General features: G+C 62.5%; 109 protein-coding genes, 2 tRNA genes and 3 pseudogenes (2 of these 114 only partly in view). 57 read left to right on the top strand and 57 right to left on the bottom strand.

Annotated elements, in window-relative coordinates; all coding sequences use genetic code 11:
* On the top strand, positions 1–236 hold the 3' portion of the coding sequence (locus ACFPTO_RS04060) for a hypothetical protein (RefSeq protein ID WP_377709639.1). 235 nt of this gene lie to the left of the window's left edge; the window shows 236 of its 471 coding nt (coding positions 236–471); its start codon lies off the left edge, out of view; its stop codon occupies positions 234–236.
* 394 nt (positions 237–630) lie between these two features.
* Here ACFPTO_RS04060 and ACFPTO_RS04065 read toward each other — a convergent pair whose 3' ends face one another.
* Positions 631–993: a hypothetical protein gene (locus tag ACFPTO_RS04065; RefSeq protein ID WP_377709641.1), complete on the bottom strand. Its 363-nt coding sequence runs from the start codon at positions 991–993 to the stop codon at positions 631–633.
* A gap of 599 nt (positions 994–1592) precedes the next feature.
* Here ACFPTO_RS04065 and ACFPTO_RS04070 point away from each other — a divergent pair.
* From ACFPTO_RS04070 to ACFPTO_RS04080, 3 genes are all read left to right on the top strand, one after another.
* Positions 1593–1796: a cold-shock protein gene (locus ACFPTO_RS04070; protein WP_377709643.1), complete on the top strand. Its 204-nt coding sequence runs from the start codon at positions 1593–1595 to the stop codon at positions 1794–1796.
* 616 nt (positions 1797–2412) lie between these two features.
* On the top strand, positions 2413–2625 hold the full coding sequence (gene rpsU / locus ACFPTO_RS04075; RefSeq protein ID WP_377709971.1) for a 30S ribosomal protein S21: 213 nt from the start codon (positions 2413–2415) through the stop codon (positions 2623–2625).
* A 209-nt stretch (positions 2626–2834) separates the two neighbouring features.
* A protein-coding gene (locus ACFPTO_RS04080) for an IS6 family transposase (RefSeq protein ID WP_377709645.1) occupies positions 2835–3540 on the top strand; the annotation gives its coding sequence in 2 pieces (ribosomal slippage) (positions 2835–2996 and positions 2998–3540; 705 coding nt in all).
* 62 nt (positions 3541–3602) lie between these two features.
* Here the strand turns inward: ACFPTO_RS04080 and ACFPTO_RS04085 are convergent.
* Positions 3603–4472, bottom strand: a complete 870-nt coding sequence (locus ACFPTO_RS04085) for a slipin family protein (protein ID WP_377709646.1) — start codon at positions 4470–4472, stop codon at positions 3603–3605.
* A gap of 389 nt (positions 4473–4861) precedes the next feature.
* Between ACFPTO_RS04085 and ACFPTO_RS04090 the strand changes: the two genes are divergently transcribed.
* A complete protein-coding gene (locus tag ACFPTO_RS04090) occupies positions 4862–5005 on the top strand; it encodes a hypothetical protein (RefSeq protein WP_234775444.1) in 144 nt (47 codons plus the stop codon).
* Between the two features lie 32 nt (positions 5006–5037).
* Here ACFPTO_RS04090 and ACFPTO_RS04095 read toward each other — a convergent pair whose 3' ends face one another.
* Positions 5038–6351 (bottom strand): cation:proton antiporter, encoded by a 1314-nt coding sequence (locus ACFPTO_RS04095; protein WP_377709648.1) that lies wholly within the window; start codon positions 6349–6351, stop codon positions 5038–5040.
* A gap of 294 nt (positions 6352–6645) precedes the next feature.
* Between ACFPTO_RS04095 and ACFPTO_RS04100 the strand changes: the two genes are divergently transcribed.
* Entirely contained in the window at positions 6646–6888 is a 243-nt protein-coding gene (locus ACFPTO_RS04100) for a hypothetical protein (protein ID WP_377709650.1), read from the top strand.
* Between the two features lie 137 nt (positions 6889–7025).
* On the opposite strand, the gene ACFPTO_RS04105 is transcribed toward ACFPTO_RS04100, so the two are convergent.
* Positions 7026–15743 carry a GH36-type glycosyl hydrolase domain-containing protein gene (locus tag ACFPTO_RS04105; protein ID WP_377709652.1) on the bottom strand — a complete coding sequence of 2906 codons (8718 nt, stop codon included), beginning with the start codon at positions 15741–15743 and terminating at the stop codon, positions 7026–7028.
* A gap of 324 nt (positions 15744–16067) precedes the next feature.
* Here ACFPTO_RS04105 and ACFPTO_RS04110 point away from each other — a divergent pair, with 324 nt between their 5' ends.
* The 4 genes from ACFPTO_RS04110 (at position 16068) to ACFPTO_RS04125 (ending at position 18737) form a co-directional block, all read left to right on the top strand.
* A complete protein-coding gene (locus ACFPTO_RS04110) occupies positions 16068–16655 on the top strand; it encodes a BPSL1445 family SYLF domain-containing lipoprotein (RefSeq protein WP_238466454.1) in 588 nt (195 codons plus the stop codon).
* A 61-nt stretch (positions 16656–16716) separates the two neighbouring features.
* Positions 16717–17541, top strand: a complete 825-nt coding sequence (locus ACFPTO_RS04115) for a PRC-barrel domain-containing protein (RefSeq protein ID WP_377709654.1) — start codon at positions 16717–16719, stop codon at positions 17539–17541.
* Positions 17542–17831: 290 nt separating this feature from the next.
* Positions 17832–18149 carry a hypothetical protein gene (locus ACFPTO_RS04120; protein ID WP_377709656.1) on the top strand — a complete coding sequence of 106 codons (318 nt, stop codon included), beginning with the start codon at positions 17832–17834 and terminating at the stop codon, positions 18147–18149.
* A gap of 414 nt (positions 18150–18563) precedes the next feature.
* Positions 18564–18737 carry a CsbD family protein gene (locus ACFPTO_RS04125; RefSeq protein ID WP_377709658.1) on the top strand — a complete coding sequence of 58 codons (174 nt, stop codon included), beginning with the start codon at positions 18564–18566 and terminating at the stop codon, positions 18735–18737.
* A 412-nt stretch (positions 18738–19149) separates the two neighbouring features.
* Here the strand turns inward: ACFPTO_RS04125 and ACFPTO_RS04130 are convergent, their stop codons facing one another.
* Positions 19150–19572 (bottom strand): type II toxin-antitoxin system HicB family antitoxin, encoded by a 423-nt coding sequence (locus ACFPTO_RS04130; protein ID WP_238468847.1) that lies wholly within the window; start codon positions 19570–19572, stop codon positions 19150–19152.
* A gap of 349 nt (positions 19573–19921) precedes the next feature.
* Here ACFPTO_RS04130 and ACFPTO_RS04135 point away from each other — a divergent pair, with 349 nt between their 5' ends.
* The gene (locus ACFPTO_RS04135) at positions 19922–20701 is read left to right on the top strand and encodes a PRC-barrel domain-containing protein (protein WP_377709659.1); all 780 of its coding nucleotides are present in this window, start codon (positions 19922–19924) and stop codon (positions 20699–20701) included.
* 96 nt (positions 20702–20797) lie between these two features.
* On the top strand, positions 20798–21292 hold the full coding sequence (locus tag ACFPTO_RS04140; RefSeq protein WP_377709660.1) for a hypothetical protein: 495 nt from the start codon (positions 20798–20800) through the stop codon (positions 21290–21292).
* Between the two features lie 64 nt (positions 21293–21356).
* Here the strand turns inward: ACFPTO_RS04140 and ACFPTO_RS04145 are convergent, their stop codons facing one another.
* Positions 21357–21554, bottom strand: coding sequence for a hypothetical protein (locus ACFPTO_RS04145; protein WP_377709662.1), 198 nt, complete (start codon positions 21552–21554; stop codon positions 21357–21359).
* 1022 nt (positions 21555–22576) lie between these two features.
* Here ACFPTO_RS04145 and ACFPTO_RS04150 point away from each other — a divergent pair.
* Positions 22577–22828 (top strand): DUF1488 family protein, encoded by a 252-nt coding sequence (locus tag ACFPTO_RS04150; protein WP_234775439.1) that lies wholly within the window; start codon positions 22577–22579, stop codon positions 22826–22828.
* A gap of 685 nt (positions 22829–23513) precedes the next feature.
* Here ACFPTO_RS04150 and ACFPTO_RS04155 read toward each other — a convergent pair.
* The 4 genes from ACFPTO_RS04155 to ACFPTO_RS04170 all read right to left on the bottom strand — a co-directional run bounded on the left by ACFPTO_RS04155 (position 23514) and on the right by ACFPTO_RS04170 (position 26566).
* Positions 23514–23726, bottom strand: a complete 213-nt coding sequence (locus ACFPTO_RS04155; protein WP_377709664.1) for a hypothetical protein — start codon at positions 23724–23726, stop codon at positions 23514–23516.
* A 77-nt stretch (positions 23727–23803) separates the two neighbouring features.
* Entirely contained in the window at positions 23804–23959 is a 156-nt protein-coding gene (locus tag ACFPTO_RS04160; protein ID WP_377709666.1) for a hypothetical protein, read from the bottom strand.
* A gap of 414 nt (positions 23960–24373) precedes the next feature.
* A complete protein-coding gene (locus ACFPTO_RS04165; protein ID WP_377709667.1) occupies positions 24374–25579 on the bottom strand; it encodes a DesA family fatty acid desaturase in 1206 nt (401 codons plus the stop codon).
* Positions 25580–25846: 267 nt separating this feature from the next.
* On the bottom strand, positions 25847–26566 hold the full coding sequence (locus tag ACFPTO_RS04170) for a Crp/Fnr family transcriptional regulator (RefSeq protein ID WP_377709669.1): 720 nt from the start codon (positions 26564–26566) through the stop codon (positions 25847–25849).
* Between the two features lie 455 nt (positions 26567–27021).
* Here ACFPTO_RS04170 and ACFPTO_RS04175 point away from each other — a divergent pair, with 455 nt between their 5' ends.
* From ACFPTO_RS04175 to ACFPTO_RS04185, 3 genes are all read left to right on the top strand, one after another.
* Positions 27022–27318: a hypothetical protein gene (locus tag ACFPTO_RS04175; RefSeq protein WP_377709670.1), complete on the top strand. Its 297-nt coding sequence runs from the start codon at positions 27022–27024 to the stop codon at positions 27316–27318.
* Between the two features lie 81 nt (positions 27319–27399).
* Entirely contained in the window at positions 27400–27666 is a 267-nt protein-coding gene (locus tag ACFPTO_RS04180) for a hypothetical protein (RefSeq protein WP_377709671.1), read from the top strand.
* A 27-nt stretch (positions 27667–27693) separates the two neighbouring features.
* On the top strand, positions 27694–27951 hold the full coding sequence (locus ACFPTO_RS04185) for a hypothetical protein (protein ID WP_377709672.1): 258 nt from the start codon (positions 27694–27696) through the stop codon (positions 27949–27951).
* Between the two features lie 1049 nt (positions 27952–29000).
* Here the strand turns inward: ACFPTO_RS04185 and ACFPTO_RS04190 are convergent.
* The 5 genes from ACFPTO_RS04190 to ACFPTO_RS04210 all read right to left on the bottom strand — a co-directional run bounded on the left by ACFPTO_RS04190 (position 29001) and on the right by ACFPTO_RS04210 (position 36172).
* Complete coding sequence (locus tag ACFPTO_RS04190; protein ID WP_377709674.1) at positions 29001–32789, bottom strand: chemotaxis protein CheB; 3789 nt, start codon at positions 32787–32789, stop codon at positions 29001–29003.
* Between the two features lie 106 nt (positions 32790–32895).
* Entirely contained in the window at positions 32896–33099 is a 204-nt protein-coding gene (locus ACFPTO_RS04195; RefSeq protein ID WP_377709675.1) for a ribbon-helix-helix domain-containing protein, read from the bottom strand.
* Positions 33100–33273: 174 nt separating this feature from the next.
* Positions 33274–33690, bottom strand: a complete 417-nt coding sequence (locus ACFPTO_RS04200) for a response regulator (RefSeq protein WP_377709676.1) — start codon at positions 33688–33690, stop codon at positions 33274–33276.
* Positions 33691–34101: 411 nt separating this feature from the next.
* Positions 34102–34869, bottom strand: coding sequence for a porin (locus ACFPTO_RS04205; RefSeq protein WP_377709972.1), 768 nt, complete (start codon positions 34867–34869; stop codon positions 34102–34104).
* A 349-nt stretch (positions 34870–35218) separates the two neighbouring features.
* Positions 35219–36172 carry a 3-hydroxyacyl-CoA dehydrogenase gene (locus ACFPTO_RS04210; protein ID WP_377709678.1) on the bottom strand — a complete coding sequence of 318 codons (954 nt, stop codon included), beginning with the start codon at positions 36170–36172 and terminating at the stop codon, positions 35219–35221.
* A 467-nt stretch (positions 36173–36639) separates the two neighbouring features.
* Here ACFPTO_RS04210 and ACFPTO_RS04215 point away from each other — a divergent pair, with 467 nt between their 5' ends.
* Positions 36640–37197, top strand: a complete 558-nt coding sequence (locus tag ACFPTO_RS04215; protein ID WP_377709680.1) for a hypothetical protein — start codon at positions 36640–36642, stop codon at positions 37195–37197.
* Here ACFPTO_RS04215 and ACFPTO_RS04220 read toward each other — a convergent pair.
* A pseudogene (locus ACFPTO_RS04220) lies at positions 37173–38146 on the bottom strand (IS3 family transposase); the annotation flags it as partial. The gene ACFPTO_RS04215 and the pseudogene ACFPTO_RS04220 overlap by 25 nt on opposite strands.
* 351 nt (positions 38147–38497) lie before the next feature.
* On the opposite strand from ACFPTO_RS04220, the gene ACFPTO_RS04225 reads away from it, so the two are divergent.
* Entirely contained in the window at positions 38498–38710 is a 213-nt protein-coding gene (locus ACFPTO_RS04225; RefSeq protein WP_377709682.1) for a helix-turn-helix transcriptional regulator, read from the top strand.
* A gap of 17 nt (positions 38711–38727) precedes the next feature.
* Here the strand turns inward: ACFPTO_RS04225 and ACFPTO_RS04230 are convergent, their stop codons facing one another.
* The 4 genes from ACFPTO_RS04230 to mobH are packed head-to-tail and all read right to left on the bottom strand — an operon-like array spanning position 38728 to position 44257.
* Positions 38728–39171, bottom strand: coding sequence for an SET domain-containing protein (locus ACFPTO_RS04230; protein WP_377709683.1), 444 nt, complete (start codon positions 39169–39171; stop codon positions 38728–38730).
* 52 nt (positions 39172–39223) lie between these two features.
* A complete protein-coding gene (locus ACFPTO_RS04235; protein WP_377709685.1) occupies positions 39224–39922 on the bottom strand; it encodes an IncC plasmid conjugative DNA transfer DtrJ family protein in 699 nt (232 codons plus the stop codon).
* 15 nt (positions 39923–39937) lie between these two features.
* Positions 39938–42079, bottom strand: coding sequence for a type IV conjugative transfer system coupling protein TraD (gene traD, locus ACFPTO_RS04240; protein WP_377709686.1), 2142 nt, complete (start codon positions 42077–42079; stop codon positions 39938–39940).
* A gap of 24 nt (positions 42080–42103) precedes the next feature.
* The gene (gene mobH / locus ACFPTO_RS04245) at positions 42104–44257 is read right to left on the bottom strand and encodes a MobH family relaxase (RefSeq protein WP_377709688.1); all 2154 of its coding nucleotides are present in this window, start codon (positions 44255–44257) and stop codon (positions 42104–42106) included.
* A 643-nt stretch (positions 44258–44900) separates the two neighbouring features.
* On the opposite strand from mobH, the gene ACFPTO_RS04250 reads away from it, so the two are divergent.
* From ACFPTO_RS04250 to ACFPTO_RS04285, 8 genes are read left to right on the top strand one after another with little or no spacing between them, the layout of a single operon-like run.
* Complete coding sequence (locus tag ACFPTO_RS04250; protein WP_377709690.1) at positions 44901–45434, top strand: lytic transglycosylase domain-containing protein; 534 nt, start codon at positions 44901–44903, stop codon at positions 45432–45434.
* Entirely contained in the window at positions 45431–46480 is a 1050-nt protein-coding gene (locus ACFPTO_RS04255; protein WP_377709692.1) for a CpaF family protein, read from the top strand. Before ACFPTO_RS04250 ends, ACFPTO_RS04255 begins: the two co-directional genes overlap by 4 nt.
* Positions 46473–46895, top strand: a complete 423-nt coding sequence (locus ACFPTO_RS04260) for a hypothetical protein (RefSeq protein ID WP_377709693.1) — start codon at positions 46473–46475, stop codon at positions 46893–46895. Before ACFPTO_RS04255 ends, ACFPTO_RS04260 begins: the two co-directional genes overlap by 8 nt.
* Before the next feature lie 11 nt (positions 46896–46906).
* Positions 46907–47290, top strand: a complete 384-nt coding sequence (locus tag ACFPTO_RS04265; protein WP_377709695.1) for a VirB3 family type IV secretion system protein — start codon at positions 46907–46909, stop codon at positions 47288–47290.
* Positions 47284–49995 carry a VirB4 family type IV secretion system protein gene (locus tag ACFPTO_RS04270; RefSeq protein WP_377709696.1) on the top strand — a complete coding sequence of 904 codons (2712 nt, stop codon included), beginning with the start codon at positions 47284–47286 and terminating at the stop codon, positions 49993–49995. The genes ACFPTO_RS04265 and ACFPTO_RS04270 overlap by 7 nt, the downstream gene beginning before the upstream one ends.
* Positions 49988–50791, top strand: a complete 804-nt coding sequence (locus ACFPTO_RS04275; protein ID WP_377709698.1) for a conjugal transfer protein TrbJ — start codon at positions 49988–49990, stop codon at positions 50789–50791. Before ACFPTO_RS04270 ends, ACFPTO_RS04275 begins: the two co-directional genes overlap by 8 nt.
* Before the next feature lie 11 nt (positions 50792–50802).
* On the top strand, positions 50803–51087 hold the full coding sequence (locus ACFPTO_RS04280) for a hypothetical protein (protein WP_377709700.1): 285 nt from the start codon (positions 50803–50805) through the stop codon (positions 51085–51087).
* Between the two features lie 58 nt (positions 51088–51145).
* A complete protein-coding gene (locus ACFPTO_RS04285) occupies positions 51146–52174 on the top strand; it encodes a type IV secretion system protein (RefSeq protein ID WP_377709702.1) in 1029 nt (342 codons plus the stop codon).
* Positions 52175–52180: 6 nt separating this feature from the next.
* On the opposite strand, the gene ACFPTO_RS04290 is transcribed toward ACFPTO_RS04285, so the two are convergent.
* The gene (locus ACFPTO_RS04290) at positions 52181–52420 is read right to left on the bottom strand and encodes a hypothetical protein (RefSeq protein ID WP_377709703.1); all 240 of its coding nucleotides are present in this window, start codon (positions 52418–52420) and stop codon (positions 52181–52183) included.
* 107 nt (positions 52421–52527) lie between these two features.
* On the opposite strand from ACFPTO_RS04290, the gene ACFPTO_RS04295 reads away from it, so the two are divergent.
* From ACFPTO_RS04295 to ACFPTO_RS04310, 4 genes are read left to right on the top strand one after another with little or no spacing between them, the layout of a single operon-like run.
* Positions 52528–53274, top strand: a complete 747-nt coding sequence (locus ACFPTO_RS04295) for a VirB8/TrbF family protein (RefSeq protein WP_377709705.1) — start codon at positions 52528–52530, stop codon at positions 53272–53274.
* On the top strand, positions 53271–54302 hold the full coding sequence (locus tag ACFPTO_RS04300) for a TrbG/VirB9 family P-type conjugative transfer protein (protein ID WP_377709706.1): 1032 nt from the start codon (positions 53271–53273) through the stop codon (positions 54300–54302). Before ACFPTO_RS04295 ends, ACFPTO_RS04300 begins: the two co-directional genes overlap by 4 nt.
* Positions 54303–54304: 2 nt before the next feature.
* Positions 54305–55639, top strand: coding sequence for a TraB/TrbI/VirB10 family type IV secretion system protein (locus ACFPTO_RS04305; protein ID WP_377709708.1), 1335 nt, complete (start codon positions 54305–54307; stop codon positions 55637–55639).
* The gene (locus ACFPTO_RS04310; RefSeq protein ID WP_377709710.1) at positions 55636–56094 is read left to right on the top strand and encodes a TrbG/VirB9 family P-type conjugative transfer protein; all 459 of its coding nucleotides are present in this window, start codon (positions 55636–55638) and stop codon (positions 56092–56094) included. The genes ACFPTO_RS04305 and ACFPTO_RS04310 overlap by 4 nt, the downstream gene beginning before the upstream one ends.
* Before the next feature lie 353 nt (positions 56095–56447).
* Here ACFPTO_RS04310 and ACFPTO_RS04315 read toward each other — a convergent pair whose 3' ends face one another.
* A complete protein-coding gene (locus ACFPTO_RS04315) occupies positions 56448–57341 on the bottom strand; it encodes a LysR family transcriptional regulator (protein WP_377709712.1) in 894 nt (297 codons plus the stop codon).
* Between the two features lie 89 nt (positions 57342–57430).
* Between ACFPTO_RS04315 and ACFPTO_RS04320 the strand changes: the two genes are divergently transcribed.
* Genes ACFPTO_RS04320 through ACFPTO_RS04330 form a run of 3 tightly spaced genes read left to right on the top strand, consistent with a single transcriptional unit; the run spans position 57431 to position 59941 of the window.
* The gene (locus ACFPTO_RS04320) at positions 57431–58420 is read left to right on the top strand and encodes an aldo/keto reductase (protein WP_377709714.1); all 990 of its coding nucleotides are present in this window, start codon (positions 57431–57433) and stop codon (positions 58418–58420) included.
* Positions 58421–58472: 52 nt separating this feature from the next.
* Entirely contained in the window at positions 58473–59045 is a 573-nt protein-coding gene (locus ACFPTO_RS04325) for a flavodoxin (RefSeq protein WP_377709716.1), read from the top strand.
* A 44-nt stretch (positions 59046–59089) separates the two neighbouring features.
* The gene (locus tag ACFPTO_RS04330; protein WP_377709717.1) at positions 59090–59941 is read left to right on the top strand and encodes an aldo/keto reductase; all 852 of its coding nucleotides are present in this window, start codon (positions 59090–59092) and stop codon (positions 59939–59941) included.
* A 647-nt stretch (positions 59942–60588) separates the two neighbouring features.
* Here the strand turns inward: ACFPTO_RS04330 and ACFPTO_RS04335 are convergent.
* On the bottom strand, positions 60589–61002 hold the full coding sequence (locus ACFPTO_RS04335; RefSeq protein WP_377709719.1) for a (R)-mandelonitrile lyase: 414 nt from the start codon (positions 61000–61002) through the stop codon (positions 60589–60591).
* A gap of 8 nt (positions 61003–61010) precedes the next feature.
* A complete protein-coding gene (locus ACFPTO_RS04340; protein WP_377709721.1) occupies positions 61011–61343 on the bottom strand; it encodes a carboxymuconolactone decarboxylase family protein in 333 nt (110 codons plus the stop codon).
* Positions 61344–61446: 103 nt separating this feature from the next.
* Between ACFPTO_RS04340 and ACFPTO_RS04345 the strand changes: the two genes are divergently transcribed.
* Entirely contained in the window at positions 61447–62406 is a 960-nt protein-coding gene (locus tag ACFPTO_RS04345; RefSeq protein WP_377709723.1) for a LysR family transcriptional regulator, read from the top strand.
* A gap of 75 nt (positions 62407–62481) precedes the next feature.
* Here ACFPTO_RS04345 and ACFPTO_RS04350 read toward each other — a convergent pair whose 3' ends face one another.
* The 4 genes from ACFPTO_RS04350 to ACFPTO_RS04365 all read right to left on the bottom strand — a co-directional run bounded on the left by ACFPTO_RS04350 (position 62482) and on the right by ACFPTO_RS04365 (position 64096).
* Positions 62482–62814, bottom strand: a complete 333-nt coding sequence (locus ACFPTO_RS04350) for a hypothetical protein (RefSeq protein ID WP_377709724.1) — start codon at positions 62812–62814, stop codon at positions 62482–62484.
* 86 nt (positions 62815–62900) lie between these two features.
* Positions 62901–63203, bottom strand: a complete 303-nt coding sequence (locus ACFPTO_RS04355; protein WP_377709726.1) for a type II toxin-antitoxin system RelE/ParE family toxin — start codon at positions 63201–63203, stop codon at positions 62901–62903.
* Complete coding sequence (locus ACFPTO_RS04360) at positions 63200–63442, bottom strand: type II toxin-antitoxin system ParD family antitoxin (RefSeq protein WP_377709974.1); 243 nt, start codon at positions 63440–63442, stop codon at positions 63200–63202. The genes ACFPTO_RS04355 and ACFPTO_RS04360 overlap by 4 nt, the downstream gene beginning before the upstream one ends.
* 234 nt (positions 63443–63676) lie before the next feature.
* A complete protein-coding gene (locus ACFPTO_RS04365; protein ID WP_377709728.1) occupies positions 63677–64096 on the bottom strand; it encodes an ACT domain-containing protein in 420 nt (139 codons plus the stop codon).
* An 89-nt stretch (positions 64097–64185) separates the two neighbouring features.
* On the opposite strand from ACFPTO_RS04365, the gene ACFPTO_RS04370 reads away from it, so the two are divergent.
* From ACFPTO_RS04370 to ACFPTO_RS04430, 13 genes are all read left to right on the top strand, one after another.
* Positions 64186–64497, top strand: coding sequence for a helix-turn-helix domain-containing protein (locus ACFPTO_RS04370; RefSeq protein ID WP_377709729.1), 312 nt, complete (start codon positions 64186–64188; stop codon positions 64495–64497).
* A 346-nt stretch (positions 64498–64843) separates the two neighbouring features.
* Positions 64844–65518 carry a DUF3577 domain-containing protein gene (locus ACFPTO_RS04375; RefSeq protein WP_377709731.1) on the top strand — a complete coding sequence of 225 codons (675 nt, stop codon included), beginning with the start codon at positions 64844–64846 and terminating at the stop codon, positions 65516–65518.
* Between the two features lie 588 nt (positions 65519–66106).
* A complete protein-coding gene (locus ACFPTO_RS04380; RefSeq protein WP_377709733.1) occupies positions 66107–66526 on the top strand; it encodes an antirestriction protein in 420 nt (139 codons plus the stop codon).
* Positions 66527–66601: 75 nt separating this feature from the next.
* Positions 66602–67144, top strand: a complete 543-nt coding sequence (locus tag ACFPTO_RS04385; protein WP_377709734.1) for a hypothetical protein — start codon at positions 66602–66604, stop codon at positions 67142–67144.
* A gap of 120 nt (positions 67145–67264) precedes the next feature.
* Positions 67265–67801 (top strand): hypothetical protein, encoded by a 537-nt coding sequence (locus tag ACFPTO_RS04390; protein ID WP_377709735.1) that lies wholly within the window; start codon positions 67265–67267, stop codon positions 67799–67801.
* A 306-nt stretch (positions 67802–68107) separates the two neighbouring features.
* Positions 68108–68668 carry a DUF3275 family protein gene (locus ACFPTO_RS04395; RefSeq protein WP_377709737.1) on the top strand — a complete coding sequence of 187 codons (561 nt, stop codon included), beginning with the start codon at positions 68108–68110 and terminating at the stop codon, positions 68666–68668.
* A 75-nt stretch (positions 68669–68743) separates the two neighbouring features.
* Entirely contained in the window at positions 68744–69850 is a 1107-nt protein-coding gene (locus tag ACFPTO_RS04400; protein WP_377709738.1) for a DUF6094 domain-containing protein, read from the top strand.
* Positions 69851–69922: 72 nt separating this feature from the next.
* Positions 69923–70375 (top strand): hypothetical protein, encoded by a 453-nt coding sequence (locus ACFPTO_RS04405; RefSeq protein WP_377709740.1) that lies wholly within the window; start codon positions 69923–69925, stop codon positions 70373–70375.
* Between the two features lie 290 nt (positions 70376–70665).
* Complete coding sequence (locus tag ACFPTO_RS04410) at positions 70666–71277, top strand: hypothetical protein (protein ID WP_377709741.1); 612 nt, start codon at positions 70666–70668, stop codon at positions 71275–71277.
* A 112-nt stretch (positions 71278–71389) separates the two neighbouring features.
* Positions 71390–72073 carry a hypothetical protein gene (locus tag ACFPTO_RS04415; RefSeq protein WP_377709743.1) on the top strand — a complete coding sequence of 228 codons (684 nt, stop codon included), beginning with the start codon at positions 71390–71392 and terminating at the stop codon, positions 72071–72073.
* A gap of 108 nt (positions 72074–72181) precedes the next feature.
* Entirely contained in the window at positions 72182–74497 is a 2316-nt protein-coding gene (locus ACFPTO_RS04420; protein ID WP_377709744.1) for an SNF2-related protein, read from the top strand.
* 126 nt (positions 74498–74623) lie between these two features.
* Entirely contained in the window at positions 74624–74977 is a 354-nt protein-coding gene (locus tag ACFPTO_RS04425) for a DUF3085 domain-containing protein (protein ID WP_377709746.1), read from the top strand.
* 373 nt (positions 74978–75350) lie between these two features.
* The gene (locus ACFPTO_RS04430) at positions 75351–76475 is read left to right on the top strand and encodes a carbon-nitrogen hydrolase family protein (RefSeq protein WP_377709747.1); all 1125 of its coding nucleotides are present in this window, start codon (positions 75351–75353) and stop codon (positions 76473–76475) included.
* A 21-nt stretch (positions 76476–76496) separates the two neighbouring features.
* Here the strand turns inward: ACFPTO_RS04430 and ACFPTO_RS04435 are convergent, their stop codons facing one another.
* The 15 genes from ACFPTO_RS04435 to ACFPTO_RS04510 form a co-directional block, all read right to left on the bottom strand.
* On the bottom strand, positions 76497–76805 hold the full coding sequence (locus ACFPTO_RS04435; protein ID WP_377709975.1) for an HU family DNA-binding protein: 309 nt from the start codon (positions 76803–76805) through the stop codon (positions 76497–76499).
* Between the two features lie 229 nt (positions 76806–77034).
* Positions 77035–77910: a DNA topoisomerase gene (locus tag ACFPTO_RS04440; protein WP_377709977.1), complete on the bottom strand. Its 876-nt coding sequence runs from the start codon at positions 77908–77910 to the stop codon at positions 77035–77037.
* Complete coding sequence (locus tag ACFPTO_RS04445; RefSeq protein WP_377709749.1) at positions 77838–79088, bottom strand: DNA topoisomerase; 1251 nt, start codon at positions 79086–79088, stop codon at positions 77838–77840. The genes ACFPTO_RS04440 and ACFPTO_RS04445 overlap by 73 nt, the downstream gene beginning before the upstream one ends.
* Before the next feature lie 134 nt (positions 79089–79222).
* Positions 79223–80590: a DNA cytosine methyltransferase gene (locus ACFPTO_RS04450; protein WP_417629189.1), complete on the bottom strand. Its 1368-nt coding sequence runs from the start codon at positions 80588–80590 to the stop codon at positions 79223–79225.
* Positions 80587–81645 carry a DNA-methyltransferase gene (locus ACFPTO_RS04460; RefSeq protein ID WP_377709752.1) on the bottom strand — a complete coding sequence of 353 codons (1059 nt, stop codon included), beginning with the start codon at positions 81643–81645 and terminating at the stop codon, positions 80587–80589. The genes ACFPTO_RS04450 and ACFPTO_RS04460 overlap by 4 nt, the downstream gene beginning before the upstream one ends.
* Positions 81646–81692: 47 nt before the next feature.
* Positions 81693–81953, bottom strand: a complete 261-nt coding sequence (locus tag ACFPTO_RS04465) for a hypothetical protein (RefSeq protein WP_377709754.1) — start codon at positions 81951–81953, stop codon at positions 81693–81695.
* A 72-nt stretch (positions 81954–82025) separates the two neighbouring features.
* Positions 82026–82589, bottom strand: a complete 564-nt coding sequence (locus ACFPTO_RS04470) for a single-stranded DNA-binding protein (RefSeq protein WP_377709756.1) — start codon at positions 82587–82589, stop codon at positions 82026–82028.
* Between the two features lie 130 nt (positions 82590–82719).
* The gene (locus ACFPTO_RS04475) at positions 82720–83130 is read right to left on the bottom strand and encodes a hypothetical protein (protein WP_377709758.1); all 411 of its coding nucleotides are present in this window, start codon (positions 83128–83130) and stop codon (positions 82720–82722) included.
* 82 nt (positions 83131–83212) lie between these two features.
* On the bottom strand, positions 83213–84283 hold the full coding sequence (locus tag ACFPTO_RS04480) for a PFL_4669 family integrating conjugative element protein (protein WP_377709760.1): 1071 nt from the start codon (positions 84281–84283) through the stop codon (positions 83213–83215).
* A 222-nt stretch (positions 84284–84505) separates the two neighbouring features.
* Positions 84506–86029, bottom strand: coding sequence for a hypothetical protein (locus tag ACFPTO_RS04485; protein ID WP_377709761.1), 1524 nt, complete (start codon positions 86027–86029; stop codon positions 84506–84508).
* A complete protein-coding gene (locus tag ACFPTO_RS04490; protein ID WP_377709763.1) occupies positions 86026–86520 on the bottom strand; it encodes a hypothetical protein in 495 nt (164 codons plus the stop codon). Before ACFPTO_RS04490 ends, ACFPTO_RS04485 begins: the two co-directional genes overlap by 4 nt.
* Positions 86513–87178 (bottom strand): hypothetical protein, encoded by a 666-nt coding sequence (locus tag ACFPTO_RS04495; protein WP_377709764.1) that lies wholly within the window; start codon positions 87176–87178, stop codon positions 86513–86515. The genes ACFPTO_RS04490 and ACFPTO_RS04495 overlap by 8 nt, the downstream gene beginning before the upstream one ends.
* Entirely contained in the window at positions 87175–88950 is a 1776-nt protein-coding gene (locus ACFPTO_RS04500) for a ParB N-terminal domain-containing protein (RefSeq protein WP_377709766.1), read from the bottom strand. The genes ACFPTO_RS04495 and ACFPTO_RS04500 overlap by 4 nt, the downstream gene beginning before the upstream one ends.
* A complete protein-coding gene (locus ACFPTO_RS04505; protein WP_377709767.1) occupies positions 88947–89825 on the bottom strand; it encodes a ParA family protein in 879 nt (292 codons plus the stop codon). The genes ACFPTO_RS04500 and ACFPTO_RS04505 overlap by 4 nt, the downstream gene beginning before the upstream one ends.
* A gap of 34 nt (positions 89826–89859) precedes the next feature.
* Positions 89860–90153 (bottom strand): helix-turn-helix transcriptional regulator, encoded by a 294-nt coding sequence (locus ACFPTO_RS04510; protein ID WP_377709769.1) that lies wholly within the window; start codon positions 90151–90153, stop codon positions 89860–89862.
* 107 nt (positions 90154–90260) lie between these two features.
* Here ACFPTO_RS04510 and ACFPTO_RS04515 point away from each other — a divergent pair, with 107 nt between their 5' ends.
* The 4 genes from ACFPTO_RS04515 to ACFPTO_RS04530 all read left to right on the top strand — a co-directional run bounded on the left by ACFPTO_RS04515 (position 90261) and on the right by ACFPTO_RS04530 (position 93728).
* On the top strand, positions 90261–90707 hold the full coding sequence (locus ACFPTO_RS04515) for a helix-turn-helix domain-containing protein (RefSeq protein WP_377709771.1): 447 nt from the start codon (positions 90261–90263) through the stop codon (positions 90705–90707).
* A 128-nt stretch (positions 90708–90835) separates the two neighbouring features.
* On the top strand, positions 90836–91045 hold the full coding sequence (locus ACFPTO_RS04520) for a hypothetical protein (protein ID WP_377709773.1): 210 nt from the start codon (positions 90836–90838) through the stop codon (positions 91043–91045).
* Positions 91046–91548: 503 nt separating this feature from the next.
* A complete protein-coding gene (locus tag ACFPTO_RS04525; protein ID WP_377709775.1) occupies positions 91549–92496 on the top strand; it encodes a fatty acid desaturase family protein in 948 nt (315 codons plus the stop codon).
* Entirely contained in the window at positions 92493–93728 is a 1236-nt protein-coding gene (locus tag ACFPTO_RS04530; protein ID WP_377709776.1) for a sodium:solute symporter, read from the top strand. Before ACFPTO_RS04525 ends, ACFPTO_RS04530 begins: the two co-directional genes overlap by 4 nt.
* Before the next feature lie 6 nt (positions 93729–93734).
* Here ACFPTO_RS04530 and ACFPTO_RS04535 read toward each other — a convergent pair whose 3' ends face one another.
* The gene (locus ACFPTO_RS04535) at positions 93735–94646 is read right to left on the bottom strand and encodes an HTH-type transcriptional regulator ArgP (RefSeq protein WP_377709778.1); all 912 of its coding nucleotides are present in this window, start codon (positions 94644–94646) and stop codon (positions 93735–93737) included.
* Positions 94647–94966: 320 nt separating this feature from the next.
* Between ACFPTO_RS04535 and ACFPTO_RS04540 the strand changes: the two are divergent.
* Positions 94967–95492 (top strand): annotated as a pseudogene (locus tag ACFPTO_RS04540) (IS5/IS1182 family transposase); the annotation flags it as partial.
* A 171-nt stretch (positions 95493–95663) separates the two neighbouring features.
* Here ACFPTO_RS04540 and ACFPTO_RS04545 read toward each other — a convergent pair.
* Positions 95664–95837, bottom strand: a pseudogene (locus tag ACFPTO_RS04545) (isocitrate/isopropylmalate family dehydrogenase); the annotation flags it as partial.
* A 194-nt stretch (positions 95838–96031) separates the two neighbouring features.
* Between ACFPTO_RS04545 and ACFPTO_RS04550 the strand changes: the two are divergent.
* Both ACFPTO_RS04550 and ACFPTO_RS04555 read left to right on the top strand, forming a co-directional pair.
* A complete protein-coding gene (locus ACFPTO_RS04550; RefSeq protein ID WP_377709780.1) occupies positions 96032–97309 on the top strand; it encodes a citrate synthase family protein in 1278 nt (425 codons plus the stop codon).
* Positions 97310–97394: 85 nt separating this feature from the next.
* Positions 97395–98423 carry a cyclase family protein gene (locus ACFPTO_RS04555; RefSeq protein WP_377709782.1) on the top strand — a complete coding sequence of 343 codons (1029 nt, stop codon included), beginning with the start codon at positions 97395–97397 and terminating at the stop codon, positions 98421–98423.
* Between the two features lie 881 nt (positions 98424–99304).
* Here ACFPTO_RS04555 and ACFPTO_RS04560 read toward each other — a convergent pair.
* From ACFPTO_RS04560 to tig, 11 genes are all read right to left on the bottom strand, one after another.
* Positions 99305–100744: a DHA2 family efflux MFS transporter permease subunit gene (locus ACFPTO_RS04560; RefSeq protein WP_377709783.1), complete on the bottom strand. Its 1440-nt coding sequence runs from the start codon at positions 100742–100744 to the stop codon at positions 99305–99307.
* On the bottom strand, positions 100716–101045 hold the full coding sequence (locus ACFPTO_RS04565) for a hypothetical protein (protein WP_377709785.1): 330 nt from the start codon (positions 101043–101045) through the stop codon (positions 100716–100718). Before ACFPTO_RS04565 ends, ACFPTO_RS04560 begins: the two co-directional genes overlap by 29 nt.
* 1 nt (position 101046) lies before the next feature.
* Entirely contained in the window at positions 101047–101610 is a 564-nt protein-coding gene (locus ACFPTO_RS04570) for a cysteine hydrolase family protein (RefSeq protein ID WP_377709786.1), read from the bottom strand.
* 61 nt (positions 101611–101671) lie between these two features.
* Positions 101672–102103, bottom strand: coding sequence for a MarR family winged helix-turn-helix transcriptional regulator (locus tag ACFPTO_RS04575; RefSeq protein WP_377709787.1), 432 nt, complete (start codon positions 102101–102103; stop codon positions 101672–101674).
* Positions 102104–102757: 654 nt separating this feature from the next.
* On the bottom strand, positions 102758–104101 hold the full coding sequence (locus ACFPTO_RS04580; RefSeq protein WP_377709788.1) for a tyrosine-type recombinase/integrase: 1344 nt from the start codon (positions 104099–104101) through the stop codon (positions 102758–102760).
* Positions 104102–104306: 205 nt separating this feature from the next.
* Positions 104307–104382: transfer RNA gene (locus tag ACFPTO_RS04585), tRNA-Val, on the bottom strand.
* Positions 104383–104536: 154 nt separating this feature from the next.
* The gene (locus tag ACFPTO_RS04590; protein ID WP_377709790.1) at positions 104537–104905 is read right to left on the bottom strand and encodes an HU family DNA-binding protein; all 369 of its coding nucleotides are present in this window, start codon (positions 104903–104905) and stop codon (positions 104537–104539) included.
* Between the two features lie 264 nt (positions 104906–105169).
* Complete coding sequence (gene lon, locus ACFPTO_RS04595; RefSeq protein WP_377709792.1) at positions 105170–107602, bottom strand: endopeptidase La; 2433 nt, start codon at positions 107600–107602, stop codon at positions 105170–105172.
* Between the two features lie 202 nt (positions 107603–107804).
* On the bottom strand, positions 107805–109076 hold the full coding sequence (clpX, locus tag ACFPTO_RS04600) for an ATP-dependent Clp protease ATP-binding subunit ClpX (RefSeq protein WP_377709793.1): 1272 nt from the start codon (positions 109074–109076) through the stop codon (positions 107805–107807).
* 216 nt (positions 109077–109292) lie between these two features.
* Positions 109293–109946 carry an ATP-dependent Clp endopeptidase proteolytic subunit ClpP gene (gene clpP / locus ACFPTO_RS04605; protein WP_293041820.1) on the bottom strand — a complete coding sequence of 218 codons (654 nt, stop codon included), beginning with the start codon at positions 109944–109946 and terminating at the stop codon, positions 109293–109295.
* A gap of 161 nt (positions 109947–110107) precedes the next feature.
* Positions 110108–111454, bottom strand: coding sequence for a trigger factor (gene tig, locus ACFPTO_RS04610; RefSeq protein WP_377709794.1), 1347 nt, complete (start codon positions 111452–111454; stop codon positions 110108–110110).
* 663 nt (positions 111455–112117) lie between these two features.
* On the opposite strand from tig, the gene ACFPTO_RS04615 reads away from it, so the two are divergent.
* Both ACFPTO_RS04615 and ACFPTO_RS04620 read left to right on the top strand, forming a co-directional pair.
* On the top strand, positions 112118–113266 hold the full coding sequence (locus tag ACFPTO_RS04615; RefSeq protein WP_377709796.1) for a glycerate kinase: 1149 nt from the start codon (positions 112118–112120) through the stop codon (positions 113264–113266).
* A gap of 180 nt (positions 113267–113446) precedes the next feature.
* A complete protein-coding gene (locus ACFPTO_RS04620) occupies positions 113447–113887 on the top strand; it encodes a MarR family winged helix-turn-helix transcriptional regulator (protein WP_377709797.1) in 441 nt (146 codons plus the stop codon).
* A gap of 137 nt (positions 113888–114024) precedes the next feature.
* On the opposite strand, the gene ACFPTO_RS04625 is transcribed toward ACFPTO_RS04620, so the two are convergent.
* Positions 114025–114111, bottom strand: a tRNA-Leu gene (locus ACFPTO_RS04625).
* Positions 114112–114382: 271 nt separating this feature from the next.
* On the opposite strand from ACFPTO_RS04625, the gene ACFPTO_RS04630 reads away from it, so the two are divergent.
* Positions 114383–114632 carry the beginning of a squalene/phytoene synthase family protein gene (locus ACFPTO_RS04630; protein WP_377709799.1) on the top strand. 617 nt of this gene lie beyond the right edge of the window, so only the first 250 of its 867 coding nucleotides appear in the window; its start codon is at positions 114383–114385; its stop codon lies off the right edge, out of view.

Below are 114632 nucleotides of genomic sequence, written 5' to 3' on the forward strand. Positions count from 1 at the left end.
TGGAACTTTCCAGTCCTGAGCATTCCGGTACGAAAGATCTGTCTCGTGAACTCGCTCACGTCCGCAAATGTCTCTCTCAGGAAATCGAACTCTATTCAAAAATAATCGCTACAGCAGAAGCTGGCGGCTTCTTCGAAACGAGGTTCATTTGCGAGGGCATTCAATCGGAGAAATCGTCGATGGTGGCATGGTTGAGGCTTCATGCATCTCATCGCGAGCCACCGGGACTTCACTGATGACGACGCGGGGCACAAACATCCTCCACCGGATATCCATAATATCCAGTACTGCAATTTTATATCGTGACGTACCGATCCCTTGTACGGCCGCGCCGATGCGCATGGTGGATCCCGGCCATGTGCGTCATCGTCATGTTTCTCAACACCGGACGCGCCGTGCGTTCACGCAGCGCCGGTGCGGCCGGAGGCAGTGACGACACGATGACCGTATCGCCTGGAATGAATGACGACGACCCGAGGCGAGGGAACCTGGATCGGCCCTGCGAAGGCTGCTGCCGCTGTTCCACACGGACAATCGAACACCCCTGGGAAGTCCTCAAACGGACGGCAGCTGTAACCCCTGCGTTACGGAAAGCAACGCCAGCGCACGATGAAGTTCGCACCTGTCAGCCTATTTGTCGCGTGGACCACCGATGTATGCCTCCGCTGACCGCACCGGCGCCGAGAACGCCGTCTCGCCTCCCATTGCGTGATCAAGGACGGCGATGGCCCGATTTATCGACGCCGGTTCAGCCCCAAGTGTCCTGGCCTCGCGCATGTAGAAATTCACGGCGTCGAGGCCGTCAATTTCGTGATATTCGCTCTCCAGTTGTCCCGGCCAGCGAGCCTTCAGTGTTGTTTCGGATGGCAACTGTGGCCCAACACCGTTCGCCATGGAAAATACACAGCCTGTTCCTATATGCAATACCTCACGGGCGGGTCGGGCAGCATGAAATTGCGGCAGCGTTGCGAGGAACTCAAGAAGCGGGTACATATGACCTCAGGCGTCGCGGTGAAAGTACCAGTCTATTCCGTATTGGCCTGAAACGCGGAAGAATTCGGGAGATCGAACGAGCGACGCCCGGCGAGCAGTTCACAGGCCATGCACTCCTGGACCGGGTTCGATTCAGCACCTCGATACGACCGTTGAATCATTCAGGCGATTGCGATCATTCGACAGCGACGATCACAGGGATGGGAAAACCGGAAAGAACGCAGGACATGTTGTCCAGGCGCGGGCTGATTGCGCATCCGTCGTGCGGCCTGCCGCAGCGCCGTCTGTTCGATCCCATCGCAGCAGATGCGGTGCCGCCCTGCTGCACAGGACCTAACCTGTGTGCCACGCCAGGCAAGCGGGTGCAGCCAGGCAGGGCCGCATCGCTTCGTCTGCTGAACGGGCAGCCGGTCAAACAGTTACAAGATAAGCATTGACGCTGGTTCACCCGACGGGTACCGTGTGCTCGAAGTTCAAGAAGTTCGACTGCTGTTCATCAATTGCTCGCTCCTCGGCTGTATTCGTTGTCCTCTCCTTCCTTGAAGCTTCACACACTCTTTGATAGAGCAAGTTTTCGTATTTTTCTTCAAGGATTCTTCATGGATACCGGCACCGTCAAGTGGTTCAACGACAGCAAAGGCTTTGGTTTCATCACCCCGGACAAGGGTGGCGACGACCTGTTCGCTCACTTCTCCGAAATCAGGGGCGAAGTCTTCAAGACGCTGGCTGAAAATCAGAAGGTGAGCTTCGAAACGACGCAAGGCCCGAAGGGGCTGCAAGCGGCTAACATCAAGCCGAGGTAAGGTTGAAAGGCCCGGTTTCCTGCGACGGATGCCGGGTTGCAGCGACACCCTCGCGGAGCGTTGTCTCCCTAAATTGGCGCGATCGCTCCTGACTGGCATTGTTTCATTGATCAGCTTGCCACGCGCCATACGCCTCGTTGCACCTCACTCTCCACTCCGGCTTCAATGCTATTCTTCGCTTTTCGGCTGCTTTGGAACACCGCTCGAATGGCCTGGCATCGGCGCACCCGTGCATTTTTCGCACGGCACGGGCCCACTCAAATATCATTAAGGTGAATACGACGCCACAGTTCGAAACAGCCAATAGTCCAGTGAGGCCAGCGATAACCGTGTTCGCTGGACTGCACGCCCCGGCTCGCATCGGACCGGTGTCGCGAGTTGCCATATCTGACCAATCGCCTCGCGTACCCGATTCGCCGCCCGCACAGGGCAGTGTCCAGGACGGTCGGGACGCAAGGGCTACCCCGCAATTTCATGCGTTCTACTACCGCGTACGCGTGTCGAGAGCCGTATTTCGCCATCGTTGATGGCGTGTACACCATCTGTGCCACGAGGCTGCGTGCACATCCACATCACCATTCGCCATTTGCTGCCGGATCTCAACCAGGGGAAAAAATTGACTACTGTAATTCTGAAACCCGACGAGCCTGTGGAAGTTGCATTACGCCGTTTCCGTCGCGCGATCGAGCGCACCAGCTTGATTCCGGAGCTTCGTGCCCGGACTGCCTATGAAAAACCTACCGCAGAACGCAAACGCAAAAAGGCTGCAGCAGTGGCACGCCTGCGCACGCAGATCAAACGGTCGTTGCCGCCGAAAAGGCGGTACTGACCGGGAACTGCCGTGCCGCCATGCTGAAGCGGCCGTCCAGTGCCTGGCTGGGGATCTCGTGTAACCTCCGCACGGGGAACCGGTTATGAGACTATGACCCGGGCCAGCCATCACCTCACGGAAAGTCGTACTGCCCAAACCGCTTAGGTTCTGTCGCAATAGGGCGATCCGCTATGATGTGCGGAACAACATGAACAGCTGAAAGCTTGATGACGACGTTGAATCCGGCGGTGGCCCAAGTGCTCAAGCGCCTGCATTACCCGCTCGATGTGATCCTGATGTGCGTACGCCTGTACGTGGCCTATCCGCTAAGCCTGCGTCACATTGAAGAGATGGTGGCTGAGCGTGGCATTTGCGTTGATCATTCGACCCGTGCATCGCTGGGCGCTCAAGCTGTTGCCGGTGCTGGAGAAGGCGTTCCGCCGCCGCAAGCGGCCAGTCGGAAGGAGTTGGCGAATGGACGAGACGTACATTCGCGTCAAGGGCGAATGGCGGCATCTTTACCGGGCCGTCGACAAGGACGACAACACCATTGACTTTCTGCTACGCGCCCATCAAGACAAGACCGCTGCCCGGCGTTACTTTGAGAAATCGATCGCCCAGCATGACGCGCCCGAGACGGTGACCATCGACAAAAGCGGCGCCAATCTCGCCGCACTCGAAGCCATCAATGCCGATCGTGAGGCGCCTATCATCAAGATCCGCCAGTCCAAATACCTCAACAATCTTGTGGAGCAGGACCATCGCGCGATCAGGCGACGAATGAGGCCCATGCTGGGATTCAAAACTTTTCGCTGTGCCCGGATCCTTCTGGCCGGCATCGAGATTATGCACATGATCGCCAAAGGACAGATGAAATGTGCTCGCGGAACCCATCCGTCCACCGCTGATCAATTCTACGAACTTGCAACATAAGCAGTCCTTCTCATGTCGATCAAGTTTACTCTGCGAGCCTTACTGCAACAGAACCTCTCCGGCTATGCCGCAGTCTTCAGCGGCATCACAGGCGCCCCACCCAGATCATGTCCGGCAATCGCGACCGCCAGCGCGGGATTCAGACTGTCGACCATCGAAGTCGGCATGAGAATGGTCGCCCCGCGTTCCTTCGTCGTCTCGTAGATAATATTCATCGCCCGAAGCTGCAGTGCGCCGGGCTGTGATTCGTACACTCTCGCGGCTTCGACAAAGTTCGAGGCAATCGCGGCCTCTGCGGACCCCAGAATGACGCGCGCCTGCTTTTCTCGTTCGGCCTGTGCCTGACGAGACATCGCGTCCTGCAACGCAACCGGGATCGCTACGTCGCGAATTTCGACCGACCCGACCGCGATGCCCCATTGGGCTGTCTTGACCCCGATCTCATCTCTCAGATGCGTGTCCGCTGCTGTTCGATCGGAGAGTAGCGTAGCCAGCATCGAGGCACCGATCAGCTCCCGCAACGTTGTCTGGGCGACGCGATCGATTGCCTGGCGATAGTCGGTAATCGCCAGTGCAGCCTTTTTGGCGTCGCAGACATGCCAGAAAATGATCGCATCGACATTGACCGGCACCGTATCCTTGGTCAGAGCCTGTTCGGCGTTGAAAGCTGTCGTCTGAATGCGTTCGTCAATGACTGCAACGATGTTGTCCAGAACAGGGATGATCATGAAGAGTCCTGCTCCTTTCACGCTCTGCAGTTTCCCGATACGCAGGATGACGAACTTCTCCCATACGTTGGCAACCTTGATTGACATTGCGATCAGGACAGCAATGACGAAGAGCCCGATACCGATATACAGGTTGACGAACGCGCCAGAGGCAATCGCAGCGAGCAGGAAGACGGTGGACAGAAGTAGTGTGATCGGATTCATGATGGTAATGCCTCCTGGAACTGCGCAATGTCATTTCGGACAATTCGGCTCGATCAATCCGCACTCGGCCGTCGCAACACCCTGGTCGTGAGAGCCAGGGATACACAGCAAACGATGCGCGTGATCGCATTGAGCGTCGGTACGTTACCGTACCGCGCCGCCGGCGCATTGGCCGTGCGCGCTCAGCACCGACGATGACGTGGGATACGTCGGCGAACACTTGCCGCCAGAAGCTGCCGGGGGCAGTCCCTCCTCGATAACGGCTCCCCAATCTGTCGAACTACGCCATTCCCGGCGTCTTGCCAAAAATAGATAGCGACAACGTCCTCCAATGCGCCCAGAATAGGCGACATGGCAGTTGCTTCCGCGACTGAAATAATGGGAGAAGCATGATGGCAAAGGGGCAATTACGCGGTAACCGTGAAGCAAAAAAACCTAAACAACCGAAAAAGCTGCTGTCTCCAGTTGTAGAAAGAGCTTCGGCGACAACATCGAAAATCACGCTAACCCGCAAGCCGGAAAAGAAGAAATAGCACGCTCCCGATCGCGCGGATCGGGGCCGGCATCACCCCTCCAGCGACGCCGGGCGCCGCCCATACCATTTCATCAATGGCCGTATCGACATCCCGTGCGCAAAAATGGACGCCGAAACCATCGCGAGCGTCAACGTGATCAACTGCTTTGCCAGCGGTTCGCTTACACCGTGACGAATCGCGAACATCAAATAAAACACGGAGCCGATTCCACGTATTCCGAACCACGACACCATCGCGCGCGCACGCCCCGCGCTAGCCACACCGAGCGTTCCGACCATGACGGCGACAGGACGCACAAGCACGAACGTCACCGGAATGAACCACCATAGCGCGCTCCACGCCGTGGCATAAGGCAGCAGCGCGCCGACCAGCGAGACGAGCGTAAGCTCAGCAAGGCGTTCCAGTTGAGCGTTGAACGCCCGCACCGCGCCGGTCATGACTGCGCTGGCATGATGCGAGTGCGTCGCTCTCACGCCATACGCATGACCTTCCGCACCGGGCGCGGCACCGAGGGACACGGTACCGGCCTGAGGCTTGTCCTCCACCCGCTGAAAAGCCAGGCCCGCAGCAAAAACAGCCAGAAACCCCGAGGTGTGGCACAGTTGCGCCGCGCCATAGGCAACGGCGATTACGCCGAGCGACAGGAATTCATCCAGGCCGACGGCCTGGGAATGCCGCGTACGCAGATAAACGACAAGTCGGCCAATGAGGGCGCCAAGCCCTGCGCCGATCAATACGCCGCCCGCGCTCGCCCATATCAGGTCCAGTGCCAGCCAGCGCCAGAGACTGAACGAGGCGCCATCATGCCGCGCCAGTAACGCCAACCCCAGCATCACGAACGGAAACGCGGTGCCGTCGTTCAATGCCCCTTCGCCAGCGAGGCTGAAACGCAATTGATCCGGATCGGTACCGCGCTCGGTCTGCACGCCAGAGGCGAGAACGGGGTCCGTGGGCGCCAGAATGCCGCCGAGAAGTACCGCTGCGCCCAAAGGTAATCCCAACCCCCACATCCCGAGCGCTGCGATCAGGCCCACCGTGATCGCCATCGAGACAAACGCGAGACGCATTGGAACAATCCATCTTCGGTCGAGGATCGGAACGCCCATGCGCAGCCCGACGGTAAACAGCGAAATCAGCAACGCGACTTCCGCGACCCGACCGATCACATCGGCATGATGCAGCGGGTCGGGCACGATCAGCTTCAGACCTCCTGGGCCCACGACGTAACCGACGCACAGATAGATCGTCGCGCTGCTCACCAGCAGGCGTGCCAACGTTGCCCCCGCCACCACCATGGCGATGAGCAGCAGGCCGAACAGCAGATACCAGACGGAATCTGACATGGATTGCGTAAAGGGAGACACCGGATGTCATGCTTGAGAATGGGGCCCCAATGTGAGTCGCCATACATCGAACAGGCCAGGTCCGATGAGCCTGACATCCGGGCTCGCCGCAGTCGGTACGGTGGCGGACAGCGCTACGCACGGACTTCCGCTAGATTCGGGCATCCAGTTGCTTCGCTCTTCGCCTCGGATGACCGTCGGCACGCGCATCAACACGATAGCGTGCCGACAAGCGAATCCGGGCCGAACACAATCCAGTCGATCAGTTGACTCTCCGCTCTGGGGGGATTGGCCATGCTGCATCATCAATTCGAGAAAGAGCTCGCGCATCTCGAACTGATCGTCCCGTTACTGGCCGAGGACGGCCCTTTCGCATTGTCCTATTGGCGGCGCCGGATGACGGCGTTATTGGCCGACCAAAGTGTCATTCCCTCGGGAGCGCGACGCATAGTCCGGCTGCTCGATCTGCTCGACAAGATCGAGCAGGAGACCCGCGCCGCACCGCCTCGCCGCGCAAAATTGATTCCCACGCAGTAACCGGCGCCGGTTCGCCAAACCGCGACTCGCTCCCGATCGTGCCCGCGCATTGCAGGCAAGCGCCGGTCGACTGCTGCTGCAGTCCATGACTGGACCCATCACGCGCGGACACACTCCACCACACAAGAACCCTCCGCTCACCGGCGTCTGAATGCTGCCTCGCTCTCCGGTGCCGCCACCGGGTCGACATCGAGGGGCTCGCCCAGCGTCACCGTCACCTGGTGGCGGGCGCCGTCGTCCACGAGGGGCACCGCCGTGTTGCCGGGTGCGAGCGCGACGCCATCCAAAACGATGCCGCGCACGCCGCGGCTGACCCCGTGCGGATTGTTCACCGCGATGTCGTACCGAGCCGCGCCGTGCCGAAACACCGCGGTAAAACCCGGCCATCGCTTCGGCACGCAGGGCTCGATGGACAGCTGCGCGCCGTGCCTGCGCAAGCCGAGCAGCCCTTCGATGCCGGCGCGATACATCCACCCGGCCGATCCCGTATACCACGTCCAGCCGCCGCGCCCCACGTGGGGCGCGGCCGAGTAGACGTCGGCCGCCACCACATAGGGTTCGACCTTGTAGCGGTTCGCTCCGCTTCGCATCCGGCTGCGATTGACAGGATTAAGGAATGCGAACAGATCTGCGGCGCGATCGCCGTCACCCATCTTCGCGAAGGCCAGCACCGACCACACCGCGGCATGCGTGTACTGGCCGCCGTTTTCCCGGATGCCTGGCGGATATCCCTTGATATAGCCGGGATCAGGTGCCGCATGATTGAACGGTGGGGTGAACAGCAACGCGAGGCCGTCCTTGCGGCGAATCAACCGTGTGTCCAGCGCCTCCATGGCGCGGCCGGCCCGCCCCGCATTCGCGGCACCGGACAGCACACACCACGATTGTGCAATGGCATCGATCGCGCATTCGTCGTTGCCGGCCGATCCAAGCGGCGAGCCGTCGTCGAAGTAGCCGCGCCGATACCACTCGCCATCCCATCCCGCGCTTTCGAGCGCCTTGCGCAGGGCTTCGGCGCGCGACAGCCAGCGGTCCGCCCGCTGGCCGTCGCCGCGTGCGCGAGCGAGCGGCGCGAAGGCCGACAGCGTGGCGTGAAGAAACCAGCCGAGCCAGACGCTTTCGCCACGCCCCGCCTCGCCAACCCGATTCATGCCGTCGTTCCAGTCGCCGGTGCCCATCAGCGGCAAGCCGTGCACGCCGAACAGCTCGAGACTTTGCTCCAGCGCGCGCACGCAATGCTCAAACAACGGCGCGCAGGTCTCTGACACGCCCGGCGTGAAGTAAGCGTCATGCTCACCCACAGCCAGCGGCCTGCCTTCGAGGAACGGCACCGCCGCGTCGAGAATCTCCCGGTCGCCCGTCACCTCGACGTACTGAGCCACGGTGTAAGCCAGCCACGCGCGATCGTCCGAAATATGCGTGCGCACGCCGGCGCCACTTTCGGGCAGCCACCAATGCTGCACGTCGCCCTGCGCAAACTGTCGCCCCGCTGCCCGCAGCAGATGCTCGCGGGTCAGCGCGGGCCGCGCAAGCGCGAGCGCCATGCCGTCTTGCAACTGATCGCGAAAGCCGTAAGCGCCGCTCGCTTGATAAAACCCCGCGCGCGCCCAGATCCGGCAAGCCAGCGTCTGGTACAGCAGCCACCGGTTGAGCAGCAGATCCATTGCGCGGTCCGGTGTCTTGACCTGAACGGTTTCGAGCGTGTCGTCCCAGAACGCCGTCACGGCTGCGAGCACCGCGTCGAGATCGGCGTCGCGATAGCGGACGATCAGTTGCCGGGCGGCCTGCGGCGATTCAGCCTCGCCTAACAGGAACACCACCTCGGCCACGCCGCCCGGTGCGAGCTCGATCCCGGCTTGCAGCGCCGCGCACGGATCGAGCCCCGCGCCGACCTTCCCGGACAACGGCGCGGCGGCCAGCCCGGCCGGATCGCTCAAGCTCCCGTTGCGGCCAATGAACTCGCGCCGGTCGGCACTCCAGGCATGCTGCCTTCCGCCCAGATCGGCGAAAGCCACGCGCTCACGCGAGGCCTCGGCCCGGCCGTTGCTGGCAAACATCGCCCCCGTCTGCGCGTCGATCGCGGTGCGGGTATGCGGCGCGGCAAGCGCGCGCGACGCACCGAGCGCCCATTCGGCATAAGCCGTCACCGAAAGATGGCGTATCCGGCTCGACAGGTTGCGCAGTGTCAGACGGGAAATCTTGATGGGATCGTCGAGCGGCACGAATTGCAGCAATTCGAGCTCGACCTCTTCGGCCGTATGCGTGAAGCGGCTATAGCCCTGGCCGTGACGTGCGATATAGGGCGCCGCACCTGGCGAGGTGTCGCGCACCGGATTCGCCTGCGGCCCCCACAACACGCCGCTATCGTCGTCGCGAACGTAAAACGCCTCGGCAGACGGGTCGCTCACCGGATCGTTGGACCACGGCGTCAGCTGGTGCTCGCGGCTGTTCGACGCCCACGTGTAGCCGCTGCCCTCGGCCGACACCAGAAAGCCGCATAGCGGGTTGGCGACGACATTGATCCACGGCATCGGCGTGCATTGCCCGGCGGCAAGGATCGTCACGTATTCCCTGCCCTCGTTCGCAAAGCCGCCGAAGCCGTTGAAGCATTCCAGTCCGGCGCCGGGTTGCGCCGGTGTCGGCGGCACCGGTGCGGGCACGGTTGCGGGCAAAGGCAATGGCCTGACGCGCGGCGGCGGCGGTGCGCTTGCCAGCCGCCGCAACTGGTCCGCCAAACGACCGTTGCGCGCCGCCAGCACGGCGCGCGCGGCCACCGGAAAGAGCGCACGCGCGGCGCCCGACATCAAGTCCGCCCGCAGCACGAAGATGGCGCCGCGCGCAGCACCCGGGAGCGGCGACCGCGCCTGCCCGGAGCGCACCAGCGCCTCGAGCGCGGCCTGCAAGTCCTGGACATACGACGACGCACGCTCGTTGATGATGACGAGATCGACTGCGAGCCGTTTCATGCTCCAGTACTCGTGGGCATGCACCAGTTGCCGCACCAGTGCCATGTGTTCGATGTCGTCGATGCGCACCAGCAGGATCGGCAGGTCGCCCGACACGCCGTGCGCCCAGAGCGGCGCGACACCCACGCCGCCCGCCGCGGCCACCGCTGCCGCGCCGCGCAGCAGCGCGTCGGAACCCGGCCGCAGCGACGCATCGTTGTACAGCATGTACCCGGCCATCCGCTGGAACAGCGCCGCCTCGTCGGGACTCACCCCGTTATGACGGAGTTGCACCTGAGCCTGGGTCCACGCAAGCATCGCCGCCCGCGCGTACGACGCCCCGTCGCGATGCTTGTCGACCAGATCCAGCAACTGCCCGCGCGAATCGGCGACGATGGTCCAGAATGCGATGCTACCGGTCTCGCCGGGCCTGATGCGCAAACGCTGGCGCAGCACGAACGCGGCGTCGAGCACCACGCCGGCTGAATTGCCGAGCGGGCGCGCGCCCACGAGGGCGCGCGGCGAGTGCACGCTGCGCCCCCGGCCGATAAAGCGGGCGCGGTCGGTTTCGACTTCGGCGGCCCCGACGGCATTGCCCGCGATTTCCGCCAGATGCGCGGCCCAGACCTCGGGCTCGTTCGTCTCGCGGCGGCGCCGCGTCGCCAGAATGGCCGCCGACCCGGGCAGATACTCGGTCTCGACGAACAGCTTCGCGAACGCCGGATGCGCCTCGTCGGTGGCCGGCAGGGCCAGCACGATCTCCGCATAGGACGTGAACTCGATGATGCGCTCGCGCGCGCCGCCATTGGTCACCGACACCCGCCGCACTTCCGCGTCCTCCTCGGGCGACACCACGACGTCGAGCGAGGTCGTCAGCGTGCCATCGCGCCGGACGAACTCCGCGCGGTCCTCCGTGAGGTTCACTTCGTAGCTGTCCGGCACCACGCCGGCCGGCTGCCATGCGGCCGACCACCATGCGTCGCTCGCGACGTCGCGCAGATACAGGTAGCTCCCCCAGTCATCGCAGGTGGCATCCTCGCGCCAGCGGGTGACGGCCAGATCGTCCCGGCGGCTGTAGCCGGAGCCGGCCGAGGTGAGCATCACCGTGTAGCGGCCATTGGAGAGCAGATGGGTCGCGGGCGACGGATCGCCCGCCGACACCAGGCGCCGCACGATATCCGGCCCGCCGCCGCGTATCGGCCCGACGCTGCGCTTCTCGTCGACCCGCAGATGCGCGGCCGCCACCCGCCCCGGCATACGCTCCTGCAACAGCAGTTCGGTGGCCTGGATGGCCGGCTCCGCGTGAAAGAACGCACGAATGCGCCCGCCGAGGAGCGCGTTGGCGATCGAGACGATCGACATCCCCTGATGATGCGCCATGAACGCGCGCACCACCGCGACCTGTTGGCCTTCGGGCACGCGCGCGGGCGTATAGTCGAGCGCCTCGTAGAAGCCGAAGCGGCCGCAGCCCCCCGCCGCGCCCAGACACTCGAAATTGCGCGCGGCTGCGCCGGGCGCGACCATCGCTGCGAGAGCAGTCGCATACGGCGCGATCACGGCGTCGTGGCCGAGACCGCGCTTGAGACCGAGATCAGGAACGCCGAAACTCGAATACTGGTAGGTGAATTCGAGATCCCGCGCGTTATAGGCCGATTCGGAGATGCCCCACGGCAAGCCCAGCGCCGCTCCATAGCGGATCTGCTTGCGCACGACGAGGCCGCTGGTGCGCGCGATCAGGCTGTCGGCCGGCGCGCGCATCACCAGCGACGGCATCAGGTACTCGAACATCGACCCGGACCACGAGACCAGCACGGCACCGCCCGCCACCGGCGTCGCGACGCGGCCCAGCCGGAACCAGTGGCGCGCAGGAATGTCGCCCTTGGCGATGGCCACGAAACTCGCCAGCCGCGCCTCGGACGCCAGCAGATCGTAGCTGCCCGGATCGAGCCGCCCCTCGGCAACCGCGTAACCGATCGACAGCAGACTGCGCACCGGGTCCAGCAGGAAGCCGAACTCCATCGCATTCGCCATGTGCAGCGCCGTATCGGCAAGCGCGTTCAGGCGCGCGCCCAGCGTCGCCGATTCCGGCGTGCATGCGCTATCGCGGCAATGGCTGTGAATCGCCTGTTCGAGCGCATCGGCCCAGAACAGCACATCGTCGCCCGTGCCGTCCTGGGCGTCGCCGGTTTCGTCGACCAGGGCGCGCGCGATGTCGGCCACCGTTGCGGCCGACAGCTGCATCGCCGGCCATGCGGACGGCGCCGCGGCCGCGGCGCCACCGGACGCGGCCGTGCCGGCCGGTCCAGGGCCTGGCATCGCGCCCTTTAGCGTACCCTGCAACGCGCCCGCCGCCTGCTCGAATTCGCCATGCAGGGCGCCGCGTGGATGCGTCCCGGCGTTCTGGCTCACGGCGCCGCAGAGCAGCGCGAGGCTGTCGCCGACACCCTCGGGCGCGCACGGCTCCACGCCGGGGGGCTCGGCCGCCCACGCGCGACAGGCATTGGCGAGCGCGATCAGATGGCCGGCAAGGTTGCCACTGTCGACCGACGAGACGTACTTCGGCTCCAGCGGACAAAGATCCTGCGTGGCGTACCAGTTGTAGAAGTGGCCACGATAGCGCGGCAGGCGCCCCATGGCGCCCAACGTCGTCTCCAGCCGGTCGACGGCGTCGAGCGTACCGAGCCAGGCGAACTCCCGCGCGCTGACCGTCGCGAGCAGATAAAGCCCGATATTCGTCGGCGAGGTGCGATGCGCGACGACGGGACGCGGATCCTCCTGAAAATTGTCCGGCGGCAGCATCTGGTCGGCGGCCGTGACGAAGGTCTCAAAATAGCGCCACGTGCGGCGCGCATGAAGGCGCAGTTGGCGGGCGTCCTCCGGCGTGACGGCGAGATCGCCCGCCGCTCGCGGCGCGACGCTCGACCGGTGCGCGACGGCAGGCGACGCCAGCCAGCCGAGCACGAACGGAATCCCCGCCCACGCGCCATGATTGCCGGATCGCCATGCCACCCACGCACTGGCCGCCGCACCAAGTAGCGCAAGCGCGATGCCGCCGCGCATCCGCACGAGTGTCTGGTAAAGCGATGGGCGCTCGCGCGCACCGGCTTCGGCCGCCGTCGTCCATTCGAGCCGATGCCGGTGACTGACCATCACGCGAAACGTTGTGCGCGCAATGGCATCGCTCATCGACGCCGCCTGCTGCGCCAGAAAGATGATCGACAAGCCGGTTCGGGCCAGTGCGAGCCTCAGGTCCGCCAGCCAGACGTAGAGCAGGCTGCGTGCCGTCATTTTCACCTGCGAGCGTCTCCAGCGCGGCACGAGTGCGCCCAGTACGGGCAGCAGCACGGGCAAGCCGATCGTCGCCACCACGAAAGCGCTCCAGAGCAGCGCGGCCGGCAGCGGCAAGGTCCAGCCGGCCAGCAGCGCGACAAAGGCTGCGGGGGCCGTGAGCGTGCGGCGCAGATTGTCCAGCATTTTCCAGCGAGCCGTGGCCCGCAGTGCCAGGTCGGGCCGCAGGTGCACCGAGGCCAGCCAGGGCAGCAATTGCCAGTCGCCGCGCGCCCAGCGATGCTGACGGGCGGCGGCAACGTCGTAGCGGGCCGGAAACGCTTCGACCACCTCGATATCCGAGGCAAGCCCTGCCCGCGCGAAAACGCCTTCGAACAGATCGTGACTGAGCATCGTGTTCTCCGGCACCCGGCCGGCGAGAGCCAGCTCGAAGGCGTCGACATCGTAGATGCCCTTGCCCGCGTACGAGCCTTCGTCGAGAAGATCCTGGTAGACATCCGATACGGCGGCCGCATAAGGATCGATCCCGTTCTGGCTCGACCAAACGCGCTGAAACAGCGAGCCTTCGGCACCGACGGACAGCGAAGGCGTCACGCGCGGCTGCAATACGCCGTAACCTTCGACGACGCGCTGGCTGCGCGGGTCGAAAACCGGCCGGTTGAGCGGGTGCGCCATTTTCCCGATCAGACGGCGCACCGTATCGCGCGGCAAGCGGGTGTCCGCATCGAGCGTGATCACGTAGCGGACCTGCGGCGGCACGGCAGGCAGGCGGGCGTCGAGCGCGACGAACGAGGTGTCCGACGCGCCGCGCAGCAGCCGGTTCAACTCGTGCAGTTTGCCCCGCTTGCGCTCCCAGCCCATCCACACGCCCTCTTCCGCATTCCAGGTGCGCCGCCGATGCAGCAGCAGGAAACGCGGCCCCAGCGGCGTGGCGGGATAGCGCCGATTCAGTTTCTCGATGCCCGCGGCGGCGGCCGCGAGCAACGCGTCGTCGCCGTCGGCTTCGGCGGCGGGGGAATCGGTCCAGTCGGACAGCAGCGCGTAATAAAGTTCGCCGCCCCCGCTCGCGAGATGATGCACCTCCAGCCGCTCGATCTGCGCGGCCAGTTCGGCTTCGGTGGTCAGCAGCGTCGGCACGGCCACCACGGTACGCAAGGCCGCGGGAATTCCGTCACGCAGCGCGAGACCCGGCAACACGACCGCCCCGACCTCGCGCATGACACCCCGGTTGACCACCGCCACCGCCACGTCGAGCGCAGGCAGCAACCCGGCAAGACCGAGCCAGATCCACCCGCGCGAGAACGGAGCGAGACCGGCGAGCAGCATCAACATGCCGCCCAGCAGCAGCGCGGCGAACAACACGATGCGGCCGACGTAACCGCCGAGACCGGCATGGCGCGTGAACCGGCGCAGCCATACCGCCGCCGGCGGGCGATAGCCGATCGCCGTCTCGAACGCGCGGCGGCCCGCCGCCAGCAGGTGATAGCCGGGATCGGCGGCACGGTCCTGCTGCGCGCCGGCGGCCGGCGCATCGGCCTGAGCGGCCTGAGCGGCGCCGACGGCACGACGCGCGATATCGGGTTCGCTCAGCGACGAACCGCGCGCCAGCGTTTCGATTGCGCCGCGGTACAGGTTGCGCGTCGGAAAGTCCATGTCGACGAAGCCGGGACAGGTGCGCAGGATCTCGTCGACGGGACTGATGCGCTCGAACAGATCGCTCCAGTCCACATCGGAGATCAGACGCAGGCTCGTGATCACATTGCGCACCGTCAGGCTGGCCGCGCCCTGCTGCTGATGCACCGCGCTCACGATCCGCTCCGCCGTAGTGTGCCGGGAGGCAAGATGCGCGCGCAGCCACGTTACCGCCGGCGTCGTGTCGGGGTCCTGATCGTGCAGCCGCTGGATAAGCTGCACCGCGAAGGTGTCGCACAGCGCCGAGCGTGCGTAGCGCGCCACGAGCACCTCGACGGCTTCGGGCGCGTGTCCGCCCGCGCCGAGCAGACGATCGGCCATTGCGTCGGCGTCGAGCCGCGCGATGCGCCCATCGGTAATCTCGTCCGCGAGGCGCCGCAGGTTCTCGATCAGCACGATGCGCAACGTGATTGCCACGGCCCACAATTCGCCGATCGTCAGCGGCTGTACGCTCTGGTAAGCCAGCACGAACCGGCACAACAGATCGGGATCGAAGCGGCTGTCGGTATGAGCGACGAATGCCCACGCGAGACCGAATACGCGCGGATAGCCGGCAAACGGGCCGGCGCTCAGCTTGGGCAGTTGCCGATAGTAACTGGGTGACAGGTCGTCGCGGATCTGCCGAACCTGCTCTTCGACCAGATGATAGTTGTCGAGCAGCCACTCCGCCGCCGGCGTGATCGTTTCGTCGCTCTCCGCCGCCACCACCGTCGCTTCGTAGGCTCGCAACAGATGGCTCGCGTCGTCCCTGAGCCTCGCGGCAAGCGAGGGGCCGGCAGACGCTTTCTCCGAGATCGGTTGTGCGCCGGCGAGGCTGCGCGCATGCTGCGCGAGCCGCTCTTCGCCGAACAGTTGCTCGCGCACCGGCGTGGTGCTGTGCCATGGAGACGGCGCCGTGCGGCGCCGCAAGCCGTGTGAGAACCGAATCATCGCACTATCCCTTTTTAGCAGAGCCCTGTAAGGCGCTTGTACCGTATCGCCTGGCGTCGGCTAGACCAACGTACAAAGGATATTGCATAGGAATCCTTTAGTATTGCGTGTTCGGCATCGGTGCCCAACCGTTATCTTCCGGCCTGTGCGACCACGTGTCTGTACGGTGCGAGACCGTCATCGCCGGCCGCAACGAAAGGGCCCCGGAACGGGCCCCGGTTCGCAGAAACGGATCCGGAACTGCGCAGTTTGTACGCTGTCGTACCGCGTCGTCCGTTATGACGGCGTAGTGTCGAACACGTCGTCATCCACCAGGAGAGGATCGTGCAAAGACGAACATTCATATGGAGCACGCCCGGGTCGATCCTCGCACTCGGGCTGGCGCTCTCCGGCTGCACCACTACCAGCCCGTCCGACGTCAGCAGTGACCAGGCCGCCAAGCGCCATGGCATCGACGCGGGCGTAGACTCCACCCTCTCGCGCCTCTATGGCGCGGCAAACGGCTCACGGGAACTCGTTGAAAAGGCGCGCGGCGTGCTGATTTTCCCGTCGGTCATCGATGCCGGCTTCATTGTCGGCGCGGAGTACGGCGAAGGCTCGCTGCGCGTGCACGGGCGCACCGTCGGCTATTACAGCACGACAACCGGATCGATCGGCTGGCAGATCGGCGCGCAATCGCGTGCAATCGTCTTTCTGTTCATGACCGAAGACTCACTCGCCCGGTTCCGCAGTTCCGACGGATGGTCGGCAGGCGGCGACGCGTCGGTCGCGGTACTGAAAATCGGCGCGAACGGCGCTATCGATACCAGCACCGCAACGGGACAGGTGGATGCATTCGTGCTGACCAACAGCGGATTGATGGCCGGTGCCTCGCTTGACGGCACCAAGGTCAATCGGCTCAAGTCGCTGTAACCGCCGGCCGCATGGGGCATGGCGTGCATCCCTGCCCCTCTTCGAATTGCGAGGAGAAGTCATGTTACGCAGCATCAAGGGCCTGCACGGCTACACGGTTGGCGCACTCGACGGCGACATCGGCACGGTCGAACAGGCTTATTTCGACGACGAAGCGTGGGGCGTGCGCTATCTGGTGGTCGAAACAGGCAACTGGCTCAGCAATCGCCCGGTTCTGATTTCTCCATATTCGATCAAGCGCGCCGACGCTGAATTGAACATCATCCCTGTGAACCTCACGCGGCAGCAGGTGCGGGACAGCCCGAACATCGACACGCACAAGCCAGTGTCACGCCAGTATGAAATCGAGTATCTGCGCCACTACAGCTATCCGAACTATTGGGGCGGCCTGAACCTCTGGGGTATGGACGCCTTGCCGGCCTTCAACGCGAACGATGCCGCAACAGGCCTCGCGCCAGAGCCATCCGCGCGCACCGGTCAGCCACACGTCGATCCGCCAGCCGACCTCCATCTGCGCAGCACGGATGAGGTGAAGGGCTATCACATCGAGACAGTCGACGGCAACGTCGGCCACGTCTGCGACTTTATCTACGATGATGAAGCGTGGGTCATTCGCTACCTGTGCGTCGATACACACAACTGGTGGCCCGGCGGCAAGGAAGTGCTGGTGGCCACACAGTGGATCGCGCTGGTCGACTGGTTCGCGTCCACCGTATCCACCACGCTGACCCGCGAGGCCATCCGGCACAGCCCGGCATACAACGGGAAGACGCCCGTTCCTCGCAGCTATGAAATTGGGCTCCATGAATACTATGGCAAGGAGGGGTACTGGTCGCGCGACGATCCGGCATCGTCTGCCGAATCCATGCGCAACGCCCGGCGGTAAGCTCAACACGGCTTTGCCCTGAAACGCAGTACGGTACCGTACCGACTTCATTCAAACTCGCGCGCACCGTGATTCTGTGCCTGAATATCTTGCGCAATGCCAATGCCGGTAAGCGGCGGGACGAAACCATGCCGCTTCGCGACCCGGAATACTATTCATCGGGTCATTTATATCGGACTGCGATGTAATATTGATGCGTGAAACGCTAATCAATTCACGGATCGGAAGTTGACGTCTTCTGGCTGAAAAGGGTCTACACGCGAAATAGCACCAACTCAGAGAGCACTACCATGACCGACGCCAATCCCCAAAGCACTTTTCGCGCTCTTCCCCTGACTCCAGATCAAGACGCGGAAATCAGGCATTACATAAAAAATAAAACCAGGCAAGGCGCTCCGTGGGACACCCCGGAGCTTGATGCCATGCTTGCAGATATGCTTACCCCCCCGCGCAACGAAGACGGCGAATCTGGCGCCACCGTCGACGAAACGAAGGCAGCCACGGAGCGCGCGGCAGCGTCCATCGATGAAGCCATGGAACCCATCGAGGCCAGCGAGGAGCGCAATGCGGCCATGGAGACCGAAGGTATGAGAGGGCCCAAGCGTTGAATCGCATGGCGCCACACCCACGCGCCGGCAACGCGGCCTCGGTGGCTCGCAAGACTCGAGCGCCGCGCCGGTTGCGATATGCGTATATTGAGTGAGCAGGTAACGGCAGGTTAGCGCTTCGAACCGGTACGGTGCCGTACTGAGTACGGTCCAACAAGGTGGGATAGCGCGGATGCCGGTGCGAATCATACAGAAAGGAACGGGCATGGAAAGTCGAACACTGATATGGGCACTGATCCTGCTGTCACTGATTACCAGCCTGAGCGCATGCTTCTTTCCTGTCCGGGATGACAACGACCACCATGGCGGGGGCGACTACCAGGAACACCGCGACTAGGAGATAGAGGACAAACTCGCCTCGTCGTGTCGTGCCGGATTGCTCTTTCGAGCATCCATTGTCATTGGAGATTCACCATGAACAAGGATCAAGTCAAGGGAACTGCAGAGAAGGTAAAGGGCAAGGCGAATGAAACCATTGGCCGGGTCACGGGCAACACGAAACAGGAAGTCAAGGGCGATATCCAGCAAGCGGCCGGCCAGGCGAGAAAGAGCCTGGGCGACGCAAAGGAAGCTATCAAAAAGTCCTGACGGATCACGATCTCATCATAGACACCTATTCCAACAAGGTCGACCCGGGCCACCCACTGCGGCGGGAATCTACCCGCCGCAGAAATCGTTCGTACCCGCCATCCCGGGTGGCAGCCAACCTGCAACGGCAAGAGCGAACGCAACACCGACAAAGCCGTCGAGGGCAGCCTTGCAGCTCGCGATCCACCTTAAATCAGTGGCGTGGCAAGAATCAACCAGGCTGCGATACCGGCGAAGCGCCCCTTATCTGCGTCGAGTTGCGGAAAAAACTCCCCAGGATCTGAAAGGTTTTTATCAGAAGTGTCCGCCATCATCGCGCGAACGTTTCTTTCACAGCCCCCTCTACCGGTAAAGACGATAGATAAACAATACGCCCTGGTTACGCCTTCGCTGGGCCAGACGCGCGAGTTCTTTAAAAGCGCCGAAGCGCTCCTGCATCGCCCGCGTGCGCCAGTTCATGAAAACAGGCAAGTGCGATGTAAGCCGACCTGCCGATATGGCGCCGTTGCGCAGCAAGGTCGATCTCCTGCAGCACGCTCCTGCGAAGGGAAATCTGTACGAACACGGAATGCGACTGAACGTTCGTCAAATCGATATCGACGAACATCCACAGGCCTTCTCCATCGTCCATATCGAGCGCCTGCAGTGCCGACATGTCGTTGGTCGGAGCGGGAAGGATGTGCTCGCTGCGGTGATACATGCGTTGCACGAGACGCTCGGCGTTTACCGCCAGATCGTCAAACGTGCGCCCTTCCACTTCGACCCATGGAAAATCCGCGAACACGCCGCGATAGCCTTGCCCGTCACGTCGTTGAACATACAGGGGATAGTGCACAGTCGTCTCCGCGCTGACCCGAGAGAAGCTTCTCGTGTGAATGCGTATCTTGCGGTCGATGCCGATGCGCGTCTGTACGGTGCAGGACTTTCGTGCGTCCGACATCAAGACGTGTAGCGCGAAAGTTCCAGCACGTGACGCACCACATCGGAGAACGAATTTGTACGGTGTCGTACCGCATCGGCATTCAATCGCGCGTAGCGTCAGAGGCATCGTCCCATACCGAGGAGAGGATCATGCCCAGACGAACATTGATGTGGAGCTTGCCGGGCTTCGCCCTCGTGCTCGACCCTCGCGGCCGGTGCGTCGAATGCCACCGAGGTGCCGGCTTCGACATCATGGAGGCGTCATGTTGCCAAGCATAAAGGATCTGCACAGATGCACCGTACGTGCCTCGGACGGCGACATCGGCAGCATCAATCAGGTTTATTTCGACGACGAGGCGTGGGGCATTCGTTACCTTGTGGTCGACACCGGAGACTGGCTCCATGACAGGCAGGTGCTCATTTCTCCATACTCGCTCAAGCACGTGGATTGGTCATCGAACACGGTTCATGTGAATCTCACGCGACAGCAGGTACGTGACAGTCCGACGCTCGACACGCACAAGCCGGTATCGCGGCAACACGAAATCGAGTACCTGCACTACTACAGCTATCCGACCTATTGGGGCGGGCCGAATCTGTGGGGCATGGGCGCCTGGCCCGCGTTCGATACCGTTGCGCCGGAGCTCACGGCGCCCGCCCCGGCGCGCCCCACCCTGCACACCAACCGGGCGTTGCCGGACGTCCATTTACGCAGCACCGACGAAGTCAGGGGCTACCACATCGAGACGATAGACGGAACCATCGGCCATGTGTCGGGTTTCATCTTCGACGATCGGGCGTGGGCACTGCGCTACCTGTTGGTCGATACGCGCAACTGGTGGCCCGGCGGAAAGGAAGTCCTGATTGCCACGCGCTGGATCGAACTCGTCGACTGGTTCGCTGCAACCGTATCGACTTCGCTCACGCGCGATACGATCCAGCGTAGCCCGGCCTACGACGACTCGGTACCCGTTCATCGAAGCTACGAGGTGGCGCTACACGAGTTCTACAACCGCGAAGGATATTGGTCGGAAGCTGAATAACCGCCCCGCCGCCTGACCGGCGATCCGGATGCCGACTCGCCGGACAGGTACACGCGACGTTACAAATGAGTGTCTGGCACGCCCGCTGGCTGGCGCATGGAAAACGGCGCATCGGCAGGAATCGCCGTGGTTGGTAACAATGGCCCGCTCGGCGGGCGCCTTTTCCTGCGCTACACCCAAGCGCTCATCACGCAGATGGCGCAGACGGCCGTCTGCAACCGGCATCACTCAATTTCGCAGCTGATCTGTCGCTGGCTCTGCGCAGGCTTGCGAGTGCTACAAGGTGGTCAAGCACGGGGGCGGTCGCCTTCTGGAGCATGGTTAATTCGTTTGCCGAATCGCCGAACGACACGGCGAAGTGCTTCTGCGCGGAAGAACGTCGCGTCAACGCTGGCGTCGCACCGGCACAAGCACCATGCCGCCACCGTCGATGCCGCTTCCCTGGCGCCAGACTGCCTTGCCGAGCGCCGTCAGTTCGCCGCAACTGTGTTGCGCGTCCGCTTCAGTTCCGGCTACCGCCATGTCGCCGCCAGCCTGCTCCTGCGCTGCCTTCCGCTGTCCCGCGCGTGCGGCCACTGCGTCATCGTGTGACCTTCCCGCATAGCATTGCGTCATCTTTGCGAACTCCTCGTGAGTGATGCTGATCAGACGCCGCTCATGAATTCGTCATGTTCGTCACGGCCCCAAACTTACCCGGATCCTTCCTTTGCTTCCGATCCCGCGTATCGCTGCGTTGCTGGCCAGCCACCTCATGCAAAGCTCCGTCTTCCGGCGCATTGCGCATGCCGTCGTCCGCTGCGTTGCTAACGTCGAACGCCAGCCTTCTGCTTTCTGCCAGCACGTCTGCGTTCACACGGTTCGTCCTCATTTCATGTTCCTTTTGCCCAACGACTTCGGCGATAGAACATCTCAAGCGCCAAGGCCGGTTTCACGCATTCGATGCGCGTAACACGGTTCCATCGTTCAACCATTCGGGAAGCACGTCTGTACGCTATCGGACTATCAGGGGCGCTACGGATGACCCGGCTACTCGGCTTGCCCGATGACATTGAATGCGCAACAAAACGCCTTCCTTGAGCCCGCGTCTCCGCTGGGTGCGGCGCCGGTTCAACTCCTTCCTGCTTCGTCACGATCACGCCTATAGCCGTAGCCGGAACACGAACGCCTCCCATCAAGGAGCATGGCGAGATGCAACTGAAACAGCGTTTTCGCGATCTCACTTGCATCGCGTTGATAAAAGGCGCATCCTTCTTACATGCAATGTGCTGCCGCTGCCAGTTCGACATCGACGCCCTGAGAGTGATTCTATCGTCAGGATTCCTCATAAAGTACACCACAAGAATCCCGCCATCGTGGCGACAACTTTCGTGCGACAGTCAGTCCGGGGGTGGTTCGTTTGCGTTTTGTGCGTTTCACGCGCTCGCGGCAGTTCTCCAAACAATGTCTGAGCTGCGCCGATTGCAATGAGCTAATCAACTCACAGTGTTCCGTGATCTGAACGAGCACAGGTCCAGGCGAGCGCCGTCATGCTCGCCCCGCTACTCGGGGCGCAGGAGAGGCTGTATCCGCGATACGCTCGCAAACTCTCGATCACGCCGCTCATTTCAGGCGCTGCCGACGACAGTCCGTCGCTGCATCTGCGCAGAAATTATGTAGTTTTCTATTGGAGCCGCTATGCCAAAATCAATCAGACTGCACTCGACCTCGCCCGTGAGCCAGAGCGACTACGTTATCCAGGAAAGGGCCCGCGTCTCTTCACGGGAGAAAGCAGAAGGCGAACGCGCCCAGAAGCGGCTCGAGATGGACGCCCGCATCAATGTGAACGCGAGCAAGTGGCGATATATCCGTCCCGGTGAGTAGATCGAAAAAGGCAGCGTGGTGCTCAACTTTCCCAATCCCAGTCGAATCTACGACGCTTCCAGGCGCTCCGTGTGCTTTTGGGGCTACGACAAAGCTCGCGAGATTGTCTTTCTGGTCGACGATGCGATGCTGGCGAAGCTGAACCCCGATATCGTTTCTGACGAGTCCTCGTTGCTCGCAACTTTCGACCGCTACCGCGACCAGATTCTGGAGCTCGCCCGAACCCTCTATAAAGGCGGCCCTCAGAACAAGTACACAATCTCGTGAATGATGAGGTCTGTCGCCGGATTGCCGCGCCGGCGAGGGGCACCATTCGCGCAGCGCTCATCACAGCGCCCCTTCAGATCGGGCAGCAAACGGTCGAATCACACTTCACCGTGCTGTAACGCTCACAGACGCGCTTTTCGAGTCCGGGCCTGTCCGGTACCTCGACGCGATTCGCCCTCTCTGTCGTCGGCGCAGCGAACCATTTCCCGAAAATGCGCGGCATAGCCGGTAGTGGCGTGGCGCACACGGGAAGACCTGCCATTCCAACGCCCTGAACGCGCCGGGATGACTGCGTGCCGGGATGACTGCGGAGTGCCCGTTTTCTCGCTGACCCAACCCGCAGAGCCCGCTGCCTCAGATCGAGGTGTGGCGGGAACCAGGCCCGGGCCTAACCTTCCGGGGCTTTTTCTTGTAATCTAGCGTGCGGCGCAACGCCAAGCAGTGACGAATGTCCAACAAGTCAACCGAGATACGACATGAAAAAAACCCTATTTTCCCTGGTGATCGCCGCCGTCGCGATGGGTTCGATGTCTTCCGCATTTGCGGATAACCATCATCGATGCCAAAAGGTGAAGGTACATCACCACTGGGAAACACGCTGCCACCACTAAGCGAAGCACTCTGAAACCCCGCTCGCGCGGGGTTTCGCTTCCTGGTCCTCTCATCGCATTCTCGGCGCCCCATCCTACATCTCGGGTACTGCCTGGGCTCGCCAAAGCTGGGCGCCAACGCGAACAAGAGCGTCCCAGTCGCCGGCATTCATCGTTGCATGCTCACGAGCGAGGAAATCGGCCAGCCACAGCAGGGAACCAGCGGGTGCGGACGCGCCGGGAGGCTCATCGGCGGTTGAGCGAAACAGTTCGAGGATCGTTTCGACTGTGATGTACGGCCTGTTCATGGCGATCTCCCCTCGGCGGGCGCCATTAGCGGGCTGCCCACCGCACGCGCCGTTTTCGCTTTTGCAGCAAGAACCGGCTAGTGCTTGCGATGCATCCACCGCATGTGATGTGAGTCCATCCACTGGATCACACTTTCGTCCGGATGGTCAACCATATACCGGCGTACCAGTGCGAACGCGACGATCGCGAGGACCACCAGACCAACAACAAAACCAATCATCGACTGAGACATGGAAGCCTCCTCATGGATCGCCCGACCCATGACCCAATTGTAGGCGGCGCAGGAATACGCGGGTGCCCGTCGGCCCGTTGACGCCACGCTACGGATAAGTGCGCGGCATGCGCGCTCGAAGATAGACCGCGACGGAGACCGACGCACTCGAAGCCACGATCCCTGCCATTGCATGCCGTCGTGCTTCAGCGCATTCGTCATACACTCTTCATGAAAAAGCCGACGCTTCGCCGGCCTTCCCGTTTCCGTCTTTCAGGACGGACTGCCGGCCCTGATTGAGTTCCGGCATTGATCAACAATTCATGGCATCCGATGCATCTGCAATGCATCAATCATTCCGTAAATCGGCACGCGCCTCTGTACGGCATTGGACAATTCCGGCAGCTCGACGCGGAAAAGACAATCGTGTGACCGCTACTGCGCGTACTGGCGCAGGCGCAGCGAGAATTCTTCGAGTGCCTGAATGCCGCTCTGCTCCGCCGTTTGGCACCACGCCTGCAACTGCCTGAGCAACTGTTCCTGCGACGCGCTGGAGCGTTCCCAGATAGCCGACAGTTCCTGGCGCAGTTCGACGCAGGTGCGCAGCGTCGAGTTGCGGTCCCACGCGTCGGCAAGCGGCAGCACCCGACCCGGTTTGCCGCGGCTCACCTGCGCCTGCAGCCGGAGCCGCTGGCGCACGCCGCGCCGAAGACGAAGCTTCTCGCGACCACTGAGGTGCCCCGCCCTCGCCAACTCCTGCTCGCATCCGATTTCGGCTGACTTCACATAGGAAGCCATGACCTCATGACGATGGAAAAGTACCGCTCGCAGCGTAGCGTCATCGACCGTCCTCTTGCCTTCGATCAGGGACGGCGCCAGCGCCACCTTCCTGATTGTCGCAAGCCTCAGCGCTGCCAGGGTCCGGATATACATCCAGCCCACATCGAGCTCGTACCATTTGTTCGACAGCTTCGCGGACGTGGGATACGCATGGTGGTTGTTGTGCAGTTCCTCGCCGCCGATCACAATGCCGAACGGAATCACGTTCGTGCTCGCGTCGTCGGTATCGAAGTTGCGGTAGCCCCGAAAATGGCCGAAGCCGTTGACGACGCCGCCCGCCCAGAACGGAATCCACATCATCTGGACCGCCCAGACCGACACGCCGGCCACGCCGAACAGCGCGACGTCGATCACCATCAGCAAGCTCACGCCCAGGTTCCGGTACTTCGTATAGACGTGTCTCTCGAGCCAGTCCTTCGGCATGCCATAGCCGAACTTGCGCAAGGTCTCCTCGTTCCTGGCTTGCGCGGTGTACAGCTCCGATCCCTCAAAGACGACTTTGCAAATACCCAGCATTTGCGGACTATGCGGATCATCGGCCGTTTCGCACTTCGCGTGATGCTTGCGGTGCACCGCTGCCCACTCGTTGCCCGATATGCCCGTCGTCATCCACAGCCAGAAGCGGAAAAAATGGCGAACGGCCGGATGCAGATCGAGTGCGCGATGCGCGAGGCAACGATGAAGATACAGCGTCACGTCGACGATCGTAATGTGCGTCATCACGAGCAGGGCGAGGAGAATCTGCCACCACGAAAGCGCAAGCAAGCCGCTGGAGAGAAATTTTAGTAAATCGTTGAACAAATGACCTTCTTTCCGCCCTGGGCGGAGCCGTCTGGCGCGATTCGGCAGCACGACAGCATGAGGATTCGTGTCATGCAAGGTACGGCTCTGGATCTCCTCTGTTGCGCCATGGGATCCTGGCCCCCTCGCGCGCCATTTGGTGCACGAATACGTCTTTCTACAATGCGGGTTCTTGAGAGCGTTCTCGGTACGTTAACGTACCGACGATGCCCGGTTACACGGACAAGCAGTGATGGGAGCTATTCGAGCAAGCGGCGCTCCCGGCCCTCACAGCGCTTTCAGGTCGGGTAGCAGGCGGTCGAATTCGCGCTTCACCACGCCGTAACACTCGCAGACGCGCTTCTCGAGCCCGGACCGATCCAGTACCTCGATGTGGCCGTAGCTATAGCGGATCAATCCAGCTTCCTGCAGCTTCATCGCCGCTTCGGTGACGCCCGGTCTGCGTACGCCCAGCATGTTGGCGATCAGCTCCTGGGTCATTTTCAGTTCGTTGGACGGAAGGCGGTCGAGGCTCAGCAGCAGCCAGCGGCACAACTGTTGATCGATCGAATGATGGCGGTTGCACACGGCGGTCTGTGCCATTTGCGTGATAAGCGCCTGGGTATATCGCAGGAGCAGCCGCTGCATCGGACCACCCCGACAAAACTCCTCCTTGAGCAGGCGGGTGTCGAGACGGTACGCCTTGCCCGCGCTCTGGACGACCGCGCGGCTGGGCGTCGTTTCGCCTCCCATGAAAATGGCGACGCCGACAATCCCTTCGTTGCCCACGATGGCAATTTCCCCCGATGCGCCGTCTTCCATCACGTACAGCAGGGAGATGATAGAAGTCGTCGGGAAATAGACGTGGGCGAGGCGGTCACCCGATTCGTAGACAACCTGCCCCAGCGGCATGTCCACCTGCACCAGATGCGGCGAGAGGCGTTCCCACTCGGCCGCAGGCAGGACCGAGAGCAAGTGATTCCCGCTCAACCGCTGTTCGTCCGTCATGTCCTGCTCCAAGGCATCCGTACCAGAACCCGCGACCCCGAAGGGCGTATCGCGTGATCACTCCAGGTTTCGGAAAAAAATGCCAAGCCGCCCGTCGGCGTGCCGCCCTCGATGCGCATGCTCCGCCCAGCTGGATCTCAACTTATAGGGGGCGCATCCATGGGTGATGCTGACGCGCGACAGCAGCGGCGTAACAAGATAACCGCACCGTCCGATGCCGTACCGACTGCCGCTCAGATCCACCTTATTCTAACTCTGTTGAACAGATGCATTCCAATCGGTGCGCACTTCAGAAGTTCACCCTCACCGAGGCTGCCTCCGGCTTCCACCCGAATCGGGTTACCTGTCCCTTCAGCAATACATTGCGCGACCGGTTCACGCCTGTCCCAAACGAAAGCGGATCTCACATGGAGGTTTTTATGGCCAGGCAACATCATAGGGGCAGCGTCCATCACGTGAACAACAACACAGCCGAAGCGACACTGGTGGCACTGACAATACAGATCTGCGGATTCGTCCACGAAGGGGCCCTCGATAGCCGCTGCGCCACCAAGCTCGTCAGACGGCTCAGAAAGGAGGCCGAGACGATCTCGGAGGCCGGCAGGATAACGAAGTACGGTCAGAAAGATCTGTTACATGCTTTCAACGCAGTCGACATGGTTCTACACGCACATGATGCGGGGCTGCTGATCGCGGCTAACACTGCACTGCGCTCTACCGCCGGAGCACCCGGCACCACGGAATCAACCTGACGACCGCGTCCGCAATTGTCCGCAACCGGCTGAGTCGCTCAAGACCGCCGGGGCGAGGTCGCATACTGAACGGAGTCGGTCATGAACTGTTTCCCGATGGGTCTATTCGACGTCTACGTCGACGTATTCGTCATCAACCGCGGCTTCGGACGTCCTCCAGGCGAATCCGAGATGTTCGGATTCTGGGGTGAAATTGTCCCGGGTGGTGGCAAGCGGACATTTTCGGGCGCGCATCATTTCCGCTCGGTTGAAAAGGAGGGATACCCAGACCGAAAGGAAGCGATCGATCGAGGTCTCAAGCATGCTGAAGGGTTACTCCGGTCTTGCGAGCGCTATTTACCCGGCTAAACCCAATCGTACTATCCGGAGGTGACCATGCAACGGACGATTCAATACCGCGGTTGCGAAATCCATGTCGACCTCGTCCCCACGTCGGCCGACATGTTCGACGCGTCGTTTCGCGTCGAGTGCGCAGTATCGCCAAAACAGCTTTCCCCGACTGGTGCGCGCGTACCGGTACGCAATGGGCCGTTCTCGCGCCGGTGGGCCTGGCTCATCGCTGAGATCGCTGGCCAGTTTGCGATTGACGAGATGCTCGGTCCACGTGATTCCCGATCGCGCCACGTGATCTGAGTCACCGACAAAGTTCGCAGTCTCGAGCAGCGCATTGACCAGCGCGCAAACCGCTTCGCCGCTCGCGTCAACCAGCACGTGCTTCGCAAAACATCTGCCGTAATTTCTTATCGGACACGGCCAGATAGGGCCGAACGTGCTCCAGTTCGGCATGACCTAAAAGCTGCTGCACCGTCTCAATCGTGCCCTTTCCCAACGAGGTTACTGGCAAACGAGTGCCGTCCCGAATGGGACGATCCACCGCGTATCCCTGCATCCCTGTTGAGCTTTGTGACGTAGGCTTGGAGGCTGTCACACGCCGAGTAATCAACCGGCTCCCCGGCCTCGTTGATACGCCGCTTGGCGCTCATCGCAAACTTGCGGCCCTTGCCAGCAAGGACCAGGCAAGTTGACGGCGCGAGCCCTCGATAGCGCTCTGCGGTTAGCTCGGTTCCCATGCCGCGTGCAATGCGATGGTTCAGCTAGCACTCCAGAGCCGAAAGCGTTTTTGGATGCGTGAGGTAGACACATCGCTTCTCCCATATAGCCACAGTGAGGCGCGTGTCGGATCGGCTTGCAAATATTGGGTTTATGGTCCGTGACGTGGGTCGGCAACAGATTCGCTTCGAGCGGCCCGTCTACGCCGCATAAGCGGGGCGATGGACGCCTACAAGAGGGTCGGCCGAGATTCCAACATGCGAAGCTGCGCAGATAGGGGGCTCAGTGCCGGATTATGCGCAGCGACCGACGGACGCTGCTTGTAGGATGCATCTTGGGCCAACGTGATGAACATAATCGGCCCATACCCAACAGCGGGTATCCGTATTTCGCGGTTGATTTTGTCTTGTGCGGCGCGACGGACGCAGTGAGGCGCCAAGGGTTGAAGACGGCGTCGCAGATCGGCCAGTTGCAGCCCTTCGCTTACGGATGAGTCGGTCATCGAAACGGCAGCTTGACGTCCGACAGCGTCCGTTCGCCAAGCTCCTCTCTGCAAGGAATCATGGCTCGCGGCAGTTTCTTTTATAGAGCCGGCCCTGACTCATGGCGATAGATAAGCGTCAGAGAGATCGCTATTGAAAAGCCCGCCCACCGCTACGGGAGGATGCGATCAGCTGGTTCAAACGAGTCAGGCCGGCCGGCTTGACCAGATAGTGATCGAAACCCGCCTGCCTTGCGCGTTCGCGATACTCTTCTCCCGCGTAGCCACTCACCGCAATCAGCAAGGTATCCGCGAACCGGGGCATCGCACGTAACCGGCGCGCGACTTCGTAGCCATCCATCTCTGGCAGCCCGATGTCGAGCACAATGACATCCGGCTGAAAGTCCGTCGCGCATTGCAAGGCGGAAGGACCGTTCGAGGCGACCTTCACCTCGTGCCCATCGAGCCTGAGTACCATCGCGGTGCTCTCGCCCGCATCGGGATTGTCGTCAACGACAAGAATTCTTTGTGCCGCGACGACTGGGCGCTCCCGCGGCGCGTCGGCGATTGATGATAGAGGCATCCTGACATGCGAAGGCGCCGGAAGCCGGACAACGAGCGTGCTGCCCCGGCCAGGGCCGGCGCTGGAGGCCTGAACGGTTCCGTGATGCAGTCCGACCAGCTTTTGCACGAGCGCGAGACCCAGGCCCAATCCCGCGGACGTGCGATCCAGCGAACGCTCCGCCTGCACGAAGAGGGTGAAGATGGTCGGCAGAAAGTCCGCGGCCATGCCAATGCCGTTGTCGGCGACCGTCAGCACAGCCTCATCGACATCGCGCACGAGCGTTACCTCAATGGCGCCCTCAGGAGGTGTGTATTTGACGGCGTTGCTGAGCAGATTGGTCACGATCTGCTCGAGGCGAATGGCATCGCCCTCGACTGCCAGGACCTCTGGCGGCAGGATGAGCGTAACCTTGTGCCGGCGTGCGTCGATCTCTGCCCGCATCGCGGCAACGCTGTGCTGCACGATTTCCACGAGATTGACGGGCTGCACATTGAGCTTGATGATGCCGCGTGTAATGCGTGACACATCCAGGAGGTCGTCAACCAGGCCGATCTCGTGATCAAGCTGGCGCCTCGCAAGCGCCCGCGCGTGCTGTTGTGTTTCCTGGTCGATGTTCTCGTGCCCCCAAACCTCGACGGCGTTGGCAATCGCCGCAAGCGGGTTGCGCAGTTCGTGAGCGAGCATTGCAAGAAAATCGTCCTTCTGGTGATCGGCCGTTTCCAGGCGTTGCACCGCGAGTCGATGCTCGGTCGTGTCTTCGATGGTCAGCAGGATCCGCGCCTGGCCCCGCCCCATCACACGGGCGCCGTTCAGCCGCATCGTACGCACGCCAATGCGCGGGAAATCATGCGTGATCTGGAAATTCCGGACGACAGTCTGCTCAGGCAGGACCTCCTCAAGCAGGTCACGCAGACCCGGGATATTCCACTGTCCGTTGCCCAGCGTATAAAGCAGCGCACCGATCGTATCCTCGGCGCTCGTCTGGAAGGTCTTGTAGAACGCATGGTTGGCCCGCGTCACGCGCAGGTCGGATTCCAGCACGAGCAGCGGCTCGGCCATCGTGTCGATGATTGCGTCGGCATAGTCGCGCGCAAGTGCGACTTCGTCGTGCAGCACCCTGAGTTCGTGATTGCGGTAGCGCAACTCGTCGTTGGTGGTCGACAGTTCCTCGTTCAGCGACTGAAGTTCTTCCTTGGCGGTTTCGAGTTCTTCGTTGGTGCTCTGGAATTCCTCGTTGCTCGAGAGCAGTTCTTCCTCGCTGGATTTGAGCTCCTCCCGTGCGCTTTCGTGCTCCTCCAGCATGGTTCGGATCTGCGTGCGCATCGCGCCCAGTTCGGTCATCAGGCGCGCAATTTCCTCGTCCCTGGGATCAGGATGTTGCGCGGCAACCCGGCGTCCCAGCCGTTGAGTGATCGCCTGCCGCAACAGCGCCTTGAGGGGCACCTGGCCGCCCGGACCATCCGCATCCCTGGCCCCGCTCTCGAAAAAAATCAGGAACCAGCGGCCCTCGATGCCTGCCGTCTGGACCGGATGGACTTCCACGCTCGCCGTCTGCGGCCCGTTCGTTCCCGACGTGCGCAACCCCGTCGTGCGCACCACCACACCGTCCTGCCGGACCTTCCTGACGCCTTCGCTGACGGCCAGGTAAACCTCGGGCCGCGCAAGCCGCTGGAGGTTGCTGGTGGGCGGCCCGCTGGGATTGACCAGCCAGGCGGAGGTATCACCGCGATATTCGACGATGTTCAGGTCGTCGTCACACAGCACCGAAGATGGCGCATACCGCGCAAGCGTAATGCGGTCGACTTCGGATCGAAGTGACGACGCTTCGCTCGGCTCGGACCGGCTCTCCCGTGCGCTTTCTGCAGGGGCAGCTGGCACGGTTCGCGGCGAATGCCGGCGAACCTGCGCCGGTGGCCCCAGCCGTGGCTTCTTGCTGTAGAGTCTGCTGCGCCGGTTTTCGATGACACCAAAGAGTTCGGAGAAAGCACCGACCGTCTCCGAGGGCCCAAGCATCAGCACGCCGTCGGGTTTCAACGCGTAATGAAAGAGCGGCATGACATTTCGCTGCGCCTGGCCACTCAGGTAGATCAGCAGATTCCGGCAGCTCACGAGATCCATCCTCGAAAACGGCGGATCGCTCAACACATCGTGGCGCGAAAACGTGCACAGGTCCCTGACCTGTTTATCGATGCAGTAATACTCGCCCTCGCGCACAAAGAAGCGTTCCAGCCGTTCCGGCGACACGTTGCGGGCTATGTTCTCGATGTACCGGCCTGTGCGTGCGACTTCGAGCGCCTCCGCGCTGATATCGGTGCCGAAGATCTGCACCGTCGTGGTTGCCGCATGCTCGCCGAGGTACTCGATCAGGCATATCGCGATGGAATAGACCTCCTCGCCGGTCGCACAGCCGGGCACCCAGATCCTGAACGGGTCGGTGGATTCCTTGCCGGCAACGAGGCGCGGAAAGACTGTCTGGGTCAGGACTTCGAATGTATCAGGATCCCTGAAGAACTCCGTCACCTGAATGAGCAGGTCCCGTCCCAGCGCGAGCGTTTCGGCCGGGTCGGACTCCAGCACGGTGACGTAGTCTGCCACCGATGTGACCTGCTGTAACGCCATGCGGCGCGCGAGCCTGCGCTGGACGGTGCCATTCTTGTAGCGGCTGAAATCGATATTGCAGGCCTGCCGGAGCAGGCGGAATATCGCGCGCAGACTCGTTTCAGCGGGCTCAGACGATGTGCCTGTTGCGGCGGCAGGCACTGACCTCAGGTAGGGGTGGCGCCCGATTGCGATGATTTCCTTCGCGATATCACGCGGGGCGAGCACGCGATCGACGCATCCCTTGCTGATCGCCGCGTGCGGCATGCTGTTGAAGTGCGCTGTCCCCTCGTCCTGGGCAAACGTAATGCCACCTTCCCGCTGGATTGCCTGCAGCCCCAGGGCGCCGTCCGAACCGCTGCCCGACAGCACCACTCCGATGGCGTTGGAACCCTGATCCACCGCGAGGGAATCCAGCAGGTCATCGACGGGCATCGGTGGCCCGAGCGTCGCGTCTCTCGGGCGCAGCCGGATGCGGCGCTGTGCAACCGACATGCTCGCGTTCGCGGGAATGACGTACAGGTGGTTGACCTCAATATCCATGCCGTCGGCGGCTTCAACAACCGGCATGGATACGCGCCTGGCCAGGATCTCAGGAAGAATGCTGTGACGGGATGGATCCAGATGCTGCACCACCAGAAATGCCATGCCACTGGCAACTGGAATGTCCGCCATGAGTTCGGAGATCGCCTCGAGCCCGCCCGCGGAAGCGCCAATTCCGACCAGCGGAAAGGTTGGCGACGTCGATTCGTCCGACGCTGTCGCAGATTGGGTCACGTCGTCTCCAGTGATGCCATAGATGTCTGGCCGTTGCTCGTGCGGAACGATTGCCGCATGTGAGCGTTTTCTTCAGGCAATAGTTGGTGATGCGTCTCGCGGCTTCTCAGGCTTCGCGCCGGGCAGCCGCGCTTTCCGGCGCGTGAGGGGACCGGTTGCTGCGAGCTTCCTCCTCATCGATCCAGGCTGCGAGAGCCTGACGGATGATCCAGCCGCGCGAGCGGTCAAGACGTGCGGCAAGTCGATCGACCTTTTCTGCCAGGGGTAGCGGGACGTGCGCGGTAAGCACACGTGTAGTCGCATCGGGCATGGCACTCTCCTTCATTTGCCGGAATTGAGAAAGACACGGGGTGCAATCCGCAGGGATTGATGTGCAACCGCCAAGCGTTGCCCCACACATTGCCACCTGCCCGGATTATAGCCCCGCCAATCGCTTTGATTCGAACCGATTGATCTGCGGCGCGGCAGGCGTTCAAGCCGCCCGTCATGCGTGGGTCATCGCATGGATCATCCCTATAAGGTCGTCTGGCGTCCCTCCCTTCTGGCAATATCCGTCAAAGCCGACCGGCACACCCCTGGCCAGAACCTCGTGTTCATCGAGCGCGGTGAGAGCCACGATGACCGCGCCGCGCGTGGGCGCAAGCCGCCTGAGTACCCGTGCGGTCGAAAATCCGTCATGCCGCGGCATATTGATGTCTAGCACAATGACGTCCGGCATCCAGTGACGGGTGAAAACCAGCGCCTGGATTCCGCTCGCCACGAAGCGCGCGTCCATGGCGCTCTGTCCCAGCGCGGCCGTCAGCGCAGCTCCTAAAGACTCGTTATCGTCGACGACCAACACAGCCGGAATGCTCCCGGCAAATTTGACCGATCGGTTTGTCCATATGCCGCAGCGAGCCATGTCATTTCCTCGTTGTAGACATAGGGTTACCCGCTGAGGCGCATAGCATGTGCCAGGGGGAGCGATGGATTTACAACAAAGCGAGCGCTGGGACATTGCATCGCGCTCGCCCGCGATGTTTCTGCTGAGAATTGCCATACGAGCCAGCGATTTCTACCCGGTTCGCCGACCCTCCGTCGTACCGACACCCTCCTTCAACGGGCTGCTACTGCTTTGGAAGCAGCTATTCAACGCGTACCGTGTCGAGTGGCTCTTGTGGGTCGAGGCTGTGTGGAAACGCGAAACGCAGAGCTGCCGGGGCATAGATTCCGTGCTGCATCGTCGCTGCAATTCGAAAGGCCACGAATGTTGGCGCAATTTCAGTGCCTCGTTGCGGAACGCGGACAACTTATACGGCGAGTTTTCGGCGCTTCACGCACCCACCAGCCTCATGGCCTTCATGGTTTTCGCGAACCCAAGTATCGCTATTACGCGCTTGAGGTTGTACGCCAGCACATGCAGGCTCATTTCGGTACTCACATTGGCGAACCGGCGAGTCAGGAAGTGCGTGTAGCCCATCCAGTGTTTGAACGTCCCGAATACGTGCTCAACAGTCCGCCTTCGCGTCGTCATCGCATCCGGTATTCTGTCCAGCCTACCCTGGAAGCCTGCGATCGTCGGGCTCGAGTAGGATATGGCATTCGCGTTGAAGATGCCGGTGACAAACACGCTGCCGACGTAGACCGGCACACCGCTGCCGAAGTACGACACGCTACGGGCGTCGGTCGAAATCAGTAACAGCACGAACGGCGAATACTGGAGGCCAGCCTTCACGGTGCCATAATCGCTCGCAAGACCAACCCACGCCTGACGGCCAAACAGGTTTCCGTTCGAATCGGCGAACCCGCCATTTGTCGCGTCTATGCCGCTTTCGAGCGTGAACATTGCCTTCAGTCCGCCGCCGATGTCTTCGATGCCTTTCAGGCCGAACAGCGACGGCGTCATGCCGCCCGTCATCATCGAAAACTGACGGCCCGCGTTCTGGCCGGTATTGGAATCGAGCGTCTTGCTGGTATAGAGAATTCCAGCGTCGACAACACCATAAAGCGTCACGCTGCTTTGCGCGTTGGCCGGCAGCACGGTTGTGCCGAGCAACAGGCCGGCTGCTACGATAATGCGATTGTGCAAGAGAGATTGCATCAATTTATGTGTCTCCTGTTTATTTTGCTGTCGAAGTCCGGTGCGCCGAAAACGGCCAGTCGTCCGGCTGACGCGGCCTCTTTTTATGCATGCAGTCGTTGTGACACGACGGGATTCCAGATAGGTCGTAGCAGTCCGCCGTTTTGGCTATTGTTTATGGAGTCCTGAAAGATGGAAGCGTTGTCGACTGCTTCCATCTCGCTCTGCCTGCCGGGGAGGCAGTGAAGACAGCGGCGGACCGCGTGTCGCCACGGCATCGACGTCGTGGCCGGGCGCCAGTACTTCAGCGCCTGAATCAACTGGCGCCTCCGCGCCCGACGGAGACTGACGCGGCAGCAGAAGGCAGGCTTCAGCCCTGGTAGACGCGCGCGACGATGTCGTCGACACGGGACATGTCGGGCACGGCGAGGAAGTCCGGATGCTGGTAGGCCGGGTTCGGGTACTTGTAGTAGCCCTCGCCGGTCTGCATGCCCAGCAGGCCCTTGTCCAGGAAGCGTGCCTTGAGGTAGGCAGCGTTATCCAGCATCTGCTGGTCTTTCTTCTCATGTCCCCAATAGGTCAGCACGTCGAAGAAAGTCTTCATGCCGACCATGTCGATCAGCGCCATGGGGCCCATGCCGGCGCCGGAAATGACTTTGAGGTAGGTCCGGTCCACGTCCTCGGGAGTGGAAATGCCGTTGGTCACCAGCGTCTGCGCCGCAGTGATCAGCGAAACGAACCACGTGTTGAGCACATAGCCGTTTTGCTCCTTCTGCACCGCAATCGGCACCATTCCGGTCTCGATGGTGAACTGGGTTACCTGACGCAGCGTTTCCCTGGCTGTCTGCGGGTGGGCCATGATCTCGATCACGTTCATAACCCAGATCAGGTTGGCGTAATGCAGTGCGCAGAACTTGTCGGGGCGGTCGGTGACATCTGCGAAGTCACGCGCCAGCAGGGTGGAAGAGTTTGTGGCAATCAGCGCATGCGGCTGCAGCCACGGCGCCATCTTCTGGTAGACCCCGGTTTTGATGGCAGGGACTTCGGGGACGGCCTCGATCACCAGGTCAGCATGCTTCACGGCGTCGGCGAGATCGGTCGAGTAGCGCAGGCGACTGCGGGTGGCGGCGATGTCGGCCTCGCTGGCGCTTACGTCCTTCTTGTAGATCTCCTCGTATTGCGCGTGGGCGCCCTTGCAGCGCTCCAGGGCATCGTCGGCAATATCGTAGACGACGACGTTTTTGCCCTTGTAGGCGGTGTGCCAGGCGATCTGGCCGCCGAGCACGCCGGAGCCGAGCACGGTCACGTTCTCGATGTTGGACATGGATGTCTCCGTGCGCCGGTCAAACCGGCAAGGTGTTGTGAATGAAAGAGTCATACGTTGAAGGCCTAGCCAGCCACGGCGGCCCCGAGTCATGCGTGTGCATCCGCGAGGGGGCAGGCGAAGCGTTGACAGGGGTACGCGCAGGCCGGGTATTGAGCCGCGAAATCCATGCCCCGCGCCGGAAGGTGCGGGCTGTCCGGGGTGCCGAGGCCGTGGAGATAGGCCGAAGGTCACACCGGTGCTGCCGCAATGGCGAGGCAGCACCGGACCCCGCGCGGTCAGAGACCCCGCGCACGCGCGGAAACACCTTGCACGGGAACCGGGAGGTCCCGCGCTCTACTGCGCCGCGCTGGGAAGCGTGTGGCGCAGTGCGCATCGTGAAGCCCAAGGGCGTACGACGATGAGCCACGGGTGCGGGAAGTCGGACTGCTGCGTAGTACCGGAGAAACTGCCGAACAAGGCTGCGGGTGCAACTCCTGCAGCGGCGGAGGTGGTGGAGGGAAGACGTCACCCTGAACCGCGACCAGCAGATTACCGCACACATCCGCTTCAAGGGCGGCGCCCACAGGACTCTCAAACTGCCGTTGCCGCTGAAATCGTGGCAGCGATGGGTGACCCCAGCCGCGGTGATTGAGGAGATCGACGCGCTGCTCAATCACCATACTGTCTTGCAGATCGCCAAGATCCTGAACAAACGTGGCTTCCCGTCGGGCACGGGTAGGCCCTTCAATGCCAAAATGGTCGCACGCCTGCAGCGCAACTACTGTCTGAAGCCGCGCTATGACCGTTTGCGCGAAGCGGGCCTCCTGACGCTGCAGGAGATGGCCGACGCGCTGCACGTCACGCCGACGAGCGTGAAGATATGGAACCGTCGCGGACTCATCCGCGGTCACGCCTACAGCGACAAGAACGAGTGCCTGTACGACCCGCCGGGCAATGACGCGCCCCGAAAGACAATGGGCGTCAAGCTATCCTGCCGACGTCGCCATCCCGACGTCGTTTCCGATCGACGCGAGGAGGTGTAGTGTGAAACGCAAGCCTTGTCGCGCCAGGCTCCTTTGCCGTCCATCGACAAGCGGACCTGTCGGCCCAGCACGGCGTCGGTGAACGCGCCCGCCGTGAACTGACTGCCCTGATCGGTGTTCACGATGTCCGGCAGCCCGTAGCGGGCAAACGCTTCTTCCAGCGCCTCCACGGCGTGCGAGGCTTCCAGTGTGATGGCAACTCGATGCGCGAGAATCTTGCGGCTCGCCCAATCCACCACTGCCGTCAGGTACACGAACCCGCGAGCCATCGGAATGTACGTCGTGTCGAGGGCAAACACCTGATTGGCCCGGTCAATCTTCATGCCGCGAAGCAGGTACGGCCAGATCTTGTGCTGCGCGTTGCGGCGGCTCGTGTTCGGCTTGCAGTACAGCGCTTCCACGCCCATGCGCTTCATTAGCGTGCGCACGCGTCGGCGGCCGACTTCATGACCTTCCCGGCGCAACAGACGCGCCCGCATTCGCGCTCCGGCGAATGGAGATTCCAGGTGTAATTCGTCGATCCGACGCATCAGCAACTGATCCGCTTCGCTCACCGGCAGTGGCCGGTAATACACGCTCGATCTCGCTATCCCAACGAGACGGGCCTGCCGTGCAATCGGCAACGTATGCCTACGGTCGATCATTTCTTTGCGCTCAGCAATCCCGCCTTGTCGAGCGCGCCGCTTAAAAAATCATTTTCCAGCGCCAGTTGTCCGATCTTCGCGTGCAGCGATTTCAGATCAACCGTTGGCTCGGTCGACGTCGTGCTGCCCGCGCCGAACACGTCCGCCGCGCGCTCCTGCAATTGCCGTTTCCATTCTGTGATCTGGTTCGGGTGCACATCGAACTGCTGCGCCAGTTCGGCCAGCGTCCGCTCGCCCTTGACCGCTGCCAGCGCCACTTTCGCTTTGAACGCCGCTGAGTGCGTCCGTCGGGTTCTCTTCGTCATCTTCCAGGTTCCTTTGCCGACATTATCGCCGGCTCAGGCCCCGCCCGCTCCACTTATCCGGTTGTCCGAATTTGCGCGGCCACCTCTCTGGAGGGTTCCGCAGGTCCTCACGTCGTGCAGCCCTGGCAACCAGATCGTTTGAGACGTCTTCAGCCGCCGTCCCGACGGCGTACCCTGCTCAACAAAGCGGTAACAAAGTGTAAATCCCAACTGTCACACGGCGTGGTCCCTACGACCAGCAAGCTCACTGTTCCACCTGTTCCATCACGATGTTGATTCCGCATGTCCATTGCGGCGAGGCGGGCTCCATGGATAATCGAACATGACCAGGGCATCTCGGAGTCGAACAAAATGGACCAGGTAATGCGCATGAAGGACGTGGTGAAGAAGATTGGTCTGTGCCGCGCGACCGTTTATGCCATGATCAAACGAGGGGAATTTCCGCGTCCCATCCGCATCGGTGAACGTGCGACTGGCTGGCGTGAATCGGAGCTTGAGGCCTGGCTGGCGAATCGTTCCGCGGCCAGGGAACAATCGGCGCCGGGATTGCCCTCAGCTCACTGATTGGATCACCAGCAATCTCACGATCCGACGGCCAGCATCGTGCCGCGGCATCCCCGCGCACCGCATCGGCAGACATAGCTCAGGCGTGCTTCTTCGTCTGCGAGATCCTCGACGGTCAACTGGTAATCGAGAAACAGTTCCTCGCCCGGCGCGATCGCGACCGACGCGTGAATGAACACCCGATCCCCATTCTCGACTGCCTCGCAGTTGGCAGTGCATGAATGATTGAGCCAGCGTGCGCTGTTTCCCCGTTGGCCCCCGTCGATGACGCGTCCGTCCGACAGGCCGAAGAAATAGGTGTGACCGGAGGCGCCACTCTTCCGGTGTTGCCTGATGGCGACCCTCCAGGCAATGACTTCACCCTTGTACTCCAATAGCCGTTCGCCGGCTTCGAGTGCCCGTAACGCGAACACACCGCGCCCGTGCACGGGCGAACGTCGAACCACCACACGTCGCTGCATACCTGCCTGTCCTCCTTTTCAATGGCCGGCGTATAGGGTAACGAATCGCGGCCTATGTGTACTTCTTGAAGTACTTGGCCATGTTCCAGATCGCGATCATGATCATCAACGACACGGGCCAGAAAAGCAGATACACGGGCAGCGGCACCGGCGCCACCAGCCAGATCATCGCAGTGAGCGGAATGACGCCGAACATTAACAGGTGCTTCGCGTGGTGATAGCGGGTAGCCGATTCGTGGCCGCCCTCCTCGCGCCTCACATGCCGCGATACGAGTCCATCAACGAGCGCCACGGCGACCGCCAGCACGAACTGGGGAATCGTCATCGCGAGCATCGCGGCACGGATTCCGAAAAGCTTGATGCCGATCATCGCCACCACCAGCGCCTCCCGGGTCGTGCCGGCAAAGGCGGGGCGCAGAAGCGAACCCACCCCTTGATGCGGCAGGACCCCCGCCTCCCACGCGCGTGCCGACGCATCGACACCCGTCCAGCCGAACCAGCTCCAGTAGGCGAAGTCCGCTGCCCGCTCCGCCAGTTCGGGATCGCTCGTCTGCTCCATGTAGTAGCGCACCAGCGACCGGATTCCGTCTGCCGGATCGTCACGCCACAGAAAATGCGCGGCGGCCAGATCTGCCAGCACCGAAAACAGGCTGGCCAGCAGCAGCCAGAGGACGACGTGGATCGCAAGATCAACGACCCAGAAGAAAGATTTCACGCCATCAGCATTGCCATCGCGCGCTTTCGCCACCATTGTTCACCTTCGATGTCAGAATCCTGCGCCCCTGCCTTCGACGGCCCACGGACCTGCGGTTGATGCCGGACCACTCGCACCGAGCGGCATAAAGCTGCCGACCGCTCCACCGATGGCGTCCGGCGCCACGCCGCCCGCGTCGTCAAAGTCCGATACGGCCTGGACGTACGACGCATAGCGCGAGCGCATGTCCGCCACCACATCATCGAGCCCCGTCAGCATGACCGGATCGTGTGCGTCCAGCAGCGGCAACCGCACCTTCACAAGCTGGCCTCCTTCAATCAACGCAAACGCCTGGCCCTTGGGTAGCTGCGTCAGGTCCGACGGCTGCAGCATCGGAACCGGCCGCACCGAAATCTGGTCGTGGGTCTGCGCGGTGAAATGCACCCCCTCCCCGCGGCGCACGGCGTCTGTCGCCGACGACGCAAGCGTCAGCGTCTTCACGTCGACCATCGGTAACTGGTCGGTCAGGATTTTCGCGGTCGTGACGTACTTCACGCGCAGCATCACGAGCGTGTTGAAGTTGCCGAATATCTGTTCGGCCTTGGCGCGCGAACCGATCTTCGCTTCCACATCGGCACTCGTCTGCGTATAGGCCGTCACCTGGTAGCCCGCCCCACCCGCCTTGTTCACCATCGGCACGAACTCGTCGCCCACAAGTTCGTTGAATTCGTCCGCATGGATCGACACCCGGCGCTTTCCGCCGGTGGCGCTCTGGCCGTAACCATACCCATACTTGTATATGCGGCCCGCAGTCGAGGTCAGGTCCGCAAACATCGCGTTGCCGACCACGCCCGCGACTTCGAAGTCCGACAGGGCATCGAGCCCGACGTACACAATCCCGCCGCGGTCCATCACCCGGTTCCAGTCGAATACCGGGCGCGGATCTTCCGGATCGCCGTAGTCGGGAGAAAGCAGCTCCGACGTGCGTCCTGTGGTGAGCTTTTCCAGGAGCGGGTACAGCGAAGAGATCAGCTTGTCGAAGTACGAGCGCTCGTTGCTGATCACCGACAGCAGGCCGTTCGCGATCGGGTCAGTCCATCCCTGCTGCCGGATCAGGTTTGCAACCTGCAGCACCTCCTGGTTGCGCTGCAGGCGCATCGCCTGTCTGGCTTCCTCCTTCTCCAGCGGCTCCAGTCCGTCCTCCCAGCCGGGATGATCGCGATCGAGCCAGAAGCGGAAATACCGCAAGGCCAGTCCGTCGATGTTCACGGCGTTCTGGTAAATCATCTCGTAGGTCGGACGGATGCCGAGCGCGCTCATCGCACGCGCCATCACGTTCACGAAGCGCCAGACGAAATCGCGGAATGCGGCCGACTGGCCTTCCTTTGGCAGATTGCCGGCGATGCGCGTCGCCACTTCGGTGATCCTCGAATACGTGCCGATCGGGCTGTAGCGCGCGGACTTGTCGGGATAGCCGAGGTGGAAAAACGTGAACTCGCTCTCCCGGCCGCAACGCTTTGCCTCGGCATACATGCGCAGCAACAGGTCGACGTCACCCTTCGGGTCGAACACGATGACGATGTCGCCACGGCGGATATCCTGGGCGACCAGTACCTCGCATAGCCGGGTCTTGCCGACGCGGGTCGTTCCGAGCACAGCCATATGTCCGACCCGCTCACCCAGGTCAAACCAGATGTCGCGCTCCTCGGGCTCGACACCGTGCAGGGCTGGATCGCCGCCGACGGGCGGCAGCGGCGCGACCGGGTTCCACCATGCCTGCCGGCGCGTGATGCGCGCAAGGCGCGCGTCGGGACGCAGCCGTTCGTAGTCCCGCGCATGGTCATACAGATCGTTCCGCGCTAGCAATCGCCGGTTTTCAGGGAGTCGGGCCTGATAGAGGCGCTGCGTGTGAAGGCCGCTCCATCGGAAGCCACGGCCGAGAAACACCTCCTGGTCCGAACAGGGAATCGCCCCCGCCGCGATCACGTATTGCGGCAGACGCCGCAGGTTGCGCTGGAAACGGATCAGTTGCCATCCCTGGCGTGCCCGTACGCAGGCGAGCGCGAGCAGCGCAACCGTCGTTACCCCGCCCGTTGCGGGCGTGACGAGAAACAGTGCAGGATGGGACCAGAGCACGCCGGTGGCCGCGAGGGCGGCAACGGACGACAGCAGCTCGACGGGCCTGCGGAAGCGGTTTTCGACTGGATAGGCCATCGCCGCTGCGCTCCCCGTCAACCCTTACGGCTGTACGGAGCCGTCCCCATCCGGAGCCGGCTTCTGTTTCGACTGGATCATCGCGTTCGGCGGAGGGACGGGATTGAAGAAGCGTTCGGGCTCCGGGACGAGCATCACCGACAGTTGCCGCCCACCCGCTCCCTTGATGTTGTAGTGGATGAGGTACGACCGGCCGGCTCCGCCGGAATCGGCCGCCACCGGGTAGCCGGACTTCTGGAAATCGCGCTGGACCTGCTTCCACGCTTCCGGCGTTCTCCCGTCCTCCGTGGGTGTCTGCTCGATCGCCTCGGGATGCGCCTGGGCAAAATCGCGGAAAATGGCTGGCGTGACGAGCAGCATGCCCTCCGGTACGAAGTGCACGCGGGCCATCGATTCGTTGTACGGCAGCGCGCCAGTGGCAATGCCTTCCTGCACCCAGGCCAGGAATCGCTCCGCGTTCGGGCGGGGCTGCCGGCCGCCTTCACGCGAAACAACCGACTTCGCCGGCACCTTCGATTTCTGTTTCGGGCGCACGGGCAACGTGACTGCGGCCGGAACTGGTCCGTCTGCCCTCGGCACCTCACGTTCAGGAGATGCCTCCGACTGCAATGCGGACGCGCTCTCCGCGTCAGGCAAAAACGCTGCAGGGTTCTCCTGCGAAGCCGGCGCGCGAGAATCCGCCGCCGGCATCGCGCCGGGTCCGTCAACCGCGGCACCAGGGAGACCAGGGAGACCAGGGAGACCAGGGAGACCAGGCATTATCAGCAGTATCGGTGCGCCATCAACGGATTCCACCGTTCGTGCTTCCTCCGATGACGACGGGACAGGCGTGACGAGCAAATGCTCCGGATCGACCTCGTCCTGCGCACCGGCCTGAACGTCCGCGGTACCAGCCGTACCCGACGAATCCCCCTCTTTCGATTCCGGTTCTTCGTCCCTGTTGCCATCGACCACGCTGATGGCGCCGGGCGGTAGTGCACGGGGATACCGCCCCGGATCCGCGTACAGCCGGTCGAGCGGAAAACGCAGGACCGTGAACGTCTGCTTCCACCTACCAACGGCGACCTCGACGGTCCAGATCGCGCCGCCTTCCGGCGTTGGCATGAGCGCGCCGTACTCCTGCCAGGTATCGAAGAGGCGGTTGTTGTCGGACGGGATACCGCCCGCGCCTGGCTGTTGCTGCTCGGGGCTGCCGAGATACGCTCGCACCGTTTCGGCAAGTGTCTTCGCGACGCACCACAGCGATTCACCATCACAGTAACCGGTGGCGCCCGCACGGTTGAGCGGCATTTCACCTTCCGCCAGCAGCCGGCGCAGCCCTTCCATCAGCCGCTCGATGAGCGGAACGCTGCGGGCGGTCACGAACCGCGTGCGCGGCCCAGTAAGCAGATTCTGTGCGACCGAGCGCCGGTCCGCCTCACCCACAATCTTTGCGAGTGCCCCTTCCTTTGATGTGGCGTCATCCGACAGATACGCGGCCAGTTCGTTGAGTACGGGCGGATACTGTGCAAGCCAGCCTAGTGACGCAGAGGGAACCAGGCGCTGGAGCAGCACGATCGGCAGGCGCGCGTGAGCACCGTAATCCCGTTGTGCGGGTTCCGGAAAATCCACCCGGTACCACTCACCACCCTGTTCATTCATGCTGCCCGCCAGTGGGACCCAACGGCGCATGTCGGTACCGCTGACAAGTTCAACCTTCAGGTCGGCCAGGGGCTTGCCGATGTCGTGCAGCAATGCGGCGACCAGCACCGCGTAGCTGCAACGTGCACCGTGCCGCATCTGGTCTTCGGGGCTCGCACCGAGCGGTAGACGGTACCCCTCGCGAAAATGCAACGCATACCGTGCCACCTCGAACAGATGAACCAGCAGTCCACCCGGCTGTGCATGATGGTGTGACTCCGACGCGGGCAGAAGCTGGACAAACTCGGTGAGCCGCCGGATCAACGGCTCGATGTCACGCTGCTCGTTCTCCGTTGACAGACCCGCGCTGCTGCCGATGCGGCGGGCTATGCCCTGCATGCCCGTCCGGTCCAGCAGATCAAGGTATCCGAGGACCGGCAGGTGTTGCGGAGACGGTGCACGTCGCTGCGCGACAGGCTCAGCCGGCGTCGCCTGAGACGGTCTCGATGAAGCGCGGGAAGGTAGCCCCAGCCAGGTCAGGGCAGTACTGAATGCCATCCGGGTTTGCCGCAGATACCGTTAAATTTCATTTCAGGAGGACTGCTACATAACTTCCATGCTCCACAGTACGTAGCCATGCGGTGGATCGATCCTGAATGACTGCACGGAAACGGCTCACCGTACGCAGTCAATTTCCAGGACGTAATACCAACGCCGTCGGACAGCCCGGCAATCCTTTCTCAGCCTTGCGCGGCGCGAGCCGCAGCGTTTTTCGCCCTTGCGGCAATACCTTTTTTGCCCTTGATCCTTTGCGCCTTTGAGCGGGTGAAGCGTCTCATCCCGAGCTTCACCCGCGGCCTTTGGATAAGGCCCTTCCCTTTGAACCGCCCTTTGTTCCCCTTGCCTTCGCGGCCTTCTTCAACCGCCTTTGCACCTCGCTGGACGGCCCGCCGCACGCCGGGGCCATCGACATGCAGCCCGGGAAAAACCTGCTTCAGGAGTCACACACCCGAGCAGACATCCGGCCCACCCGCACGCCGTTGCTGCCTACAGTGAACCCGTCGGTCCGCTCCCCCTGGGCCGACGCGCGCTGTTGGCCTGCCGGGATGCTCCCCGCGCCCGGCAGGCTCTTTTTCTGATTTTTCAGATCACCGGCGCGGCGTGGGGATGCCAACCAACCGGTGAGGCCAAGGTGAAACGTGTGTGGATCGTTCTGGCAGGTGCTGTGACGGGCGTGGCGGCCGCCAGTTGCCGGGCCGACTGCGTGGATGACGCCGCACGCTTTCATCACGTGAACGTGCGGCTCGTCCGTGCGATTGCCACCGTCGAATCGGGACAGCATGCGAACGTCGTCCATCTGAACATCGATGGCAGCACCGATATCGGCCTGATGCAGATCAACAGCCGCTGGCTCACGACGCTTTCGCGTTTTGGCGTCTCGCGCGCGGCACTGCAGGACCGGTGCACCAACGCCTACGTCGGCGCGTGGATCCTGTCGCAGAACCTGCGGCGCCTGGGCCTGAGCTGGGATGCCGTGGGGGCCTACAACGCCGGTACGCACGGGAAGCGCATCGCGTATGCACGCCGCGTGTATCGCGCGCTCAACACGTCGGCCTCGCCCGCGCTGCCCACGCCATCAGGTCCATCTGGTCCGTCTGTGACGCAGGCCCCGAGGCTGATCGCGAAGCTGTTCCAGCCGTTCACGTGGAATACCGCACGCGGAGGCGACCGATGAGCCGCCTCACGTACGATTACGCGATCGAGGTGCTGAACGACTATCTCGGTCCGCTGCAACCGATGCTCGCGGATCCCGACGTGCAGGAAATCATGGTCAACCGCGCCGACGCGATCTTTGTCGAGCGCAACGGCCACATGGCGTATGTCGAGGGTTGCGACCTTGACCCGGATGCACTCGACCGGGCCATCACAATCCTCGCCAACGTCAACGCAAAGGAACAGACGCCGCTGCTCGACGCTCGCCTGCCCGGCCTGCGCATCGCCGCCGCGCGGCATCCCGTTGCCGTCCACGGCGACATGATATCGATCCGCAAACACTCGCGTCGCCGCATTGGACTCATCGACTACGAGCGAAGCGGCGCGTTCGAAGTGCTGCGAGGTGCGCCATCGCTCACCGCGCGCCGCCGCAATGCCGCGCTGCTGGAGCGTCTGGTGTCGGGTGGCGCTGCGCTGCGAGAATTCTTCGAATGGGTTATGCGTGAGCGCATCAACGTGGCGTTCTCCGGTGGCACCTCCTCCGGCAAGACCACGTTGCTCAACGCGATGATCGATGCCGTGCCACCGGAAGATCGCGTTGTCACGATCGAGGACACGGCTGAACTGCAGGTGCACACACCCAACCACGTCGCGTTCGAGACCAATCTTGGCATCACGGTCCGGGATCTGGTGCGCTTCTCGCTGCGCGTGCGTCCGGACCGGATCATCGTCGGCGAAGTGCGTGGCGCCGAAGCCTTCGATCTGATGGAGGCGCTGAACACCGGACATCCCGGCTCCATCGTCTCATTCCATGCCGATTCATCCGATACCGCGCCGGCCCGGCTGGAGTCCCTCATCCGCATGAGCGACGAGGGCCGACTCCTGTCGATCAACGATCTCCGTCAGAAGATCGGCGCCACATTCCGGTTTTTCGTGCACGCCGAGCGTCAGGGCGCAGTGCGTGGCCCCGTCGAAATCCGAGAAGTGCTCGGCGCCGAAGATGGCCGCTACCAGACCCGGTGCCTCTTCTCCCGCTTTGCCTCCCACGAGGAACTGGTCCATGCATGAGCCACTTCAGCGCGGTCGACTGGCACGCGCGATCAGTCGCGCCATCACCGCATTCCGTGATCACCATACCGATCTGCGCAACGCATGGCGAACCCTCGTCATTCGCCATCACCGCGCGCTCCGTCTGTTCCTTGCGGCCCTCTGGCTCGGCACGATCCCCGCCATCGCGCACGCCGGCATCTGGAATGGCGGCCTGTGCACCGTGTATCAGGACGTGCTCGACAACGAACTGCTCGAGGTCGTATCGCTCTCTGCGCTCGTGGGCTCGATCGTGCTGTGGCTGCTCGACGACGGGCGCAGCAACATCAAGACGCACGTGCTGCGCGGCGTGCTCGGGACACTGGCGATCCTGAACATGCCACTGCTCTGGGCGCAGGTGTTCAATCACGGCGCCGCGTGTACCGGCAGCATCTGACAGAGGCCGGCATGGAAGCACTTCGCTCCGATACCCGCAACGGCTCCGGTGAACCGCTCGATCCGCAGGATCCTTCGGACCCGCCGAATCCACTTTCGGCGCGCATCCGCAAGACCATGCTCGAACCGTTCCTGCTGCTCGGCATCGACCGCAAGTGGTGCATCGCCCAGGCGGCCATCGTCGTCACATTCGCCGCGGGCCTGCGCAACGGCTGGGTGCTTCTCGCGGTACTGGTCACGCATCCGGTGCTCTGGCTCGCGGTACGGCGCGACCCGGACCAGATCCGCTGCTACACGAAATACAGCCGTCAGGGCGACTACTACGAGCCCCGGGCGTTGCTGCGTCAGAAGATCAATGCCCGTCCAAAAGGCTTCGCGCGAGGCATGCCATGCTGAAGCCATCTGTCGCGCGCCCGCCATCGACCCTCTCCCCGTTCGACGCCGAACCGCTCGCACGTGTCGCGCAGCGCACCGACGGCGATCGTCGCTCTACCGCCGAGATGGTGCCGTGGCTGTTCCGCTTCAGCGACTCGCTGATCGTCAACAAGGACTCCTCGGTCATGGCGACGTATGAGTTCTCCGGTCCCGATGCCGATGCGCTCTCGACCGGTCACGTCCTCGAACTGATGGAAAACTTCATCACGTCGCTACGAGACATCGCGCGCCGGCCTGTCACGATGTGGTGGACGGTGCACCGCCGCCGCAGTGCGCAGTACCTGAGCGTGCCGATGCCGGACCCGATTTCGCAACGCGTCGATGACGCACGGCGCGACACCTTCGAGCGGGGTGCGAACTACGCGAACCGTCATTTCGTCACGTTCGCGCTGGCGCCCGACGTCGGCATCGACCGCTTCGCAGGCAAGGTCACGCACGGGATGACACACGACCGGATGTCCATCATCCAGGCGCTGGCGCAGGCCGTGCGCGGCACCTTCTCCGACCAGTACCTGTTTGCGTACACGGCGTCCGAACTGGCCGCTGTCGTCGAGACTTTCGAAACCCTCCTGTTCGGTTTCGTCGCAGGCAACCCGCGGCTGGCCTGCCGCCGGCTTCGCGGTAACGCGCTGGGGGCGTTCATGCATGCGTGCTGCTCGCCGTCCAGCGATGATCTGGCAGCAGCCCCGATTCCGGACATTCCCGCCCTGGACCTCGCCATGTGCGACACCGAGGTGCGTCCCGGACACGACTACCTGCACTTCTACTCGCACGGCCGCCAGCGTTTCGCGATCGCGGCCGGTATTCCGGCCCGCCGCGACTTCTGGCCGGACAGCGTGCTGCCCACGAGTCTTGACGGGCTGCTGAAGGTGCCGGGCGAGCTCACGGTCAGTCACTGCTTCCGGCTCACGACCCCGACCGCCGCGATGCGCTTCATCGACAGCGTACGCCGCTATCACGAGGGGCGACGCCTCGACACGCGCTCGCTGCTGGCCGCCACGCTGCGCGGCGGCGACACGTCCGGTGTACGCCAGAACCCGTCCCGTTCCACTGCCGCCGACGATGCGAACCGGCGCATCGGCAAGGTCGAGATGGCCGAGGAGATGTATGGGTACTACAACCTGTCGGTGCTTTCCTTCTCGCCGGTTTTCGAGACCACGCCATTCGATGACGACACCACGGTCGAAGCGGCGTGGACGCAGACGGTCACCACACACCGGGCTGTCGAGGAAGCACTGCGTGCGGCGCACTTCACGCCGGTACGCGAGACCCTGCACGCGTTCTCGGCCTTCGCGACCAGCATCCCCGGCATGTGGCGCGAATGCGCGCGATGGTCATTCATCGACACGGCCGCACTGGCTCGGCTGCTACCGCTGCGCGGTGTATCGGACGGGCACCGGATCAACGCCCACCTGACGAAAGAAACGGGCACGCTCTGTCCGGCGCTCGCCGCATTCCCGACCGAATTCGGCACGCCCTACTGGTTCACCGCTTTCCTCGCCGATGTCGGACACATGCTGGTCTGCGGACGCACCGGCTTTGGCAAGACGATCTTCATGCTGCTGTGCGCGACGCTGTTCCGCAAGTATCCCGATGCCTGGTTGTACGGGTTCGACAAGGACCTGTCGATGCGCATCCCGACGATCCTGCAGGGGGGACGTTATCTGCAGTTCGATCATGGCGCGGCCGGCACTTCCGCCGACGAGCACGCGCAGATGAATCCGCTCGTGCTGCTCGCGGACCTCCGGCACCGGGAGTTCCTTGTCGAATGGATCGTGATGCTCGCGCAGCAGCGCGGCACCTACCGCGTCACGGCGGGAGACCGTCGCGAACTGGAAACCGCGCTCGCTGCCACGCGCAGCCGCACCGACCGGCGCCTGTGGCGGCTGCGCACGGTCCACGCGTCCCTGCCTGCCGGTCCTCTGGCCGACGAACTGGCACTGTGGGTGGGCTCCGCCGTTCACGCCCACTATTTCGACAACGTGAGCGACAGTTTCGAGCATGGCTCGAACGCCGGCCGGTGGGTGTCGATGGCGACGGACCGGATTCTCGCGAGTCCCGCCATCGCCCGGCCGTTCCTGTCGTACGTGACATACCGCATCCAGGACTCGCTCGAGCAACGCCGCGCCACCGGTGTCATCGGCCCTACGCTCGTGATGCTTCCGGAAATCTGGAACCTGCTGGACGACGACGCGTTCGCGACCCAGATCGGCAACTGGATCGTCACGATGCGCAAGAAGCTCGGCTGCGTATGGATGGACGCACAGTCGCCCGAGCAGGTGTCGACCTCGAAAATCTGGCCACAGATCCGCGACAACGTGCTCGTGCGGGTGTTCGTGCCCGTCGAGAACTTCACGCCGTCCGCGAAAGCCGCCTACCAGCGCGATTTTGGCCTGTCCGACGGACAGATCCGCACGATCCAGCAGCTCGTCGCCAAACGTGACTACTTCATCACGGAACAGGGTGGTGCCTCGCGCCGCATCTCGGTGCCGCTCGACCCTGTGTCGATCGCCATCCTGCGGTCGGAACTGAGCGCGCAGCTCGTGTTCGACCGGCACCTGCACTCCGGCCACCCCGACTGGAAAGCGCGCTACATCAAGGAAGCGATGAGCCAGTCGGGTGCGGATGCGACTTCAGCGTTCGAGCAGGAGGTCCACCATGCATAAGTCCACGATTCGCAGCACTGCGCTCGCCGCTGTCCTTTCCCTGGTCCTGCACGCTGGCGCGGCTCGCGCCGGCGGAGGCCTCGACGGTGGTGCAACCGAAATCACGCAGTTGCTGAACCATGCCGAACTGGCATCGTCGGTGGCCCAGCAGGCGCAGATGGTCGAGCAGAACGTCCAGGCGCAGATCACGCGCCTGCAGCAGTACGTCACGATGGTCCAGAACCTGAAGCAGGTTCCCACCTCGCTGATCGACCAGACCATCGCCCCCTACCGCACGCAGATCACGAACTTCCAGTCGCTGTCGACCGCCATCACGCAATTGCAGCAGGCGGCCAGTGCGACGAACGGGCTCTTTGGCCGCAGCCTCTCGGAAATGAACACGACGGGCATGTCGCCCGGACAGTGGCTGTCCGCCTACACCTCGCTCGCCTCGACGCGTGGCGGTCTTTACCAGCAGCAGCTCACCCAGGACATGCAGAACCTGGACACGCTGGCGCAGCGCGCGCAGAACCTGCAGCAGATCCAGTCGCAGATTCCCGGTGTTACCGGCAACGTACAGGGGCTGCAGATGCTGAACCAGCAGTCAAACGTGCTGGCCGGCGAGATGGTGGACCTGCATGCACTGATGCAGCGCCAGGTCGCGCAGCAGATGCAGGATCGCATCGCGCAGTCACAGGCCCAGGGCAACGCGGCACAGCTTGCTGCCGCGCGCGCCGCGGCGTTCGGTCAGGCCAACCAGCAGGAACAGCAGACGACGCAGGGCGCGCCCGACTTCGATCTGCTGCAGGACCAGTAGGAGAACGATCGATGCTGCTGCGCTGGCTGATCTGCCGCCTCTGCACGACGCCCTGCGAGTTGCGCGTGGTGCTGTACGCCGTGCAGCAATACCGGCTGCGCAGCCGGCTGTCGCCCGACGAACGCGATCCCCGGTGGACGTTCGACCGGCGGATCACCCGCAGCGTGCGGCTTTCACTGCTTGTCGGACTGCTGGTTGTGCATGTCGAGAGTCCGCAGGTCTTTGCGGTGGCCTGGATCGCACTGCCGCTCGCCTTGCTGCTCGCGTTGCTAAGGCTCGGCGGCGCCCTGCGGTAGCGGGCCGCTCAACCAGTCCACGTCCAGAACACCACCAGGAAACGATCAGGGCAGCACCATGAACGACGTCATTTCCGTGCTCAACGCGCTCTTCACTGCGATGCAGGCGAAGGGCACGAGCCTGCAGACGCTCTTCGTGTCCGACGGCCTGGACCTGCTGGCAGCACTCGGCCTGATCCTGGCGACCTGGCACACATTCCTGTGGCTGCTCGAAGGCGATTTCCCCGGCTTCTTCGCGAACCTGTTCCGGCATCTGATCCGCTGTGCCGTGATTCTCGTGATGCTCACCGCCTGGTCCGGCACCGTGCACGCCTACTTTGTCGACAACATGCAGACGATGGCCTCGCGCGTGTCTGGTGGCGAGGGCAATCCCGGCAACCTGCTGCGGGCACTCGTCAGTGCCGCGTCGACCATCATGCAGGGGGTACGCACGGAAGCCGCCCAGGTGTGCGAACAGGTGCCGGACATCACGCCTAACGGCGTGGTGATTCCCAACACCGACCACCAGGTGTGCGGCACGACGAGCGACGCCGGCGCGAATTCCGCAGGATTGAACTCGATCTGGACGCTCGTCAAGAACCTGCCCCTCATCCTGCTCGCGTTCCTCGCGAAGGCACTCGCGGTGATCGCGATCGCCCTGATGACCATGATCTTCGTGGTGGTCGTGCAGTTCGGTTCGTTCCTGCTCGACATAGCCTTTTGCCTCGGGCCCGTATTGATTCCCTGGTATGTGCTGCCAGCCGGCGAATTCCTTTTTGATGGATGGCTCAAATTCACCGTTTCTGCCGGACTCTTCAAGGTCATCGCGTGGCTGATGATGGCGATCGTCGACAGCGGTGTGCTGCCCGGCATCCAGAGCCTCGTGCAGCAGGCGGCCGCCGAGAGCGGCACGAACAGCGATGCTTACTACGCGACGAACTACCTCGCCATGCTCGCGCTCGCACTGGTCTGCGGTGTCGGGGCTTTCATGATGTGGCAGGTACCCGATATAGCAAAGGGGCTAGTTTCCGGCGGTGGCGCCGGAGGTATCGGCGGGTTTGGGAAGGGAGTAATCGGAAGACGCCTTACTCCCAAGGCACTCCGGTAGCGGAGGCTAATGACGATGTTGCCGACGTTCAAATTCGCGGATCGAATTAATGCTGCTCCAGTAAGCATCAGACTGCCTGCGTTGCTCCTCCGCGTCGCGAAGCGAATCGCGCATCTGTTTCGGCGTGGTGCTGATCCACGACCAGGCAATGAACGCGATTGCGCCCGCAAGCATCATCGCGACGCCGAAATGCTGTGCGCCGACCTGGTACAGGACGAACGCCGCAAACAGCAGGATCGGCAGCACGAAATACAGCAGGATAATTTTGAACTTTGCCATGGCTGCACCCTCGCAGCAGGTGAACTGGATCCCAGTGTAGCACTGCGGGCGGGCGCGTGCCGGTCGGAGTAGCGATGCGCAAACGCCTGGTCCCGCCCGCCTCTTCCGGTACCGAACTATCGGGCGTCGATCCCGCGCCTCCGCCGAACACCGGAGAGGCTGTCTCAGCCTGGTTTGCGGCATTCCAGCGTCCCATCTGGGAAAAGCGCCTCGCGATCAAGGTCGCCGCCGCCTTCGCGCTGATTGCTGCCGGCGAATGTGCCGCTCTGATCGTGCAGAGCGCACACGGCGGCCCCCGCCCCTATTTTGTCGAGCATGACGAGAAAAGCGGTGCGGTGTGGGTTTCCGACCGCTACGCGGAGACCTACTCGGTCACTGCCGCAAACAGGCGCTACTTCCTCGTGAAGTGGGCCTCGCGTGTGTTCACGATCGAGGCCGACAGCCAGGACACGCTCACGCGCCAGATACCGGCGGCATTCGGCTGGACGTCCGGCGCCGCGACGCAGGAACTCGAAACGTACATCACCGTGACCGACCCGGTTGCACAGCGTGTCGTGCAGACGCCTGGGCTCACCCGCGAATTCGTTGAGAACTCAACGTCGTTCTCGCCGGACGGTCAGGTTGCCTACCTGATCTTCACGCTGATCGAGAGCGTGAACGGCAAGCCGTCCCGGCCGAAACAGATGCTGCTCACCGTCAGCTTCCTGCTCGCGCCGGAAACGCTGAGACCCGACGAAGAGAAGGACAACCCGATCGGGCTGCGCATCACTCATTTCAGCCTCACGCCCTATGCGGGCGTCAACCCGGGAGCCACGCAATGAAGCTCGTCGTCTCTGCCGCGTGCGGCGCAGCACTGTTCACCGCGTGCCTGAGCACAGCCTGGGCACAAATCACGGCGTCGGGGGCCGCGTCTGCTGCGCCGTTGCCCGCGAGCGCGGTGACAGCCATTACTCCGCAGTCCACAGCAAATACACAGCACACCCCGGCGGCGCGTCCGCGCGCCTCCCGTCCGTCCACATCCCGCGCCCACGTCAATGGCCCCTACCCCGCACCCGACGATTCGTCGCTCGTCGTCTATGACTATGATCCCGACTACCGGTATCCGGTGCCGGTGCGCACGAACGAGGAAACCCACCTGGTCTTCGGTCCTGACGAAGAGGTGGTCGGCGTCTACCTGTCCGACACCGGCAAGCGCTGGCTCGAACATACCGCGCTCACGAAGCGCGACGTGTTCATCGAAGCGCGCCTGCCTGCACTCGACAATGCGGCCACGGTCATCACGACGCGCCGGCGCTACGAACTGGACCTCCGGTCATCGGACAGTAACGCCGCGTACCAACGCGTCTCCTGGCATTACCTGGACACCGACGCGCAGATGACAGCGGGACAGGTCTCGCCGTTCGGCATCGAGTACCCGGGCAACGTTCCCGGCGCTAATTCAGGCGGGCAAACAGACGTTGCTGGACAGCCGGGATCGTCCACATCAGGCGACGTGCGCGCGGCTGGCCCCCGTATCACGCTCGATCACGCGAACTTCGACTATCGGGTCGAGGGTAGCGCGCCCTTCGCGCCCGTGACCGTATTCGACGACGGGCGCTTCACCTATCTGCAGTTTCCCCACCACGCCGAGCTTCCGGCCATCCTCGTGATGGACGAAAAAGGACAGGCTGAGATCGCGAGCTTCATTCCGCTGGGCAACGACTTCTTCGAGGTGCAGCAGATCACAACGTATGGCCTGCTGCTCAGACGTGGGAAGGAGGAAGTCCGGGTCTTCAACGGTCGAGGGCATGGATGCGGCCTGTTCGGCTGTGATTCGGCCCGCATGAAGAACATCTACGGGAAGTCGTGACCATGGCCGCTCCAGAAAATAGCGGCGCCCCGCTCACACAGGAACCCGCGAAACTCACGCGCATTCGCCGCGACCTCGCCAGGACGCTGCTCGTTGCCCTGTGCTCGGCGCTGCTCGCGATCGTCCTCGTGCATGCGCTGTCCCATCCGCACGAGACTGCGGCCGAACGGCGCGAGCGCGAGCAGATCGAGGCGGATGCCCGGCAGCCGAAAGCGTCTGCCGATGCGATCCGCAGGCGCCTCGAGGACCAGCACAACCTGGCCCTGGCTCGCGCGGGTGAGGCCGCGTCCGGTGCCAGCGCCCCGCTGGGCGGCACGCCGCTCGACGGCATTCCCCAGGGCACGCCCGGGGACGATAGAGGTCCCCTTCCGCGAAACTATCGGGATGCCGACCATTCATCCGGGACCGGCGACGCCGATCGCCTGGCACTGCAGCGGCAGATCGAGGCCATGCAGAGCCAGTCACTCGTCGCTTACGAAGATACCGGCGGTGGCTCCGCCGGCGCTTCCGCCGCAAAGGATCTTTCGCCCGAGCGCATCGCCGATGGCCTCTCGCAACTCTCGACGCGGCAGACTGCTCCAGACAATTCATCGGCGGGCAGCGGTCATGGAACGGCGTCGTCGGGGCCTTCCTCCCTGAGCGTCTCCAGTACAACTGACCATCGCAACGCCGACTGGGTCAGACAGCAGGGAGAAGGGAACAACGACGAGGCACCGCTGGTCCCGGTCCCGATCACCTCACCTTACATGGTGATGGGCGGCACGCCGGTTCCCACCGTGATCCTGCAGGGCGCGAAGAGCGACATGCCAGGCACCTTCCGCGCGATGGTCGATCGGGACATCTACGACAGCATCGACGGAGGCTGCAGGCTGATCCCGAAAGGCACCCGGATTCTGGGCCGCACGAATAACGATGTGGCAATCGGTCAGGACCTGATGCTGATGGCCGCGACCCGGATGATCTTCCGCCACGCCTCGATGCGGCTCGACGGGCTGACCGGCAACGATCCCGACGGGGAAGCCGGCGTGACCGCCGACGTCAACAATCATTTTTTCAAGATCTTCGGATCGACGTTCCCGATCGCCGGCGTGGCGGCCTGGATCGGTCACAACCAGGGCCAGTCGAGTGGCACAACGATCAACATCAACGGCGGCATGTCGACCGACCTGTCTGAAGCTGCAGCGCAATCGCTGTCCCAGACCACGCAGACCATCCTTCAACGCAACATGAACATCCAGCCGACGCTGCGGCTGGAACCGGGGCAGCGCATCACGTTCATCACCCAGCGGGACATGATGCTGCCGCCCAATGTGACTGACGGGAGCTGCCATCGATGAAATACGCCACCGCCCTGTTTTCTGCAACCGTCCTGATCGCCGGATGCCTGCTTCAGTCCGCCTGCGCCGAACCACCGCCCCTGGCAGGACCGCTCTACGATTTTGACTGGCGTATGAGCGGAGCAACCGAAATCCGGCCATACCAGGTATTCGATGATGGTCAGAGGATCTATCTGCAGTTTGACGATCCGAAACACGTACCCGCCATATTCGCCGACATGCCGGGCGGCCTCGTGCTTCTGCGCTGGCGTCCGGACCCGCCCTACGTGATCGTCGACCGCATGGATCCCGCGCTTGTTTTCCGCGCTGCAGGCCAGGAAGCACGGGCTGTACGGAAGACGCCGGGCGGCCCGCCCCGTGCGGCTCACTTCGGATCCGTTCGACCATCGGGGGAAACTGCGGTAAGCGACCCCCAGCGAGCCAATGGTACTCCGGACCCAGATATCAGCCGTTGATTCGGACGGATAGTGCTGGCACGCAACTGCCAACCCGAACTCACAGGCAGCGTCCCGGGCGCGCTCGATGAGACGACCCGCATTGGTGATACGACGGTGACGTTCGAGCGGTATGCCCGTACGGACCGGCCCACATCCGCTGGGCCAGACGCAGATGGTCACAGCCGGGCTGGGACTGACTTGGCAGCGAGGCCGTCCGGCCCCGGTCATTCTCGTCTCAATTCCGCCTAGGGCAAGCACTGGCATGGCGCCAGACGCAAGACGGGCATGACGCACATTGCCATCGCGAAAACACTTGACGGGAAGTCGGTCAACTGGATGGAACCGATGGCAGATACGCGGTATCTGGCAGATCAGCCGGGGTAACGCAAGCCGTCACGCAACACCGTAAAAGCCGGTGAACTCTGGCGCCGGCTCGGATAGTAGAGGTGATATCCAGGGATCGGTGGGCACCAGTCCGGGAGCACACGTATCAATGCGCCATCCCTGATATGCGCCTTTACCAGATCCTCGGGCATGTAGGTCAGGCCCATGCCCTTCAGGGCCGCGTCGAGGCGCATGGCGATGTTGTTGAAGACGAGCTGGCCTTCGACGCGCACCTTCAGTTCTTCCCCCTTCTTTTCGAACTCCCAGGGAAAGATGCCGCCGTAAGTCGGCAGGCGGATGGCAATGCAGTTATGCCGGACGAGATCGCGCGGGGTTCTGGGCCGCGGATGCCGGGCGAAGTAGTCCGGAGAACCGACCACGGCCATCCGCACGTCGGGACCGATGCGCACTGCGATCATGTCTTTCGCCACCTGCTCGCCCAACCGGACGCCGGCGTCGTAGCCCTCGGCCACGATATCGGTCAGGCCGTAGTCCACGATCACCTCGATCTGGATATCCGGGTGGGCCGGCAGGATTTTCGCGAGTGCGGGCTGCAGGATTGTGACCGCCGGATGTTCGCCCGCGGTGATGCGCAACCTCCCCGCAGGCTTGTCCCGGAACCGGCTGAGCAGCGCGAGCTCGGTATCGATTTCCTCGAACCGTGGAGCCACCACACGCAGCAGGTGCTCTCCCGCCTCCGTGGCCGAAACGCTACGAGTGGTGCGAGCCAGGAGCCGAATGCCGAGCCGCTCTTCCAGTTGCCGCATGGCCCGGCTCAGCGCCGGCTGCGACATGCCGAGCCTGGCCGCTGCTCGGGTGAAGCTGCGCTCGCGCGCCACGATCGCAAAGATCGCGAGTTGCTCGTAACCCTCGACCGACATTTATACGCTCCGGTTATAAACCCTTTCCGATTATGCCATCTAGTGTCGACAATCGTTGGGGTCTAAAGTTGCCTTCACCGGAGGACATCATGAACACACGCAAACTCGGCAACAGCCAGCTCGAAGTATCCGCCATTGGCCTCGGCTGCATGGGCCTGAGTCACGGCTATGGGCCTGCCACGGACACCAGGGAGGCCGCGTCGCTGATCCACTCCGCGGTGGACCACGGCGTGACCTTCTTCGACACCGCCGAGGTCTACGGCCCGTATCTCAACGAGGAAGTGGTCGGTGAGGCGCTTGCCCCGGTGCGCGACAAGGTGGTGATCGCCACCAAGTTCGGCTTCACCTTCGGCGACGATAACAAACAGCAGATCCTCAACAGCCGGCCAGATCACATTCGTTGGGCCGTCGAAGGCTCGCTCAAGCGCCTGCGCACCGACCGTATCGACCTGCTGTACCAGCACCGCGTCGATCCCGCAGTGCCCATCGAGGATGTGGCCGGTACCGTCCGCGATCTGATTGCCGAAGGCAAGGTAAAACACTTCGGCCTGTCCGAAGCGGGTGCGCAGACTATCCGCCGTGCCCATGCCGTGCAACCCGTCACGGCCCTGCAGAGCGAGTATTCGTTATGGTGGCGCGAGCCCGAGACGGAGATCCTGCCGACGCTCGAAGAGCTTGGCATTGGCTTCGTGCCGTTCAGCCCGCTCGGCAAGGGGTTTCTGACGGGTGCCATCAAGCAAGGTGCGACTTTCGGCAGCGACGACTTTCGCAGCAAGGTGCCCCGCTTCTCGCAGGAAGCGCTCAAGGCGAACCAGACGCTGGTGGACCTGCTCGGCAAGATTGCCACGGACAAGGGCGTGACGCCTGCCCAGATAGCACTGGCGTGGCTGCTCGCGCAGAAGCCCTGGATTGTGCCGATCCCCGGCACCACCAAACTACACCGGCTCGAAGAGAACCTCGGCGCTGCATCGGTGGAACTGTCCGGTGACGACCTGCGCATGATCGCCAGCGTTCTGGAACAGGTCCAGATCCAGGGCGACCGCTACCCCGCCGCGCTACAGGCGCGCGTGGGGCGGTAGGTCAGGAGAAGCCTCGATGTCATTGCCCGCGGACCATTTCCGCCGAACGCTCATGACCGCACTCGCGACGCTTCCCCTGACCGGCATCGCGGCAACGTCAGGTTCGGGTAGTGAGCAGCGACGCACCGGATCGCGCACGCTCGTGGCCTACTTTTCCCGCTCCGGCAACACGCGGGTGGTCGCCGGCCTGATCCATCGATCGCTCAACACCGACCTGTTCGAGATCCGGCCTGCCTTGCCTTATCCGGAGGACTATCTGGCGACGGTAGAACAGGCGCGGCAGGAGCGCGACAGTGGCCGTGAGCGCGCGCTTCAGACCGGCGTGTCCAACATGAAGGACTACGACACAGTGTTCCTGGGGGTCCCGATCTGGGGAGAAACCACGCCGCCGGTCATCCGCGCCTTTCTTTCGGCACACGATCTGTCCGGCAGGACGCTGATCCCCTTCATCACTCACGGGGGCTACGGCCTCGGGAACAGTCAGTCGGTACTCGCCAGCCACGCGCCTCGTGCAAAGCTGCGCAGTCCGTTCGTGATGGAGGCGGATCAGGAGCGCAGGACGATGAATTCCGTCAACGAGTGGCTCAACGAGGCCGGCCTGACCAGAGCATCCGGCGCGTCCTGAGCACACCACATGCCGCCCTCGACTTTCAACACAAAGGATCAACCATGCAGGACGTAACACTGAACAACGGAATGAAGATGCCGATCCTCGGCTACGGCGTCTTCCAGATCGCCGACGAGGCGGAATGCGAACGCTGCGTCGTCGATGCGGTGCAGGCAGGCTACCGCCTCATCGACACCGCTGCATCGTACAAGAACGAAGAGGCGACCGGCCGCGGCCTCAAGCGTTGCGGCATACCCCGCGACCAGCTTTTCGTCACCAGCAAGCTGTGGGTGGAGGATGCAGGCTACGAACGCGCCCGCGTGGCTATCGACAAGTCGCTCAAGCGTCTGGGCCTGGACTACCTCGACCTGTTCCTGATCCATCAGCCATTCTCGGACGTCCACGGTGCATGGCGGGCGATGGAGGAAGCCTACCGCGCGGGCAAGCTTCGCGCGATCGGCCTGAGCAACTTCCAGCCGGATCGTCTCATGGACATCGCGTGTTTCAACGAGGTGAAGCCGGCCGTCAACCAGATCGAGGTCAATCCCTTCCACCAGCAGGCTGAAAGCGTCGATTTCATGAACGGACTCGGCGTGCAGCCGGAAGCGTGGGCGCCCTTCGCCGAAGGACGGAACAACCTGTTCGGCAACGAGCAACTGGTCGCGATTGCGCAGCGCCACGGCAAGACCGTGGGACAGGTCGTACTGCGATGGCTGGTTCAGCGCGGCATCGTCGCGCTCGCGAAGTCCGTGCGCCGCGAGCGGATGCTGGAAAACCTGGCCGTCTTCGACTTCGAGCTATCCGAAGACGACATGCAGGCAGTCGCAACGCTGGAGACGGGCAAGAGCAGCTTTTTCTCGCATCGCGATCCAGCAATCGTGAAGTGGATGAGTGAACGAAAGCTCGACCTTTGACGGGCTATCGGGCGGCCCATGAGTGTAGACATGATGCCAGGGTCGCCGCGATCACGAAGGCCTCCAGGGTTCGGAGAAGCCCCCGCGCGACGGCTGGCGCCCAAGGCTCACGTCGTCCTGCCGCTTACCGACACGACGGGCAGAACGCATTGCGGGCGGAAACTGGAGACCGAGCCACCGCAATCGCGGTTGACGTCCGCAATGTGGCGCAATGTTTGGGCGTGCCCGACCTGCCGCTGAATGATGCGAGGTCAGGCTTTCTGCGGGCCGAATGCTCGCGGACGCACGCAAAGCGGCATCCGGGTTAGCGAAGCCACTGGCCACCCCTGGCCGCAGTGCACTCATCATCGGAGTGACGATGGTCTCAGCACCAGCGTCATGCACAGGCAACCAGGCAAGCTGATGCTGTCAGTCCCGTGCCTCGCCGGCATCGGCCACTACCGGCCGCTGTCGGCAGAGCGGTCGTTCGTCTGCACGGCAGTTTGTCGCCGGCTCTACGGTCCTGGCCGCGAGCGTATCGAGACCGTCTCCGGGCTGCGCACGCAGAGTGCGGGCGGTGACGCCCAGCGCCGGGCCATTGCTCCACCGAAACCATTGCGGGCGACATTAGTGACCATCATCTGCCTTATGTCCTGGTCGCCATATCTTCAGGATTGCTGCGGCGGTCCAGCGAGGTATTGCTCGTCGGTCACCGGCTCCAGCCACTCGACGTTCTTGCCGTCCAGCGCTTCCTGGATCGCGATGTGTGTCATGGAGGTCGTCGGTGACGCACCGTGCCAATGCTTGTGGCCCGGCGGACACCAGATCACATCGCCAGCGCGGATCTCAACGATGGATTCGCCTTCGCACTGCGTCCAGCCGCAACCCGCCGTCACGAGCAAGGTTTGACCAAGCGGATGCGTATGCCAGTTCGATCGCGCGCCAGGCTCGAAGGTCACGCTTGCGCATGACACCCTGGCCGGAGGCGGCGGAGCGTTTAGCGGGTCGATGCGCACCGTGCCGGTAAACCATTCGGCAGGTCCCTTGATCGACGGCTGTGAGCCGGGTCTCTTCAATTCCATGACGCTCCTCAGTTGTCTGCCTTCCTGACCACGAAAAGCTCCCTGAGCTTCGACACGGTCGACATTGCATTGGGCCAGCCGGCGTAGAACGCGAGATGCGTGGTGAGTTCGACGAGTTCATCCTGCGTCACACCGTTCTCGATGGCGCGCGGAATATGGAAGTTCATCTGTTCGGTCTTGCCGAGCGCAATGAGCGCAGCGCAGGTCACCAGACTGCGGTCGCGCTTCGACAACTGCGGACGCTCCCAGACATCGCCGAACAGTACTTCATCGCTGAGCTCGGCCAGCTTCGGCGCCAGATCGCCGAACGACTGGCGCGCGGCTGAGGGCTTTTCGGACATTCTGCTTCTCCTTCATTGGCCATGAACCAATGCCATTGTGGAGGGGCCCGTCGCCGTCGACTAGGCGCTAGAATGAGCTAGGACTTATGAACAGGGTTCATCAATGCTGCGCGAAAACATCTCGGATATTCTCGCCTTCATCGCAGTCGCCCAGGAGGGCAGCTTCACCCGTGCGGCGGCGAAACTCGGGGTCACGCAAAGCGCGTTGAGCCATACGCTGCGCGCACTCGAAGCGCGGATGGGCGTCCGGCTTCTCAATCGCACCACCCGCAGCGTGGCGCCGACTGCCGCCGGCGAGCGGCTGTTGGGAACCGTCACGCCGCGCCTTGAGGAGATCGAGGCCGAACTCACTGCTGTGGTCGAAACGCGTGAGAAGCCCGCCGGCACCATTCGTATCACCGCCACCGACTATGCTGTCGATACGGCTCTCTGGCCACGCCTGTCCAGCGTTCTGCCCGACTATCCGGACATCAAGGTCGAATTCGTCGTCGACTATGGCCTGTCCGACATCGTCGCGGACCGTTTCGATATTGGCGTGCGCTGGGGCGACCAGGTCGCGAAGGACATGATCGCGGTTCGCATCGGCCCCGATATGCGTCTGGCAATCGTTGCTTCGCCGGATTATCTTCGCAAACACGCAACTCCGAGGCAACCCAAGGACCTGCTCCAGCACAACTGCATCACACTGCGACTGCCGACGCGCGGCGGCCTGTACGCGTGGGAGCTGAAAAAAGGAAAGAAAGAAATCCAGGTGCGTGTCGACGGACAACTCACGTTCAATGGCACGTACCAGATGCTGAACGCTGCGATCGACGGCGTCGGCCTCGCGTTTGTTCCCGACGACCTCGCGCAGCCCCACGTCACAGCCGGGCGGCTCAGGTACGTGCTCGAAGACTGGTTCCCGACCTTTCCGGGGCTCCACATCTTCTATCCGACCCGCCGTGAATTTTCGAAAGCACTCGCTGTCGTGGTGGATGCGCTGCGTATCGGCGCTCGCGCGGGGGAAAATGACATAGGCCTCGATCGCAATGCCAGCGGCCGGTCAAAGTCGGTTTCACGGTGAATGCGCCCATCGAACGCGCTATGCGCAGCGGCTCAAGGTTCGTTCAATACTGGTAGCAACGCTTTCCGTATCGATTCACGCCACAAGCAAACGCTTCTGCACGCGGAGCAGTCCTGGTTCATCCGCTGCGACGACGCTCCATGTCCGGGATTCCACAATTGTTCCGCGCTGCGTGCGATAAGCTGGCATCTGTAGCAACGCCGTGCTCTCGTCCACTTCCAGCAAACGCCCGGTTACAAGCATGCCGTCGCTGAACTCCACCAGTATTTCATCGGCCGGTGACAGTCGTGCGCTGCCGGGCGCTTCGAGGGTACGCAACAGTGAGCCAGGGTATAGATGCGTGTGGTTGGCAGAAAAACGCCAAAACATGAGAGCGCCTCCACTGCGTCCAGCGATATCCGTTTGCATGACACCAATCGTGCGACGGATGACTTCAGCGAGTTTCGCCTCTGCTCCGGTCACCGCCGGATGAATGTCCGTCCGAATGGTGGCGCTTAATTTTCGTCTCCGAGCCTGCCCGGAATGTCCATCTGTTGATGAAGAATACGGACGACGTCGATCAGCGACGGGGATTCCCTGAAAAACACAACATGCATTCCAACCAGCGCTTTTCTGTAGCCTTCGCGCACGTCTTGGGCAGACAGGCTCGGTTGGGTGCCGTCGGCGAGGCCAACAACGGCACTTTCGATGCTCAGGATGTAGCGCTCTGCCTGCGCCTCCCCCCATCTCGCGGCCGTGTAATCCCAGATGTCATCAAGGTCACGTTCGGCCGCTGGCGAGAGAACATACGCTCTCATGCGGCCTTGTTCCGCTTGCCCGCGACGTACCTGCGAAAATCAAACGGGCGCGACGGCCCAGATTGTTCGCCTTCGATCAGCGCGTTTCGCAACGCCTCCAGCCTGGCTTCTTCGGTCTCGAGCAGGCGCAGGCCGGCGCGCACAACGTCGCTCGCTGTGCTGTAGCGGCCGCTGCGCACACGGTCATCGACGAATTCCGAAAAATGCTCACCAAGCGTGAACGATGTGCTTTTGCTCATGACGCGCACCTCCTGCATCAAGAATACCAGTTTCTGGTATTCAATGCCCGAAGTTGCCTGCCGAAGGTTGCCAATCCAATGCGGCAACGCACCCGAGCCGTTTCCGGATCGCCGGTGCAAACTGACGAAGCGCCTCTTTGTCGGAAACGAACGCCGCTTTTCGTGCGTCAAAGCGCCTGCAGGTCAACCCCGGCTTTTCCGCAGATATCATCAGCCCCTTTTTTCAGCCGTGTATCAGGTCGTCGCGTCACGCGCAGCCCGCGCCTGGAGTCCGGCGAGCTGGGCGAGCGCGTCCGCTGCCCGGTCTGCCGGTACAAAGATGTGATCGTGGAAGGCCGCGGCAACGACGTTGCAACTGATACTCGCCTTCGTCAACACCTCTGCCACCGCTGCAGTCAGTCCGACCGCCTGAAGATCGGAGTGAACCGTCAGCGTGATCCACGCCGCCCTGAAGAGCACCGGTAATCCTTCTCGCAGTGCCGTTGGCTCATCAAGGATGACCGTCAGCCCCTCGCGCTCACGAAACGTTGCAACAGGGGCGAGCCGCGATACGTCACTATCGGCCTGAACCGTCGAAAAAACGTAGGCACCTTCGTTCAGCTCTGGCTGCATCGAGGCCAGCAGCAAGGCAAGATCCGAAACCGGTTGGCTCACGGGTGTTCCTGTCGGACAAAGGTCAATAGGTGGAACGCCAGCGGGCGCCCCTGGCAACGTCGTCGAGCCATTGTGACTGACGCGTACAATTGTCACTCATAGTGCGTGCCATCATAGAGCGTGGCCTCAAACAGGTCAAATCCGTAGGCTTCGATATCTTCCTGACCGAGATGTCGATGCAGTACGACCCCCTTGCCCTGTTTGGAAAACGCCTGATTGCACTTCGCAAGGCGCGCGGCTGGTCACAGGAGCGTCTCGCGCTCGAAAGTGGCCTGGCCCGGTCGTACATTGGCGGCATTGAGCGCGGTCAGCGCAACATCGCTCTCTATAACATCTGTGTGCTTGCCTCCACACTCGGGATTTCGCCTGCTTCCATGCTCGATTTTGATGAGCCTGCGTGACATTGCGTTGATGGCTGGGCATCCTGGTCCAGCTTTGTGTATCCCCGCTCCTGCAACCGATTAACGCAATGATATTAATTTGGTTTCCGAATTATCCATTGGGGAAGTGGCCTTGATTTTTCCGCGTGGCCGCCTATGATTCCGGTTTGAAGTCGCCGCTGGAACCCGTCCAGCATCCTTTGCAGTACCGTCGCCCGTGCGACACCTTTTGCGGTTGTGCTTCGTCCCATCGTCTGGATCACCGCAGGTCTTCTGACCCGAAGCTCTCTCGTTGACCCGTCTGGGGAATTGTCATTCCCCGATGCGGGTACTGGCGATTCCCCTTTTTTCGTTCTGGAGAATCGTCATGAACCACCCTGTCGAATCCCGCAAGTATTTCGATCTTCATCTGCGCGGCCTCGGATATCTGTCCCGCGTCCGCGATGTCACGACCCGTGGCAATGGCCGCAGCAAGGCCAAGCCCTTCCTCGCATGCTCGATCTCGGCGTTTCATGGCGATCCGAACATCGAAAATGGCATTGTCTACCTGCCCCTGGACCTGATCGTCTCCGGCGAAAAGGCAAAGGAGGCAGTCCGCTCCGTCATGGAAGAAGCCAACGATCCGGACGTGAAAGTGCTCGTTGCCTTCCGGTCTGGCGATCACTATATCCGCACCTTCGAGCGCACCGGCAACCGCGCCGGCGAAACAGGCGCCGTGCTCAAGGGGCGTCTGCTCAAGCTCTTCTGGATCAAGGTGGACGGCCAGGAAGTCTGGCGTGACGAAAGCGACGACGCCGGGACCGGTGCCGATGCTGATGCCGATACCTCCCGTGAGCCCCGCAACGGGCGTGAGCCATCGACAGGTCACCGCGATGACCACGATGTCCCCGAGGCTGGAGAGCCGGTCGACGCTCGCGAGCGCGACGAGTCTGGCGAAAGCGCCCCGGCAACCGGACGCGCCGCACCGCGCACCAACCGCTATCCGCCGCTGCGCCGCCTGGGTGGCGGCAACGTCCGCCAACCTGCTGCCGGCAATCGTTAAGCGGCAACCCGCACATCCCCCGCTCCGCGCGGGGGATTCGTCTTCACGCCGGCCCTTGCCGCCGGCTTTCCGGAGCGATCTACACGAGCCGTTCCGGAAAGCGGGTGCAGGCCCGTGGCTCATCTCCCGGGTCCCACGGTGGCCCCATTGCGCCGTGCCGTTTGTGCCGGACGAATCGTACCGGCCCAGACAAAAGCCTGGCGGCGCACTGCCCGCCAGGCGTTATCCGTGAGTCGCCGCGCCAGTCAATGACGGATAACCATTTCACTGCCGGCATGCCAGTTGCAAGCCCGTCCGTCGTCACGAGAGGCGACACGTTTTGCAGTCCTGTCCGGCGCCTCTGTCTGCGCGGCTGCACCTGGCGAATCCGCCGGGTCCGGATTGTCTTTCTCGCCATATGTTTGCGGGACCGGAAAGCCTGGCTGTCGCCTTTCCCGGGGCAGCCTCCGCGGTCCGCCGCATCCCACTCTCATGCCGGTCAGTCCCGGAGCTGCATTGCCGCGGCTGATGGCGTTCGTTTAGTCCAACCCACGCGGGGAATGCGCTTCCCTGCCGGGGGAGTCGTCCTCCGCATTTCTGGAGGATGTCATGAGTTCAAGCACCGAAACACGCCGCATCGTGGCCACCCTCGTGCCCGAGGAACACCGCATGGAAATCCTGCCGCGCTATTTCGGCAGGCACATGATCCTCGGTGAGAATGCTGTCTACACCGCCATGGAATCGCTTTGCGACGCCTATTGCCACGGATCCTGGGACTACGTTGAGCTGTCCAACGGCACGTTCTACATGGCGCCGCGCGGGGACGGCCCGCTTAACATCAGTTGTGGTGGCAACGGCTATGCTGGCGAGATGAGCCGCGACGCCGCCGGCATCGTGGCCACGCTCTTCGCACTCAACGCCATGGCATGGTCAACCGAAGACGAGACATTCACTGATCTCTATCACCGGCTGCTCGCCTTTGTACCGTCTCACGCTGAGGCACGCGAGATCTTCGCCGCCATCGACTGACGTCTCACCACTCCTTTCCCCCTCGCGGAACGCAGCCCGCAGGGGCGCGTCTCCGCCATTCTCCCGGAGACAATCATGCCAACCTGCGCACTCCTCGCTTCCCGGTCATCCGGCGAGCAGAGCCTCTTTCGCCAACCTGGCACACAGAGCCATACGGCGATCTGGCCGGATGAGGGCCGCGATTCGCAGCCGCCCGTTTTTGCGTGCCGCGACGGCCGCTCCCTGCGGCGCTACGCCGATCACAATGTCGACCTCCCCGACGGCCTCTATCTCGGACTCTTCAACGGACGCGACGCACCGTTCACGGCCTCGCTCGCGCCCGGGTTCGACGGCCCGCTGATCGGCCGGCTGCGTTACTGCCATACGGTCGAAGCGCGTGAATTGAAACTCGAGTTCCTCGATCCCTTCGAAGGCCGCGTGTTCTTCCCCGACATGAAAGTCGTTGCCGGACCGGGCGGCCACGCCCCGACGGGCAGCGCCACTCTACCGGTCCAGCTTGGGCTGAGTTCCGGCGCGATTGTGTTCGACGACCGTTACTTCGCCGACTGGACGATCTTCATCATCAGTTCGGTCCGTACCGTCATGGGTCGCGACCTGCGCTCGCAGCAACGGGTGTGACGGCGGTTCTAGCGCTGTCGCAGCTTCTCTCCTTCCTCTGCACCGGCTACACGGTGCGTTCCCAGCGAGGCATCGACCCCGCACGGGAATGATGCCCCGCTTCACTTGATGAGGTGCATCATGGGATGGCTTTTTGGTCATGGACAGACCCGTTCGCAACTGATCGAACGTCTGACCCGTTACGAAGAACACAGCGGTACGACACGCCGTTGTCTGCGTCACTGCACCAGCGGCAACGTGCTCTGGACCGTGTGGGAAATCGCCCGGCCGGATGAGACGCCGATGCGCTACATCGGCTGCGATCTGCTCGCGTGGGATAAAAGCTGTGCGGGCTGGGGTTACAAGGACATGTGCGAGGAAATGCACCCGTTCTATTACTCGTGCCCCCTGGTCTACCTTGACATGGTTCCACCCGCTTCGCCCGAATGGCGCGAGCAGGTCCGCGCCTGGCACGCAGCACGCTCGCGCGCACTCGTACCCGGCGACATCCTGACGCTCAGTGGACTGTCGATCAGCGAAGCCGTCGTGGTCAGCCGGCGGCACCGCACCTGGATCGTCGAAAGCGGCGGCCGGCTCTTCCGGTTTCCGCCACGGCTCTTCCGTCACATCACTGCGCAGCGGCGCGCGGATGAAGCCGCCACGCAGCCCGCTTCGTAACTCATTCCAACCGTTCCGATCATTCGGAGCGCGCCGCCTGGCTCACGTGCCAGGCGTCATTCCAGGCGCGCCCGCGAGAGGCGTTTGCGTGGAATGATCCGTTCCTGCTGATCTGCCCGATGCAGATCCGTGCGTCGCTACGTCAGGCGACATCTGCAGCTGCCTTCCGGCGCCCCTGTCTGCGCGCTGCCTGCCCGCCATCGATACCGACAGGCGGACAGACGGAATTCATCCTCACCTCATCTTTCCCAACCGGCGGGACGCCATGCCCGCCAGGGACGCCCCGCCTCACTTCGTGGAGGCATCATGATTTCCCTTTCCGGCACGCTCGACGTGCGCACCATCAAGGGCAGCAACGGCCCGTTCCAGGTTGGCGAGCTCACGACATCCGTCGGCGAGTTCAAGGTCAAGGACAAGGTCCTCGAGCAGTTCGAGCCAGGCGCCTACACCGGCACCTTTCTGATCGACAAGATCTATCCGCATAGCTACGTGTGGTACGGCAAGGTCACCGTCGAGATCCGCGCGAGGCTCGCCGATGTGCAGCTCGACAACGACGAGCCGTTCAGCGAAATGGGACAGGCGCCCGCCTCCACTGAACCGGATCCGGCCGATGAGGAACGCGCACCGGGTGTAGTTGCTCATGCACCTGCTGATGAAGCCTCAGTCTCTGCTCAGGCGGGTACCGACTCGGGCGAACTGTATCTGCCCGACCTGTTCGGCACAGAACTGGCCGACCAGATCGTCGCCGGCGAGCCCGTGAAGCTCGACCCCACTGTCGAGCGCGGCGTGTTCCGTCAGCAGCGCGACCAGCTTCGCGCATTCGGCTACGCATTCCAGGCGTCCACGCAGACCTGGATGAAGGCCTGATTTTCCGATCACGGGCGTGCCGGGATGTTTGATCCGTCGGCACGCCCATCCGTCTGCATTCCAAAGGAGTTTCATATGGCCCTGATCTTTCCCCGCCTCGCCAGAAATTTCGTGAAGAACGGCTATTTTCCCACCGACGCCGTCACGCTTGGACGGATCATTCCCGCCCTTGCGCTGGCCGACCCCGACCGTCCCGCGCGGCTGCTTGATCCGTGCTGCGGCGAAGGCGCCGCGCTGCACGACCTGAAGAACGCATTCGTGATGCAGGCGACCACACCTGACACGCTGCGGGCATTCGGCGTCGAGTATGACCGTGAGCGTGCATGGCATGCGAAGGACGTGCTGGACACCGTAGCGCACACCGACGTCCACGACATGTTCATCACCGCGCGCAGCATGGGCCTGCTGTTTCTCAATCCGCCCTACGGCGACGTGGTATCGGACAAGGCACAGACGGGTGAGCGTCAGCCGAATCGCCTCGAGAAGCTCTTCTATATGAAGACGGTGCCGTGGCTCGCATTCGATGGCGTGCTCGTGCTGATCGTGCCGCATTACGTCATGGATCGCGAATTCGCGACCATGATCGCCCGCAACTTCGCCCACGTCGCGGTGTTCCTCGCGCCCGACCAGACGTTCAAACAGCTTGTCCTCTTCGGCGTCAAACGACGCGCTGATGGTGTCGACAGCGCACTGGCTGCCCGTCTCGCCCGCATCACCGAAGGCGAGTTGCCGCCGGAGCTGCCTGAGCACTGGACAGCAGACCGGTACTGCATTCCTTCGACGGCGGGCGACCACGCCTTCATGTCCACCCGGATCGACGCACCGCAGCTCGAGCGCGAACTGGAACGCCTGCAGGGCGCGACGCTCTGGCCGCAGTTTGCCACCCTGTTCGCCTCGAAGGCCGTCGCACCACGCCGGCCACTGCGCGACCTGTCTGACTGGCATCTCGCGCTCGCACTGGCCGCCGGACAGATCACCGGCGTAGTCACAGGCGCCGACGGCACCCGCCTGCTCATACGCGGCGACACCATCAAGCAGAAGGAACAGGAAGTCCAGATCGAGGAAACCGACAGGGGCGACATCCGGACAACGATCCTGATGCGAGACCGGTTCGTTCCGACGATCGCGGGCATCGACTTCACACCCGGCCCGAATCTTGGCCGCATTGTCACGATCCGCTGACGCGGATGACTTCTTCGACCCCGCGGGGCCTCGCCCCGCAGGGGTGGGTTCCGCCCTGACAGGACACGCACCATGCCTGATACACATCACACTCAGGAGCCGCTTCCCGCCTTCATGGTGGGCTACAGCCTCGACCTGACTCACCGCATCGTCGTCGGCATCCGGGCAGCAAACACTGGCGCCGCCCGCGCCATTGCGCACGCAGCATTTGACGCTGGCACGCTCTGGGATGACACGCCCGACAGACCGCTCCTCTACGACAACGATGAGGAAATCGACGGACAGACCGTGCAGTTCGATGCCACGCCCGTTGCGACCTGGCCACCAGCGCATGAATCCGTGCTCGCCGCAAAACTGCGGAACGCTGCACCGCGTCTGCTTGCGCTGGCTCGCCTCATCGAGAGCCGGCTGCCGCTCGCGACCATGACCGGATCATGGCATCCCGAAGCCCTGCTGACGATGACGCTCACGGTCGGGCAGGCGCGCGATCTCCGCGCATTGCTGGAAACACTACGGGCTTGCTGACTGGCCGACCCTCATCTCAATGCCTTGCGCGCCCTGCCGGGGCGCTTTCCCGGCACGTCCCGACCGACGTTCGGGGAAAGCGGTTCCCGCCGCCACAGCGTTACCCGCTGGTCTGCCGGCAGCCGACCCGTCGTCGCCCGTTACGCGACACCTTCCGCAGTATCGCTGCAGCTTATTCCGGCGCCTTCGTCTGCGCGGCTGCGGCTTCCTCCGGGAAGCGCCGGAATTTCCTTCAACCCGTCCGGGCCCGTACCCGGTGGGTGCCCCGGACATTTATCTGGGAGCATTCCATGCTGTATCCCGTCAAGGAACTGCAGGACATCTTCGTCGACGCCTGCGTACGTGCCCCCGATGGCGAACTCGTCTTCATTTCCGTGTTCGGTCGTGATGGCGCCGTCCAGCAACTGTACGCATCGCTGCACCTCGGTATCCAGGAGGGCGGCATCCGCCAGATTACGCTGCTCGATCCCGACACCAGCCAGCCGCTGGCAGCGGTCCCCATCGGTGATCCACGCCGGCTCGACAAGTACAGCGGTCGTCTGCCGAAGGACAACCTGTTCGGCAACCTCGTCCATACGTGGATCTACGATGAATCGCTTCTCAACCCGTCAAAGGCAGCAGGCTCCGCCTGGCTGCTCGTCGACCGTGAAACCCAGGCACACGACATCGGGTCGCTCGAAGCGCGCACCTGGTTGCTGATCGAACAGCTCAGTCCGCTGCCGCTGCTGCCGCACTGGCGCGCCCCTGTCCTCGGCATGCTCAGGGATCAACTGGTGAACACCCTCGACCAGACACCCCACGCGCCGATCGGGCGCATTCATGCATCGAGGATTGTCCTGCCCGACGCGTTCAGCGAAGCAATTTCCGGCTGGGTTCGCGACGGCTCCCTCCGGCTCAACTGACCGGTGCGAGCCGGATCCCGGCCGGATAGCCGGCTCGCCTCTTTTTTCACCTACCTGCGGGACGTACGTGTCCCGCCAGGGGGCACGCTGCCCGCGCCTTCTGGAGCACATCATGGCCAACAACTACTACGACGGCACGGGCGTCCTCGTGCTCGATCACGTCACCCCTGTCATCAACGCACTGTTCGGTGCCTTCCTGCTCGACCCCGACTGGCCCGGCAACGGGCGGGCCTACATCGCCCGCCTGTCGGAAACCAACGATCCGACGTGGAGCGACGTCTGCAACGGGCTGATGGATCTCGCCGCACAACTTGACCTGCCCTGTCCGGAGGACGATGACGTCTCGATTGACGTCCTGCTCCGGCTGCTGGCTGGTCATTTCGGCGTCGGCAACGAGAATGGACCAGATCTCCGGGCCGACACCTTGCCGTCCGAAGACGACGCCAGTCTCGAAGCGCTCTTCATGATCGCACTCTGCCTCGACGACGGGCACGGGCTGCGCGCCATCCAGTTCGAAGGTTGCTGGCACAGCAGCAAGCCCCAGCTTTTCGAGTTCGGCGGTGACGGTGCGTACATCATCCGCGAGGTCATCCACTATGGCAACAGCCGCGAACCGGTCGAATTCGGACGTGACCTTCGCGAGGCGCTGGTTGCCCGCGATCTGGACCGTGCCACCGCCACGCTCGCAACGATGGTAAGGAAAACGCTCGCCGGCATCAGCGACGACGCTGCGCGCGAAACGCTCACCTTGCAGCTCACCGCATTGCTTCACGAAACCAGTAGCAATCCTGACTAGGTACCCCCTGATTGGGTCTACGCCCTTCTTTTCTTTCTCAACCCGCGCGAGAAGACACCGTCCCCCGCGGGGCGGTGTATCCGCGCGACTCTTCTTGTGAGGTCTTTCATGGAAACCCTTCAGGCAACACTCCAACCGGCCGGCATCCCCGATGATACGGGCGATACGGTATCAGACTGTGAAGCATCACCCGGCGAAGCTTCCATCATTGCATTGCCGGACTTTATCTCCAATTTCGGCGCAGGCCTGCTCGACACCGTACGTCGGCAGAATCCGTCCATCTACGACGGTCAACGCCCGGCTCACTGGGATGTCCTGCTCGACGGCCTCTCACGCCAGCCATTCCCGGCACAGCGCGAGGTCATACATGCGGTCACGACGCTGCTCACACAGCACGCCCCGGGCGGTGTCATCAACGCCGAGATGGGAACCGGCAAGACACTGATGGGCATCGGCGTCGCCCTCCTGCTTCATCACTGCGGTTTTCCGCGCACGCTCGTCATCGCGCCTCCCCACCTCGTCTACAAATGGCGGCGTGAAATCAAAGCCACGGTGCCCGGCGCACGCGTCTGGATCCTCAACGGGCCGGACACGCTGCGCAAGCTCCTGCAACTGCGTGTGATGCGCTCGAAGCCCGCAGTCCCGGAGTTCTTCATCCTCGGTCGCGTGCGGATGCGCATGGGATTTGACTGGAAGCCGGCCTTCGCACGGCGCGTCGCCACGCTCGACATGGAAACCGATGCGATCACGCGTGTCTTTGCCTGCTGCCCGTCGTGCGGCGAGTTCGTGGGCGATGAAGACGGCAATCCGCTGACGCCGACCCTGGCCCGCGCCGCGCTCAACGAAAAACGCCGTGCGTGCAGTTGCGGCGAGCGGCTGTGGACCCTGGCGCCCAAAGGCCAGGGGACACGATCGATGCGCGAGCTCGTCAAGGGCGCATTGCTGCAGATGCCCACCGTCGGCGAGAAAACTGCCGAACGTCTGCTCTTCCGTTTCGGCGAATCGATGCTTGCTGACATGCTTCAGGATAACGTGTTCGAGTTCATCAACCTGATGGACGACAGCGGCGAGCTCGTCTTCTCCGACCGGCAGGCCAGACGCATGGAACGCGCGCTGGCCCACACGGAAATCTCGTTCGGCCAGGGTGGCTATCAGGCGTCCGAATTCGTGAAGCGCTATTTGCCCCGGGGCTACTTCGGTCTGCTCATCGCCGACGAAGGCCATGAATACAAGAACGAAAACTCCGCCCAGGGCCAGGCAATGGGCGTACTTGCCCGCAAGGCATCGCGGACCCTGCTGCTCACCGGTACGCTGATGGGCGGCTATGCGGACGATCTCTACCATCTTCTTTATCGTCTGAATCCTTCGATGCTGATCGAGGACGGATTCAACTACAACGGCAACGGCTCGATGGCCGCGGCAACGATGGCCTTCATGCGTGAGCATGGCGTGCTCATCGATATCCACAAGCAGGTGGATGAAGGTTCGCACCGTACGGCGAAGGGCGATCGCAAGAGCGTCTCGACGGTCAAGGGTCCGGGCTTCGGCCCCAAGGGCATCATGCGGTACGTCGTGCCCTACACGGCCTTCCTGAAGCTCTCGCAGATCGGCCAGAACGTCCTGCCGCCCTACGACGAATCGCTGCTGCCCGTCGCGCTGTCCGACGACATGGCAGCCGCCTATCGAACGCTCGAATCGACACTCACATCGGAACTGCGTGCCGCACTGCGTTGCGGAGACAAAAGCCTGCTTGGCGTGGTGCTCAACGCGCTGCTCGCCTGGCCGGAATGCTGTTTCCGTCCGGAGCTGGTGCGACATCCACGCACGAAGCGGATTCTCGCCAGCGTGCCTGCCCTGCTGCGTGACGATCAACCCAGTCCGAAGGAAGCCGAACTGCTTCGCCTCGTCCGCGGCGAACTGCTGAACCGCCGGCGCACGCTGGTGTACACGACCTATACCGGCACACGCGACACGTCGGTACGGCTGAAGAATCTGCTCGATGCGGTCGGCGTCAGGGCATCGGTGCTTCGCGCGAGCGTTCCCGCAGAAAAACGCGAGGACTGGGTCGCCGACCAGCTGGAGCGTGGTGCAGAAGTCATCATCACGAACCCGGAACTGGTCAAGACCGGGCTCGACCTGCTCGAATTCCCGACCATCGCGTTTCTCCAGTCCGGTTACAACGTCTACACCCTGCAACAGGCTGCGCGTCGAAGCTGGCGCATTGGCCAGACCCTCGACGTGACGGTGCGCTTCCTCGGATACGAGGGTACGGCACAGATGCGTTGCCTGAAATTGATGGCACAGAAAATCGCCGTCTCGCAGTCGACCTCCGGCGACATGCCGGAATCCGGTCTCGACATCCTCAACCAGGGCGGTGAAAGCATCGAGGTCGCCCTCGCCCGCCAGCTCGTGAATCAGGAATAGCTGGCAGCACAAGGTTCTTCCGTCGCCCTTGGCATACCTGCATACGTCACTAAATTCGGGTACGCCTTCTTCTACACGCGGGCCGCACAGCCCGCTTCGTTTCTCCCCAAACTGCTGGAGGTCATCATGGTTCTTTTCAACGCTGCCGAGCTGCGTGTGGTACTCATCGAGGCGCGTTCTCACGCCTGCCCCGTTGTCCTCGTCAAGGACCAGGGCGTGTACATGCTGTCGGAAAAAAGTGACGCGCCGGCCAATGGCCAGCCGCGGCCGATCGCGTATGCCGTCGGATGCAATCCCGACACGGTGCCGTTTGACGAATGGTGGGATCGTGCCCGTGCGGAGTTTGGCGGTGACGACTTCGTCGAACATCTCGATCCGGATGATGCTGTCTTTGACCGCATCGTCAACGATGGATGGAATCTGGAAATCCGGGCTGACGCCAGCCACCTCTTTCTGAATGCCGTCCGGACGGTCGCATAGCGAGCATCTCCGCTGTTATCCGTGAAGCCCCCCCACGCTGCCCCTGTTCTCGCGAGAGACAGGGGAATTCTTTTTTCTGCGTGCCGCGTGCGCCCCGCATGGCGTCGAATATCCTAAGATAGATCGCATACCATAACAATTACGGATGCCTACGATCATGCAATGTGATCCGGCCAACCAGCAGCGCGATTCGAAACCGCGACACCATCCCGTCGCCTCATTTTCACGCCGCGTGCTGACTGTCATGCAGAACATCCCGTTATCGCTTCGAGCCGCAGATGTACGGCAAGCCGTAACATCGTTCCGGCATTGCCTTCCCGCAACCGCTGCTGGAATCGTGGTCGCACTCCTGGCCTGGTATCCGGGGCATCACATGGTTGCGCTGCTGGCACTACCCGCTGTCTGGTCGCGATTGCGTGGACGCCTGGCTGGCTTCCTGATCTGGGCGAGCTACTATCTCGCCGGCGCCCGTGACATTCCGGTCGTCTGCGAACGGTTCTTCGCGGGATACCATGAACTCACACCACGAGTTGGGTTTGCACTCGGTCTCGGTTTCTGGCTTCTGCAGGCCATCGTGCTGGCGCTTCCGTGGACGATGCTGAAACCCGGCCTCGCAACATCAACAACGAGCCGTGCGTGGCGTACGGCGCTGGCCGCACTGGTTGTCACCATTCCGCCCATCGGCATCATCGGATGGCTGTCACCGCTCCATATCGCGAGCGCACTGTATCCGGGATGGCGGCTCGCGGGGATGGCCCTTGGCATGGCCGCGCTATGCGCCATGACCATGCTGCAATTCGGCCCCAGCGTATGGCTCGCCTGCTCGGCGCTCGCGGCGCTGTCCCTGTGCGCCCAGTGGCAGTGGGTGACACCAGCCGCGCCCACCCGATGGATTGCCTTGAACACGGCACTCGGCCGCTTTGACCAGTCCAGCTATCCGTCGCTCTACACACGGACCCTGCAACTACGGACCATCGTTCAGGGTGCGTTCGAAGACGGTGCCCGGGTGGTGATCCTGCCCGAAGAGATAGCCGGTCTGTGGCGCCCCGCCTTGGCGTTATGGTGGCGTCCCGATATCGAACGCATGCGTGCGGCGGGACAGACGCTCGTGATTGGCATGGATATCGGCGCGAGCACGACACCGTTGCGGTACACCGACAGCGCCTTCGTCACGGGCGCGGGCCGCGGCCGGGTGGACAGCCGGCAACCCGTGCCGGTCGCGCTGTGGCGACCGGGCGGGCAGACCAGCGCAGTCAGGGGTGATATCGGCGAGCCCTGGCTGACAATCGCCGGCCGGCGGGCTGCGATATCGCTCTGCTACGAGGATCTGCTGTGGTGGCCGCACTGGCGCACGCTGCTGGACAGGCCCGATGTCGTGATCAGCCAGTCGAACGGCTGGTTCGACGCGGACCTGGCACTCGCGGGGATCCAGCGGCAGGGTATCGCGTCGGTCGCGCGTCTGGCAGGCGCGCCGCTTTTGCGTGCCACCAACCGGTGAACAACCCGCCAAACGGAACGCTTATTTGCGGGCGCCGTTGACGGCATCCTTGAACGCCTTGCCCGCGGTAAACTTCACCGTCTTTGCGGCAGCGATGCTGATCTCTTCGCCGGTGGCCGGATTGCGGCCCGTACGGGCAGCGCGGCTGCCCTGACTGAACGAACCAAAGCCGACCAGCTGGACGGTGTCGCCCTTGACGACCGCGTTCGTGATCGCGCCGATAACAGCATCGACTGCCTCACCCGTGATGGCCTTGCTCGCACCGGTCGACGACGCGACGGCATCAATGAGTTCCTGCTTGTTCATGTCCTGTTTCCTCTGTCGATGAATAAATGGCCGCCCGGTTTCCCACAAACGGTTACCTGAACGGCAACGGCCCTCAGCAAGCGCGTACCGTACCGCGAAGCACACGGGCTGCGCAAGCCCCGTACATGGACAACGCGAGAAAAGCGAACAGCACTTCTTCGAGGCCGGTTTGCTTTACACAACGCAATATGCCCGACGAGCTTCTTGGCACGTCCCGCATGTCCAGATCGATGTCCTATCGCAACGTATCGCGTCACCCCGCCCTTGTATCGCGTGTGACCGGCGCGCCATCGGCATCGGGCAATGTGCCCCGGCAACCCGTGCGAAACGCCGTACAGCCCCAGAAGTAGCCACGCGAACCCTTGATCCGCCGCATCGGTGCACCACAGGCCGGACACGCCACGACGATCTCCGACGTCCCGACCGGCATGCCGTCAACGACCTTGCTGCGCTGCGCGCGGATGCGCTCGACGAGTTGCCGCACCCACGCACCGAGGTCCGCCTCGAACTGCGCGAGATCGAGTTGCCCCGCTTCGATCTGCATCAGCCGGTCCTCCCATTCCGCGGTCAGGACCGGATCCGCCAGTTCGGGCGCCACCCGCTCGAGCAGCACGATCAACGCATCTCCACGCTCAAGCGGCATGATCTGCTTCTTCTGCTTCGCGTGATTGCCGATGTACCTCCGGTGAAACAGGTTTTCAATGATGCCGGCACGCGTCGCATCGGTGCCAATACCGGCCTTCTCTTTCGTGCGCATGATCTTCTTCAGTCGCTCGTCGCTGATTGCGCGATCGACCGACTCCATCGCGGCGAGGAGCGTGCCCTCCGTATAGCGCTTCGGCGGCTTCGTCTGCCGCCGCTCGACGTCGCAAGCGACATTCGGTGCAGGCTGGCCCTCCCGGACGACAGGCAGTGCAGGCGCTTCGTTCCCTTTCGTTTCTTCATCGGCATCGGGTGCCGTCTTGCCCTTCCCAACCTCCAGTACTGTCCGCCATCCTGACGTCGTGGGTGTCGTGCCCGTCACCCGGAAAAGCTCACCTTCGCAGGTCAGCTCAATCACGGTACGCAGATATTCGTAATCGCCGAGAAACTGCGCGAGATACCGGCGGCAGATCTGGTCGTAGACGATGCGCCAATTCTGCTGAACGCCGACAACCTGACTGCGCTGTTTGCCGTCGGAATGATCGCGTGGTGTGCAGTGATCCTGGCGTCATTGAACGCGCGGCCGGGGCTGTCGAGCGTAGCCTCGTCCGCGAGAGGCCGCAGCGTTGCATCGACCGACGCGATCGCAGAGAGGGTCGTCGGGGCACCCATGAACATCGACGCGGGCAGATACTCGCAGTCCGTGCGCGGATAGGTCGCCACCTTGTGGACTTCATAGAGCGCCTGGCAAGCATCAAGCACAGCGGCCGCTTTCAGACCGTACCGGGCCGACGCCTCGCGCTGCAGGCTGCCGAGACTGAATGGCAGCGGTGCGAGCTCGCGTTCAGGTGTCGTCTCCACGCGCCCGATCCGTCCCGCACGCCCCCGCACACGTGCAGCAACCACCTTCACCTTCGCTTCATCTGTCGCGTGCCCCGCGTCACCTGCCAGCGTCGGCGGCACGACCCATTGCACCGGTACTTCCGTTTCGGCGAGACTGAAGACCGCGCGAAGCTCGTAGAAAGTCTTCGGGATAAATGCGCGGATCTCACGCTCGCGACGCACCACCAGCGCCAGTACCGGCGTCTGGACACGGCCCACATGCCAGGTACCCTCGCGCCCGCCGCTACCGAAGGCCGACGTGAGCGCCATTGTCAGATTCATGCCGGCGAGCCAGTCGGCGTGCGCGCGACCCCGACCGGAAAAATACAGCGGCAGCGTCTTCGCGCCGGGCAGCAAATGAGCCAAAGCCTTGCGTATGGACGCGGCGTCCATCGCCGAGAGCCACAGCCGCGAAACCGGTCCGCTGTAGCCCGCGATCTGCATCACCTCACGCGCGATCACCTCGCCCTCTCGATCCGCGTCTGTGGCAATGACGATGTCCTGGGCTTGCCGGATCAACCTCACGACAATGTCGAACTGGGTCTTCACAGATGGCTTGACCTGCACCGCCCACTGCCGGGGAAGGACCGGTAGCAGATCGAGATTCCATCTCGCCAGTGCGAGCACATACTGCTCCGGCTTCGCCTGCTCGACGAGGTGGCCGATGCACCAGGTCACCGTCACATCGTTCCCGGTGAACGCACCGATGATGCGTCCACGCGCACAGACGTGCGGCGCCAGATCCTTTGCCTGGGACGGCTTTTCGCAGATGAACAGCTTCATGCAGACCTCCGGATGGACAAGGTCTGCTCCCCTGGTCACGCGCGCCACCCGAATCGGGCGTTGTCATTTCCCGTTTACCGAAGCCAGCTTTCCCGCGTCTTCAGCATCACCCATTATTTAATATGGATTACATATTATTTTTTATTTCCGCCCCTCCCGACGTCTGTCATCGCGTCTTCTGCGGCCTCGATGAAGGCGGCCGCTGCCGTGGCGACGATCGCGTTGCCGTAGGCGCGCAGTCGTCCCACTCGCGCGGGAGCGCCATGAGCCAGCGGGAATGTGCCGGGCTCAACTGGCCGGAAGCGGCCGTCGCGGCATCCGATCCAGTCAGCATCCTGCCAGAAGCCGTTAACCGCAGCGGGAGCATGGCAAGCGCCTGCTCGCGGATCGCCACCAGCCCGGCGGAATTGCCGGCCGCGCTGCGGCCGTTGTGCGCGGGCGCAAGACTTGTCGGCGTGGCCCATCCCGCCGGGCTGAGCGTCATGCCATTGCCCTGCCCGGTAATGGCGAGCATCGCCGCCGCACACAGATCCTGTGGCCCGCCCCGTCGCGCTACCTCGGCCAGCGCGCCCGCGAGTGACCGGACGTTCTTTGCGGCTAGCGCGGCGGTCGGTGTCGGCCACGCCGCGAGCATGGCGAAGTCGTTCAGGTTCGACCCGTGGCGCGTTGCGTCTGCCGTCCCCGCGACCCCCGTCGCTCGTTTGGCTTGTCCGCCGCCGCTTGCATCGCTCGTCTGCAGGGTGGGCCACGACGCGAGTTTCGCCATCCACGCGAGATCGACCTGACGCTTGCGGCCGTCCGGCGTTTTGCCGGTGGGCGACATCTGCCCGCCCTTCGGCGTGCGTCCGCCGTTCGGACAGGTGGGTGTCGGCCACCAGGCGGCGAGCTGCGCGACCATCTGCAGGTCGGTCAGCGATACGCCCATGCGCGCGCCGCGGGCGACAGCGCGACGCTTGCGCGCGAGGAATGCCTCCGGCGTGCCGTTCGCCTGCTGCGCGAGCGGCGTGGGCCACGAACCACAGCCGCTGCCGGATGTGCGGCGCACCGACGCTCGCAGCGCAGAGATCGACCGCCCCGACGGCGTAGCCCGCTCCTTCCAGGTCAGCGTGAACAAGGTCGAGCCACTCAAGGCCGTCGCGGCTTGCAACCTGTTCGCCAAACACGACGCCAGGGCGACACTGCGCAATGAGACGGAACCATGCGGGCCAGAGATGCCGTTCGTCCGCGAATCCGAGTCCGCGACCCGCTGCGCTGAACGGCTGGCACGGACAGCTGCCGGTCCAGACCGGGCGACCATCCGGCCAGCCGGCAAGGCGCAGGGCGTACGACCACGTTCCGATGCCGGCAAAGAAGTGGCACTGGTCGTAGCGGGCAAGTTCCTGCGGCGTGACATCGCGGATATCCCTTTCATCGACGTCGCCTGGCGCGATCAGCCGGGCCGCGATCAGGTTGCGCAGCCATTGCGCCGCATACGGATCGTGTTCGTTGTACCAGGCGGTCATGGCGTATCATCTTCCGGCCCCACCTGCGCGAGACGTTCGCGCTGCAACGAGTTGTAGGCAGCGTTGAGTTCGCAGCCCACGAAATGACGCGCGAGGCCCACGGCCGCCTCCGCCGTTGTCCCGCTGCCCATGAATGGATCGAGCACCACGTCACCGGGTCGGCTGCCCGCCAGCACGCAACGCCTCGCGATCTCCAGTGGCATCACCGCGAAGTGCGCTCCCCGATAGCCCCCCGGCGCGACAAACCAGACGTCGCGCATCATCACCGGCCGCGTGGCCGCCTGCACGTCCCTGGCCCATCGTTCGTTGAACCCGGCGTGCTGGCGCGAGTGCCCGCGCTGTTTGTCTGCAACGACTTCCCTGCGGCCATCCCGGGTCGTCCAGTGCTGGCCGCCACGGCTCCCGGCGACAGCCCGCATCGGACGCGCGGCGCGCGCCCCGCCGTTTGCGCGATGGCTGCCACGTTGCGCCTGCACATCCTGCGCAAGACGCACGAGCGTCGACTCGCGCGGGGGCGTCCTGATCGCATCAAAATCGCTGTAATAGCGCGCTCGTCTTGACAGGAGGAACACGTACTCGTACGAAGAGGTCGGACGATCGGACTGACTGCCCGGCATGCCATTGGGCTTTGCCCAGACAATCGCCGAACGCAGGTACCAGCCATCGTCGCGCAGCGCGAACGCCAGCATCCAGGGAATGCCGATCAGGTCCTTCGCCTTCAGGCCAGGTGGCACCGCGCTGGCACGACCCGCGACACCCTGAGCCGGTCCATGCTTGTGGCCACCGAGCGTGCTGGCGGTTTGCCACGGGCGATTCGCCGCATAGCTGTCGCCAATCGACAGCCACACCGTACCGTCCTCTGCAAGCAGCGCACGGACATGCCTGAACACATCAACCATCCGGTCCACGTATTCGCGCGGTGTGCGTTCCAGGCCGAGTTCATGCTGTCGCGCTGGCGCACTGTCCGGCAGATACGATCGTAGTCCGTAATAAGGTGGGCTTGTCACCACCGTCTGTACGCGTATCCCGTCCGCCGCCATGCGGGCCATCAGCATGCGGCAGTCGCCAAAGTGGCAGGCGTCGACCCAACGGACGGCTTCCATCACACCACCTCGCCATCGATGTAGCAGATTTTCCCCGAGGCGACGCATGACCACGCCGCGCCATCACGGGAACGAATTTCGACGTGCGCCGAATGCGTCAGCGGGATGGTCAGCCGAAAAATCCGTATGCACCAGCCATGAAACTGCGCAGCATACGGCCCCTCCCGGGACGCCTCGAGACCCTCCTGCACCAGCGCCCGCAACATCCTGAGTTCCTGCGCGTCCGGCCACACCGGACACCTCACGTTCGTCAGCTCCACGTTATCCTCCTGCAGGGTCGTCGCGCACGGAGCGCGTGTTGAATCACCCGTGCGCGCAATGAGCAACGTGGACTACCGGGTTGCGGAACCCGATGCGCGACGCGGCCGCCGGCCAGCTGGCTGCTCCGGTGCGCCGGAGGTTTCCCCTGTCGCGTCGCCCTGCGGTCGCTCGGGCTCTGATCGGGCAACGTCAGCGGGATCATCGTCCGGGCTGCCCGGGGCCGGGGCGCCATCCTGGGTCTGATCACCCGCATCCCGTGGCTGGCGAGGCCGGTATACGACCTGCTCAATGCGCACGAGATTCAGGGAGATGGATTCCGCGTCGATGTGGGCACCGGCATCGGCCTCGTTCTCGCGGGTGATCCAGGGACTGACGTAAAGATCGCCCCGCACGACGACGCTGGCGCCGGTGCGGATGTGCTGGAGGACGCGTTCGGTCAGACGCTCGTTCCAGACCGTCACGTCAACGGGAAAGGTGCGTCCGTCGCGCTGCTCCAGCGTGCCGTCCTCGAGGCGCCGGTAGCTGGCCGACATGACGCGCAGTTCGACAATGCGACGCGTACCGCCGGCCGTGTTGACCTGTTTCATCATCGGCGACGCCAGCACGTTACCGACCAGTTCTGCGTAGATACCCATAGCGGACTCCGTTCATCAGGATGGCCCCGGTGAATCGAACGCGCTGTCCACCGCCTGTTGTTGTCAAGGGCTGCTCTGCGTCAGCCTGAGGGGTCCGCGGTTGTCGCATCAACGAACGTCGGCACGCAGGTCAGGTGTCGTCGCGTCGACGGACCTTGACCGTGCCGTGCTCCAGATACATCGCGAGCTGGCTCGCCGCATAACGGAACACGGATTCGAGCGCGTTGAGCTCCTTCGCGCGCGACTGGCATTGCTGCAGGTAAGCGCGTAGCGGTGCCGGTATCCGGCTGAAACAGGACTGCACCCGTGAGTACGGCACCGCATGCGGCTCGCCGCGCAGGAACCAGTCGAGACGGTGGCGTGTCGCGCCGCTTGCCAGCGCAATGCGCGCGCACCGCAGCGAGGCATCGAGCCCCGCTTCGCTGCTCTCGCGTGCCAGCGCCTGCATCTCGCCCACGGTCTCTTCAAGCCAGTGCTCGTAGGTACGAAGCAGCACGCGAAAGGCGCTGCGTCCAGCCACCTGGGCCACGGGCAGCAACAAGGTCGCCTCCCCCTTACCCTTAAAGGCCTTTAAACGTCGATCCAGAGGCGGAAACCGGTTCGTCATTGCCGCAGCCCTCGCATCATTGCACCAGTGCGTCTGCCGCAGCTTTCGCGTCGACGGTATCAGCGTCGTCGCCGGACAGCGGGACACTGTCGAGCAGACGCAGTTCCGCGTCCGAGAGCCGGTTCACGCGCCGCCGGCTGTGCCGCGGCTGCCGCTCGCCGGTGAAAACGTCGCGCGGGATGGCCCCAAGTAGCGCCCTCGCCGCTTCGACCCGACGCATTGCGGCAGTGTCTGCACCCGGCAGGAAGTCGTGGCGCGCAAGCGGCAGCATCTCGGGACGGGTGAGCGCGCGCTGGCAGTGGACCGCGAAATGGAACACCGACAGGCACCGGTGTTTCGCCGAGCCAATCCGTCGCTGCCCGTCTGCGGAGGCCAGCAGGTCGCGCAGCACCGCCGAGCGGATCACGCGCACCAGGTAATCGAGTTCCACGAGCAGCATGACGACCATGTAGCCATAGGGTGACGTGAAGCCCAGCGATACGTTCGCCGGTTCACGCGACTGCAGGATGGTGTAGTCCAGTCCCTTCTGCCGTGCCGCATCGAGCAGCGCCCTGGCATGTTGCAGTTCGAGTTCACCAGCGCGCCGGATACCGGCGATGCGCTCCGCGATCTCGACGAGCTTCCAGTCCGCGTACGGATTGTCGTTACCCGACAGCGACCAGAGCGCACGCAATGCGGCAGCTACACGCCGGCCACCCGCCATCGGGTGCCCTGCTTCGCCCGGCGAGACGGTGCGCCCAAGAAAGAGGCGCATGGCATCGCGTGTATGCAGGTGCATGCGATCGCCGCCCTCGCTCGTGAGCTGCCCGATACGCGTGATCTCCAGCGCCTGAGCGGTCGGCACAACCGGGTCGGCCGACTGTCGCAACGCGTCTCGCGCCTGCGCGTCACGCAGTGCTTCCTCACGCTCAAGGAATAGCTGGTAGCGGCCGAACAGCGGATCGGCCGGGTCCGGGTCGTCGGACGCAAGAAGCTGCGCCAGCGTGTAGCGCTCCGCCTCGATGTCGTAACCGTCGGGAAACGGCGACGCCGCCGAGCGCGCGAAGGCGTCAAGGGACACGTCGACCGGGATTGTTTCGCTGCTCATGAGCGGGTCCTCCTCACGGGAATCGGGTGGTCGGGCAAGGCGTGCCGGTCATCGGCCGCACGTGTTACCCGGGGTAACACGTCGGGTTGACGCGCGGTCGCCGGATCTGCTGTGTTACCCCGGGTAACACAGCAGATCCGGCATGCGCAAAGCAGATCCGGTCCGCCAGCGATGTTGTTACCCCGGGTAACACGTGCGGCAGGCGAGACAGAAATGGTCCGGTCACACACGGCGGGCTCCAGCGCCACGCTGGCCGAGGTGTGCGCGCAGGCTGGCCAGATGAGCGCGGGCAATGTCCGGAGGCGTGACCCGCGAGTCGCCAGGATCCGGATCGCGATGAGCGCGTCCCGAGCGCTCGCGAGCCTCGGCTTCACGGTACGCGCGCGTGGCCACGAACTCACCGGCCAGATACCGGCGCACGAGTTCACCGATGTAAGCAACAGGAAACCGGACTGTCTGATGCCGATGACCCGCTGCCATCTCATCGAGCAGCAGTTGCCGGTCGCGCACGGGAACCCTTGCCAGGTACTGGCAAACGGGGCCACGTTCCGCTGCACTGACGACCGAAGGCCAGGTCAACGCGCTAGCGCCTGGCTCTAGCGCGCGCTCAACGCCGTCGTTTAGAAAACCCACGCCCACATCCGCCCGCGTGCCAGCCAGCAGGCGCAGCCATCCCGACGTGATCGCACCGGTGGGTGTTGTAGTCGAATATGTAATCCTCTTATACGCGCGCGCGTTGGGACCGTACGTTTGCTGCCAACGGTAACGGACCAAACCCGCCGACGGTAACAGCACATCCCGCGCGACCGCAGGTCGGCGAATTCTGGTCGGCGAAATTCCGATGGCGGCAACAACGCGCAGGGGGCATTCAGGCGGTGGCGAAGTTGCGCTATCCGCCCTGTTACCCGGGGTAACAGCAGGCAAGACGTCCGTGAACGGTAGCGGAGGAATGCGGATCGCGTCCGCGGCGCTGGCGATCGTCGTTGGCGATGGGTTCGGTGAGCGCGCGGCGAATTCGTCCAGCAACGCGTGCAACCGGACGGGGTCGATCTGGCTCCACAGGCGTGTACCCCGCCCCGCGTATCGGACCTCGCGCAATATGCCCATCTGCCGGAGCCGCCGCTTTGCGTTGTCGAGCTGACGCCGGTTAATGCCGGTGGTGCGGTTCCACTCCCACGCCGTTAACGCAAACCAGATGCCCTGCCGGTCCGCTGTCTGCCGCTGGACCTGGATCATGCGCGAGAGTACAAGGCCCGCGTTGAAGCTGCCGGTGAGGTCAACGAGTGCACGCCTGAACGGCACCACAGGCCCGAGCAGCTCCCTCGCTGCGGACTCGTCCTCACGCATCGCCTCGATACTCATCGGCAGTCGGCGAACAAATGTGCAGCACCCGTCAATCAGCTCGGACATCAGCGGCACGTTGATCCGGTAATGCAGGCAGGCGGCGCGCCCGCCCCGCCACTCCGACACCAGGTTCAGATTCCGCAGGCGCGCGCGGGCGCCCTCCTGTTCGTCGCGCGAGAGGCCGGTCTCAATGCGCCAGTGTTCACGTGTCTTGTGAATCCAGCCGCCGTTCTCGCCGACGTCCCGTCCTCGCCGTGTCCAGTAGACCATCTGCGAAAGCAGCATCGCATCCTTCGGATGCCCGGTGATACGCGCGAGACGTGTACCAAAGGCGATCGGACGAAAGGGTTTCAGGCGCAGCCACAGGTCCTCGAAGTGATTCAGGTAGTCGGCTGCGCTCATGAGCGGACTCCCGATGCCACAGCGGTTCCCTTTGCTGACGGATCATCAGGCCGCCGGGGCGGCCACGGAATGCCGGCCGTTCGCTCCTGCGCGCGGCGCCTGATCAACGCGAGCAGCTCCGGCCAGCGGATGCGCAACCCGTCCACATGCGTCGCGCGCGGGCTATGTTCGACGAGTCCCTGATCGAGAAGTACGCGAAGCGCTGCAGTCTGCTGGGAGGCGGGAAGTGCGATACGTCGTTCGATATCTTCCGGCGCGACGGTGATCCAGGCGCCGGGGACGGTCGTCTCGCTCTCGATCGCCGAGAGTTCAGTCAGTAATGCACCGGCTACGAAATCCTCGCAGGCCTCAACGAAACACCGGTCGATGGCGATCGGCGCGTCGAGCATCGAGAGCAGCATGTGGGTCTGCGCGGGCGGCAGGCCGGGTGAATCGTCCCACGTCTTGCCGGGTAGCAGATTTCCTTCGGGGTCAACACGCATGTCAAACATCGCACGGCTCCTTGCTGATCGTTGAAGACGGACAGTCAGAAGCGCGCTGCTCCGGCCCGGCATCGAGCGCGGAGAAAATCGTGGCCAGTGTGTACCGGCCATCGTAGTGGTCGTGAATCGCGAGATACCGCTCGCGGGCGTCCGGTATGCTGGAGCAGTCCCGCCACGTTTCAAGCATTGCATCGAGCTCGGCACCAGTTAACCCGCGTGGCTTGGCCGGCGCCATCACGCCGAGTTGCCGCCGCAACTGCGTCACCCTCGAACGTGTGGCGGTCCGGAAAAACCGGCGGATCATCGGCAGGCTCGCCTGCGCCCGGACAAATCCGGCGAGCAGTGTCTCATCCCGCCACTGCCGCTCGATCAGTTCGCACCGCCGTGCGAGATGATCCGGGTCGAGAAAGAGCCGTATCGTGCCCGAGGAAATCAGGTCCTCGATATGTTGCGCGGCGCGGGGATCGCCAAGCACGCGGGCGACGACGCGGGGAACAGCGACAGCAAAGTCACGGCTCGCGCCGTTGAGTGTTTCACATGAAACTTCGTTTTCCTTATTGTTCGGACTGGTCCAGTGCATTCCATCGCGGGCGACGCTTGCCACAAGCAGCAGCAACGTCATGTGCTGTAGCGGGGAATATGGCAGCAGCATGAGATGATCGCTCATCGACGCTCTCCCCTGCGCAGCAGTGCGTCTGCGTCCAGTTCGGTCCAGCGTGGTGGCAGGAACCGGGCAGGATGCCTTGCGCGGAATCCGCGTGCGATCCCGACCAGTTCCAGATACCGGCCGCCAATCTCGCTGGCAGGATTCAGTGCCGTGTCGAAGAAGAGATCGAACCGGTCCGCAAGCAACGGTTCGCCGATGTGCGTGTCGCACGCGTCCGACCAGCGTTCCTCGCCCCCAGTGATTTCACCGAAACGCGTTCCGGGCGGCAGGTGTGTCAGCCCGCAGGGCGTGTTCTGCCGCGACAGGTTCACCAGCCACCACCAGCCCACGTACCGACGGTAACCTGTCTCGTGCTGCCTGGCCTGCGTATCGAGTGGTGGATCGGTCTGCTCGGGGTCGGGCAGATCCACCATAAAACCATAGGGCAGTTCCGGAGCATCGCACAATGTGTTCTCGAGACCGCACAGCGTCGCGAACGCGCGGATATCGCGATGCAGATCGACAAGATCATCCCGCGCTCGAATCTCGGCAGGCGCCTCGACCAGAGACCCATCCGCGTCGGGCGCCAGGACCGCTTCATCCGCAACATTCCCATCGCCTTCGTTTGCATCACCGTTTGCGACCGTCGCGGAAAATCGCGCGGCCTCGGTCTGTGCAAACGTTGAAGATGAGCTCGCATCAGCGTCGCCGCCGCTTGACGCATCGGAGGCCCGCTGTGCTGTCTCCACTGCCCGAGCCGGCGGTTCCACCGGAGGTCGGTGCGCAGGCTTCGTCATCGCACTCATGCCGACGGCGGTCTGGCCAGCAGCTTCGCGAAGCTGCTGTGGTGAAATTTCAGGCTCACGTGCCAGCAGCACGAGCAAAGGTTTCACGGCGGTTGCCGGTATGCCCAGCGCAACGGCACAGTGTCGCTGCAGGCTGTCCACGAGGGCGTCCGTGTCGAGCATACGCTCGTGCGTCGAGCCGGGGCAGGCTCCGGGGTCTAGCCCAAGACCGAAACGCTCCAGCGCCACGTTGACAGCCTCACGCTGCAACCAGTCATCATCATGTTCAAACCTGCGCGCGAGCCGCGCCAGGGCGCCGATCGCCGGTTGAATCACGTCGACCACGTTGCGGCGGCTAAGCAGTAGGGTTGCCGGACCGAGTGCGGCCAGCCGCTGCGTCGCGAATTGGAACAGCGAGAGCAGCACGTGACTGACCGGAGCCCCATCTTCAGCAAGCAGACGGGCAAATTCGCGCAGCGACAAGGTGACGCCCCGTTCCTGCTCCAGATCGGCCTTCAGCGCAAGGTAGCCGGCCGCCTTGTCCCAGAAACACAGGTCCGCACGCTGTTCGTTTTCCCTGAGGTGTGCCGCCAGGAGCTTCGCTTCACCTGGATAGGGGATATACAGGAAGTCCCGGTACAGGAACCGCGGATCCTGCGCCTCCGAGTACAACACCTGGGCTGCCGTCAGCCGCGAGTTACCACCTTTGGCGACCACATACCGGCTCTCCGATGGTCGGCGCGTGACGGTCACGATCTGCTCGATGCCGTTGATCCGGATCGATTCCTTCAGTTCGGCGATGCGGTCCGGTGAAGCCCGCCGGGGATTGCGCTCGAACGTCGTGACCTCCATCACCTTGAGCCGGATGGTCGATACCAGCGCGACCTCGCCGGTACGTGGTCCGGGGGCTCCAACGCCAAGCCTGAGCGCAGCCCGCTCTACCTTGTCACCCTCATGATCACCACCTGACCAGTCGTGCGGGAGCTCCGTGTGTGGCAACCTGTTCACGCTACACGCTCCAGCGGCGCACGATTTCGCACTTCATGGGATGGGACGCCATGACTGCCATCGGCGTACCGCCCGGTCAGCGCGGGGAACAGTTCCCAGGCCAGCGCGTGCATGACATTCCACGCCGAACGCGGGAACGACCTCCGGCGATCGAATTCATGCACCGGAATGCGGGACATTGCGGCGCCCGCATAGGCCGCGGCCGATGGTACGACCGTGTCGAGCACACGCACCCTCGGCCCGGCGCCGAACTGCGCGCGGAGCGTCTGCGTGAGTACGCGGGCGTTGACGGTCCTTTCGTGCGCGTTGATCAGCACGAAAAGGTCGCCGGAACGGAACGATGCGCCAAAATCCGAGAGCCGGTTGAGCTCATCGAGCATCGCCACGGTGCCAGACGCAAACTCGCCCGCACTGAGTGCGTCAGGCTTGACCGGGGACACCATGTAGTCCGCCGCCATCGCTGCGGACTTCTGCAATTCCCCCACCGCGCCCTGCGTATCGATCAGCACCACATCGTACGACTCCAGCACCGGACTGCGCATCGCACGACGCATGATCATCAGACGGTCCTCGCGACGGTTGAGCCAGGACTGCAGGCCTGCGTCTGCCGTGTCGGAGTAGATCAGGTCCAGATTCGAGAAGATCGTGCGACTGATACAGTCCCCCGACGGGTTGCCCCCGGAGGTCACCACTGCGGTCAGACCTCGCGGTGAACGGTAATGGACGGGAAAGAACCTGCTTAGACTCGGCTGGACATCTGCATCGATCTCGAGGACCTTCATGCCGAAGGCTGCGAGCAGGCCGCCCAGGTTGGCGGCGACGGTCGTCTTACCGACGCCGCCCTTGGTGGAAACGAAGGAGATAACGACCGGCACGGTGGAGGTTCCAGTGCAACATCATGAATTAAACTCAGGACTCGCGTGTTGGGGTACAGCGTGATAAAGCGATGTCTGGTAGAGGTGGCGCTTCTGCCGGCGACGTCTCACCGGCCTCAGCCCGCATCATTTGCGACGCGATCCACCTCTCGAATTCGTCGATCGGGAAGAGTCGCCTCCGTCCGATGCGGATGGACGGAGGCATCGGTTGCCCTAGCGTCAACCGGTTGCGCGCGGTGGCTGGCGCGATATGCAACTCGCGCGCAATCTCCTCCAGCGTATAGAAGCGCGTCACCGTGAGGACCTCCCTGCAGCACAACACATGCACGACCTGTCCATTAACTACCCTGCTGGTCCAGGCACGTCCAGACTTGTCCAGTACTCAATGATGCCTATAATTAAGGCACGAATTTACTCTAGAAACGCAGGACAGACATGTCAAGCACTGTTGGTCCCGACGAATATCATCAACGCCTCGCGCAGGTCCGTGAGTACCTCGAACTCTCCCAGGAAAAGATGGCCGGGCGTCTGGGTACATCACTGCGCGCCTATGCAAATTACGAGCGGGGCGAGCGCGCCATACCCATCGACGTTGTACGTGCCCTGCACGAACAGTGTGCAGTGGATCCCGTGTGGCTGCTCACCGGCGAAGGGGCGATGCTCCTCGACCGCGATGTGCGCTACCGTCTTGACCAGCGGACACTCGACGCCGTCATGGCGACCGTAGAGCGGATCGAAAAAAGGCTGCAATCACCACTCGCAACAAAAAAGAAGGCCCGGCTCATCGGGCTGCTGTACGAACAATGTCGGCTTCTCGGCGAGGACGCCGACGACATTCTCAGCGATGCGCGGATCGACCGTCTGACCCGGGCGTCACGTTGACGTGAGCGACGCGCAAAAATACTAAACAAAGGTCAGAAAGCCTCCTTGGCGGGCTAATCTTCACACGTGACTGTTGATCGCGTATGCGAAGAATCTGGTCGCATCGCGTATCCGCCGTGGGGAAGAACATGGGTCGTCTGCACGAGGTGCGAAAGGAAATCGAACAACTCTGCGACGAGATTGAGCGCGACGCCCTGCGCTCGTGCCACCGTTCCGAAACCAGCGACGAGGTCACACCGGCTCCGCCCGTCCATATTCACGTGGTCGTGCCCAGCAACATATCCCGCATGCGCATCAGGATCTCACTTCAACAGGGCAACCTTAAAAAACGCCGCTAGCGCCCCGTGCCGCACTCCCACGTCTGTCGACTACCCTCCACCGTCGCCATTTGACCACCGACCCTCGCATGCATCGGAGGGTGCGTCTACGATCGTCAACCGATCCCACCCGGAAAATACCCGCAATGCTGATCTTCACGATCACGACAGGTTCGTTGTCGCGCCGCAGCTGTCAGAAAGTAAAATTCATTCGCATTCCCTGGCAAATCGATGACGAACAGAGCCGGCCAAAATACGAGAGCTTTGTCTCATGTCGGCGTTTTCAGTCCCGCCGTGTTTCGTGTTATCAGGCTGCACAGGCTCGTGCTTGACTCACCGATCCGGGATTCAGGCCACCGCGACGTGCCTTCCTGCATTCCGATTGCAGCGTCTGAACGCCGTGCAAATTTGCTGAACAGGCTGTACGACCTCCGCTCGTTTCCTAAGATGAAAGTCCCGTGCCGCCGACCGCACGCGATGCGTCGGCCGCAGTATTTACAACTGGTTCCCAGGCGAGGTTGCTCATGACGAATCGCGCTGTCATCCACGACCAGGACCTCATCCGGTCCGCCTTCCCTGGATGGAATGCCATACATCAGGCCATGACCGCACCGAATGGTTTGCGGGTGCTCGCGGATATCGTCTTCGACTGGCTGAGCATCGTGGGCGCGACGTTTCTGTTCCATCGCTTCGGATGGTATTGTGCTCCGGCCATCATCGCATGGATCGGCAACCGGCAGCGGGCGCTGGGCAATCTCCTTCACGACGCCGCTCATCGAAACCTTGCGACTTCGCCTGAACTCAACGACGCACTCGCCAGGCTGTTTATTGCGCCCCCGCTGTTCAACAGTCTGGCCGTTTATCGTGAGTCGCATGCCCGCCACCACGCATGGCTTGGCGACCCGCAAGCGGACCCCGACTACATCGATGTGTGTCCAGCGTCCGCAAATCGCTGGTGGCAACCGTACCTTGCAGTCCTGATAACGCCGCGCACGTGGGCAGCTTCCATCCTCGGACACCTTCACTCCCGAAAGGCCACGCTCTCGCAGAAAGCCGGCGTTCTGCTCTGGTGGATGTTCGTGTTGGGCGCCGTGATGCGTCTCGCGGGGCCCCACCTGGCGACCGCATTCTTCGGCCTGTGGATAGTGGCCAGGGCCACCGCGTTCCACCTGATTACAACCTTCCGCGAATTCTGTGACCACTTCGGCCTACGTCCCGGCGGCGTGTTCAACTACACGCGCGACGTCTCGTCACGCAGCGTCTGGCGATGGATTATTCATCCACGCAACAATGGCTACCACCTGACGCATCATTTGATTCCCGCGGTGCCCTATCATCGCCTCCCCGAGGCACAGCGCAGATTGCTCGAGGTGCCGAACTTCGCTAGCACAGCAAGAATATGCCATTCGTATTTTTCCGGCCCCGATGCGGTGGTTCGGGAGTGGGCACTTCACACAGGAGAAAAAACGTGAATACCCGCCCAGGCGCAATTCGTGTTGCCGCCCTCCTCGTGTCGGCAAGCTGTGGAATCGCTTTCCTGCTTGGCTCGGGAGAAATGGCCGTGCATTCCGGTATGGCGGGCAGTCTCTATGCAATCGTGACGGCATTTGGCATGTTCGCGTTGGCGTTCATCGCACGAAAGCTCTGGCACGGCGGCGTGCCGATCTGGGACGTCCTTGGAAACCAGTATGGTCCAGTCGTACGGAGAGCCGTCGCGGTTCTCTCGGTTGTCTGGATGTCCGGGGTGCTTGCCGCGCAGATCCACGGCAGTGTCGCCGTGCTGTCGACCGCAGGAGTCACGACATACCCCTCGGTCCTGGTCACCGCCGTCGCCTTGCTCGCTATTTCATCCATTGAGCTCGGCGTTGCCGCCCTCTTCTTCACGGTAGGCTTGCTCGCCAGCAACCTGATATTGCTGCATGCTCTCGTCACGTCGGGGGGGCTTCCGGTGTACCTCTACGCGTGGCCGTCGTTCATCCACGAGGTACAGTCCGCTCCTCCTGCCGCAACATTTGCCACAGTGATCTCCATCGGATTCCTCGTGATCACCGGATCTGACTATCAACAGTTCGTCATCGCAGCGCGTCGACCTGTTGATGCCTGGCTGGGCTGCATCCTCGCCGGCTCCTTTCTTGTCGCTGCCGGATTTTTGCCCGCCGCGACGGTCGTGGCGGCGTTGCACAGCGGAAAACTGGCTGGCCTGACTGACTACGCCAGTGCGATCCCCTGGATCATGCTGCACACAGGCACGCGCGTGGGCCCGGTCTGTCTCGGCGTGATCATGCTGGCAGCACTCGGATCTGGAACGGCTCTGACGCGTGCGATGGGCACCGCACTGATGGATTTACACCCTCTCACGCGCCATCACCCGATCGCCTGCCGTGTCCTGATTTTAGTGCTCTGTTCGATCATTGCCATCGACGGCCGGCCGATCGTTTCAACCATCATCTCACTGAACGCCATCTATATCTCCGCGGTAGGGATGCTGTTTATCTTCGATCAGGCCGGACACCGGGTTACGCCACGCTATGCCTCAGCGATGATAATCTCCGGCTCCACGGTTGCGTTGCTCACGGCAACACTGTCATGGACGCATGTCATCAGCGTCCCCGGTTGGATGGTTCTGGTGACGGGACCGCTGGCCTCCGCCTGTCCGCTGCTGGTGCATTATTTCGCCCCTGGCGAACGAGGTCTTCGATCGTAACCAGACTCAGTTGCCAGCGCCGGCCGCATGAATCTCCTGGACAAGACTGCGTCGGGCGTGTTCCATGACCAGTGTGGTGATCTTCGCGAGGGGCTCAGGCTCCGATTCCCAGTGATGCCAGTAAAGCTCGAGCAGGAGACTGTGTCCCGGCGTAAGTTCGACTAATTCACCCGATTCCAGCAGCGCGCCGATCTGCATCTCTGGCACCAGACCGTAGCCGAGACCGTTCAGGATCGCGTTCAGCAACGCGGTTGGCGACGGGAAGTAATGCTTCCGGTACCTGGCGACGTCCACCCGGAAGAACGTCGAGAGAAATTTATCGTGAATCGCATCCTTGCGATCAAACAGTATCGCCGGAACGTCCAGTATTCCTGGCAGCGTCATGCCCTTCGGCAGGTGCGTCTCAACAAATTCGGGCGTCGCGACACAGCGGTAGCGCATCCCTCCTGCAAAGTCAGCCTGGAATCCTGTGCGCGGCTCTCGCTGTGTCGAGATGCAACCTTTAACATCACCGCGGACCAACGCAGTCACTGTGTGATCCTGATCGTCGACAAGTATCTCCAGCCCGATATGCTGAACAGCAAGTTCCCAAGAAACCGGCTCGAACCAGGTCGCAAGTGAGTCTGCATTGACGGCGACAGCAATATTCACGGGTGGGAATTTTCCAGGCTTGATGATCCGGAAAGCCTCCTCCTCGAGCAGGCGCACGGCCATGATGTAGCGAAGAATCGCTTCGCCAGCGTGAGTCGGCATCACCGTCGGCTCACGCAATAGCAGCGTCGCACCGACAGCGCTCTCCAGGTTCTTTACCCGTTGAGACACGGCGCCTGGCGATATATGGAGCACTGCTGCCGCTTTCCTGAAGTGCTGGCAATCCAGGACCGTTGCAAATGTTTCAAGCTGCTGCCGATCCAACATGCGAGGCCCCTTCAAAACCATGAACCAAAAAACACATAGGATGCCTAAAACCGATGTGGGAAGCTGCTTATCTACGATTTTTCCTGCTAACCTGTTCGTTGTTTCGACTGCGAGAGGACATGGCCAGACAGAATGCTCGACGACGACCCATGGGTACCATCGAACCGTTATTGACCCCGCCCAAAAACGTCGGCGCTCATGGCATCCCGCGCGCGAGCTGCTCGACAATCGCACCGTACTGCCGAGGTTCCTTTTGATCCTTAATGACTGGTCTGCCATAGGATCTCTTACCAAAAGAAATTGAACTGTGGCAGCGATACGAGCTGCTACTTGCGCGCTTCCGTACGGCCGACCAGATCGACTGGTCCCGGATCATCGCCGACCTCTCCTCAAACCGCGCCATGGGCACGAGTCAAACACGGGACCCAACTCCACAAACCGCGAGTGACCAACTTCAAAGCACTGCCTCGTCACCGAAGCGCGCAGGCCATCCAGCTTGGGGTGACCCTGAACGGCGCTAAGGACCACGATGTCACGCAGCTTCACGCGCTGGTTGATGCATTCCCGCCGATCGTCGGCAAACACGGCAGAACACTATCGAACCAGCAGATCGTTTAGAGCGAAGGAGGCTACGATCACAACAAACATCTATAACATGCTGCCTGCATTGCAACTGAAATAGCGCAGCACGGCAAGCGCTCACCGCAGCGCTCTGGGCAAAACCCACTCTGTCGTATAACGGACCGGCTCGTGGCCTCACCACTTCCGTCGACTGCGTATCCGCTTCGGCCGCCTGACTGTCATCCACGAAGCTTTCTGAAACCGACCTGCTGCATCGTCTGCTGACGACAGTTCCAAAAGCTCATTTTGCTTACACCTCTTAGTGATTCACGACGACGCGGGGCAATCAGTCGCAGCGCGATCGCATACGACCGCCCCCCGCATAACAGATCCTCATCGCATCATTCTAATCGGCCTGCGAATCACGCGGGAAACATCGTGACGAACGTTTGTTGGGTACTCGCCCTCCGTATTCTCACGCACGATCCAGAAGTCGATCTCGCCAGGTTTGCGATTGGCGAGCGGCGATGGAACGCCTTCAAAAAGGCGAGCCGGACGCAAATTGATGTACTGATCAAACTCGCGTCGAAATTTGATCAGCGAACCCCACAGCGAAATGTGGTCGGGCATGCCCAATGCGAACGGACCGGCGTCCGTCGTGCCGGCGTCGGCGGCAACGAAATGGGGGTGGCACGCCATCGCCTTGCGCAAGCTGTCTTCCGGGACGCCAATGCCGAGCATCCCGCTCGCGGCAATAAACCTGCATTCCTTCATGTTGTCTCCATCCGGGCGAAGAATGGCCCGGTAGGAGCAAGTGTCGATGTATGTGGCATCTTCAGTCAATCTCGACGATAATTGTCGATATATCGACTTACACCTCGCACCTCATGGCAAACGAAACTCCCGTACCGCTGGGCTCCAGCGATGGCCTCTACATGACGGCCGAGGAAGCCGCAAGCGCGCTTAACGTCAGCGTGCCGACGCTTTACACCTATGTCAGCCGAAAGAACATTCGCGCACACAAGACTCGCGGTAGTCGGGTCAGCCGCTACCTTCGCTCGGATATTGAACAGATCAAGTCGGGGATCGCGCCTGCCTCTGCGCGCGACACAGCACCGGGCCTTACAGGTTCGTCGGCTATTACGTTGATGACGGAGGCTGGCTCCTTCTATCGAGGTGTGAGTGCAATTGACCTGGCAGAGGAAGCTACGTTGGAGGACGTTGCCAGACTGCTTTGGGACGCCGGCGACTTCGACCCCTTTGACGCCCCTGCGACGTCGCTCCCCCCGCATAGTGATGCACTACCCAAAGCCTGTGCGAGCTATGCCGCGCTGGACCGCGCCATCATGCTGCTCCCCGCTGTCGAGGGAGCCAATCCTCGTGCCCATGACCTCGGCAAGCAAGGTTTTCTTCGCTCCGGAGCAGATGTCTTGCGCTGGTTTGCTGCCTGGATGCTGGGAGAATCAGTTCCCGCGAAGTCGCCGTTGCATCGCTACATCGGTGCGACAACTAAATGCGGGGCGAAACTTGAGGATGCGGTACGCAGGGTGCTCGTTCTTTCGGCCGACCAGGCGCTGCATCCCGCGACTTATGTCGCTCGCGCGGCTGCCAGCACGGGCGCGACGCCCTATCGCTGCGTGATTGCCGGCCTCTCAGCCGTCACAGGCAGACGCTTACCGGCTGTTCGGGTCGCGGCGCTGTCCCGCTTTCTGGCCGAAATTGATACTGCTTCCGATACAACCGAGCCAGTTAGGATTCGCGTGCGTGAGAGCGAAGACATTCCTGGGTTTGGCTACTCGCCATTCAATGCTCCAGATCCACGGTCGGCGGCGCTGTGGGCGTCTTTGCGCGTTCTGTTGGCCGCCGACCGAAACTTTGCACGCTTCGAACGCGCCATCGACCTTGCTGTTGATCTTACAGGACAGCAACCGGATTTCGCCTTGCTGGCGGCCTACGTGAACCGGCGCATCGGCGCCGCACCGGACGCGAATCTTGTGCGGCTAGGGCGCATCGCTGGATGGGTGGCGCATGCATGGGAGCAGCAAAACGAGGCTCCTCTTGTGCGGTGGAAAGTCAACTACAACGGGGTTCTGCCACGTTGACATATATATCGACAATTTCAATCGATATTGACAGCTTACCCCTTGAATCGTATGGTCAGCCGTTATTTGAGTTCAAGGAAACAGCATGGGCAAGCGGTGGATACATCGGCCGGAAGGTTCGAACTGGGGTGATTTCGGTGAAGCGGATCAAATTGGGAGATTGAATCTTCTGACGCCGGAAAAGGTCAGGGAGGGCCTTGCGGAGGCAAGGGAAGGTATAACGTTTTGCCTGAGCCTGCCGCTTGACTACCCCGGAGGTAATGTCGCCAATCCTCGACGACACCCGCCCCGGCTGTTCGGTGCGATGCATGGTGGCCAGTGCTTTCACAACCATTCGCGACTTGTACCGGGTACTGAGCGGCAGTCGGTCGTCTGCGACGACGCTGTGCTGCTCTCCACTCAGTACTCGACCCAATGGGACAGCCTTGCGCACGTAGGCGCCAAATTTGATGCGGACGGCGATGGCGTCGACGAGGTCGTCTACTACAACGGATGGCGCGGTGGGGAAGACATCGTGACGCCACAGCCCCGCGAAGGCGTCGACGAATGGGCCCGCTATGAAGGCGTCAGCGCCGGGCCGCTGGGAATCGACACGATGGCCACCACATGCGTGCAAGGGCGTGGCGTAATGGTCGACCTGTTCGATCGCTTTGGCCGCGAACACCACCGCGTCGGTTATGACGAACTCATGCGGATTTTCGACGACGACGGAGTGGAGGTCGAAACCGGCGACATGCTGTGTTTATGTACGGGTTTTGACGAATTGCTGCTCGAAATGAACCGCGCACCAGATCCCTGGCGACTGCACAATAGCTGCGCAGGACTCGATGGATCCGACTCCCGACTGCTGCAATGGATCACGGACTCCGGTGTCGCAGCCCTCATTTCGGACAATCGCGCAGTTGAGATTCTCCCACCGCCGCCGGGCGCTGCGAGCACCATCCATGAACATTGCCTGTTCAAGTTGGGAGTGCCGCTGGGAGAGCAGTGGTTGCTCTCCCCCCTGAATCGATGGCTGCGCGAGCACGGTCGCAACAGGTTCCTACTTACAGCTCCGCCGCTGCGGTTGCCAGGGGCGGCCGGATCACCGGTCACACCTGTCGCAACAGTATAGAAGCCTATGAATTCGCCCGAAGGCCTGTTCGTTGCGGTAGACCTGCAGGGTTGTCGGGGCGTACTGAAAACTGCTCCCCAATCCTGCGAATAGTACAGGAATCAAAAAATGTCACCGGTTCTTGACCTAACCCGCCGCATTCTGAGCAGCGGGTTCTAGGAGCGGCAACCATGGGCCTTCGTGACGGCTTCGGAACAACATTCCGGCATCTCGATTCGAGTGGGGCTGGAAACCTCTCTCCGTCTGACTACCATAGTTGCGAAAGGAGAGCATGTGTGGCTATACCTCAAACGTCGGCGCAGCACCTGACGCTGCACGTCTTCGAACAGGATGGGGGATGGCATTGGGGCATCGCTATCCCGCGCGTCGCAGGGACCGGCTTTAGAGTCCTCGCATACAGCGAAGTGGCGTTCGCTCAGGAGGTTGATGCGCGTCACGACGGCAATCGTGCGCTCAACGCTCTCGTTAAAAATCCGCCTGTCCGGTGCGGGCCGTGATGAAGGACAAGGTTCGCAAATCGAGGCACGCCACCCATTCAACCGACGCAATGCAGGGAGAAGGTCAGGTCTTACTTGCTTCAGGTACGCTTCGATCGCTTCCTGCAATATCATCCTGAGTTGGCAGGACTTACTTTGGCAGAACTAGTCGAGCACTGGAGTCAGGAAGATCCGTCACATTACCATCTGTGCGAAGCGCGTAGAGCCGGTCGCATCGTATCGAAAGCGATGCACCGGATCGACCCAATGATGCCAGTCCTCGCCATCGGTGACGGGGTTGCTTATGCAGCGCGGAAGCAACAGCGATTCTCCTATCTTTACACGGACGAGGATGCTGCGCAGCGACAAGGCCCAACGTATCTCTCACAGCGCGACACCCACCTTTCACTCATGGATCGTCACGTCGTCCAGTCGACGTGGCAATTGGACCGCAGCGAGAAAGGCAGAGGCGTGAATACCACAGAGGATTAGAAACGCCCACCCGTATGCACTTGAAACCGCATGGCCCACATCGAAGGACTTTAGCTTCCACGCCAGGAATGTCGCGCAAAGAGTAGTCATCGTCGGTCCACCGAGGCGCTGAACGATGTTGAGCGAAGTCGTCGCCATCGGCATTCGCGTTCTGCGTACCGAAGCATAGGCAGCCGTCAGCGACGGCAGCCCCACGCCGCTCATCCCCATTCCCCGTAAAAGCAGAGCGGGTATGAGCACCAAGAGGTTCAGCCCTTGGGCAGCGAGGTACAGCATGGGCAATGTGGCGACGAGCGTCAGGAGAGCGCCTCCCGCAGATACGAGCCGAATGCCGAATCTATCTGTCAGCACGCCCATGAAGGGGTTGGTCAGCATCATGCCGATGCCAAGCGGCGCGAGCATCCAGCCCATTTCACCGGGCGTCCGGCCGCACGCTTGGATGAGAAAGGCCGGGATAAGCATCTGTCCGGCGAACATGCCGCCGTTCGACAGGAATTGCGTGATGGCAGCAGTGGAAAAGACCTTGCCCTTGAACAGCCGCAGATCAATCAGCGCATCGTCTCCCTTTCGCCGCGCTGTCCGCAGGAAAGACACCATCATCGCGACGCTGCCTGCCAAAATAATGCGCCCCGCCGTGTCGTCTAGGCGCTCGGAGCCATACAGAAACATCACCAGTCCGGGCGAAAGCAACGCGAGACCGAGCCAGTCCAGAGTCCGTCGCGTCGTCTCGTTTCGGTCGTTCGGAAGGAACAAGGCCACCAGTAGAAGGGCGACCACCCCGACCGGCAGATTGACCAGAAATAGCCAGCGCCACGACGTATATTGCAGGATGACGCCCGCAATGACGGGACCAAAGACGGGGGCCAGCAGGACGGGAAGCGCCATATAGCCCGCCACCCGCACCATCTGCTTACCTGCCGCCCGCGCGATCATCATCTGGGTCATGGGCGCCAACAGGCCGCCGCTAATGCCCTGCAAGACGCGGAACCCAATCAATGAGGGCGCCGACCAGGCTAGGCCGCACAGCGCCGAGGACAAGGTGAACGCCGAGAAGCACCAGAGATAGAGCGCCTTGGCGCCGATGCGGTCGACCAGCCATCCGTTCAACGGCAGAACCAGGGTGAGCGCCAACAAATAGCCGCTCGTAACCCACTGGATCGTCGAAAGGCTACTTTTCAGCTCCGCCGCGAGGTTTGACAGGGAGACGTTGACGATGGTCGCGTCAAGCTGTGCGAGCAGAGCCCCGAACAGCGCGACACCGGCAATTTTCCAAACTGAGGGATCCAGCCGGTCCGTCGCAGGCGCATCCGCAACCTCGACGGCTTCAGGAGAGTTTTGTGGCATGGCCGCCATTGAACCGGCCGAAATGCCGGGCCGAAAACAGTGAGATCAGGAATGCGCCTGCGCCGAAGGCAACGATGTCGGCTGTATCCCTCAATTGGAAATCACCGACACGGCAGACCAGCAGGTAGCCGATAATGATATTGAAGAAACTCCAGAGCACGTTTATGGTCGACGAAGACAGCCCTTCTCCCGGCGGCTTGGCGAACGGGCTCTGGAATGGCCGTCCCATCATTCCGCTCACGGCATGCGGCACCGCGTTCGCCAGGAAGAAGCCACCGAAGAAATAAGCAAGCAGGGGAAGCCAGGACATCTCAGGCGCTCCTTGTCGAAAGGAGATTGGCAATCTCTTTACTTGTGGCCGCCTCGCCAAGCTGCGGAAAGATCCGTTCAAGGCTGTTGGCATGTGCTTCCGCGCTCGTGTCCGTCATAGCGTCCACAGCGAGGGTGACGTTGAAGCCGAGTTCATGGGCGTGTCGCGCAGTCGACTCGACACCCACGCTCGTCGCGACGCCGCAGACCACCACCTGGGTGATATCGGCGGATTTGAGGTACGCCTCAAGGTCGGTGCCAGTGAACGCGCCCCAAGTTTTCTTGGACACAAGATGATCCTGCGGCTGCTGATTCAGCTCCGGCACCAGCTCTGACCATTCCGGCGGGAACGCGCCGCCGACGTGGGGCTGGCCCTTCCGGCCCGGCGCCGTCCCGACGACGTTCACCAGAACGACAGGAAGGCCATGTTGGCGGAAGGTTGCCGCCAGATGACTGGCGTTCTCCAACACGTCTGCAAAGGGATGGGCGGTGGGAATCGATGCAACGATCTTCTGCAGATCGATGACGATCAGCGCGGTTTTCGAATCAAGTTGAGTTGCAGCCATGTAGGTCTCCTACGGGTTTGAAGTTGATGTTCCTGCGCACCGTTGACGCTGCGAACGAACGTCAGGAATCGCCGACCTGCCGGATGATCGGGATCGCGGCGACAAGCGCCTCCAGGTCAGCCGGATCGAGTTGGCCGAGGGCTCCGACCAACCAGTTTCGCTTCATGGCACGGTGGCTGGTTCTCACCGCCACACCAGCCGCAGTCAGCACAAAAAGGATCTGACGACGATTCGTTGGGTGGGGTCGGCGCTCGATCAGTCCTTCCTGCTCAAGACTCCCCAAGATGACACCCATCGACTGCGGCTTCATCAGTTCTGCGCGCGCTAGATCCGCAGTCGTCATGGGTCCGCTTTGTTCGAGGCGAGCCAGGGCCCCCATATGCGAGAGGGCCAACTCAGTCGGATTGGCTTCAGTGCGTAGTCGGCGCAACACGCGACTGATCGCGGCCGTGAGGTCCTTCGCAACAATGTCCAAGGTGGGATCGGTTGTCATAACTGCACTATATTAAATAGCAGCTAAACTTGCAAATTTAGCTGCTATTTAACGCCTTTGATCTGCTCTAAGGGACATCCACTGCCTGCACCGAATCTGATACTCCTCAAGCGCCAGGCGCCCTCTATCTCCACAATCGCCCGCGATTTTGTTGCACTTTACAACACAGGACAGGCATCTCTAGGAGTCCGACTTCCCGTCGCACCGCCAGTACCAACTCGCACACTGTCTAGTACATCAAGTAGTACACAGGCCATACGCTATCGAGTAGTTTTTACATATAATCAGCCACTTAAATTAATAAATCGAGTCCTCTCCTGGGCTTCGAACAATCGGTCAGAAAAGTACAAAGGAGTCCAAACAAACGGATTGATCCATAGAGCGCGGTGAAGTCTTGGTCCAATACCGCTTATCCCCGAACAACCCAATCCGGACATAGGCAAGTACATCTCAAAGTACATCGAAAGTTCGAGGTGGTGAAATGTACTACCTGCACTGCCAATCATTCGCGACCCGAAGATCTCCGTCTCTCTCCATTTCACTGCCGACAGCCGAACCTCGATAGACCGTGGCGTCTACATGCGGCAACAGACTCGCTACAGGTCGGCGAATAGGCGGCCGACCTCCAACAAAGTTTCCACCATGAGCAGCAGTTCAGCATGCAGTCGTTGAATGCCGGGATTCGGCACCGGCCGTCGGTACATCGACGGACAAGGTTCTCTGCGGCGCCGGTATATGCGGCCATGCACGTTCGCCCCGACCTTCGCCGCTTGCCAACCGGTCCAAATAGTCGGCCCAGTCCTGGCTCATCTTTCGTCGCTGCTCGAAGAATTGGGCTCGATCATATGCGTCTCCGAGCTCCTCATCGCTGCCATGAGCTAGTTGCCGCTCAACGACCTCCTTGTCGTATCCCAAGCGCTCACGAATCAGGGTCCGGCCGGTAGCCCGAAAACCATGTCCAGTCATTTCATGGCCCGAATAGCCGATAGTCCTCAGGGCCGCATTGATTGTCCCGTCCGACATCGGCAACCGCGCCTTCCGGCTGGGGAACACATAGCCTTCCGGGCCGGTCAGTGGATACAGGTCTCTCAGTATTGCCACGGCCTGGCGCGACAGCGGTACCAAGTGCGGTGGCCCGCTATTCTTACGCGCCAACTTCCCCTTCATCATCGCCGCCGGGCAGGTCCACAGCGCCCTGTCGAGGTCGAACTGTTCCCATCGTGCGGTTCTTATCTGGCCTGGCCTCTGAAAAACCAGCGGCACGAACTGCAAGGCCGCGCGGACGATCGGCGTGCCCTTGTAGGAGCGAATTGCCCGCATCAACTGGCCCAGTGATTCTGGGTCGATGATGGCAGCGTAATGCTGCACCGGCGGCGTCCTGACCCCGCCCACCTTGGGGTCGATTGCCGGATTTTCGGACGACTTGATGAGTCCGTTCTCGACAGCATGGCGGAAGATGCAGTTGCAGGTCTCTCTTACCCGTCTCGCTGTGTCGAGGACACCGCGGTCGCGCGCGCGGTGAATGACCTGCTTCACATATTCCGGCGTGGTGATCTCCGCGACCGGCCGCTTGCCAAGCCACGGGTACACGTTTTTGGCGAGCCGTCGTTCAATCTTGTCGAGATAGTCGGGCGACCAGTGCGCCTTTTGTGCAGCAATCCATGCCTTCGCGACAGCTTCGAAGGTGGCCTCTGCGTTGAATCTTGCGCGCCGCTTGTCTTCGCGTCGCTTCTGCATGGGATCAACGCCCCGACGCAACAACTCCCGTGCGGCTGCATGCGCAGCACGCGCTTCCTTCTCCGAGACTTCCGGCCAGCTACCGAAGGCCATGGTCTTGGCTTTTCCCGCGAAGTCGTAATTCCAGCGCCAGAGTTTGGCGCCATCCGGCTTAACGAGCACATAGAGCCGGCCGCCGTCCGACAGGATGTAAGGCTTGACGGCCGGCTTCGCGTTGACAATCTCGAGCCGGGTGAGCTGGTGGAGAGGAGATCGGGCCATCGTTGTATACCGTGTCTGGAACTGAGAACGGATACAACATACTCCGGAAAATACAACGATAAAAGTACGGGTTCTAACAGCCGACCGTGGACGTTTCTGGACTGTCCGGACGCAACAAAAAACCCGCGGAGCCAATAGCCACGCGGGTTTCAGAGACTGCAGACAACTTTTTCAGACTACCTTGGACAGAAACGGATCACGAAACTGGTGGGTGCTGAGAGGCTCGAACTCCCGACCTACGCCTTGTAAGGGCGCCGCTCTACCAACTGAGCTAAGCACCCAGCTTAGCGATTCCTGAACTGCTCGTTGCACTGCTTTTTGCACAACATCTGTGTGCTTCTTTCAGTGCGCTTTTTTTATGTGCTTTTTCAGCACCTTCTGCGCACTATGCCGGCCTGCACGGTGCAAATTGCACAACGACGGCCAGCAAGCCCGCTAGTTTAGCGCATCTTTGAGTGCTTTACCAGGCCGGAATTTCGGGACCTTTGCGGCCTTGATCTTGATCGCATCGCCGGTGCGGGGATTGCGCCCCGTGCGCGCCGTGCGCTTGCCCACGGCAAATGTGCCGAAGCCGACCAGTGTGACCGACCCGCCTTTCTTGAGCGTGCCCTTGACGCCGCCGATCACGGCGTCGAGTGCGCGTCCCGCAGCCGCTTTCGAGATATCGGCTTGCTGAGCGATGTGATCGATCAAATCCGTTTTATTCATTCCAGCCCCCGAGAATGTGTTTGGGTAATCATTGCGACGCTTTGCGCGCCGGGATTCAGGAAAAGACGGGCCCGCCTCTATGCCGGGCTCGCTCATTTAACGGGTCGGAATCGACGGTGTCAAGCCGGGTTCAGCCTGATTTAACGGGACTTTTGAGGAATTCCTTTAGGGCGCGGTGAGGCGCCGCCCCCAGATGCCGCGATCAATCGTCCGGGCGGGGTTTGCACGAGGCTTGCACGGGATTCGCACGGGATTTACACCTCGTTCGCGCAATAAAAAACCCGCGGGCCAAGCCGCGGGTTTTCGGTACATCGCGGGCCGTGCGCAGGACGCGCCGGCCGCCTCATTGCTTCAGCGAACTCAGTGCTTGACCACTTCGGTCGCGCTGGCGTCCGCCGGTTCGGCGACGGGCGCTGCTGCCTTTGCCTCGTCCGCCTTCACTTCCTCTTCCGGCAGCGCCTGCGGCACACGTTCGAGCGCCAGTTCGAGCACCTTGTCGATCCAGCGGACCGGCACGATTTCGATCGCGTTCTTCACGTTGTCCGGAATCTCCGAAAGATCCTTCACGTTCTCTTCCGGGATCAGCACGAGCTTGATGCCACCGCGATGTGCTGCGAGCAACTTCTCCTTCAGACCGCCGATCGGCAGCACTTCGCCGCGAAGCGTGATCTCGCCCGTCATCGCGACGTTGGCGCGCACCGGGATGCCCGTGAGCACCGACACCAGCGCGGTCGTCATCGCGATACCGGCGGACGGACCGTCCTTCGGCGTCGCGCCTTCCGGCACGTGGATGTGGATGTCCTGCTTCTCGAACGCCTCGTCCTTGATGCCAAGACGCCGCGAGCGCGAGCGCACCACCGAGCGTGCCGCTTCGACCGATTCCTTCATGACGTCGCCGAGCGAACCCGTGCGGATCACGTTGCCCTTGCCGGGCATGACCGCCGCTTCGATCGTCAGCAGATCGCCGCCGACTTCGGTCCAGGCGAGGCCCGTGACCTGGCCGATCTGGTTTTCCTTCGCAGCCAGGCCGAAGTCGTACTTGCGCACGCCGAGGAACGTATCGAGATTCGTGCCGTCGACCGTCACCGCGCCCTGCGCCTTCTTCAGCAGAAGCATCTTCACGACCTTGCGGCAGATCTTCGATATTTCGCGCTCGAGCGAACGCACGCCCGCTTCACGCGTGTAATAGCGAATGATGTCGCGGATTGCACCTTCCGTGACCTCGACCTCGCCGGCCTTCAGGCCGTTGTTCTTCTTCTGCTTCGGCAGCAGGTAACGCTGCGCGATGCTGACCTTCTCGTCTTCCGTGTAACCCGACAGGCGGATGACTTCCATCCGGTCGAGCAGCGGCGGCGGGATGTTCAGCGAATTCGACGTGGCGACGAACATCACATCGGAGAGGTCGAAATCGACTTCGATGTAGTGATCGGCGAACGTGTGGTTCTGTTCCGGATCGAGCACTTCGAGCAGCGCCGACGACGGATCGCCGCGGAAATCCATGCCCATCTTGTCGACTTCGTCGAGCAGGAAGAGCGGATTGCGCACGCCGACCTTCGTGAGGCTCTGCAGGATCTTGCCCGGCATCGAACCGATATACGTACGGCGGTGACCGCGAATCTCGGCCTCGTCACGCACGCCGCCGAGCGCCATGCGCACGAACTTGCGATTCGTTGCGCGCGCAATCGACTGGCCCAGCGAGGTCTTGCCGACGCCCGGAGGCCCGACGAGGCACAGGATCGGCGCCTTGACCTTGTCCACGCGTTGCTGCACCGCGAGATATTCGAGAATGCGTTCCTTCACCTTCTCAAGGCCGAAGTGGTCTTCGTCGAGCACAGTCTCGGCGTTCGTGAGGTCGTTGTTGACCTTGCTCTTCTTGCGCCACGGCAGGCCGATCAGCGTGTCGATGTAGTTGCGCACGACCGTCGCTTCCGCCGACATCGGCGACATCAGCTTGAGCTTCTTCAGCTCGGCGTCGGCCTTTTTCTTGGCTTCCTTGGGCATGCGCGCAGCGGTGATGCGCTTCTCGAGTTCCTCGAGATCCGCGCCCTCTTCGCCTTCGCCCAGTTCCTTCTGGATCGCCTTGACCTGCTCGTTCAGGTAGTACTCGCGCTGGCTCTTCTCCATCTGGCGCTTCACGCGGCCGCGGATGCGCTTCTCCACCTGGAGAATGTCGATCTCGGCTTCGAGTTGCGCGAGCAGATGCTCGAGACGCTCCACGACCGGGAACATCTGGAGGATGTGCTGCTTCTGGTCGAGCTTGAGCGGCAGATGTGCGGCGATGGTGTCGGCGAGACGACCCGCTTCGTCGATACCCGACAGCGACGTCAGGATTTCCGGCGGGATCTTCTTGTTCAGCTTTACGTACTGGTCGAATTGCGACACGATCGCGCGGCGCAGCGCTTCGGTTTCGGCGCCGTCGGCATGATCGGGTTCGAGCGGCATCACGTCGCACGAAAACTGCGCTTCCTGCTCTTCAATGGAGAGCGTCTTCGCGCGCTGCAGCCCCTCGACGAGCACTTTCACCGTGCCGTCGGGCAGCTTGAGCATCTGCAGGATGTTTGCAACGCATCCCACTTCGTACATGTCTTTTTCGGTCGGCTCATCCTTCGCGGCGGTTTTTTGCGCGACAAGCATGATGTGCTTGCCGCCTTCCATCGCCGCTTCGAGGGCCTTGATCGATTTCGGCCTGCCCACGAAGAGGGGAATCACCATATGCGGGAAAACTACGACGTCTCGCAGCGGCAGCAGCGGGAGCGTGGTGCGTTCCGGCGGGAGGAGTTGGGTTCCTGACATTTCATTTCCCCATGAGTGGAATCAATTCATTCGATAAGTAAGGCCTGCGACAGCGATTGCAAGCCTCGAGCGTGTGGGAAAAGTTCAGTGACTCCAGAAATAGTGCGCCATCGACCACCAGACAAAACCAGACAAACGAAAAAGCCGTTCATCTCATTGTATGAACGGCTTTTTTCCAGAACTCTTTAGCCGATCACCGCCATTAGTTCGATCCTGCCACCTTCGGCGCGTCTTCGTAGATCAGCAGCGGTTTGCCGTCGCCGTCGATCACGTTGTCGTCGATGATGACCTTGCTCACGCCCTTCATGGCTGGTAGATCGTACATCACGTCGAGCAGCGCCTGCTCGAGGATCGAGCGCAGGCCCCGCGCGCCGGTCTTGCGGCGGATCGCCTTGCGCGCGACCGATTGCAGCGCGGCCGGGCGAATCTCCAGTTCCACGTGCTCCATATTGAAGAGCTTGTGATACTGCTTGACGAGTGCGTTCTTCGGCTCGACCAGGATCTTCATCAGCGCGGCTTCGTCGAGCTTGCCGAGCGTCGCGACCACCGGCAGACGGCCGATCAGTTCGGGAATCAGACCGAACTTGATCAGGTCTTCCGGCTCCACTTCGCGCAGCACTTCGCCCGCGTCGCGCTCCTGCTTGCTCTTCACGCTCGCGCCAAAACCGATGCCGGTCTTTTCGGTGCGGTCGGTGATGACCTTTTCCAGGCCGTCGAACGCGCCGCCGCAGATGAACAGGATGTTGGTCGTATCGACCTGGATGAAGTCCTGGTTCGGGTGCTTGCGGCCGCCCTGCGGCGGAACCGACGCCATCGTGCCCTCGATCAGCTTCAGCAGCGCCTGCTGCACGCCCTCGCCCGACACGTCGCGGGTGATCGACGGGTTATCCGATTTGCGGCTGATCTTGTCGATTTCGTCGATATAGACGATGCCGCGCTGCGCCTTCTCGACCTCGTAGTTGCAGTTCTGCAGCAGCTTCTGAATGATGTTCTCGACGTCCTCGCCCACGTAGCCGGCTTCGGTCAGCGTGGTGGCGTCGGCGATCACGAACGGCACGTTCAGAAGGCGCGCGAGCGTCTGCGCGAGCAACGTCTTGCCGGAGCCCGTGGGCCCGATCAGCAGGATATTGCTCTTGGAAAGTTCGACGTCGTCTTTCTTGTCGAGATGCTTCAGGCGCTTGTAGTGGTTGTACACGGCCACGGCGAGAATCTTCTTCGCCCGTTCCTGGCCGATCACGTACTGGTCGAGGATGTCGCGGATTTCCTGCGGACCCGGCAGGTCCGAGCGCGACAGCGCTGCGTCGACACCGGCGCCTGCGGCTTCGTCGCGAATGATTTCGTTGCACAGGTCGATGCATTCATCGCAGATGAACACCGACGGCCCCGCAATCAGTTTCTTTACTTCATGCTGGCTTTTGCCGCAGAACGAGCAATACAACAGCTTCTCGCTGCTGGAACCTTTCTTGTCCGCCATGGATAGATGAGCCTCCGGACACTCTTTTACATGATACGCCGTTTCCCCCGGCCACACCGGGAGGCGGGTGAACCGCTTGCTGTGACGGCGTGTGGGCCGCAGGCTGCGAGCGCGTTTTCCGATTATTCCACACGGTTCGCGCGGCAGCGCCAATCCCTTTTTCCACGGAGACCGAAGCCTCCGTCGATTGCGGGCGGCGCGCCAGAACGGGCCGGATCAGGGGCGCTTGTGGAGCACCTGGTCGACGAGCCCGTACGCTTGCGCGTCCTCACCGGACATGAAGTTGTCGCGGTCGGTGTCGCGTGCGATGCGCTCGACCGGCTGGCCGGTATGGTGCGCGAGCAGCTGGTTCAGGCGTTCCTTCAGATACAGGATTTCGCGCGCCTGGATTTCGATATCCGACGCCTGGCCGCGCGCGCCGCCGAGCGGCTGGTGGATCATCACGCGCGAATTCGGCAGCGCGAAGCGCTTGCCCTTCGCACCCGACGCGAGCAGGAACGCGCCCATGCTGGCCGCGAGGCCCATGCAAAGGGTCGAAACGTCCGGCTTGATGAACTGCATCGTGTCGTAGATCGCCATGCCGGCCGACACGGAGCCGCCCGGGCTGTTGATGTACAGGCTGATGTCCTTGTCCGGGTTCTCGCTTTCGAGAAACAGCAGTTGCGCGACAACGAGGTTCGCAGTCTGGTCGTTCACTTCGCCGACCATGAACACCACGCGCTCCTTGAGCAGGCGCGAGTAGATGTCGTACGAACGCTCGCCGCGGCCGCTCGTCTCCACGACGATAGGCACGAGCCCGAGCGCCTGCGGTTCGAGATCCCGCGATGCGTGGGAGGTCAACGTATCCAGCGATTGAGCGCGAATGGTCATGCGGTGCATCCTTGTCTGGAAGATCTCTTCTGATTACCCCGTATGGAGGCGGACGCCGCGTAATTCAACCACACTTGCCGAATGGGAAAATTACGCGGACGCAAAAACGGCGTGCTCGCCATCGGAAGCCCCGACAGCCGGCACGCCGCTGCGCGGTCGCCTTAAGCCTGCGCCGTTGCGCTTGCCAGTTCTTCGAAGCTCACGAGCTTGTCCGTCACCTTGGCCTTGTCGAGCACGAAATCCACAACGTTCGATTCGACAACGAAGGCTTCCATTTCGGCGAGACGCTGCTGGTTTGAATAATACCAGCGCACGACTTCCTTCGGGTCTTCGTAACTTTTCGCGAATTCGTCGACTTCGGCACGGATCTGCTCCGGCTTCGCCTCAAGGCTGTTCGCCTTCACGAGTTCGGCCAGCACGAGGCCCAGCTTGACGCGGCGCTCGGCCTGGTCCTTGAACATCTCGGCCGGAATCGGCGCGTCCTTGGCGTTCGGCACGCCGCGCTGCACGAGGTCCGCGCGCGCCATTTCGACGAGGCGCTGCTGGTCCTGCTCGACGAGTGCGTTCGGCACGTCGAGTTCGGAGATCTTCAGGAGCGCGTCCATCACCTGGTTCTTGACGATGGCCTGGGTGCGGCGCTTCGCTTCACGCTCCAGGTTGTCCTTGATCTCGCCGCGCATCTTGACGAGGTCGCCGTCGGCGATGCCGAGCGACTTCGCGAATTCCGCGTCGATCTCCGGCAGGTACGGCCACTCGATCTTGTGCATCGTGATCGTGAACTTCGCGGTCTTGCCCGCGACGTCCTTGCCGTGATAGTCCGCCGGGAAGCTCAGGTCGAATTCACGCGACTCGCCTTGCTTCAGGCCAAGTGCAGCCGTTTCGAATTCCGGCAGCATGCGGCCTTCGCCCAGCACGAACGTGAAGCCTTCTGCCGTGCCGCCCGGGAATGCGACGTCGTCGATCTTGCCGACGAAGTCGACCGTCACGCGGTCGCCGCTCTTCGCTGCGGTGTCGGCGCCGCCGTCACCGTGCTCGCCCGCGTCGCCGCGCGCGTGGAAATGCACGCGCTGCTTGCGCAGGATGTCGAGCGTGCGATCGATTTCGGTATCGGCGATCGACGTGGTCGTGCGCTCGATTTCGGCGGTTGCGACGTCACCGATCTTGACTTCGGGATAGACCTCGAAGGTCGCGTCGAACGCGTAGGCGCCTTCAGCGGCCTCGGTCTTCGGGGCGAAGCTCGGCTGGCCGGCAACGCGCAGGTTCTCGGCGCGGCTGATGTCGAAGAACTCCTTGCCGATCTTGTCGCTCAGGACTTCGGCTTCGACCTGGCCCGAGTACTGCTGCGTGACCATCTTGAGCGGCACCTTGCCCGGGCGGAAACCCGGCATGCGCACGTTCTTCGCGAGTTGGCGGATGCGCGAATCCACTTCTTTCTGCACGGCATCCTTCGGCAGGGAAATCGTCACGCGGCGTTCGAGCTTGCCGAGGTTTTCAACAACGTTAGCCATGGCTTCAATCGTCCTAAAATTTATTCGAGCGAATCAGTAATCTTTGCTGTGCCGCGGTCCGCCTGCCCAGTCGGGCATGCGGTGAGGCGACCCACAGCGCCTGCACCTCGTTGCGCCGCTTGCAGGTGCTTGTGCGCCCAATGCTGGCAACCCCCGCTGGCAACCCCGCGCCGCCTTTCACACGCACGCGCGACCAAGGCCGCCTGCGCGCTCCGGAACCCGCCCATGCGTGCGCTCTGCTGCACCGCAATGAGCGATTTGCGACGCGGTTCCGTCAAAAGAGCCAAGTATTTTAGCAAACTATTTCCGCCGTCAAATGGATTTGCCGCACGGTTCCTCCCGGGATGGCGCTGGAACACGGCATTCGTGCGTGCGCAACCGGCACAAATCGTCCGCAAACCCGCCATAAACCGCATACCGGGCACTTCCTCGCACAGCGTTAAAGCGCCAATCGGGCCGGGCGAGTTCGCCGCCGATGCAAATCGTGGCCGCCGCGCTGGCTGCTAATCCACGCTGATTCACCCCGATCCACGCCTATCCACGTTAGCGAATGTGGCATATCCAGCCCGCACGACAGCGCTGTTAAGCTAGCGGTCTGGCCGACCGCCCCGCCGGCCTCAGCCGACGCCTGCCTATACCAACCCTTGCCAGCATCGAGACACCATGTCCAACCCGTCGCCTGACATTCCCGTCGTCGTCATTGCTCCGGATTCGTTCAAAGGCTCGCTCAGTGCGGACGGCGTGGCCGCCGCGATCGCCGAAGGCATCCGCCGCGCGCGACCGGACTCGGATATCCGCCTGTGCCCGATGGCCGATGGCGGCGAAGGCACGCTCGACGCGATGCTCCTCGCAGGCGGTAAGCGCCATGTAATCAGCGTGCGCGGCGCAGCCGGGCCGATGCGCGCCGCCGCGGTCGGCTTGCTGCAGGACGGCAGCGCGATGGTCGAAACCGCCGAAATCGTCGGCATCACCGATCCCGTGGGCATGGGCGTGCCGGTCGCAGCGCGCAGCACGATCGGCATGGGTCAGGCGATCCGCATGCTGCTCGACGAAGGCGTGCGGCGCTTCTACGTCGCGCTCGGCGGCAGCAGTACAAACGATGCCGGTGCGGGTCTGCTCGTCGGTCTCGGACTACAGCTCTTCGACGCAGCGGGCCAGCCTGTCGACCCCACGCCCGAAGCGCTCGTGCGCGTGGCGCGTGTCGACGTGTCGGGCCTCGATGCGCGGCTCGCCGAGGCGTCGTTCGTCGCCATGTCCGACGTCGACAATCCGCTTACGGGCGAGCACGGTGCAACGGCCGTGTTCGGTCCGCAAAAGGGCGTGACGCCGGAACAGGTCGCGCCGATCGACACGGCACTCGCGCACTTCGCCGACCTCGTCGAAGAGGCGCTCAATCGTCGTGTGCGCAATGAAGCGGGTTCGGGGGCGGCGGGCGGACTCGGCTTCGCGCTGCGCATGCTCGGCGCGAGCATCGAACCGGGCGCGGAAGTCGTCGCCCGTCAGATCGGCCTCGATACTGCATTGCGCGGCGCAAACTGGCTCATCACGGGCGAGGGCCGTTCGGACGTGCAAACGCTGCATGGCAAGGCGCCTTTCATTGCTTGCCGTCATGCGCAGGCCGCGGGCGTGCCCGCCACGCTGCTCTCCGGCGCGGTCGATCCCGCCGCGCTGCCTCGCCTGTCGGAACACTTCAGCGGCTGCTTTTCGCCGGCACCCGGACCGATCACGCTGGACGCGGCGATCCGCGACGCGGCGACGCTGCTCACGAACGTTACCGAACAGCTTGCACGCTTGCGTTTCGGCACGCGCTGACGCGCAACTGTCTTCCTCGTTAAGCGGTTAAAAGATGCGCGCACCACGTTCTTGCGTGGCATGTATTTCGCACTCCGCGACGTTGACCCGCGGGCCGGTTGCGGCAACAATCACATCACGCGCAGTAGCCTTGCGCACCCCTCACGCATTGCGCATTCCCCCTACGCAACCAGGACGATCATGAAGGCAAGCAAAGCCGGACTCGAGCAATATTTGACTTATCGGCTCCATGTCCTGAACAAGCTCTCCGAACGGGGCAGCACCGAACGCTACCAGGCGAAGCTCGGCATCACGCTGCCCGAGGCGCGGCTCATTGGCGCTGTAGGCGCATTCGGCCCGTTCTCGGTGATGGAACTCGCACGCCACGCGAATCTCGACAAGAGCCAGGCAAGTCGCGCGGCCGAGGCGCTGATGCGCCGCGGCCTCATGCGCCGCGACGCGAGCGAGGAGGATGGCCGCCTCGTACTCGTGTCGCTCACGCCAGAAGGACGTGCGCTCTACCGCAAGGTGATGCCGATCGCGCGCAAGTGGAATCAGGACTTGTTTTCCTGCCTCGACGACAAAGAACGCGAAACGCTGGGGCGCGCGCTCAGCAAGGTCATCGAGGCTTACGAGATCTAGCCGGTTTCATCGCCACGCGGCGAGCGGAAGTCTGGAGAAAAGGAAAAGGCCGGTGTAGAACCGGCCTCGAATGATTGCTGCCTGGATACAGGCCGGATACACGCCGCGCGCGTATCCGGTTATCGGGAAAAGAGAGTTGGTGCGTGAGGCCGGACTCGAACCGGCACACCCTTGCGGGCGTCAGGACCTAAACCTGGTGCGTCTACCAATTTCGCCACTCACGCGAATCTTTTCGCCTGCTCGCAGGGCCGCTGAGAGGGCCGCTGCGATCTCGCGTGCCATTCAACCGTGTGAATCTCCCGTTGCAGACGCTGCCGGGCAGGACGGGCACGATATTCACGTGCACACGCCTCCAATGCGCAGGCGCGAAATTCTAACCGATTGCCTGGCGCTTGTCTGCATGTGCACGATGCTAGAATCGCCAGTTTGCCGCCACAGCCCGGGCCGTTGCCCGTTGTTTGCCGCCGCGGCGCACATCCCCACCCCGCAGACACCGTGAACTTCGACGACTACTGCCAGCAAAAGGCGGCTCCGCCCGGATCAGGCACCTACTACGCGCTGCGCCAGGCAAACGCCGCGCGCCAACCGCTTCTCGCCGCCCTCTTCGCACTGCGCCGCGAACTGGAAGAAACCGCGAAGGAAACGAGCGACCCCACCGTCGGGCGCACGAAGCTCGCGTGGTGGCAAAAGGAACTCGCCGGGCTTGCTGCTGCCGGTAACGGCGCAGGAAGCGGCGCGGACAACA

The organism is Paraburkholderia denitrificans (genome assembly GCF_042655705.1).
GTDB lineage: Bacteria > Pseudomonadota > Gammaproteobacteria > Burkholderiales > Burkholderiaceae > Paraburkholderia > Paraburkholderia denitrificans.

Coding starts and splice junctions, on each gene's coding strand:
- ACFPTO_RS04065 (WP_377709641.1), bottom strand. CDS start 993: ATGTACCCGCTTCTTGAGTTCCTCGCAACGCTGCCGCAATTTCATGCT.
- ACFPTO_RS04070 (WP_377709643.1), top strand. CDS start 1,593: ATGGATACCGGCACCGTCAAGTGGTTCAACGACAGCAAAGGCTTTGGT.
- ACFPTO_RS04085 (WP_377709646.1), bottom strand. CDS start 4,472: ATGAATCCGATCACACTACTTCTGTCCACCGTCTTCCTGCTCGCTGCG.
- ACFPTO_RS04090 (WP_234775444.1), top strand. CDS start 4,862: ATGATGGCAAAGGGGCAATTACGCGGTAACCGTGAAGCAAAAAAACCT.
- ACFPTO_RS04095 (WP_377709648.1), bottom strand. CDS start 6,351: ATGTCAGATTCCGTCTGGTATCTGCTGTTCGGCCTGCTGCTCATCGCC.
- ACFPTO_RS04100 (WP_377709650.1), top strand. CDS start 6,646: ATGCTGCATCATCAATTCGAGAAAGAGCTCGCGCATCTCGAACTGATC.
- ACFPTO_RS04105 (WP_377709652.1), bottom strand. CDS start 15,743: ATGATTCGGTTCTCACACGGCTTGCGGCGCCGCACGGCGCCGTCTCCA.
- ACFPTO_RS04115 (WP_377709654.1), top strand. CDS start 16,717: ATGTTACGCAGCATCAAGGGCCTGCACGGCTACACGGTTGGCGCACTC.
- ACFPTO_RS04120 (WP_377709656.1), top strand. CDS start 17,832: ATGACCGACGCCAATCCCCAAAGCACTTTTCGCGCTCTTCCCCTGACT.
- ACFPTO_RS04125 (WP_377709658.1), top strand. CDS start 18,564: ATGAACAAGGATCAAGTCAAGGGAACTGCAGAGAAGGTAAAGGGCAAG.
- ACFPTO_RS04135 (WP_377709659.1), top strand. CDS start 19,922: ATGTTGCCAAGCATAAAGGATCTGCACAGATGCACCGTACGTGCCTCG.
- ACFPTO_RS04140 (WP_377709660.1), top strand. CDS start 20,798: ATGGAAAACGGCGCATCGGCAGGAATCGCCGTGGTTGGTAACAATGGC.
- ACFPTO_RS04155 (WP_377709664.1), bottom strand. CDS start 23,726: ATGAACAGGCCGTACATCACAGTCGAAACGATCCTCGAACTGTTTCGC.
- ACFPTO_RS04160 (WP_377709666.1), bottom strand. CDS start 23,959: ATGTCTCAGTCGATGATTGGTTTTGTTGTTGGTCTGGTGGTCCTCGCG.
- ACFPTO_RS04170 (WP_377709669.1), bottom strand. CDS start 26,566: ATGACGGACGAACAGCGGTTGAGCGGGAATCACTTGCTCTCGGTCCTG.
- ACFPTO_RS04180 (WP_377709671.1), top strand. CDS start 27,400: ATGAACTGTTTCCCGATGGGTCTATTCGACGTCTACGTCGACGTATTC.
- ACFPTO_RS04185 (WP_377709672.1), top strand. CDS start 27,694: ATGCAACGGACGATTCAATACCGCGGTTGCGAAATCCATGTCGACCTC.
- ACFPTO_RS04195 (WP_377709675.1), bottom strand. CDS start 33,099: ATGCCCGATGCGACTACACGTGTGCTTACCGCGCACGTCCCGCTACCC.
- ACFPTO_RS04200 (WP_377709676.1), bottom strand. CDS start 33,690: ATGGCTCGCTGCGGCATATGGACAAACCGATCGGTCAAATTTGCCGGG.
- ACFPTO_RS04205 (WP_377709972.1), bottom strand. CDS start 34,869: ATGCAATCTCTCTTGCACAATCGCATTATCGTAGCAGCCGGCCTGTTG.
- ACFPTO_RS04210 (WP_377709678.1), bottom strand. CDS start 36,172: ATGTCCAACATCGAGAACGTGACCGTGCTCGGCTCCGGCGTGCTCGGC.
- ACFPTO_RS04225 (WP_377709682.1), top strand. CDS start 38,498: ATGGACCAGGTAATGCGCATGAAGGACGTGGTGAAGAAGATTGGTCTG.
- ACFPTO_RS04230 (WP_377709683.1), bottom strand. CDS start 39,171: ATGCAGCGACGTGTGGTGGTTCGACGTTCGCCCGTGCACGGGCGCGGT.
- ACFPTO_RS04235 (WP_377709685.1), bottom strand. CDS start 39,922: ATGGTGGCGAAAGCGCGCGATGGCAATGCTGATGGCGTGAAATCTTTC.
- traD (WP_377709686.1), bottom strand. CDS start 42,079: ATGGCCTATCCAGTCGAAAACCGCTTCCGCAGGCCCGTCGAGCTGCTG.
- mobH (WP_377709688.1), bottom strand. CDS start 44,257: ATGGCATTCAGTACTGCCCTGACCTGGCTGGGGCTACCTTCCCGCGCT.
- ACFPTO_RS04255 (WP_377709692.1), top strand. CDS start 45,431: ATGAGCCGCCTCACGTACGATTACGCGATCGAGGTGCTGAACGACTAT.
- ACFPTO_RS04260 (WP_377709693.1), top strand. CDS start 46,473: ATGCATGAGCCACTTCAGCGCGGTCGACTGGCACGCGCGATCAGTCGC.
- ACFPTO_RS04265 (WP_377709695.1), top strand. CDS start 46,907: ATGGAAGCACTTCGCTCCGATACCCGCAACGGCTCCGGTGAACCGCTC.
- ACFPTO_RS04270 (WP_377709696.1), top strand. CDS start 47,284: ATGCTGAAGCCATCTGTCGCGCGCCCGCCATCGACCCTCTCCCCGTTC.
- ACFPTO_RS04275 (WP_377709698.1), top strand. CDS start 49,988: ATGCATAAGTCCACGATTCGCAGCACTGCGCTCGCCGCTGTCCTTTCC.
- ACFPTO_RS04280 (WP_377709700.1), top strand. CDS start 50,803: ATGCTGCTGCGCTGGCTGATCTGCCGCCTCTGCACGACGCCCTGCGAG.
- ACFPTO_RS04285 (WP_377709702.1), top strand. CDS start 51,146: ATGAACGACGTCATTTCCGTGCTCAACGCGCTCTTCACTGCGATGCAG.
- ACFPTO_RS04295 (WP_377709705.1), top strand. CDS start 52,528: ATGCGCAAACGCCTGGTCCCGCCCGCCTCTTCCGGTACCGAACTATCG.
- ACFPTO_RS04300 (WP_377709706.1), top strand. CDS start 53,271: ATGAAGCTCGTCGTCTCTGCCGCGTGCGGCGCAGCACTGTTCACCGCG.
- ACFPTO_RS04305 (WP_377709708.1), top strand. CDS start 54,305: ATGGCCGCTCCAGAAAATAGCGGCGCCCCGCTCACACAGGAACCCGCG.
- ACFPTO_RS04310 (WP_377709710.1), top strand. CDS start 55,636: ATGAAATACGCCACCGCCCTGTTTTCTGCAACCGTCCTGATCGCCGGA.
- ACFPTO_RS04315 (WP_377709712.1), bottom strand. CDS start 57,341: ATGTCGGTCGAGGGTTACGAGCAACTCGCGATCTTTGCGATCGTGGCG.
- ACFPTO_RS04320 (WP_377709714.1), top strand. CDS start 57,431: ATGAACACACGCAAACTCGGCAACAGCCAGCTCGAAGTATCCGCCATT.
- ACFPTO_RS04325 (WP_377709716.1), top strand. CDS start 58,473: ATGACCGCACTCGCGACGCTTCCCCTGACCGGCATCGCGGCAACGTCA.
- ACFPTO_RS04330 (WP_377709717.1), top strand. CDS start 59,090: ATGCAGGACGTAACACTGAACAACGGAATGAAGATGCCGATCCTCGGC.
- ACFPTO_RS04335 (WP_377709719.1), bottom strand. CDS start 61,002: ATGGAATTGAAGAGACCCGGCTCACAGCCGTCGATCAAGGGACCTGCC.
- ACFPTO_RS04340 (WP_377709721.1), bottom strand. CDS start 61,343: ATGTCCGAAAAGCCCTCAGCCGCGCGCCAGTCGTTCGGCGATCTGGCG.
- ACFPTO_RS04345 (WP_377709723.1), top strand. CDS start 61,447: ATGCTGCGCGAAAACATCTCGGATATTCTCGCCTTCATCGCAGTCGCC.
- ACFPTO_RS04350 (WP_377709724.1), bottom strand. CDS start 62,814: ATGCAAACGGATATCGCTGGACGCAGTGGAGGCGCTCTCATGTTTTGG.
- ACFPTO_RS04355 (WP_377709726.1), bottom strand. CDS start 63,203: ATGAGAGCGTATGTTCTCTCGCCAGCGGCCGAACGTGACCTTGATGAC.
- ACFPTO_RS04360 (WP_377709974.1), bottom strand. CDS start 63,442: ATGAGCAAAAGCACATCGTTCACGCTTGGTGAGCATTTTTCGGAATTC.
- ACFPTO_RS04375 (WP_377709731.1), top strand. CDS start 64,844: ATGAACCACCCTGTCGAATCCCGCAAGTATTTCGATCTTCATCTGCGC.
- ACFPTO_RS04380 (WP_377709733.1), top strand. CDS start 66,107: ATGAGTTCAAGCACCGAAACACGCCGCATCGTGGCCACCCTCGTGCCC.
- ACFPTO_RS04385 (WP_377709734.1), top strand. CDS start 66,602: ATGCCAACCTGCGCACTCCTCGCTTCCCGGTCATCCGGCGAGCAGAGC.
- ACFPTO_RS04390 (WP_377709735.1), top strand. CDS start 67,265: ATGGGATGGCTTTTTGGTCATGGACAGACCCGTTCGCAACTGATCGAA.
- ACFPTO_RS04395 (WP_377709737.1), top strand. CDS start 68,108: ATGATTTCCCTTTCCGGCACGCTCGACGTGCGCACCATCAAGGGCAGC.
- ACFPTO_RS04400 (WP_377709738.1), top strand. CDS start 68,744: ATGGCCCTGATCTTTCCCCGCCTCGCCAGAAATTTCGTGAAGAACGGC.
- ACFPTO_RS04405 (WP_377709740.1), top strand. CDS start 69,923: ATGCCTGATACACATCACACTCAGGAGCCGCTTCCCGCCTTCATGGTG.
- ACFPTO_RS04410 (WP_377709741.1), top strand. CDS start 70,666: ATGCTGTATCCCGTCAAGGAACTGCAGGACATCTTCGTCGACGCCTGC.
- ACFPTO_RS04415 (WP_377709743.1), top strand. CDS start 71,390: ATGGCCAACAACTACTACGACGGCACGGGCGTCCTCGTGCTCGATCAC.
- ACFPTO_RS04420 (WP_377709744.1), top strand. CDS start 72,182: ATGGAAACCCTTCAGGCAACACTCCAACCGGCCGGCATCCCCGATGAT.
- ACFPTO_RS04425 (WP_377709746.1), top strand. CDS start 74,624: ATGGTTCTTTTCAACGCTGCCGAGCTGCGTGTGGTACTCATCGAGGCG.
- ACFPTO_RS04430 (WP_377709747.1), top strand. CDS start 75,351: ATGGTTGCGCTGCTGGCACTACCCGCTGTCTGGTCGCGATTGCGTGGA.
- ACFPTO_RS04445 (WP_377709749.1), bottom strand. CDS start 79,088: ATGAAGCTGTTCATCTGCGAAAAGCCGTCCCAGGCAAAGGATCTGGCG.
- ACFPTO_RS04450 (WP_417629189.1), bottom strand. CDS start 80,590: ATGACCGCCTGGTACAACGAACACGATCCGTATGCGGCGCAATGGCTG.
- ACFPTO_RS04460 (WP_377709752.1), bottom strand. CDS start 81,645: ATGCTGATGGCCCGCATGGCGGCGGACGGGATACGCGTACAGACGGTG.
- ACFPTO_RS04470 (WP_377709756.1), bottom strand. CDS start 82,589: ATGGGTATCTACGCAGAACTGGTCGGTAACGTGCTGGCGTCGCCGATG.
- ACFPTO_RS04480 (WP_377709760.1), bottom strand. CDS start 84,283: ATGAGCAGCGAAACAATCCCGGTCGACGTGTCCCTTGACGCCTTCGCG.
- ACFPTO_RS04485 (WP_377709761.1), bottom strand. CDS start 86,029: ATGAGCGCAGCCGACTACCTGAATCACTTCGAGGACCTGTGGCTGCGC.
- ACFPTO_RS04490 (WP_377709763.1), bottom strand. CDS start 86,520: ATGTTTGACATGCGTGTTGACCCCGAAGGAAATCTGCTACCCGGCAAG.
- ACFPTO_RS04495 (WP_377709764.1), bottom strand. CDS start 87,178: ATGAGCGATCATCTCATGCTGCTGCCATATTCCCCGCTACAGCACATG.
- ACFPTO_RS04515 (WP_377709771.1), top strand. CDS start 90,261: ATGTCAAGCACTGTTGGTCCCGACGAATATCATCAACGCCTCGCGCAG.
- ACFPTO_RS04520 (WP_377709773.1), top strand. CDS start 90,836: ATGGGTCGTCTGCACGAGGTGCGAAAGGAAATCGAACAACTCTGCGAC.
- ACFPTO_RS04525 (WP_377709775.1), top strand. CDS start 91,549: ATGACGAATCGCGCTGTCATCCACGACCAGGACCTCATCCGGTCCGCC.
- ACFPTO_RS04535 (WP_377709778.1), bottom strand. CDS start 94,646: ATGTTGGATCGGCAGCAGCTTGAAACATTTGCAACGGTCCTGGATTGC.
- ACFPTO_RS04550 (WP_377709780.1), top strand. CDS start 96,032: ATGTGGCATCTTCAGTCAATCTCGACGATAATTGTCGATATATCGACT.
- ACFPTO_RS04555 (WP_377709782.1), top strand. CDS start 97,395: ATGGGCAAGCGGTGGATACATCGGCCGGAAGGTTCGAACTGGGGTGAT.
- ACFPTO_RS04560 (WP_377709783.1), bottom strand. CDS start 100,744: ATGGCGGCCATGCCACAAAACTCTCCTGAAGCCGTCGAGGTTGCGGAT.
- ACFPTO_RS04565 (WP_377709785.1), bottom strand. CDS start 101,045: ATGTCCTGGCTTCCCCTGCTTGCTTATTTCTTCGGTGGCTTCTTCCTG.
- ACFPTO_RS04570 (WP_377709786.1), bottom strand. CDS start 101,610: ATGGCTGCAACTCAACTTGATTCGAAAACCGCGCTGATCGTCATCGAT.
- ACFPTO_RS04575 (WP_377709787.1), bottom strand. CDS start 102,103: ATGACAACCGATCCCACCTTGGACATTGTTGCGAAGGACCTCACGGCC.
- ACFPTO_RS04580 (WP_377709788.1), bottom strand. CDS start 104,101: ATGGCCCGATCTCCTCTCCACCAGCTCACCCGGCTCGAGATTGTCAAC.
- ACFPTO_RS04590 (WP_377709790.1), bottom strand. CDS start 104,905: ATGAGCGAGCCCGGCATAGAGGCGGGCCCGTCTTTTCCTGAATCCCGG.
- lon (WP_377709792.1), bottom strand. CDS start 107,602: ATGTCAGGAACCCAACTCCTCCCGCCGGAACGCACCACGCTCCCGCTG.
- clpX (WP_377709793.1), bottom strand. CDS start 109,076: ATGGCGGACAAGAAAGGTTCCAGCAGCGAGAAGCTGTTGTATTGCTCG.
- clpP (WP_293041820.1), bottom strand. CDS start 109,946: ATGACCATTCGCGCTCAATCGCTGGATACGTTGACCTCCCACGCATCG.
- tig (WP_377709794.1), bottom strand. CDS start 111,454: ATGGCTAACGTTGTTGAAAACCTCGGCAAGCTCGAACGCCGCGTGACG.
- ACFPTO_RS04615 (WP_377709796.1), top strand. CDS start 112,118: ATGTCCAACCCGTCGCCTGACATTCCCGTCGTCGTCATTGCTCCGGAT.
- ACFPTO_RS04620 (WP_377709797.1), top strand. CDS start 113,447: ATGAAGGCAAGCAAAGCCGGACTCGAGCAATATTTGACTTATCGGCTC.